The organism is Thioclava sp. F34-6 (assembly GCF_002213235.1).
GTDB lineage: Bacteria > Pseudomonadota > Alphaproteobacteria > Rhodobacterales > Rhodobacteraceae > Thioclava > Thioclava nitratireducens.
Genome location: NZ_NBOA01000003.1, coordinates 392627 through 507969, shown reverse-complemented (window position 1 = coordinate 507969; position 115343 = coordinate 392627). Strand labels below are relative to the sequence as shown.

The window sequence follows — 115343 nt, the reverse complement described above, 5'->3', positions numbered from 1 at the left end:
AAGCATCGGTGATCTTCAGGCCGACCGCATCGCCCTGATCGCCGAAGGCCTTGGTCAGGTCGTAGCCGGTGCCGACGAAAATGTTCACATGCTGTGCGCCGACCGTCACCGCCTTGAGATTGCGGCTCGTGCTCGTGCCTGCGACGAGGGCGGAATAAATCTCGCTCGACTGGGTGAAGGCGAACTCGCCCTGGATGAAGACATAGGAGTCGAAGCCGATGGTCAGGGAGCCCGACACTTCCAGCGTCGCCACGGTCAGTTCGTCGAAGGTGATCGTCTCGGCGCCGACCGTGATGTCCCAGGTGCCGCCCACCCCGCCATAGGTGAAGTCGAGCGTATTGTAGGGCGTCGTCTCGTTGCCGCCGCGGTTCATGATCAGCGTGAGCGAGCCATCGACCGTGACATTGTCGACGCCGATCAACGAGGCCCCGCCCGTCGCCTTCACGACCATCCAGCTCTTGAGCGGAGTGGCTGTCGGGTTCGCCGGATCGAGCGGCATTTCCTTGACGATATGCAGGCCCATGCGCTGCAGCGAGAGCGCGACGCCCGTCGCATCGGAGGTGGCATCGACTTCGCCATTGGTGATCGTCGGCGTGCCGACCCCGGCGAAGACCACGGCATCCGAGATACCGATCGACAGCACCGAAGCCTCGAAGGAGGTGGTCGAACCGACCATGCGGGCTGCGACCTTGTCGGTCTTGGTCAGCGTGATCTGGCCCTGGATGAAGACGAAGTCCTCGATCACGATCGTCGCACCCGCGAAGAGCGAGAAGCCCGACTGGCTCATATCGAGGACCGTGTCAGTGGTGGCCGGATCGACGTCATTGCCATTCGTCGCGGCGAGCAGGTCCTGACCGGTGATGCCGGTGTCGCCATCGGTCCATTCGGTCGAGTCGAGATTGATCGACTGGCCCCAGTCGAGCACGCCGATCACGCCGGTCGCATCATTCGCCTTGTTCATCTCGAGCGACAGCGTGTCGAGCGTGATGTCCACCAGATCGACCCCCGTCAGCGAGGCCGAGGCGATATCGGCCTTGAGCGCGGTGAAGGCGCGGGTGTCGGTAAGCGGATTGGCCGCTTTGATCGAAGCGAGCAGGATATCGGCGCTTTCGATGGTGATGCCGGGACCGTCCGGGATGCCGATGAAGAACTTGGCCTCGTAATCCGCCGGGGCGTCGCCGCCATTCGCGGCCTCGTCGTCGGGATCGATGCTCAGGCTGATCCGGGTCAGCACCGCATCGTTCATGTCGGTCGCGATATCGAAGGTGCCGTCGTGGTTCACGTCCACATCGACGATATCCTGCGACAGAGTGAACTTCGCGCCCACATCGACGAAACCGAAGGCGTTGAGCGTCAGGTAGCCCACGACCTGCGTGCGGTCTGCACTGGCGTCGAAAGTGGCCACCTCGTCGTTCGGGCCATAGGTGAACGTGACAGCGGCGGGCGGATCGTTCGCGGGATCCCCCTGCGCGGGCGTGCCGTCCAGATCGATCGAGTTCCAGTCGAAGAAGGTGGTGATACCGTTCCCGGCAGGCTTCGTTGCGTAATAGTCGAGCGAGAAGGCGTTGACCGTCAGTTCCATTCCCTCGGGCAGACCGGCGAGCGTGCCGCCCTGGATATTGCCCAGCACCGCGGTCGCCGAAGGCGTGACGGTCACGGGCAGCGTGCTGTTCGCAGGCGGGGTCGCTTTGATCAGCGCGAGCGCGATATCGGCGGAAGCCACCGACAGGCCCACACCGCCGGGCTGGCCGACGAAGAGGTCCTGCACATGCAGGCCGATCAGCATGAGGCTCGCGTTTTCGAGACCCGCATTGGTGCTATCCAGCTCTGCCTCGATCTGGTTGCGCATCACGATGTCGAAGGTGGCCGAGCCGGTGACGAAGCCGAAGATATCCAGATCCAGACCGCCCGAGATCACCAGATCCGTGCCGTCTTCGGGCGCAACCGCGTCGACGCCCAGATCCTGAATGATCGGCGCCCAGTCGAGTTGGTCGCTATTGGTGGCGTCGCGCCCGTTCACCGTGAAGTCGAGCGAGGTCACCGTCAGGTCCAGCCCCTGCGGCAGACCGCGCGGCGAGATCGTGTCGGCATGGGCGGACATCGCGGTCCAGCTGCGCGCGACGGCGCTCGGGTTTGCGACCAGATCGACCACCTCGGTCACCGAGATCAGGTCGAAGGCGAGCCCTTCGGCCGCGAAGCCCGTGCCCGCATTGGCGACCGCGTCGACCCGGTCGAATTCGTCATAGGTGAACTCGCCGCCCGCGCCCACGAAGACATAGGCGCCGTCGATCGAGAAGGAGAAGGCCTTGGCGCTGATCGTGCCGCCCTGCGGATCGTCGACGGTGAGATCGCGGATCACACCCGACAGACCGCCCGCCAGCAGGATCGCCCCTTCGATCTGCAATTCGACATAGGCGCCGAACTCGATCCCGAAGCCCGCGTCGAGATTGGTGATATCGGCCAGCGCGTTGATCTGATCGACGCCGGTCGCGCCCCAATCGAGCTTGTTTCCGTCCGCATCGGCGCCGTTCATCGCGAAGTAGAGATCCTTCACCGTCGCGGTCAGCGGCAGGCCCTGCAGACCCAGTTGATCGACGCGCAGCGACAGGGCCATCCAGCTGCGGGCCACGGCGGGCGAGGTCACGGTGGCCGGGTCTTCTGACACCATCACCAGCTCGATCGAGCCGCCCTGCGCCACGAAGCCCATGCCCTGATCGGGATCGATCGTGCCATCATTCTTGAGCGCACCGTCCACACCGGCGAAGAAGTTCAGATCGCTCAGGGTGAAGATCAGAACCTTCGCCCCGGTCAGCGTGCCATCCGCATCGATGCCGGTGGCGACCGCCACATCGGCCAGCAGGCTCTTGATCGAGAAGGTGCCCGTCGCGATCACGACGCCTGCCACGTTCAGCTCCGACACCGTGCCGGTCACCGACAGGATCGCGGTCGCGTCATAGCCATCCGTGCTGTCGGTGATTGTCAGGCCCAGATCGAGGCCCTTCCAGTTCATCACCGAGTTGTTGGCCGCGTTCAGCGGGTCGGTGTAGCCGAAGTTGGCTTCGACCGCGACATCCGAGATTTTCAGCGTGAAGCCTGCGAGGCCGGTCACGCCGACGCTTTGCGAGGTCACGAGGATCGCCGACCAACTCTTGACCGTGCGGGTCTCGACCACACCTGTCGTCAGCGGGTTGTCGGCGGTCTGGGTCACAGAGGCGAACTCGATGCCCACGTTATTCGCGTAAATCCCGGTGCCTTCGGTGGTGCTGACAGCCGTAATCTTGCCATCGGTGCGGGTGAAGACACCGCCTTGCCCCGCGAAGAAATAACCGCCGGCCAGCGAGAAGGTCATCACCGACGCGCCCTCGACGATCAGCCCGTTCTGGTCGTCGAGCGTCTCGGTCAGGATCTGGCCCGCCATCGTGCCCGCGATGGTCACGAAGCCATCGACGGTGAACTCGACATAGCCGCCGAAGGCGATGTTGAAGCTCGCGCGCATATCGGTGACGTCGAACAGATCGACCGAAGCGAGGTTGCCGATCTCGGTGACACCGGTCGCGGCCCAGTCGATCCGCTCGCCATTCACCGCATCAGGGCCGTTGAAGCCGAAATAGAGGTCGAGGCCCTGCACGGTGACCGTGTTCGGCAGCCCCTGCAGACGCACCGTGGCTACGTCGAGCGCAACGGCGGTCCAGCTGCGCGGCACGGCCGGGAGGGTCACGCCTGCCGGATCTTCCTTCACCAGCACCAGTTGCAGCGAGGCGTTCTCGGCCACGAAGCCGGTGCCCTGATCGGGATCGATCGTGCCGTCGGACAGAAGCGCCCCACCGACACCTGCGAAGAGATTCAGATCGGACAAGGTGAAGATCAGGATATTCGCGCCCAGCACGGTCTCGGTCGTCATGCCGGAAGGCACGATGATGTCGCTCGTGAAGCTCTTGATGCCGAAGGTACCCGAGGCCACGATCACGCCCGCCACGTTCAGCTCCGTCACGGTGCCGGAGACCGAGAAGCCATCATCGCGGGTTAGGCCGTCGGTGGCATCGGCGAGGCTCAGCATGTCGAGCCCGGTGACTGCACCCAGCGACGCCCAGTTCAGGAAGGTGCCGTCGATGGCCGCGAAATTCCCGTCTACCGCGAGATCGGCCAGCGCGATCTGGAAGGCGTCGATGCCGCGCAGGCCAAGGCTCGCGACGGTGACGCGCAGCGCGGTCCAGCCGATGGTGACGGTCTCGTTGTCCCATTGCGTGGACGCGTCGTTGTCGTTGGTCGCCGCATTATCGGTCAGCACGCCGAGGCGGGTCACCTGCGCGAATTCGAGCGCATCGCCCGCCACCATCGAAGCATGGATGCCGGTGCCCTGATCGAGCAGCCCGGTCACCTCGTTCGTGGTCGCATCACGATCGAACGCGCCGCCAGCACCGACGAATATCTGCGCCTCGGTGATCTTGAAGCTGGTGATATCTGCGGCGGTCAGGGTGATCTCGCCGTCGTTGATATCGGCGGTCGAGATCGAGCCTTCGACCGTGCCATAGACCAGCACGAAGCCGTCGACCGCCACATCGAGCGTGCCGCCGAAGGCGATCCCGGTATCGGCATTGATCTGAGCGATCCCGGGGTTCTCGGTTGCGTCGACAATGGCCGACCAATCCAGCTTGGTCGCGCTGACCGAGGCCGTGTTCATGCGGAAGTAGAGCCCGGTGACCCCGAGCGCGAATTCTTTGGGCAGTCCGCGCATCCCGACGTAATCGACCGAGAGCGACAGGGCGCTCCAGCTCTTGGGCGTGGCGGTGCCGACTTGCTCTTTCACGACGATAAGTTCGAGCGTGCCGCCCGAGGCAAGGAAGCCGGTGCCCTGATCGGCAATCGCGGTGGGCGCATTCGCGTCATCGAAGGCACCGCCGACACCGGCGAAGAAATTCACATTCGTCAGGGTCAGCCGCGTGACCTGCGCATCGGTGATCGCCGCCTGGATGGTGTCGTCGATCGTCTCGGTCGAGGCCGAGAAGTTGAAGGTGGCGAGCGCGAAGACCGTCTCGGAAATCTCGACGGACAGCGTGCCGGACACGGCCAGCTGATCACCCGGGCCCAGATCGCCAAGCGCCGTGGTCACGTCGGTATCGTTCACGGTCGACCAGTCGAGGCGCGGGCCGGTCAGCGCCGTCGTCGAGTTCGAGGCCAGTGCCATGCCCGACAGCTTGATCTGAACCGCGTCGATGCCCTTGGCCTCCAGCGCGCTCAACGAGCCGATCACCCCGGTGTATTTCACGCCGGTCGTCGTGTCGGTCAGCAGGCCAAGCGCAAGATCACCACCCGCCGCATAGAGACCCGCAGCATCGCTCGCGAGGGCGAGAGTGGTCGTGCCGGTCGCCTCATCCGTTGTGGTGGACGCGCCCGTGCCCGCGAAGAACTCGACATCGCTGAGCTTCACAAAGGTCAGCTTGCCGGCGGTGATATCGAGCAGATCGAGCGTCTCGGTGCTGCCCGCCTGCGCAGTCACGTCGATTGCCTTCAGCCCGAAACCCGCGCGCAAGTAGACGAAATCGGCCACCGCCAGCGTCAGCTTGCCCGAGACCGCGAGGCTTACCGTGTCGGTCACCTCTTCGAGGCCGGTCAGGCTCGACCAGTCGAGAGTGGAGAGGGTGTTATCGCTGACCGAGTTGTAGAGCACTTTCAGGCTCGCAAGGTCCAGCGTCACGCCTTCGACATTCACCAGACCGAGGCTCGCGAGGCTCGCCGACACGCCGGTATAGCTGACCGGGGTCGGGTCGGTGGTGGTCAGGATGCCGATGTAGAAATTGCCACCCATCGCCGAGAAGCCGATGGCATTCGTGGTGTCGAGCCCGCTTGCGCCGATGGTTACGCCCGAGCCCGCGAAGAGGTCCAGATCGGTAAGCGTGATGTAGAGCAGATCGCCGGTGACGCCGCCGACCGAGGTGCCCGCGGTCTTCTCGACCGAGAAGCCGCCGGTCAGCAGCACGGTATCCGAGATGTTCAGCTCGTCGATGGTCGCGCCGATGAAGAAGCGCTCGGTATTGTCGAAGCCGTCCGTGGCGTCGGTCAGCGCAAGCGTCGTGCCCAGATCGAGCCCCTTCCAGGTCATCACCGTCGGGTTCATCCCGCCCTTGGTATCGGGCGCATTCACTTCGACCACGAAATCGCTGACTGCAAGCGTGACGCCCGGAATGCCCGCGACTTCCACCGTGCCGACATGGAGCTTGATCGCGCTCCAGGCGTTCAGAACGGCGCCGGTCGTGCCATCGACATTCTTCACCGAGGCGAATTCGAACAGCACGCCTTCCGCGCCGAAGCCGGTGCCGACCAGCTTGCTGTCGCCATCGCGGGTCAGCCCGTTGACCTTGCCGTCGACATCGGTGGTGAAGCTGCCGCCGCTGCCCACGAAGATATAGCCGTTCGCCAGTGCGAAGGTCATCACCTGCGCATCGGTCAGATCGGTACCAAGCGGATTATCCGCCGCGGCGATGGTCTGCTTCGTCACCGTGATCGCGATATCGCCTGCGAGCAGGACGGTGCTCTTGATCGCGAAGACCGCGCGCACATCGATCGTGAAGCCCGAGAAGGTGCTGTCGAAGCTGAAGCTCGGCCCGCCGACCTGCGTCCAGTCGAACGCCATGCTGGCATAGGTCACGTCGAGCGCATCGACGGTCGCGGTCACGTTGCTGATCCCGTGCAGCGTCGCCGCGGTCGAGAGTTCCAGCGCGGTGACCTTCTGGCCTAGGTTCGCCCCAGCCGAGGTCACGGTGAACATGGCCAGGGTGAGATTGAGCGTCGGGATTTCGAAGCCGGTGGCATTGGTCAGGTCGTAGCTGCCGCCCGAGACTTCGGCGCCGACGCCCGCGAAGAGGCGCCCGCCGATGATCGAGAGGGTGAAGTAATCGCCATCCTCAGATGCACCGTTGAAGGTCACGCCGGTCTTGGCGGAGCTTTCCAGGGCGAAGGTGCCGCTGACATAGACCGCGTCCTTCACGATCAGCGTCGCGGTGGCTTCGACCTTGGTGAGCGCACCGTTCAATGTCAGCCCGGCATCGCTCAGCGCGCCTTGATCCCAATTCAGCGGGGTAGCGACGCCCGACGCGGTGTTCACTTGCACCGCGACATTGCTCACCTCGGCGGTCAGCCCGGTAATACCGACCGGGGTCGCGTTGGCGAAGGAGAAGTCGATGCCGGTATAGGTGGTGCCGCCCGCGCTCAGCACCGCGAACGTGCCGGTGAAGCCGGTGACCGAGAAACCGAAGGCGTTGGTGGTGTCGACGGTGACCGGGCCGCTCGTGTCGAAGACCGCACCGGTGCCCGCGAAGAATTTGACCGCGTCGAAGCCGAAGACCATCAGATCGCCGATCGTGTCGGTCGCGCCGGTCAGGCCGCTGACGATGGTCTTCGTAAAGCTGAACCCGCCCGCGATCAGAACCTCGCCGCCGATGGCCAGCGTCACGTTGCCCGACACTTTCGCGAGCGGCGCGGTCGCGCCCGTCGCTACGCTGTCGATCGCGGAGACGACGAGCTTGGCGCTCAGCGCATCGTTGGGGTCGGTCAGTTGCGAGGTCACCAGTTCCAGCGTGCCGTTCGAGAGCGTGGCGGTCACGCCGTCGACATTCACCAGACCCAGCGCATCGACCGCGCCATTGGCGATCACCCACTGGCGGCCCGTCGCGGTCTCGCGGATCATCTTGACCGAGAAGCTGAGGTTGTCGACCGCGAAGCCGACCGAGCTGTTGGGCTGGCCGAGGGTGAAGTAGCCGTTCGCACCGCTGCCCGCGAAGAACGAGCCGCTGGTGAGCGCGATGGTGGTGACCTCGAGACCGCCGGTGACGGCGGTCGTCGTGCCGGTGCCCACTTCGTAGAGCACACCGTCGAGTCCGGTATTGGTGGTATAGCCAATCGGCGCGCCGACGCCGTCACTGGTCGCGAGGCTCACGAAATCGCCGACCGAGATTTCCATCAGCCCGGCATTGCCCGCGAAGCCTGCAGTGACGAAGCCCGGCCCGTCGATCGCGAAGGCATCGGCATCGGTGCCCCCCTCGAGACGCTCGACCCCAGTGAAGGTGATTGTGAGGCCGTTCCAGCTCAGCGACCCTTCATTGATGCCGGTGATCGTCCAGACCGTCGCGGCATCCGGCCCCTCGATCGTGTCGCTGAGGCCGGCCCCTGCCGCGATCGAGGTGATCGGGGCGCCGGACGTGCCATAGGTCGTGCCGTTGACGGTGACGGTGCCGTCGAGGTTCACGGTGTAGGTCAGGTTGCTGTCGGCGGTGCCGTCGAGCGCGCCACCCGCTTCCGAGATCGCGCCGGCGACCGGAGCGCCGAGGCTCGGGGCCGCGTCGGGAAGACCGATGCGCTCGCCGGTGCCGAGCGTCGCGCTCATCACCGCAGTGTCCGCATCATGGTCTAGGCCGAGTGCGTGGCCGATCTCGTGAAGCAGAACCGTGTAGAGGTCGACGCCCTCGGAGGCCGCACCGTCCGTCGCCACCAGACGGTCGCCTGCGAGCAGATCGAATTCGGAGCTGTCGGCGGGCGTCGCGTCGATGAACCAACCGGCCCCGGCAGCGTCGGCGTCGATCTCGATCAGCGTGCCGGTGATACGGGCGAGTGCGCCGTCCTCGAGATCGGTGATGGTGAAGGTGAGTTGCGACAGGATCGCCGCGTCGGTGCGGCTGGCCCACTGAGCGAGGGCTTCCTGGAAGATCGGGGCGACCTGAGCCTCGGTGATATCCGCAGCGCCGGTATCGGTGCTGTCCGCGGTGGCGTCGAGAAGCAGATATTGCGGCTCTGCGCCCTCGTCAGCCGGGCTATCCCCTTGATTTTCGCTGGTATCGTCGGAGCCAGCAGTGACAGACCCGGCGTCCGGATTGTAAGTATTTTCGTTATATTCCAGTGTATTAGAGGTCGCAGCAGGGGGGCCGGTCGCCTCGTGACCCGTCAGGTCCGCCACGGAACTGCCAATCGGGTCCTGCCCTGCATGGGGCATATCTTCCAGCCACGACAGCGCCGATTCCAGCAGCTGCTGCACCTGAACGGCAGTCAGGAAACCGCCGGAATGAAGCTGGTCCGCTGCCGTTTCCAGCAGCGCTGCAGCCTGTTCGCGTGCCGGTTCGGCGACCGCTTCGAGCGGTGCCACTTCCGGCTCATGCGCCCAATCCTCGGGCCAGGCCACATCGCTTTGCGGGCCTTCCTCGGGATCGTGATCGGCTGCCAATTCGTCCTGCTGATGCAGGTCATCGACGGTCTGAACTAGGGCGGAAAGCCCTTCGATCGGGTCGATTTGATGTGCGGTCGCCGCAACGCGGGCCAATTCGCCGAACACCGGGTCCGCCGAGAGCAAAAGCCGCGGCTCGAGGGCCTCGATGCGGTAATTTTCTTCGCGGTGAAGGGTGTTATCGGCTTCGTGGAGCGCGCCTTCATTGGCCAGACCGACGTCATCCTGCACGTCGGAGCGGGTCCGACGCAGGAATTTGGTCACACTGGTCAAGCCGAACAAAGACAAGACGCGCCTGAAGCTCACCGGTTTCGGCAAGCTCCCTCCCAAAGTTGCGATATGAACGCGGTTCCGCCTTCTGACGAAATTTTGTTCTCTTTTAGGCTGAACCTACGCAGAAATATTGCAACGGAAATAGTATCCACAGGACGCGCAATTCGATCATTTTGAAATTATTTCAGATGCTTACGCGTATTACCCTGCGTCAACATTCAAACTTATCCACAAGTCTTTCCTGACGTAGCGGGAACAATTGCGTTCAAAGCGAGGCGAATCGCCGCAGCGGAAAATGTGTCGCGCGGCGGCCGATAGAGACCAGATTTCAGTGAAAATCCCGGCTCGGGAAAAGTCGTTTCGCCTGCTCTCGCGGATGACGTGCGGTGGTCTGCGGACGGGGTCTGGGGGCGTCATCCGCTTGGGGTGCGGTGAGGCCCAGAACGTCGTCGAGCGGGTGCCCCAGATCGGCCAGTCGCGGGGAGAGATCCTCGATCTTTTCGGCGATCAGATGGACCACGGCCCCCTCCCGTTCGAGCCGCCCCGAGACCCGCAGAAGACGCCCGCCCATCACCGTCCGGCGGAACCGTTCGTAGAGCTTCGGCCAGACCACGACATTGCTCACGCCAGTCTCGTCTTCCAGCGTGATGAAGATCACGCCGGAAGCCGTTCCGGGGCGCTGGCGGGTGATCACGAGGCCGCAAACCGTGACCCGCTTTTGCGGCGTGCCGATCAATTCGCAATGCGGCGTGAGGCCGGGAATGGCGGGGCGCAGCAGCTCCATCGGATGGGCGCGGAGGCTCAATCTGAGGGCCACGTAATCCTCCACGACCTCCTCTCCCAGATGCATCGCGGGCAGCTCCACGGCCGGTTCGCGCCCTCCTTCCCCGTCCATCGGATCTGCGAAAAGCGGCAGCGGCGCGGGGGCCCGGATCGCCTTCACGGCCCAAAGCGCATCGCGCCGCGTGAGGCCGATTCCCGCAAATCCATCGGCCTCGGCGAGCCGTTCGAGCACATGTGGAGGCGTGCCCGCGCGCAGCCACAGGCTCTCCGGATCGGGGTAGCCATTGCCCCTGGCTGCGACGATCCAGCCCGCATCCTCCTCGCGAAATCCCTTGATCTGACGAAAGCCCAGACGCAGCGCCAGGGCCCCGTCCGCGCGGCGTTCCAGCGAGCTGTCCCAGCCCGAATGGTTCACGCAAACGGGCCGTACCTCGATCCCATGTTCGCGCGCATCGCGCACGATCTGGGCAGGCGCATAAAAGCCCATCGGCTGCGAGTTCAGCAGCGCGCAGGCGAAGATTGCGGGGTGGTGGCACTTCAGCCAGGAGGAGACATAGGTGAGATGCGCGAAGGCCGCCGCGTGGCTCTCGGGGAAGCCGTATTCGCCGAACCCCTCGATCTGGGAAAAGCAGCGATCGGCAAAATCGGGCGTGTAGCCGCGCGCCAGCATCCCTTCGACAAACCGGTCGCGAAAGGTACCGATCGTGCCCATCTTGCGGAAGGTCGCGAGCGAGCGCCGCAGGCGGTCGGCCTCTTCGGGCGTGAAGCCCGCAGCGACCACCGCGATCTGCATCGCCTGTTCCTGAAACAGCGGCACGCCGAGGGTTTTGCCCAAGACGCCTTCCAGCTCCTTCGAGGGAAAATCGACCTTTTCGCGGCCCTGACGGCGGTTGATATAGGGGTGGACCATGCCGCCCTGAATGGGGCCGGGACGGACGATGGCGACCTCGATCACGAGGTCATAGAACGTCTGCGGGCGCATCCTCGGCAGGAAGTTCATCTGCGCCCGGCTCTCCACCTGAAACACCCCCACCGCATCTGCGCGGCACAGCATCTCATAGGTCGGCGCGTCCTCCTGCGGGACGGTGGCGAGCGACATATCGAGCTTCTCGTGCCCCGCCAGCAGCTCGAAGCTCTTGCGGATACAGGTGAGCATCCCGAGGCTGAGAATATCGACCTTCAGGATGCCCAGCGTGTCGATGTCATCCTTGTCCCATTCGATGCAGGTACGCCCCTCCATCGCGGCATTCTCGATCGGACAAAGCGCGTCGAGGCGGCCTTTCGTGATGACGAAGCCACCGACATGCTGGCTGAGATGGCGCGGAAACCCGATGATCTCGCCGATCAGTTTCAGCGTCTGTGACAGCCGCCGATCGGTGGGGTCGAGGCCCAGCTCACCCATCCGCGCGTGATCCGGCCCCTTACCGGAAATGCCCCAGATCTGGCCCGCGAGGCTTGCCGTGACATCGGCGCTCAGCCCCATCACCTTGCCCACTTCGCGGATCGCGGCGCGGGTGCGGAAATGGATCACGGTCGCGCAAAGCCCCGCGCGGTCGCGGCCGTAGCGTTGGTAGATCCACTGGATGACTTCCTCGCGGCGCTCATGCTCGAAATCGACGTCGATATCGGGCGGCTCACCGCGATATTTCGAGATGAACCGCTCGAAGACCATGCCGATCTGGTCGGGGCTGACATCGGTGATCCCGAGCGCCCAGCAGATGATCGAATTGGCCGCCGAGCCGCGCCCCTGACACAGGATGCCGCGGCTGCGGGCGAAGCTCACGATGTCATGGACGGTGAGGAAATAGGCGGCGAAGCCCAGTTCGGAGACGAGGCGGAGTTCCTTCTCCAGCAATCCCGCGTGACGTTCCGAGATGCCCCCCGGAGAGCGCCGCGCCAGCCCCTCGCGGGCGAGCCGGTCGAGCCGGTCCTGCGCGGGCTCGTTCTGAGCGACCTCGTCGGGATATTCGTAGCTGAGTTCGTCGAGATCGAAGCCGCAGCGCGCCGCGATCTCGCAGCTGCGACGCAGGGCTGCGGGGTGGCGGCGATAAAGCCGCGCCATGTCCTCGGCCCCCTTCAGACGCCGTTCGGCATTGGGCAGCGCGCGGGTACCAAGCGCGTCGATGGTGCAGCCCTCGCGCAGGCAGGTCAGCACATCGGCCAGCTGCCGGCGCGACCCGCGATGCATCAGCACGTCGCCGGTCGCCACCATCGGCGTCGAGGCCCTCAGCGCGAGCGCTGCGCAAGCGTCGAACCAGCGCTGATCCGAGCCGTCATAACGCGGCGGCGCGCCAAGGAAGACCTGCCCCGGATAGCGCCGCCGCATCTCTTGTAGCGGGCGGTAGGCACGGGCCAGATCGGCGGGCGGCAGGGCGATCAGGATCATCCCCGCGCAGCCCTCCAGCAGATCCGCGCGGGTCAGGTGACACTCCCCCTTCCCCGCCCGGCGCTTGCCGCGGGTAAGAAGCTGGCTCAACCGGTGATAGGCCGCGCGGTCGGTAGGCAGCGCCACCCATTCGACCGGGCAATCGCTCAGCACCAGCCGCGCGCCGACGATCAGCTTCGGCAGTTTTGCGGTTGTCGGCCGGGCCAGATCCTGTGGCGAGCCGATGGGCTGGCGAGAGCTTTCGTCGCGCTGCAGTTCCGAGCGGATACGCAGCGCCTCACCGATCTCGCGCTTGAGTTCCTTGAGCGCCGAAAACGCTCGAACCACGCCCGCGAGCGAGTTGCGGTCGGTGATCGCGATGGCCTCCAGCCCCAGTTCGGCGGCGCGCACCATCAGTTCCTCGGGATGCGAGGCCCCGGTGAGGAAGGTGAAGTTGGAGGTGGTGCAAAGCTCGGCATAGGCGAGCGGAATGGCGGGCGTGTTGGCGGTGGTCACGACCGCCGAGGGGGCGCTGCCCCCGCGCCCGTCGGGCGCCCCCCGGGATATTTCGACCAAGGCGAAGGGAGCGGTCATGCGAAGACCCCCTCGACATACCAGCCGGGATCCTGCGGCGTGTGGAACATCCAGAGCCGCAGCCCCTGCCCGGTCTCGACGCGCCAATAGTCGCGCATCCCGCGCCGCCAGTTCGGATCGTCGAACCACCATTCCGGGGTCAGCCGTTCCGGCCCCTCGATGCGTTCCGCGCTGAGCGACTGGCGGCGCCAGCGGAAGCGGCGCGGCGGATCGGGGGCGTCGGACATGAGCGGCTCCGGCGGGAACAGCCGCAGCGGACGAGGGTGCGGCTGGTGCCAGTTGCCCTCGGGGTCGGTGAAGGCGGCAGGCGCAATCAGGAAGCTGCGCTCGGGGATATGGCTGTCGGCGGGCAGGTAGCGCTGGACGTTCTCCAGCCCGATGCGCAGCCCGATCCGGGTGATCAGATCGCCCAGCCTGTCGCGCCGCTCGGTGGCGATGGTGTCAATCTGGCGGGCGGGGAGCGCCTCGACCTGCGTGGCCGCGAGGCGCATCTGGTCGATCCCGAAGCCCGCGTCGATATCCTCGATGCCGCGCGCGAAGAGGGCCGCGATCCGGCTGGGGTCGCTGAGCGGGGTGGCCAAGCGCAGCTCGACCTCCTGGCTGGCCTGATCGACGCGGCGCAGGGTAAGGCAGAGCACCCGTGCGCCAACTTCGTTTTCCTTGAGTTTGGCGCAGAGCCGATCGAGCAGCCGTTCGATCCCCGCCATCACATCGGCCTGCTGGCCGATCGGTTCGGGCAGGGTCAGGCGGGTCCCGTAATGGGGCGGATCGGCCACGGGCGAGACCTGTTCGGGCAGATCGCCCAAGGCCTGATCGAGCCGCGCCATCAGCCCCGCGCCGAAGCGGCGCACGAGCGGCGCGCGCGGTGTGCGGGTCAGATCGCCGATCTCGCGCAGTCCCAGCCGCTGCAACCCTGTCACCGTCTCATGCGGCAGGCGCAGCGCGGCCACCGGCAGCTTGCCCAGAGCCGAGAGCCGCGCGCCGGGTGCGGCCCGACCGGGCGCGAAATGCGCCAGCGCCCAAGCCGCGCCGCGGGTGTCGGCAAGGCCAAGCCGCGCGGTGATCCGGGCGCGCTCCAGCCGGGCGATCATCTCGGCCATCATCGGCTCTTCACCGCCCCAAAGGTGATCCGAGCCGGTGATGTCGAGCACCAGACCGTCCTCGCCGTCCAAGCCCACCCAAGGGCAATAGCGCGTGGCCCAGCGGCGCAGCGTCTCGAGGAATTGCGCCTCGCGGGCGGGATCGGCGGGCGCGGTCTGCAGCGTGGGGCAGAAGGCGCGGGCTTCGGACAGCGCCATGCCGCGCGCCAGCCCCTGCCCCTCGGCCGCGGCGTTCAGGCAGTGCAGCCGGTCGGTATTGCCCTCGCGCAGGACCAGCGCGAAAGGCCCCTCAACGGCTCGTGCCCGAAGAACCCGGTCGCTCGCCAGCCGGGGAAACCAGAGAGTGAGAATACGCCGTGTGCGCCCGTCGAGCATGTCGCTGAGCCTAGAGTTCGAGTCATTTGTTCGCGCTTTGTTCTTTTTAGGTCTCGCGGGATGCGGAGTCGAGTCCGTCTGGTGTCGGCATCGCGATCAGGCGGTCGCGATCGCGCCCTCGACGAAGGCGATCAGGCGCGGCAGGCAATGGGTGCGCAGATCGTAACGCTCGCACATATGGGCGCGGGCTGCCTCTCGCATCGGGGCGAATTTTTGCGCGGTAGCCAGCCCTTCGGCCAGCGCCTTCGACCAACCGGGAATATCGAAGAAATCCACCAGCCGCCCGGTCTGCCCGTCGGTGATCACCTCGCGCACCGGCGCGGTATCCGAGGCCACGATCGCACATCCGGCAGCCATCGATTCCATCAGCGACCAGCTGAGCACGAAGGGATAGGTCAGATAGGCATGGGTGCGACTGACATGGAGCATGTCGACGTAATCGCCGTAAGGGATGCGACCCAGAAAATGCACGCGGTTCATATCCAGCCGGTCGCGCACCTCGCCCAGGAATTTCTGTTTCCAGCTTCTGGCATCCTTCGGCGGGCCGCCATAGCTTTGCCCCTCCTCGCCCACGATCAGCACATGCGCCTCGGGCCGCGCCGTAAGCACATCGGGCAGCGCGCGCATGAAGGAGTGATAGCCGCGATAGGGCTCGAGCGAGCGGTTCACGAAGGTCAGAACCTCGTCGCCGGGGCGGAAGGTGAGCGTGGTTTCCGGCACGGTGAAACGCGCCTGCGGGTTCGGCGCGAGCCGCGCGCAGTCCACCCCGTCATGGCAGATGGTGAGCTTGGCGCGCAGCTCCGGCGGGAAGGTCTCGGCCTGAAACTCGGTCGGGGCAAGCCCCGCATCGGCCTGTACCATCGACTGGACCAGATGGGCCGAGCGCGCGGTGGTGGAGATCCGGGTCTCGAGGCCGGGCTTCTGGAATTCCGCGTCGAAATCGGTGTCCATCCCGGTCGTGCGATACATCAGCTCGGCATAGACCAGCAGTTTCGCCTCGGGCCAGACCTCGCGCAGGAACAGCGTCTCGCCCCAGCCGGAATGGCCGAAGATCACGTCCGGCACATAGCCGTGCCTGTCGCGCAGCTGCCGGGCGGCAAGCGCGACCTTTGCCCCGCGCGCGGCGCTTTCGGCGTAAAGGCGCGTGAGCCGCGAGGACATCTCGACCGGCTCGGGCTTGCGGTATTTCACCACCTTCACCGGCGAGGGGCGCTGGTTCGTCTCGACCGTCAGAGCCAGAACGTCATGCCCGCGCGCGGCCAGAGCCGGTGCCAGATGTACGAACTGGCCCGGGAAGTTCTGGTGAACGAAGAGGATCTTCATGCAATCTCGGGGGTCAGCGAACTCTCCCCCAAAGCGGCCACCATCAGCTGGCGCGTATAGGCGGTCTGCGGATTGGCGAAGACCTCCGCCGCGTTGCCCGCCTCGACGACGTCGCCGCGCTTCATCACCATGATCTTGTGGCTGAGCGCGCGCACCACCCGCAGGTCGTGACTGATGAACAGATAGGCAAGCCCGTGGCGCTTCTGCAGGTCGCGCAGCAAGTCCACGATCTGCACCTGCACCGTCATGTCGAGCGCGGAGGTCGGCTCGTCCAGCACCACCACCTTGGGGCGCAGGATCATCGCGCGGGCGATGGCGATCCGCTGGCGCTGCCCGCCCGAGAATTCATGCGGGTAGCGCTCCATCATCGATGGATCGAGCCCGGTTTCCTCCATGATCTCGGCCACCATCTCGCGGCGGTTGCGGCCCGGCTCGACGCCGTGGACGGTCAGACCTTCGCCGATGATCTGCTCTACCGTCATACGCGGCGAGAGCGAGCCGAAGGGATCCTGGAACACGATCTGCATGTCGCGGCGCAGCGCGCGCAGCTTGTTCGCCTGCCAGCTGGAGATGTCCTGGTTCTCGTAGATGATCGGCCCTTCGGAGGGAATGAGCCGCATGATCGCGAGCGCGAGCGTGGTCTTGCCCGAGCCGGATTCGCCCACGATGCCCAGCGTCTCCCCTGCCCTCACCGAAAGCGAGGCGTCGTTGACCGCCTTCACGTGACCGATGGTCTTGCGCAGCAAACCGCGCTGGATCGGGAACCAGATTTTCAGATGCTCGGTCCGCACCAGTTCGGGCGCGTTCTCGGGCACCGGTTCGGCGCGGCCGGTGGGTTCGGCCTCCAGCAACTTCTTCGTATAGGGGTGCTTGGGATTGGCGAAGATGTCTTCGGTCTTCCCCTGCTCCACGATCTCGCCATGCTGCATGACGCAGACCCGGTCCGCGATGCGGCGCACCACACCGAGGTCGTGGCTGATGAACAGAAGGCTCATCCCCATGTCGCGTTTCAGATCGGCCAGCAGTTCGAGGATCTGCGCCTGAATCGTCACGTCGAGCGCGGTCGTGGGTTCGTCCGCGATCAGCAGGTCCGGCCCATTGGCGAGCGCCATCGCGATCATCACGCGCTGGCGCTGCCCGCCCGAAAGCTGGTGCGGATAGTCCTGCAGCCGGTCCGCCGGGTTCTGGATGCCGACCTTATCGAGCAGATCGATGATGCGTTTCTTGGCCTGCTCGCCGGTCACGCCCTGGTGTAGCGCGAGGCTTTCGCCGATCTGCTTTTCCAGCGTGTGCAGCGGATTGAGCGAGGTCATCGGCTCCTGAAAGATGAAGCTGATATCGTTGCCGCGCACCCGCATCAGTTCACGTTCCGAGGCGCCGACCATCTCGCGACCCTCGTAGCGGATCGAGCCTTCGACCTTGGAATTGCCGCCGACCAGCGCCACGGTCGAGAGCGCGGTCACGGATTTGCCCGAACCGGACTCGCCCACCAGCGCGACGGTCTCGCCCGCGTTCACGGTGAAGCTCACGCCTTTCACGGCCGGGGTGAATTTGCCCTCGGAGCTGAAGGCGACCTTCAGGTTTTCGACCTCGAGAACCGGTTTCATCGGAACACCTTTCTGGGATCGAACGCGTCACGGATGCCCTCGAAGACGAAGACCAGAAGCGAGAGCATGATGGCGAAGGTGAAGAAGGCCGAGAAGGCCAGCCACGGCGCTTGCAGGTGCTGCTTGCCTTGCAGCGCAAGCTCCCCAAGCGACGGCGCGGAGGACGGCAGGCCGTAACCCAGATAGTCGAGCGAGGCGAGCGCACCGATCGCGCCGGTGATGACGAAGGGCAGCATGGTCAGCGTGGCCACCATCGCATTGGGCAGGATGTGGCGGAACATGATCACCCGGTCCGACACGCCGAGCGCCCGAGCAGCGCGGACATATTCGAAATTGCGCGCGCGCAGGAACTCGGCCCGGACGACGCCGACCAGCGCGGGCCAGCCGAAGAGGATCGAGACCATGACAAGCAGCCAGAAACTTCGGCCCAGGATCGCGAAGAGGATGATGATGACGTAGAGCGCGGGCGTGGAGGACCAGATCTCCAGAATACGCTGGAAGAACAGGTCCACCTTGCCACCGAAATAGCCCTGCACGGCGCCCGCCGCGATCCCGATGATCGAGCCGATCCCGGTCACGATCAGCGCGAACAGCACCGAGGTGCGGAAGCCGTAGATCACCCGCGCCAGCACGTCGCGCGCGGTGTCATCCGTGCCCAGCCAGTGATCGGCATCGGGGGCCGAGGGCGCGGTGCCCACATCGTTGATCGTGTTGTAGCTGTAGGGGATCGGCGGCCACAGGAGCCAGCCCTTCTCGATCTTCTCACCATCGACCTCACCCGTCTTCAGCGCCTCGTTGGCGAAAGCCTTCGGGTCGTCCGCGTCGAAGCAACCCTCGGTGCCGCCGGTCTCGATCAGGCATTGCACGGTCGGGTCGCGATAGATCGCCTCGGTGCGGAAATCGCCACCGAAGGCGGTCTCGGGGTAGAAGTTGTAGATCGGGAAATACAGCTCGCCGCGATAGCTGACGACAATGGGTTTGTCGTTCGCGATGAACTCCGCGAACATCGAGGCCACGAACAGGATCGCGAAGATGATCGCCGACCAGAAGGCGCGGCGATTGGCCTTGAAGTTGCGCCAGCGGCGTTGGTTGAGAGGAGACAATGCCATCAGCCGGACCTCTTCTCGAAATCGATCCGCGGGTCAACGAACACATACATCATGTCGGAGATGATGTTCACGACGAGCGAGATCAGCCCGAACATGTAGAGCGTGCCGAAGATTACCGGGTAGTCGCGCTCCACTGCCGCCTGGAAGCCCAGCAGCCCCAGACCGTCGAGCGAGAAGATCGTCTCCACGATGATCGAGGCACCGAAGAAGATGCCGAGGAACTGCGCCGGGAAGCCTGCGATCACGATCAGCATCGCGTTGCGGAAGACGTGCCCGTAGAGCACCTTCTTCTCGGCCAAGCCCTTGGCGCGGGCGGTCATCACGTATTGCTTGTTGATCTCGTCGAGGAAGGAGTTCTTCGTCAGCAGCGTCATGGTCGCGAAGCTCGCGATCGTCGTCGCCGTCACCGGCAGCGCGATGTGCCACAGGTAATCGAGCGCCTTGCCGATCATCGAGAGCTGGTCGAAATTGTCCGATGTCAGACCACGCAGCGGGAATATCTTGAAATAGCTGCCACCCGCGAACAGCACCATCAGCATCACCGCGAACAGGAACCCCGGGATCGCGTAGCCCACGATGATCGCACCGGAGGTCCAAGTATCGAACGGGGTGCCATCGCGCACCGCTTTGCGGATGCCCAGCGGGATCGAAATGATATAGGCGAGGATCGTCGACCACAGGCCCAGCGTGATCGAGACCGGCATCTTGTCGATCACGAGGTTCACGACGCTCTCGTTGCGGAAGAAACTGTTGCCGAAATCGAAGGTCAGGTAGCCCTTCATCATGATCGCGAAGCGCTGCCAGGCCGGGATCTTCTCCTTGTGGCAGGCCGGGTCCGCCAGATCGGGCGTGCCGGTGAACCCGTCATCGCAGACGATCCGCGCGAAGCCCATCTGCACTTCGAGCTGATTGAGCAGCTCCGGAGAGATGCCGCGCGCCCCCTGATAGCCGCTATCCTCGACGCCGCCCTGGTTCTGCGTGCCCGCATCCCCACCGCCCGAGATGTTGCGCATCGAATCCGCCTCGCCCTGAACGCGGGCAATGACCTGTTCGATCGGCCCGCCGGGGACGAATTGCGTCAGCGTGAAGTTGATGATCATGATTCCCAGCAAGGTGGGGATCACCATCAGCAATCGCCGCAGGATATAGGCGCCCATGTCCGGCCCTCTGCTCGTTTATCGGCGGTCGCTCAGAGTGCGCCGCTCGCTTTCAGTTTCTTGGCCTTGTCGGCGTCATACCACCAGAAATCCAGTTCTCCCAGAGCGTAGGGCGGCAGTTTTTCCGGGTGATCGTACATGTCGTAATAGGCGACCGTGTAGGTGGGCTTGAACCACTGCGGCACCCAGAAGCGCAGGGCGCGCAGGCTGCGGTCCAGCGCATGGACACGCGGCAACAGCTCTTCTTCTGTATTCGCCTCTTCGACCATGCGGATCATCTTGTCGATCGCCGGGTTCTTCAGCCCCATCGCGTTGAACACGTCATCGGTCGAGCCCGAGCCGAAATACTGCTGCAGGTTCGAGCCGGGGATTTCGTCCTGCCCCAGATGGGTGGTGATCATGTCGAAGTCGTGGCTGCGACGGCGGTTTTCATACTCGCTGTCGTCGACGCGGTCCATTCTGGCATCGATGCCGAGCGCGCGCAGGTTCTGCACATAAGGGTTGATGACGCGGTCGAAGGTCTGGCTGTCGTTGAGGATCGCGACGGTCAGCTTCTCGCCCTTGTCGTTGCGGCGCATCCCGTCGTCGCCGACGGTCCAGCCCGCCTCTTCGAGCAGCTTCGCCGCCTTGCGCATGTTCTTGCGGTCGAGTTGGCGCTTGCCCGAGACCGGCTGGATCACCGCGTCGTCGGTCAGGATGCCGTCAGGCAGATCCTTGGCGAGCGGTTCGAGGATTTTCTTCTCCTCCGCCGAGGGCTTGCCCTGCGCCTGCAGCTTGGAGTTTTCCCAGAAGCTCTCGACCCGATCATAGAGCCCGTAGAAAAGCGTGTCGTTCGACCACTCGAAGTTGAAGACGAGACCGAGCGCCTCGCGGACGCGGATATCCTCGAATTTCGGCTCGCGCAGATTGATCGCGAAACCCTGCCCAGAGGCGATGTTGCCGTTGGGCAGTTCCGCCTTCACGACCTCGCCCGACTGCATCGCCGGGAAGTCGTAGGCGGTGGCCCAGATGATCGAACTCGCTTCGTTGCGGAAGGTGTAGGTGCCCGATTTGAAGCCCTCGAAGGCCGACTGGTAATCGCCGAAATACTCGACGCGGATCTTGTCGAAGTTGGAGCGGCCCTTGTTGATCGGAAGGTCCTTGCCCCAATAGTCGGGATTCCGCTTCCAGGTGATCGCGCGATTGCTTTTGACGCTGTCGAACATGTAGGGGCCCGAGCCGATGAAGGGCACCGGCGAGGTCTGCGACAGGTCGATGTTCTCCTTTTCGAACTGCGCCTTGGAGAAGATCGGCAGCGACGCAACCGATTGGATGATATCGCGGCGCGGGTAATCGGGCTGGAAGTCGAAACGGATGTGCTTGTCGTCGATCGCCTTAGCGGATTTGACCTGCTGGGCGATCACCGCACGGAAAGAGCTCAGCCCCTTGTCGCGCAGCTGCTCGTAGGAGAAGACCACATCCTGCGCAGTCAGCGGCGTGCCGTCGGAGAACTTGATCCCGTCGCGCAGGGTGAAGGTGACCCAATCCTTGCTCGGCGGATATTCGAGGCTTTTACAGAGCAGGCAGTAAAGCTCGCCAACCGTGTCGGCGGTACCTTCCATCAACGACTCCAGCGGCACCGAGGACAGTGCGCCCGCTCGGCCCTGGATCGAATAGGGATTGTAGTTGTCGAAGCCGCCCGGCGCCCATTCCGAAATTTCCCCGCCCTTGGGCGCATCCGGATTGACGTAGTCGAGATGGGCGTAATCGGCGGGATACTTCAGATGCCCCAGCGTCGCGATCCCGTAGGAGGTGATCGTGTCGCTGCCCTGGGTGCTATCCTGTGCATGTGCGCCGAAGGCCAGCCCCGCCCAGATCAGACCCGCTGCCACCAGCCCGCTCAGCGCGCGCGGCGCCACCTGCGTCCAATCCAGATCGATCGCTTTACTCGCCACTCGCGCTTTTGCCATGCACTCCTGCTCCCTGCTCCAAAGCGTTTTCGCGTCTGCCTAGCTAAAAGCCTTAGCGCGCAGGGAGCAAGTTACGAATCTGTAAAGCACGGCGGGAAATGCAAAAGGCCGCCCAAAGAGGCGGCCTTGAGAGATTTCGAGAGGGCTTGCCTCAGTTCGAATGCTCTTGCAGGTAGGCAATCACGTCGTTGCGGTCTTCGGGCTTCTTGAGACCGGCGAAGGACATCTTGTTGCCCGGGATGAAGTCTTTCGGGTTGGTCAGCCACTCGTTGAGCGCTTCGAGCGTCCATTCGCCGCCATGGCTCTTGAGCGCGTCCGAATAGGAGTAATCCGCGACCGAAGCGATCGGGCGACCGACCACACCGTCGAGATGCGGGCCGACACCGTTCTTGCCTTCGAGCGAATGGCAGGCCTTGCACTTGCCAAAGATCTTCTCGCCCTTGGCGGCATCGCCGGTGCCCAGTTCGACCTGTGCGACTTGCTCTTCCTTCGCGGCGCCATCGCCTTCTTCCGGCGCGGCCAGTAGATCGCCGGGCGCTGCGGACATCATGTCCTTCATCGCGTGCTCGCTCCCGCCCGAAGCGTCGTGGCTTTCGCCGACGGTGTAGAGCGCGCTCGAGGCCCAGGCCGTAAGCAGGAAGAACAGCAACGCGCCCAAAAACGCGCCCGCCGCCTTGGTGAAGGTCATCGTGTTGAACATGTCTCGTCCCTGATATGCGTCGTCGTCCCGCGCATCTATCCGCACAGGGCCCTTTAGATCAAGCGAACTTTACCAGATGTGATCGGATTTCCGAAGAGTGACCGGAGGATGACGCGGCGTGAGCTCTCTGCGCCCCGGCTCTTCCCTTCCGCGCAGGCACGGGCTAGGCAGGGGCGCGAGACGAGATCAGTGCGGGGGGATTGCCCATGAGCAGCCAAGGACAAACGCCGAGAACCGGACGGATCGCTTTTCAGGGCGAGTTGGGCGCGTATTCGCATCAGGCTTGCCGCGACGCGCGTCCGGACCTCGAGCCGGTCCCTTGCCGCACCTTCGAGGACGTGATCGCCTCGGTGAAGAAAGGCGACGCCGATCTCGCGATGCTGCCGGTGGAGAACTCCACCTACGGGCGGGTGGCCGACATTCACCGCCTGCTGCCGGAATCGGGGCTGCATATCCTCGACGAGGCCTTCGTGCGCGTGCATATCAGCCTGATGGCCCTGCCCGGCGTGGAGATCGAGGAGCTGGAAAAGGTCCGCGCGCATCTGGTGCTTCTGCCGCAGGCGGCAAGCTTCCTCGCGCGCTACGGGATCCGGGGCGAGGCCGCCGCCGACAGTGCGGGCGCGGCCGCCGAACTCGTGCAGGCGCAGACCCGCAGCGTCGGCGTGCTGGCCTCCGACATGGCCGCCGAAACTTATGGCCTCAACATCCTCGCCCGGCATATCGAGGATCACGCGCATAACACCACGCGCTTCCTGATAATGGGCACCGAGCCCGACACCCGCCCGCGCGGCGAGAAGATGATGACCACTTTCGTCTTCCGGGTGCGCAACATCCCGGCAGCCCTCTACAAGGCAATGGGCGGGTTCGCGACCAATGGCGTGAACATGACCAAGCTCGAAAGCTACATGGTCGGCGGGCACTTCACCGCGACGCAGTTCTACGCCGATGTCGAAGGCCATCCCGACGATCCGGCGCTGGCGCGCGCGCTCGAGGAACTGGATTACTTCACCAGTTATCTGGAAATTCTGGGCGTCTACCCGGCCGCACCGGAACGCAAGAGCTGAGGGGGCCGGGCGTCAGGCGATCTTCTCGTGCTGACGCTCGATATCCTGCGCGAATTGCTCGATCCGTTCCTTGAAGCGGCGTTCGAGGTTGCCCTTGCCGAGCTTGGCCGACTGGATCATCAGCCGCGCGCCGAGACTGCGCGGCTTCAACTCCAGCCCCACCTGCAACCGCGTCCGGGTTCGCGACAGATCCGTGAGATCGAAATCCATCACCGCCTCGAAACTGTTCGAAACGCCCTCGTAGACGATCAGTTCCGGCACTTCGAAACGCTTCACATCGGTGATCATCTGGCGCTGCTTGCCACGAAAACGGAAACCGATATCCCAGGACATGCCTGCGCCCGGTTCGTTCAGCGTATCGAGCCGTTTCAGCGTGATCCCGCGGCGCATCGCCACCCGCTCGAAGCTCCCGAAATCCGCAAGCCGTCCGAAGACGAAACCGGCGGGCGCGGAAATATCGGTGCGGGTCGACAATTTCATGAGACGAATTCCTCGGATCAGCAGTCAGGGCACCGGGGAGCGGCGCGCCGTGCGCGGCAAACTGGCCTCATTCCAGCCGATCTGCAAGCCACTCGCGCATCAGCCAACCGGCGATCGCGCCCTGGCGTGGCGCGGAGATCTCAGGGTCGCGCCCAGCCACAACCTGCAGCAGACGCTCCCGGTTGATCCAGCGTGCATCGGCGATCTCAACCGGGTCGATGGTGATCTCGGTGGTCGTCGCCACGCCGCGACACCCCAGCATCAAAGAGGCCGGGAACGGCCACGGCTGCGAAGCGACGAGAGAGACCTCCCCCACCTCGACGCCGCTTTCCTCGAACACCTCGCGGCGCACGGCGGCCTCGACCGTCTCTCCCGGCTCCATGAAGCCCGCGAGGCAGGAATACATCGTCTCGGGCCAATGCGGGCCGCGCCCCAGCAGGAGCCGGTTGCCGTCCGTGATCAGCATGATCACGACCGGGTCGGTCCGCGGGAAATGGTGCCGCTCACAAACCGGGCAGCGCCGATGCCACCCCGCTTGCTCCGGCTCGCTTTCGGCGCCGCAGGTGGAGCAGAAACGATGCGTCCGGTGCCATTCCACGAGCCCGCGCGCGGTGGCGGCGATCTCCGCCTCGACCGGGCTCAGAAACCCCATCCGGCCACGCAGCTCGGCGAAGACGATATCGTCGGGCAGATCGGGATGGCGCTGCTCGGAGGCGTCGAAGAATGCCGCCCCGTCGGGTCGTTCACCCTCGGGCTCGAAAGCCGAGACATCGCGGGAAAACAGAGCACACCCGTCGTGGCACCCGAGGAAAATCTCCGGTCCCGGCATCGCCTCGAGCGCCGCCTCGCCCGCGCGCAGAAGGTGCAGCCCTTCGGGCCCGAACAGCGGACGCCCGCGCCAAAGCGCAACCACCCGCGCCGCTTCGCCTGCGCGCAGCTCCGCGAGCCGCTCTGCATCGCCCCGCAGATGGGCCGCCCGCTCGAGCGCACCCGGCGCTTCCGCAAAGGCCAGCCCCCGCGGATCGAGCACGCGTCCTTGAGACAACCGGGCGGGTTGAGAAATCGGCGGTAGCGCGTCGGCGAGGGAATCGGGCGGCATGAAAAACTCCTGCGGATCGCCCTACCCATGCCACGGGCCGCCAGCCGGAGACCAGTGCCGATCAGGTGACGCGCAAGCCAGAGCCGCCACGTGCCCGGACCTCGCAAACGCGTTACGTCAATTTAAAACTTGGCAAACGACCGACCTCTACTCTAGCTTGCGTGTGGGACACACGACCGCCAAGGGGCGGCATTTAAACGATAAAAGGTCAATTACGGGCCAAGGGGATCACATGGGGAAACTGTCTGACCGGGATTGGCCCGGCCAGTTTTCGGATCAGCGCGTCACACTCGCGCTGAGGGTTCTTGAGACGACTGATTTGCATGGTCAAGCGCGGGGCTACGATTACTTCAATGACCGCCCGGCCCCGCGCAGAGGCTTGGCAGCGCTGGCCTCGGAGATTGCGCAAGCGCGCAGCGAAGCCCCGAACTGCCTGCTGTTCGATTGCGGCGACTTCCTTCAAGGCACGCCCCTGACCCAGCTCTGGAGCGAGCCGGGAGAGACGGCGGACAGCCACGACGGCGAAAATCCGATGATCGCGGCAATGAACGCTTTGGGCTACGACGCGGCCGCGCTTGGAAATCACGAATTCGATTTCGGGCTGGCGTCGCTCGAGCGCGCTCTGGAAACCGCGGATTTTCCCACCGTCTGCGCCAATCTGCATGCCTCGTCGGATACGCCGATCCGGCCTTGGGCGATGATCGAACGCCGCTTTGCCGACAGTCACGGTACCGAGCGACATCTGCGGGTCGCGGTGATTGGCGTGCTGCCGCCGCCCAGCCTTGCGTGGCTCGAGACGCGACCCGAGGCCGAGCTTTCGACCTCCTCACTTCTGGAGGCGATGAAGGCGCAGCTGCGTCTGATCCGTGCAGCCGGGGCCGATCTGGTCGTCGCCCTCGCCCATACGGGGATTTCTCCGCTGCCGCTGGATCAGAACGCGCCGCAAGGCTCGGCCCCCGCCGCCGAGCGGGCGGCAGTCACGATCGCGCAGCTCGACGGGATCGACATCGTGCTGGCTGGGCATGAGCACCTGCGCTTTCCCGATCCTTCCCGTCCGAGTTTCGCGGGGATCGATCCGGTTCTGGGCACGCTTCACGGCAAGCCCGCGCTCAACGCCGGGGCCGGCGGGACGCATCTGGGAGTGCTCGATCTCGTTCTGGAAAAACGGAAGGAAGGCTGGGCACTCGCGGCGCACCGGGCGGAGTTGCGCCCAGCGCAGGGCGAGAGCGGGCCGGACAGCGCGGCCGTGCTTGCCTCCTCGGCCCGCGCCCATCGCCGCACGCTCGATCACATCCGCCGCCCCATCGGCACCACCGCGGAGCCGCTGCACAGCTATTTCACCCAGATCGCGCCGGACCGGACACTCGCCCTGACCATCGCGGCGAAACGGCGATATGCCCGCGAAAAGCTCGCTGGACGCCCCGAAGCGGACCTGCCCCTACTCGGCGCTGCGTCGAGCTTCAAATCGGGCGGTACGGCAGGCTCTGCGCATTTCATCGACATCCCTGCCGGCCCGCTGCGGATGAGCCATCTCGACGACATCTACCTGTTCAACAACATGGTCGCCGCGGTCGAACTCAGTGGCGCGGAGCTGCGCGACTGGCTCGAACAGGCGGTCTCGATCTACAAACAGCAGCGCGCCGACGGGCGGTTGCGGATGCTCTGCGATTTCGCCTTCGCGAGTTACCATTTCGACGTGATCGCGGGGATCACCTACGAGATCGACCTGTCGCAGCCACCGCGCTTCCGCCCGGATGGCAGGCTGAACACGGCCGCACGGGGACGCATCCGCGACCTGCGCCACGAGGGTGCCCGCGTCAGTGATACAGACCGGTTCATCGTCGTGAGCAACGATTTCCGCCTCTCCGGCGGCGGCGGGTTCAAGCAGCGGGGTCGCCCCGTCTCCCTCGCTCCCGAGCCGATGCGCGTGCGCGACCTGCTGCTGCAGGAAATCGATGCGCAGCAAGGACCGCTCCGCATCGACGCGCCGCCGATCTGGCGGTTCGCTCCCCTGCCCGGCGCGCGCGCCTTGTATCATACGGGCCCCGGCGCATCGGCCTACCTGTCGGAGCTCGCGCAAGTCGGATTGCAAGCCGAACCCGGACCGGTCGATGCGAACGGGTTCCTTCCACTCGAGATCGCCCTCTGAGGGCGCGCCGATGTAGCGCCCAATTTTCTTGCATTTGCGCAGCACCCCGCACAAAACTTAATCACGGAACCGTGAGCGCCTCGCCTGCTCGCATGGCGCGCGCGGTTTGAGTTTACCCCCGCTCACCGCCGGTCAGGATCGGGGCGAAAACGGATTAACGGAGTGAGGGATATCATGCTGCACATCAAACCGGGGCTTTTCGCGGCGCTCGCGCTCGGCCTCTCGGCCACGCTGGCACAGGCCGAAACCAAGATGCCTTTCGCGCTGGACTGGAAATTCGAAGGCCCCTCGGCGCCCTATTTCCTCGCTATCGACGAGGGGTTCTACGGCGAGGCCGGGCTGGAGGTCGAAATCTCCGAGGGCAAGGGCTCGCTCGACGCGATCCCGAAAGTGGCAACCGGCGCCTATCCGGTGGGCTTCGCCGATATCAACTCACTGATGAAATTCCTCGACCAGAACCCCGGCGCGCCCGTCACCGCCGTGATGATGGTTTATGACAAGCCGCCCTTCGCGGTGGTCGGCCGCAAGTCGCAGGGCGTGAACGAGCCCAAAGACCTCGAAGGCAAAGTGCTGGGCGCGCCGCCCCCGGATGGCGCCTGGGCACAGTTCCCGATCTTCGCCAAGGAAGCCAGCCTCGACATGGACAAGATCAAGGTCGAACCGGTCGGCTTCCCCACGCGCGAGCCGATGCTGGCCGAGGGCAAGGTCGATGCAGTCACCGGCTTCTCCTTCTCCTCGACGCTCAATCTCAAGCGTCTGGGCGTGGGCATGGAGGACCAGTCGGTGCTGCTGATGGCCGATTACGGCGTGGCGCTTTACGGCAACGCGATCATCGTGAACACGGATTACGCGAAGGCGCATCCCGAAGAGATTACCGGCTTCATCAAGGCGACCGCCGAGGGCTGGAAAGCCGCTATCTCTGATCCGGGCAAGGCGATCGACGCGCTTCTCAAGCGCAACCCAGCCGCCGACAAGGATCTGGAGACCGAGCGACTTCAAATGGCAATCGATGCCAATGTCCTGACCGATTACGTCAAGGAAAATGGCATGGGTGGGATCGACGCGGACCGGATGGCCACCGCGATCGAGCAGACGAAAACCGTCTACGAGTTCCAGAACGCGCCCGATGCGGCTCTCTATTTCGACAGCGCGTACCTGCCCGACGCGGCAGAGCGGAAGATCGACTGATCCGACATCCTTCAGGGGCGGGCGCCGCGGATGCACCTGCCCCTATTCTCTGCCTTCTCGCGCCGGACCCTCATGGAAAATCTCATCGACATTCGCGGCGTGACCCACGCCTATCAAACCAAGCATGGCCCCCTGCCCGTGCTCGACCAACTGGACATCCGCGTACCGCAGGGCGAGTTCTGCGCCGTGGTCGGCCCCTCAGGCTGCGGCAAATCCACCCTCACTCGTCTGGTGGCGGGGCTGATGAAACCCGACCGCGGCGAGGTCTGGCTTCATGGCGAGAAGGTCACCAGCCCGCGCAAGACCGTCGGCATGGCGTTCCAGAACCCGGTGATGCTGGAATGGCGCTCGATTATCGAGAACGTGATGCTGCCTCTGGAGATCGTGGCTCCGGGCATGGCGAAATCCGAGAAGGCCGCGCGCGCCGAGCACTTGCTGGAGATGGTGGGCCTGAAGGGGTTCGAGACCAAGCGCCCGTCGGAACTGTCCGGTGGGATGCGCCAGCGCGCCTCGCTCTGTCGCGCCATCGTGCACAAGCCGGATGTGCTGATCATGGACGAGCCCTTTGGCGCGCTCGACAATTTCACCCGCGAGGATCTGTGGCAGACGATGCGCGAACTGCGCGCCGCCGAGCCTTTCACCGCCGTTCTGATCACCCATGACCTGCGCGAGAGCGTGTTCCTCGGCGATCAGGCCATCGTCCTCTCGGGCCGCCCGGCGCATACGCAATATGTGCTGGATGTGGACCTGCCGAAGGATCGCACGATCGACGTTCTCTACGAGCCGAAAGCCGTCGAGATGCTGCATCTCCTGCGCGACCAAATCCGGATCGCGCAGGGCCGCGACGCGGGGGTACACTGATGGACGCCAAGAAAATCTTCACCCCGATCCTGTCGATCGTCGCTTTCCTCGCGATCTGGGAATTCATCGTCTGGGCGAATGGCTGGCCGAACTACGTCATGGCCTCGCCGTCGGACCTGCCCGCCGCCTATATGCGCTACTGGAGCCTGTTCCTGGTCGATAGCTGGCAGACGCTATGGCGGACGGTAGCAGGGCTTGCGATCTCGATCGTGTTTGGCACCTTCCTCGGCATGCTCATGGGCTTTTCGCGCACCGCGCGCGATGCACTTTATCCGCTTCTGGTGGGCTTCAACGCGGTGCCGAAGGCGACAGTCGTGCCGGTGCTGGCGCTGCTGTTCATCGGCGCGCATGACTTCAACACCGTGCTTATGGCCTTCATGATCTCCTTCTTCCCGATCGCCGTGTCAGTAGGGATCGGCCTGTCCACGCTGGAGCCCGAATATCGCGATATCCTCGGCGCGCTGGGGGCCTCGAAATTCACCATCTTCCGCAAGATCGCCCTGCCCAAAACCCTGCCCGAGTTCTTCGGCGCGTTGAAAGTCTCGGTGACGCTGGCCTTCATCGGCACCAACCTCGTCGAGATCATCTCGCCCCACGGCAAGGGCCTCGGCGCGCTGTTCCTGTCGGGCCAGACCAACGGGGATTACCCGCTGATGTTCGCAGTGCTGATCGCCTTGGCCTTCCTCGGGATCCTTCTCTACTACGCCGTCGTCGCGCTGGAGAAGATCTTCGCAGGCTGGGCTGAGCGGCAACCGGGTTAAGGGGCTCTGCCCCCTCGGGCTTCGCCCTCACCCCCGGGATATTTTCGCCAAGGCGAAGGAGGTGCCGCTCCGCCATCCGACAAAGAAAACCGCCCGCACGAGAGAAACGTGCGGGCGGTTTTGCGTTTCAGGTCAGTGACCGGATCAGGTCTTGAAGATCCGGTAGATCGCCGGGATCACGAGCACCGTCAGCAGGGTCGAGCTGAGCAGGCCGAACAAGAGCGAGATCGCGAGACCCTGGAAGATCGGGTCGGCCAAGATCACCACCGCACCGATCATCGCCGCGATCGCGGTCAGCAGGATCGGCTTGAAGCGGATGGCCCCCGCCTCGATCAGCACCTCGGTCGGCGATTTGCCCTCGTGGCTGCCGTGGCGGATGAAGTCCACCAGCAGGATCGAGTTGCGCACGATGATCCCCGCCAGCGCGATGAAACCGATCATCGACGTGGCCGAGAACGGCGCGTGGAAGATCCAGTGGCCGAGCATGATCCCGAGGAAGGTCAGCGGCACCGGGGTCAGGATCACCAGCGGCAGGCGGAACGAGCCGAACTGCGCGACGACAAGGATGTAGATCCCCAGAAGCGCCACGGCGAAGGCCGCGCCCATGTCGCGGAAGGTCACCCAGGTCACCTCCCATTCGCCGTCCCACAGGAGCGTCACATGGCTTTCGTCCTGCGGCTGGCCATGCAGCGATACGACAGGCTTCTCGCCTTTCGGCCAATCCATGTTGTTGATTGCGTCATCGACGGCAAGCATCCCGTAGAGCGGAGCCTCGAACTTGCCGGCGAGTTCCGCGGTGACCATCTCGGCCTCGCGCCCGTTATGGCGGAAGATCGGATAGGACGCCTTCTCCTTGTCCACGCTGACCACGTCGCCAAGCTCCACGACGCCGCGCGCGCCGGGCAGGACGTTGGCCGGGATCGGCGTCGAGAGCGTTTCCTCGTTCATCACCTTGTTCGATTTCGAACGCTCCATCACGATCGGGATCGGCTGGCGCTCCTGCCCGCGATGGGAATAGCCCACGGTGGTCGAACCGTTCAGCATCCCGAGCGTGTCCCAGACATCGCCTTCGGAGACCGAATAGAACTCCAGATCGTCGGAATTGACCGTGGCGCGCAGCTTGTCGGGCTGGATGCCGAAGCTGTTATCCACGTCGACGATATAGGGCACCTGCTTGAAGGCGTCCTCGATCCGGCGGGCCGCGTCACGGCGCGCCTCGGGCGTGGGGCCATAGACCTCGGCCAGAAGCGTCGCGATCACCGGCGGACCGGGCGGCGGTTCGACCGTCTTCAGGCTCGCGCCTTCGGGCAGCTTGATCGCCTTGATCTTGTCGCGGATCTCCAGAGCGATCTCGTGGCTGGTGCGATCGCGTTCCCCTTTCGGCGCGAGTTGAAGTTCGACATCGCCCTGATTGGGCTGCGCACGCAGGTAGTAGTGGCGCACGAGCCCGTTGAAGTTGAACGGCGCGGAGGTACCCGCATGGGTCTGCACCGAGAGCACCTCGGGCAGTTTGGTCACGATCTCGGCCACCTGCTGGGCGACCGCATCCGTACCCTCGACCGAGGTGCCCGCAGGCATATCGACCACGACCGAGAGTTCGGACTTGTTGTCGAAGGGCAGCAGCTTCACCGTGACATGCTTGGTGTAGAGAAGCCCCAGCGAGCCGAAGGACAGCACCGACACCACCAGCAGGAACAGCCCCGAGCGCGCTTTCGTTTTCAGGATCGGGCGCGCCACGGCGCTGTACATCCGGCCGAGCCTGCCGCCCGCATGTTCACCGCCATAGGTGTCGTCATCGCCGTGATGGCCATGCAGCTGCGCCTTGCCCGCGACCTTCACCATCAGCCACGGGGTGATGATCACCGCCACGAAGAACGAGAAGATCATCGCCGCCGAGGCCACCGCCGGGATGGGCGACATGTAAGGCCCCATCAGCCCCGACACGAACAGCATCGGCAGCAGCGCGGCCACAACGGTCAGGGTCGCGACAATGGTCGGGTTGCCTACTTCGGCCACGGCCTCGATCGCCTTGGTCACGCGCGAGCCCGGCGTCTTCATCGCCCAGTGTCGCGCGATATTCTCGATCACCACGATGGCGTCATCGACGAGGATACCGATCGCGAAGATGAGCGCGAAAAGCGACACGCGGTTGAGGGTGAAGCCCATGATATAGGCGGCAAACAGCGTCAGCAGGATCGTCACCGGGATGACCACCGCCACCACGATGGATTCGCGCCAGCCGATCGCCAGCAGCACGAGGCCCACGATCGAGATCGTCGCGAGGCCAAGGTGGAACAGCAGCTCGTTTGCCTTCTCGTTCGCTGTCTCGCCATAGTCGCGGGTGACCTTCACCTCGACATTGTCGGGGATCAGCTGGCCGTGCAGCTCGTGGATGCGGTCGAGGATATGCTCGGCCACGACCACGGCGTTGGATCCCGCCCGCTTGGCGATGGCGAGGGTGACGGCCGGCGTGCGCTCGATCTTGCCGTCCGCGTCGCGCTGGACGTTCGAGACGATATGATCCGAGGCATCGGGCACGTAGGAGACCTTCGCGACATCGGCGACATAGACGGGGCGATTGTCGCGGGTGGTCAGCAGGAGCCCCGCGATCTCGGAAGGCGCGGTCAGCGTCTCGCCAGCCGAGAGGCTGATCTGCTTGCCCTCATGGCGGATATTTCCGGTGTTGAAAGCGCGGTTCGCCTGCGTGACCTTGTTCGACAGCTGCTGCAGCGTGACCCCGTAGAGCGCGAGCTTGTCGGGCTCGGGCTCGATACGGATCTCGCTCGTTGCGTCGCCCACCAGATAGGTCAGGCCGACATTCTCGATTTTCGTGACCTCGGTCTGCAATTCGCGCGCGACGCGGGTGAGTTCATCGCTGTCGACCTGCGCGCCGTCCTTGCCGGTCAGCGTCAGCGAGACGATCGCCACATCGTCGATCCCGCGACCCACGATCACCGGATCGGGGATACCCTTTGGGATCCTGTCCATGTTGGCGCGGACTTTTTCATGCACGCGCAGGATGGCGGCATCCGAAGAGGTGCCGACCTTGAAGCGCGCCATCACCAGCGAATAGTCGTCCTGAGTGCGCGAATAGACGTGTTCGACCTCGTTGATTCCCTGCACGATGGTTTCCATCGGCTCGGTCACCAGCTTCATCGCGTCCTGCGCCTTCAGACCCGGGGCCTGCAGGTGGATATCCACCATCGGCACGGAGATCTGCGGCTCTTCCTCGCGCGGCAGAGAGATCAGCGCGACCAGACCGACCGCCACGGCGGCGAGGATCATCAGCGGCGTCAGCGCCGAGCGGATGAAGGATTTCGTCAGACCGCCCGCGATACCCAGCTTGCCGTGGATTTCGTCGTCCTCGGGCATCTCCGGCCCGGTGCCTTGGTTATTGCTCATCGTTCGGCACCACCGTGTCGCCGGCGTTCAGACCGGTAAGAACTTCGACCATGTCCTTGCCATCGCTCGTGACATGCACCCCCGGCACGACCGTACGCAGATAGGTGCCCCCCTCTTCCTTCACGCGGACAAAATCGAGCCCCGTGCGGTTGAAGACGTATCCCTGCGGCACGAGAAGCGCCTCTCGCTCGCCCATCGGCAGCTTCACCAGAAGCCGCGCGCCGACGAAGCGCGAATCCAGATCGGGTACTTCCACATCGGCCTGCACCCGGCCACCCTCGATCTCGGGGTAAATCTTGGCGAGCTTGCCCTCGATCTCCTTCCCGTCGGGATCGGTGATCAGGATCGTGTCGCCGGTGTGCAGCGTGTCGGCGTGGCGCTCGGGGATCGACAGACGCAGGAAAAACCCGCCGCCGCCGATCGTCGCGATCGTCTCGCCGCCCATGATGACGGCATCCTTGGTGACCGGAACGGTCACGACCTTGCCGTCGATCGGCGCCGTAACGGTGCCGAATTCCTGCTGCTGCTCATAGACCTTGCGCTGCGCTTTCTGCGCCGCGATCTGGCCCTCGTAGACATTCACCTGCGTCTGCAACTGATCGACATTCTGCGAAGTCGACACGCCGCGGGCCTGCAATTCCTGCCCGCGCTTGAGCTCGGTCTTGGCATTCTCCAGCTGCGCTTCGAGCGCATTGATCTGCGCATCGACCGCGCCGATCTGATAATCGAGCGTCTGGTCGGTGATCTTGCCGATCTCCTGACCGGCTTTCACCTCGTCGCCCTCGGTCACGTCCAGCGCGGTGATCGTGCCGGAAATCCGTGCACGGGCCGCGATCGTGTTCTTCGCCTCGACCTGCCCATAGACAGATTTCCAATCGGTCACGACCTGCGGTTCGACCGTGATCGCCCCGTCCTGCGCCAGCGCGATTCCCGGCAGGATCAACGCGGCGAATGCCAATGGCAGAAGCTTCAACGTCATCTCGGGTTCCCTTCCCTTACCGGCGCGCCCCTGCGCCTGCGGTTTTATATTCCGGTTATTGAATATGTATTCACCCGACAGAATACAAGCACCGCACAGTTTCTATTGCCTTGACCTGTGTCATGGCCGCATCGCCGGGGGTTTTCGCTTTCACTTTCATGCGCTAAAGCCGTTCCCGCAACAGTCTTGGAGATGGTGAGATGCACGATATCCGCGCAATCCGCGAAAACCCCGAAGAATTCGACGCGCAACTGGCGCGGCGCGGGCTCTCGCCGCTCTCGCGCGAGATTCTCGCAATGGACGAAGCACGCCGCACGGCGATCCACGCAGCCGAGACCGCGAAAGCCGATCAGAACGCCGCGTCGAAGCAGGTCGGCGCCGCGAAAGCGAAGGGCGACGAAGCCGAGTTCGAGCGCCTGCGCGCGCTGGTGGCCGAGAAGAAGGCCGAAGTGGCGCAGATGCAGACCGAGGCGGGCGAGCTTGACGCGAAGGTCCGCGATTTGCTGATGACGATCCCGAACCTGCCGCTGGCCGACGTGCCCACCGGCGCGGACGAGGACGAGAATGTCGAGGTCAGCCGCTGGGGCACGCCGCGCGCGTTCGCCTTCGACCCGAAGGAGCATTTCGAGCTGTCCGCCGTGGGTGGCGAGATGGATTTCGAGACGGCGGCGAAGCTGTCGGGCTCGCGCTTCGTTGTACTCAAGGGCGGAGTCGCCCGCGTCCACCGGGCGCTCGCGCAATTCATGCTCGACCTGCATGTCGACAAACACGGGCTGTCCGAGAACATCACCCCCGTGCTGGTGCGCGACGAGGCGATGATGGGCACCGGCCAACTCCCGAAATTCGCCGAGGACAGCTATCAGACCACCAACGGCTGGTGGCTGATCCCCACCGCCGAGGTCACTCTGACGAACTACGCCAATGGCGAGGTGATGGAGGCCTCCGCCCTGCCCCAGCGCATGTGCGCCCATACCAACTGCTTCCGTTCGGAGGCGGGCTCGGCGGGCAAGGATACTTCGGGCATGCTGCGTCAGCACCAGTTCGAGAAAGTCGAGATGGTCACGCTCTGCACCCCCGAGACCGCCATCGACGAGCACGAGCGCATGACCAAATGCGCCGAGGCAGTGCTGGAGGCGCTGGAACTGCCCTATCGCCGCATCGTGCTCTGCACCGGCGACATGGGGTTCGGCGCGCAGAAAACTTACGATCTCGAGGTCTGGCTTCCGGGGCAGAACACCTATCGCGAGATTTCCTCGGTTTCCACCTGCGGCACCTTCCAGGCGCGGCGGATGAACGGGCGCTACAAGCCCGAAGGCGGCGGCAAGCCCGAGTTCATCGCGACGCTCAACGGCTCGGGCCTCGCGGTCGGGCGCTGCCTGATCGCGGTGCTGGAGAACGGTCAGGAAGAGGACGGCTCGGTCACCCTGCCCGCCTGCCTGCACCCTTATCTGGGCGGCAAGACGCGGCTGGTGGACGGGAAACTGGTCTGACGCTGCGACGCGGCGACGCGAGACTCGGGGCGGGAACGTTGTTAACGTTTCCGTGTACGAAGTGAGTCGCAGGGGAAACTGCATATGTCGGTAACGATCACGCGTAAGCGGGACAGCGTCTTGATGACCCGCATCCTTGAGATCGGCGAGGACCAGATCCCCGAGCAGATCATTGCGATGCGTCGGGAAAAGACGCTCTCGAAACTGATGGCGGAGATCAATGCGGGTGCGCTCTCGGGCTCGACCGAAGAGCGCGCGCGGGCCCAAGCGGCACTCGATCGGCTGGGCTTTCTCTAAGCCGCGTCCACATCGCCCGAATTAGAAACGCCCGCCGGAGTCTCGATATCCTCCGGCGGGCGTTTTCATTCCAGCTCAGTCGCTTACTCGCCCTTCTTCGCCTCGCGCGCTTTACGCGCCGATTCTTTGTGAGCGGAGCGCTTCTTCGCATCGACGTGCTTTTTCAGACGCGACGGGATCGACTTCTTGCGATCCTTGTAAGGGTTCGTCTTGCCCTGATCGCGCATGTAGAGGCGGATCGGCGTGCCCGGCATGTCGAAGCTCTCGCGCAGGCCGTTGATCAGGTAACGCTCGTAGCTCTCCGGGATCTTGTCGGTATGGGTCGATTTCACCACGAAGCCCGGCGGACGGGTCTTCGCCTGGGTTATGTAGCGCAGCTTGATCCGGCGACCGCCGGGCGCGGGTGGCGGGTGCGCCTCGGTCATCGCGGTCAGCCAGTTGTTCAGCTTCGCGGTCGGCACGCGGCGGTTCCAGACCTCATGGGCCTTCAGGATCGCATTGTGCAGCCGGTCGAGCCCCTTGCCGGTCTTGGCCGAGACGGTCACCAGCGGCGCGCCCTTGAGCTGCGGCAGCAGGCGTTCGAACGCTTCGCGCAGTTCCTTCAGCTTCTCGGGCTTGTCTTCTTCGAGATCCCACTTGTTCGCGGCGACCACGACCGCACGGCCCTCGGTCTCGGCGAAATCGGCGATCCGGAGATCCTGCGTCTCGAACGGAATATTGACGTCGAGCAGCACCACGACCACCTCGGCGAAGCGCACGGCGCGCAACCCATCGGCCACGCTCAGCTTCTCGACCTTGTCGGTGACGCGCGCCTTCTTGCGCATCCCCGCCGTGTCCCAGATCCGCATCGGCGTGCCCATGAAATCGGCCGTGACCGAAATCGCATCGCGGGTGATGCCTGCCTCGGGGCCGGTCAGCAGGCGGTCTTCGTTCAGAATCTTATTGATCAGCGTAGACTTGCCCGCATTGGGGCGTCCGATCACGGCAAGCTGCAGCGGTTTCGTGGCGGAGGGCGGCTGGTAGGCGGGAATGTCGCCTTCCTCAAGCTCCTCGTCGATGACCACATCCGTGACCGGCGCGTTGGCGGCATTGCGCTCGGCGAATTCGTCCGCCAGCGGCACCAGCGCGGTGTAAAGATCGTCCAAACCTTCGCCGTGCTCGGCCGAGATCCGCAGCGGCTCGCCGAGACCAAGGCTCCATGCCTCCATCGCGCCGGCATCGCCTGCCGCCCCTTCGGCCTTGTTGGCCGCGAGGATCACATTGGCGTTCTTCTTGCGCAGGATATCGGCGAAAATCTCGTCGGCCGGCGTCACGCCCACGCGCGCGTCGACCATGAACAGGCAGATATCGGCCTCTTCGACGGCGCGTTCAGTCAGGCGCCGCATACGGCCCTGAAGGCTGTCGTCTTCGGCCAGTTCCAGACCGGCCGAGTCGATCACGATGAAACGCAGATCTCCCAGACGCGCATCGCCCTCGCGAAGGTCACGCGTGACGCCGGGCATGTTGTCGACAAGCGCGAGTCGCTTGCCGACAAGCCGGTTGAACAGCGTCGATTTTCCGACATTCGGGCGGCCCACGATGGCCAGGGTAAAGCTCATGATGCCCTCCTTGGGCGGTCGTAAGCGGCCCCCTTACACCCTAAAGGGCTCACTGAAAAGCGTGCAGTTTCCCATCGCCGCCGACGACGTAGAGGGTGCGCCCCGCCACGACCGGATCGGTCGCAGCCCCGCCCGGGATCTTCGCCTGGCCGATGAGGCTGCCGTCGATCGGGCTGAACACGCGCAGAACGCCGTCGGAAGACGCGACGAACAGCTTGTTGCCGGCAAGAACGGGCCCGTAGCTCGCGACGATGTCGCGCTGACGCTTCGGCTTGTCCTTGGTGTAGTACGGCAGATCCTTCGACCAGATCTGATCGCCGGTCTTGGCATCAAGCCGCACGATCTTGCCCTGATCCGAAACGAGGAAGATCGAGCCGCCCGCAACCTGCACGGGGCTGTTGGCCCCTTCGGTCGCGGTCCAGATACGATCGCCGGAATTCACGTCGAAGGCCGCCAGCTTGCCCGCCGAGGAGCCCGCGTAGACGGTATCGCCCACCACGACCGGATCGCCCGTCAGATCGACGATATTGGCATAGCCCACGCCCGGACGTGCGCCCGGCACTTTGGAGTTCCACATCTGCATCCCGCTTTGCGGCAGAACGCCGCTCAGGAAGCCCGAGGAGAACGGGAAGATCACCATGCGGTCGGTCACCGCGGGCGAGGAGACGCCGGTCATGCCCGAAGCGGACGGCGCACCCGGCACCTGCCAGATTTCCTTGCCGTCGCTGGCGCGGATCGCCCAGGCCGAGGAGTCGCGGGCGACCACGTAGACCACGCCATTCTTCACGGTCGGCGCACCGCCGATGCCTGCGTCGAAATATTGCCGCCACTTGATGCCGCCAGTGGCCGCGTCGATCGCGACGAGCTCGGCGAAATCGGACGTCACGTAGACCGTGCCGTTGGCATAGGCGATCCCGCCGCCCGAGGCGTCGCCCTCGCGGTCGCCGGGCGGCGTGATGTCGGCCTGCCAGACGCGCCCGCCATTCGTCGCGGTTGCGGTGACGCGGGCCTGGCTGTCTAGGGTGTAAATCTTGCCACCGCCCACGATCGGATCGGCGGTGATGCGGTAGCGGCGCGCATTGCCCGCACCAATATCGGCGGACCAGACCGGCGTCGTGCCGTTTCCGATCGCCGCGTTGAACAGGCTATGGGTCGCGGAACCCGCACGTTGCGGCCATTCTGCATTGCTCACCTGACGTGGAAGCGAGATCGGCAGCGACTGCTGGGCGGGCGCATCAGCCAGCGGCAGCCCTTCTTCGGCGCGCAGCGCGTCGCGGGGCGAGAGACGCTCGCCGGGGAGGATGGTTTCCTTGGTACAGCCTGCCACGAAAGCCGCCACACTCAGCACGCAGATCGTCTTGCTCAGCTTCACGCCTGTTCCCCCTGCCTGTCTCGGCTCTCTTGCAGCTCCTGCGCATCCGAAAGGCGCGCCGGTTCAACCCTTTACTCTTGCAGTGCCGGAGCGCCCTGCCCCGGCTGGGTCGGCACTTCGCCACCCAGCGCCACAATCAACTCTGTCGCGCGTTGTTGCAAGCCCGGCGTGAGGCCGGCGTCCTCAAGAATCTGCTGAGCGATCGAGATTGCGCCCTCCTTGTCGCCCGAGGACAGGGCCGCCGCCGCCTGCTGCTCCATTGCCAGAAGGCGGTAAGGCGCTCCGGGGGTGGCCAGTTCCTGCAGCGTCGCGTCGCGTTTGGCGGCGTCCATCTTGTCGCCCGCCGCGATCACCGCCTTGAGCTTGGCGAGATCGCTGATCGAAGCCGGCAGCCCCGGTTCGGCGCTGACCGCATCGAAGAACTTGATCGCCTCGTCGGGCTTGCCCGCCTCGATCGCGGCGTCGCCCTGCATGATCTTGAGAACTGCTGCGCGGCCCGGACCGTCGGGGGTGATCTTCGCGAGGTCCGCGCCCGTGGTGTCGCCGTTGACGGCAGCCATCACCTTATCGCCGAAGGCGCGCGCCTCGGCTTGCGTTTTTTCCTTCTGCCACGCGTTCCAGGCGGTGCCGCCGACGATCGCGATGATGATCACCGCGCCGATCCAGCCCCATTTCTTGAACGCCGCCCAGAGCTTGTCCTGACGCACCGCCTCGGTGACTTCGTCGATGAAACTGTCGGTATCACTCACGCGCGGGTCTCCTCGTAGCTTTGGCGCCCCTCTTACACGGCTCCCCGGGCGCTGCCAAGGGCCGCACGGACCGCTCCGGTCCGCGCATCGCTGAGGAATGCAAGCCTTGAGATCACGCCTCGCTCTCGGTAAGTTGAACTCTGCGGTTCAGTCCCCATTTAGGCGGAACGCCGCGCCCATTTACAGGAGCCCGCCGATGCGTCCGGTCCCGATCCTCAACGCGATCCTCGTTCTTGTCGCGCTCTACCTTCTGGTGTTCGAGCGCGACCGCCTGATGGGCTATCTCGGCGATGCCGCGACGCCTGCCGAGAAAGCGCAGCAGGTAGAGGAGACCGGCACCCCCGCCGTGCCGGTGCAGGCGATGGTCTCGACCGCGCAGCCGCTCGACCAAGGCGTTCTGACGCGCGGGCAGACCGAGGCTGCGCGCCGCGTCGAAGTGCGCGCCGAGACGACGGGCAAGGTGATTTCCGAACCGCTGGGCAAAGGCGCGCAGGTCGAAAAGGGACAACTGCTGTGCAAGCTCGACCCCGGCACGCGCCCGGCCGCACTGACCGAGGCGCAGGCACGGCTGACCGAGGCCCGGCTGAACGCCACCGCCGCCGAGAGGCTGAAGGAAGGCGGCTACCGCTCTGAAACCGCAACCGCTTCCGCGCAATCGGCGCTCGAAGCGGCTACCGCCGCCGTCGAGGCCGCGCAGACCGAATTGGCGCGGCTCGAAATCACGGCGCCCTTCGCCGGGCTGATCGAGGAAGATACCGCTGAACTCGGCTCGCTACTCTCGGCGGGCGGGCTTTGCGCCACCGTGATCCAGCTCGATCCGATCAAGCTGGTGGGCTACGTCCCTGAGACAGAGATCGACCGGGTCAAGGCCGGCGCGATGGTCGGCGCACGGCTCGCGACCGGGCGCGAGGTGATGGGCAAGGTCACCTTTGTCTCGCAATCGGCGGATGCCGCCACGCGCACCTTCCGGATCGAAGCCGAGGCGCCCAATGGCGACCATTCAATCCGCGAAGGGCAGACGGTCGAGATGATCGTCGCCGCCGACGGGACCAAGGCACATTTCCTGCCCGCCTCCGCGATGACACTGAACGATCAGGGCAAGCTGGGCGTGCGGCTGGCGGTGGACGGCGTGGCCCGTTTCGCCCCGGTCGACTTCCTGCGCGACACGCCCGAGGGCGTCTGGCTGGCGGGCCTGCCGGAAAGCGCCACGGTAATCGTGGTCGGGCAGGACTACGTCACCGAGGGCTCGCCCGTGGCCGTGACCCTCGTCGATCACGCGCCGGGCGATGCGGCCAAAGACACGCCCGACCCCATGACGCCCGCCCCGCAAACCGATGGCGGTGCCGCAGACGCCACCGACGGGGCCGCGCAATGACCGGCATCGTCGATTGGGCCGCAGCGCGCGCGCGTATGGTGATCGCCTTCGTGGCGATCTCGATCCTCGCGGGACTGACAGCCTATCTGAGCCTGCCCAAGGAGGGCGAGCCGGATATCGAGATTCCGATGCTGTTCATCTCGGTCCCCTTCCCCGGCATCTCGGCCACCGATTCCGAGAAGTTGCTGGTCAAGCCGATGGAGACCGAACTGGCCGGGCTCGACGGTCTGGACAAGATGACCGGCATCGCGAAGGAGAATTACGCGGGGCTCATGCTCGAATTCGACTTCGGCTGGGACAAGACCAAAATCCTCGCCGATGTCCGCGACGCGATGAACACCGCCGAAGCGAAATTCCCCGACGGCGCGGAGAAATATTCGATCAACGAGATCAACTTCTCGGAATTTCCGATCGTCGTGGTGACGCTGTCGGGCAATGCGCCCGAGCGCACCCTGCAAAAGCTCGCCCGCGAGTTGCAGGACGAGGTCGAGGGGCTGGAGCCAGTGCTGGAAGCCCAAATCGCAGGCCAGCGCGACGAGATGCTGGAAGTGGTGATCGATCCGCTGAAGCTAGAGGCCTATAACGTCACTGCGCCCGAGTTGATCAATGTCGTCCAGGCCAACAACCAGCTGATCGCGGCGGGCGAGGTCGAGACCGATGGCGGCGCGTTTTCGGTGAAGATCCCTGCGACCTTCGAGACCGCGCAGGATGTCTACGCCCTGCCGGTGAAGAAGAACGGCGAAAGCGTCGTGACGCTCGGCGATCTGGCCGATATCCGCCTGACATTCGAGGATCGCACCGGCACCGCGCGCTTCAACGGCGAGCCGACGGTGGCGCTGCAGATCGTCAAGCGCAAGGGCTACAACGTCATCGACACGGTGGACCTGCTGCGAAAGACCGTGGCCGAGGCGGAGAGCCAGTGGCCCGAGCCACTGCAACGCGCGGTCGATGTCGGCATCTCGCTTGATCAGTCGAAAACCGTGGGCGCAATGGTCAGCCAGCTCGAAGGCTCCGTGCTGACCGCGATCGCGCTGGTGATGATCGTGGTGCTTGCAACGCTGGGCACGCGCTCTGCGCTCTTGGTGGGCTTCGCGATCCCGACGTCGTTTTTGCTGACTTTCCTGCTGCTGGGCGCGATGGGCGTGCCGATCTCGAATATCGTGATGTTCGGCCTGATCCTCGCCGTGGGAATGCTGGTCGATGGTGCGATCGTGGTGGTGGAATATGCCGACAAGCGTATTTCCGAGGGCTCCGGCCCGATGGCCGCCTATACGGAAGCCGCGAAACGCATGTTCTGGCCGGTCGTTTCCTCCACCGCGACGACGCTCTGCGCCTTCCTGCCAATGCTGTTCTGGCCGGGCGTGCCAGGCGAGTTCATGGGCATGCTGCCGGTCACGATCATCTTCGTGCTCTCGGCGTCGCTGGTCGTGGCGCTGATCTATCTTCCTGTCGTGGGCGGCGTCGCGGGCCGCGTGAGCCGACGACTGGATAACGGGGCCGCGCACCTCAAAGGGCGCCCCTATTGGCTGCGCCTGCTTCTGGCCGTGGTCTCCGCCGCACTCGTGTTCCTCGGCGCGCTGCTGACGCTCAACCCGGCCTTCTTCACGGGCACGCATACCGCCTCGGGCGATCTGCTGGCTTCGCTGCCCGGCGTGATCCTCTTCGTGCTCGCTGCGATGCTCAGCTCGATCACCTTCACGGCGGCCAAGCCCCAAGGCAAACCGAAGCCCATCGATGCGGGGTATCGCCGCCGCCCCTTCGGGCATTTCACCGCCGCCATCGCAGGAAATCCGGTGATGCCGCTGATCGTGGTCGCGGTGATCGTGGCGGGCGTATTCATGACCTTCGGCTATTACGGCAAGAACAATAACGGCACCCAATTCTTCACCGATAGCGAGGTGGAACAGGCGATCGTCTATATCCGCGGTCGCGGCAACCTCTCGCTGACAGAGAAGGACGCGCTCCTTCAGCAAGCCGAGAACATGGTGATCGGCACGCCCGGCGTCGGCGCGGTCTTCTCCTTCGCGGGCGAAGGCGGGCTGAACCAGAACACCGGCGGCGCGCAGACCCCGCGCGATACGATCGGCCAGATACAGATCGAGATGATCCCCTGGGAAGAGCGCAAGAACGATCCTTCGCTCGATGGCGATGTGGTGATGGAGAAGATCATGGCAAAGATCGCCACCATCCCGGGGATCCAGTCCGAATATCTCGCGCAGGATCGCGGGCCGTCCTCGGGCAAGCCGATCCAGCTGCGGCTAGAGGGCGATGATTTCGCCGCGCTCGATCAAGCGGTGCGGAAGGTCGAGGCGCATATGGCGCAGATGAAAGGCGTGACCGACATCGAAGACACGCGCCCCCTGCCCGGTATCGACTGGGTGATCGACGTGGACGTCACTCGCGCGGGCCGCTTCGGCGCGGATGTGGCGACCGTCGGCGGCATGGTGCAGCTGGTCACGCGCGGCATCCTGCTCGACACGATGCGCGTACCATCGTCGGACGAAGAGATCGAGATTCGCGTGCGCCTGCCCGAGGAAGACCGGGTGCTGTCGACACTTGATACGCTGAAGCTGCGCACCTCCGAGGGGCTGGTACCGCTTGCGAATTTCATCACTCGCACGCCGCAGCCGAAGATCGGGCAGATCGATCGGATCGACCAGACCCGCTTCTACGACATCAAGGCCGGCGTTCGGGAAGGGCTCACCAACGAAGACGGGCAGCCGATCACAAGCAACGAGCGGATCGCGGCGCTTGGGAAGTGGCTCGAGACGGAGGCCGCGCTGCCGCCGGGCGTCAGCTACGAATGGTCAGGCGATCTGGTCGAGCAAAACGAGAGTCAGGACTTCCTGATGACCGCCTTCGGGGGTGCGCTGGCGCTGATGTTCGTGATCCTGCTCGCGCAGTTCAACAGCTTCTACAATTCGGTACTGGTGCTGCTCGCGGTGGTGCTGTCCACGGCAGGCGTGCTGATCGGGATGCTTGTGATGGGCCAGCAATTCTCGATCATCATGACCGGCGTGGGCATCGTCGCGCTGGCCGGGATCGTGGTGAACAACAACATCATCCTGATCGACACCTATCAGGAATTCTCGCGCTACATGCCCGAGATCGAGGCAATCATCCGCACCGCTGAGGCGCGTCTTCGGCCCGTGCTGCTGACCACGATCACCACGATGGCGGGGCTCGCGCCGATGATGTTCGGCCTGTCGCTCGACTTCTTCAATGGCGGCTATTCGATCGACAGCCCGACGGCGCTCTGGTGGAAGCAACTGGCGACGGCGGTGGTGTTTGGGCTCGGCACCGCGACTGTCCTGACGCTGGTTCTGACGCCCGCGCTGCTTGCGCTTCGCGTCTGGTTCAAGACCGGCGCCTACCGCTCGACGCGCGCGCTTTCGGCGCTGATGCAAGGGGCTGACAGCCGGGCTGCACGCGATCTGGCGCTGGAACGCGCGATGCGCAAGATGCGTGGCCGCGAGATCATCTGGGATGACGATGCGCCCGAAGGCGGCGTGAAGCCGCATCTCGTGACACGGCCCGACGCGGCGGAGTGAACCCGCGAAAACGCCCGGGCCGCGCCCGACCCTCCTCCGGGAGGGCGCATTGGCAATGTCATCGCAGGCACGACCGACCTACGGACTTTCGCGATAAAGCGCCAAGCCTCGTCGGGATGGTCGCGCCTACCCAAGGGTAAGGCGCCGCCCTTCACGCGTTACGCCGCCCCCTGCTCCGCCTCGTCTTCCTCTTCCGCCGATTGCCGCGCCCACATCGAGGCATACCGCCCGCGCTGCGCCAGAAGCTCCTCGTGGCGCCCGCGTTCGACGATTTCGCCCTTGTCGAGCACGAGGATCTGATCGGCATCCGCCACCGTCGACAAACGGTGCGCAATGGTGATCACCGAGCGCCCCTCGCCCATCGCCTTCAGGCTCATCTGGATGTCGCGCTCGGTCTGGGTATCGAGCGCCGAGGTCGCCTCATCGAGCAACAAGATCGGCGGGTTCTTCAGAATCGTGCGCGCGATGCCAACCCGTTGTTTCTCGCCGCCCGAAAGCTTAAGACCGCGCTCGCCCACCGCCGTGTCATAGCCTTCCGGCAGGCTGGTCACGAAGTCATGGATCCGCGCCGCTTTCGCAGCCGCGACGATCTCCTCGTCCGTTGCATCGGCGCGGCCGTAAGCGATGTTGTAGCGGATCGTGTCATTGAACAGCACGGTATCCTGCGGCACCACGCCGATCGATTGCTGCAGGCTTTCCTGCGTCACGTCGCGCAGGTCCTGACCGTCAATGCGGATCGCACCGCCAGTCACCTCGTAGAAGCGGAACAGCAAACGCCCGATCGTCGATTTGCCCGAGCCCGAGGGCCCGACCAGCGCCACGGTCTGCCCAGCAGGCACGTCGAAGGAAATCCCCTTCAGGATCGGCCGCGTCGGGTCATAGGCGAATTCGACCCGGTCGAAACTGATATGCCCGCCTTTCACTTTCAGAACATCCGCGCCCTCTTTGTCCTGAATTTCGGCCGGTTGCTGCAACAAATCGAACATTTCGCCCATATCGACGAGCGCCTGCCGGATCTCGCGATAGACCGTGCCGAGAAAGCCCAGCGGCATGGTGATCTGGATCATGTAGGCCTGCACCATGACGAAATCGCCGACCGTCAGCGTACCCGCCTGCACCTGCATCGCGGCCATGACCATCACCGTAACCAGCCCGATCGTAATGATCAGCGTCTGGCCGGCATTGAGCGCCGCGAGCGACTGGCCGGTCTTCACCGCCATCGTCTCGTAGCCCTTCATCGACTCGTCGTAGCGGTCCGCCTCGCGCTTGGCCGCGCCGAAATACTTGACCGTCTCGAAGTTCAACAGGCTGTCGATCGCCTTATGGTTCGCCGCCGTGTCGGCCTTGTTCATCTCGCGCCGGATGTTCACGCGCCACTCGGTGACCTTGAAGGTGAACTTGATATAGGCCGCGATGGTGACCAGCACGACCGCCGCGTAGCGCCAGTCGAACACGACCGCGAAGATGATCGCCACCAGCGTCAGTTCGACGATCAGCGGGCCGACCGAGAACAGCATGAAGCGCAGCAGGAACTCGACGCCTTTCACCCCGCGCTCGATGATCCGGCTGAGGCCGCCGGTCTTGCGGGTGATGTGATAGCGTAAGGAGAGCTGATGCATATGGGTGAAGGTCTGCAGCGCCAGATGGCGCAGCGCGCGTTGCGCCACCTTCACGAAGATCGCATCGCGCAGCTCGCCGAAGGCCACCGTCATCAGCCGTGCGACGCCATAGGCCACGGTGATCGCCACCGCCCCCATGCCCAGTGCCCAGGCCGCCGAGGTTCCCTCGCCCGAGAGCGCGTTGACCGCCTCGCGATAGACGAAGGGCGTTGCGACCGAGATGATCTTGGCGAAGACCAGCATCACCATTGCGAAGACGACACGCCGCTTCACCCACGGGGCTTCATGCGCCCAGAGATAGGGCAGCACCGCGCGGATCGTGCGCCAACCGCGGGCGCGCTCCTCGGCATTCATCTTGCCCTTGGTCGTGATCTGTGCCGGAGGCATCGCGCCCTCCTCTTCCTCTTGACGAAAATATCCCGGGGGCTCCCGTCAGGGAGCGGGCAGCGCCCCTCCACGGGTCAAACCTGCGCGCAACCTACTCGGCGGCGCGCAGGAGTCCAGCCATGCAAGCGGTGTGTGCGCTACTGCGCAGCCCCCGAGACGTCCGTCTCGGGCGACGGGATATTGAAGACCTGCCCCGGATAGATCAGGTCGGGGTCGCGGATCTGGTCGCGATTGGCGTCGAAGACCCGGACATAGAGGAACCCGTCGCCATAGACCTCGCGCGCGATCGCCCAAAGCGTATTGCCCTTCACGATCTGCACGACCTTCACCGCGTCGCCGACCTCGCCGGTCGCGCGCACGGAGGCTGCCTGCGCACCGGTCGGGTCGGCGGCATTCGCCACGAGGATTTCGTCGGGCTGGTCGAAGCCGGTCTCGGCCCGCGCGACGACCTTGCCCGTGGCGTCCTGCGCATCGATCCGCAATTTATGCTCGCCCGTGCCCAAGCCCGGCAGGTCGAGCGACCAGCGCCCATCCGCGCCCGGCTGCGCCTCGGCGACGAGCGTGTCGTCGAGATAGGCGCTGAGCGTCGTGCCCTCGGGTGCGCCACGGCCTTCGCTGCGTGCGACCTCGCCCGAGCCGAAGGAGATCGTGTCGATCACCAGGTCATCGCTTTTCGGGGCGAGCAGCCGCGCACCGTCTGCATCGGCGATGAGCGGCGCTGCGGGCGGCGTGGGCGTCGATTGTGTCGCCTCGGTCGCCGTAGCGGGCGTCGTGGTCGCAGTTCCGGCGGACGTGCCAACATCGGTCCCGGTCGCGGCGCTTCCGCTCATCGCCGTACCATCTGCTGCCGAGGCCGTCGCATCGGCGCTACTATCTGTCGCACCGTCCGCAGCCGGCCCAACGGGCGTCTGGGAGGGTACGCTCTGCTCTGCAGAGGCAATCCTCTCGGTTTTCGGCTGTCCGCGCAGCACGAGGGTCTCGGCGCTGTCGCGCGCGGAGCCATCCGCGCCGGTGACCCGCAGCGAGAGCGCGCGCGGGCCGTCGGCGGGCGGCAGATCGAAGAGCGAGGCGAAGCTGCCGCCGCCATCGGCCTGCGTGCTCGCCACGACCTTGCCGTCGACGAGAATATCGAGCTTCGCGCCCGGCTCCGCCCGCCCGGCGAGCGTCACCGAGCCGTCGGGTGCGGCCCGCAGCGCGTCGAATTGCACCTGGGCGAGCGGCTTACCGTCACGTGCCGCCTTCGCGGTGGTGCCGTCAGTCGCCATATCCGCGCCCGTGGCAGAGCTTCCCGACGCGGCCTCCGCACCCGGATCCTTGACCGTTTCAACCAGCTTGTCGGTGGGTTCTTGGGCCAGCGGCGCCGCGGCGCTCGCCGCTTCTTCAGCCTCCTGCGCCACCGTCTCCGCGCTTTGCGTCTGCGGCGCAGCGGTCCCGGAGGTCGCATCGGCGCTCCCCGTTTGCGCGGTTTGCGCTGCGTTGTTCGCCGCCGCATTCACACCGCCGGCCTCCTTATCAGCCTCGGCCGAACCGGTCGCGGCAGTCGTCTCCGTGCCCGACGGTTGCGCCCCTTCGCGCTCCACCGGGCGCAGGACGCCCCAAAGCACCAGCCCCAAGATCACGAGGAGCAGCGCCGCCGCCCCCCCTTTCACCACACCGAGCCCGGTGCCCCCGGCCGGTTGATCCGTTACGTTTTCATTCATCTAAGTCCCGCCTTAACGTCATCCCCAGGGCCCTGCCGCCTGTTGTTATCTGCGGCTAGGTGACCCGATCCCTTGAGGGAACTTAGCAACCCCGGTATCACCGCTCAATAACAATGCATTTCCGGAGACACCGTCATGACCATTCCCCGTTCCGTCTGTGTCTATTGCGGCTCGCGTGCGGGCGCGAAGCCTGCTTATGCGGCAGCGGCGCGAGACACCGGCGAGATGCTGGCCACGCGCGACTGGCAGCTGGTCTATGGCGCGGGCGATGTCGGGCTGATGGGAGAGGTCGCCCGCGCGGCGCAAACCGCGGGCGGGCGCACCTTCGGCGTGATCCCCGAGCATCTCTTCCCCCGCGAGGTCGGCAAGCGCGACCTGACCACATTCGTGGTCACCGAGACGATGCACGAGCGCAAGAAGGTAATGTTCATGAATGCCGATGCGGTGGTGGTACTGCCGGGCGGAGCGGGCTCGCTCGACGAGCTGTTCGAGGTGCTGACATGGCGTCAGATTGGCCTGCACGAGAAGCCGATCTTCCTGCTCAACACCGAGGGCTACTGGGCGCCGCTCGGGTCCCTGATCGACCATATCATCGAGCAGGGCTTCGCGGATCCGTCGCTGCGCGAGCTGGTGGTGACGGTCGATAGCGTGGCGGAGCTGGAAACCGCGCTCGTCTCAGCTTTCGCCTAAACCGCGCTGCGTCGCGGGCTGTGCCGCCGGCTGCGGTCGGCGCATCTTCAGATTGGCGCTCGAATAGAGCGCGAGCGCCGTCCAGATCAGCGCCAGCGCGATCGCGTGCCAGATGGTGACCGTCTCGCCGAAGGCCAGCGTCGCCACCGCGAATTGCAGCGTCGGGTTGAGATATTGCACCAGACCCACGGTTGCCATCCGCACCCGCTGCGCCGCATAGGCGAACAGCAGCAAGGGCGTGCCGGTGAGCGGGCCGGAGAAGATCAAAAGAACCGTGGTCTTCCAATCGCCGCCGAAATGGCCCGCGCCGGGCGCGCTGCCCCACCATCCCGCGTGATAGCCCCAGAGCACGATCAGCGCGACTGGCGAGAGCAGCAGCACCTCGGCGCAGACCGAGACCATCGCGCCCGCGCGCAACCCCTTCTTGATCAGCCCATAGGTGCCGAAGGTCGCGGCAAGGATCAGCGAAACCCATGGCGCGACACCCAGCCCGATCGTCAGGACGATGACCGCCGTGGCGGCCAGCGCGACCGCCATCCATTGCCGCGTGCTCAGCGCCTCGCGATAGACGATCAGCCCGAGAACGACGGCGACGAGCGGGAAGATGTAATAGCCGAGCGACGCCTGAACCGCGTGGCCGAAATGGACCGACCAGATGAAGGTGAACCAGTTGGCCGATATCATAAACGCCGCGGTCGCGATCACTAACGCCCCGCGCCCGCGACGTTCGGCCAGCGCGGCCCAAAGCTCGCCGAGGCGGCCTTTCAACCCGAGGATCACGGCGAAGAACAGGAAGGACCATAAGGTGCGATGGGCGAGCACTTCGATCGGCGGCATCCCGTCGAGCATCTTGTAATAGAGACCCGACAGCCCCCAGATGACGCAGGTCGTCACCATCGCCCAGAAGCCTTTGACCGCCTCGTTCATCGAAATTCCCTTCTCTCAACCGCGTGACCCTGACCGATCGGCGGGCGAAAGGAAAGACCACGGTGCGGCGGAACCTGTGCGCTTGTCCACGCATTGGGTCTGCGTCAATTCACAACGCCGAGAGAGACCGCCAATGTCCGCCACCAACAGCCACGATCCCGACGATTTCGCTTGGGCAGTGCCCGTAATGCGCACAGGCTACGGCGGGCGCGGTCTGGTCTATCTCGTCGTCGCGGGTGTCTCGCTCTGGTCGCTGTTTCATGGCGGCAGCGCCGAGGGCACCAAACAGGTGATGGAGAAGCTCTCAAGCGGCTGGGGCGCCGTGGTGCTCGTCGGCATTGCCCTTGGCATGGCGGCTTACGCAATCTGGCGCGTGGTGGACGCGGTCTGGGATCTTGAGGCCTATGGCTCCGAGATGAAGGGGTGGATCGCCCGTATCGGCCTCGTGGTCAGCGGTCTCGTCCATCTCGGCATCGGCGGCATTGCGGTCACGGCGCTCGTCGCGCGGGCGAGCAGCGATGGCGGGACGAACAAGCTGGTCTCGACGATCCTGAGCGCGCCGATGGGTCGTATCGCGCTCGGCGTGATCGGCCTGATCGTGATCGGGGCTGGCGGTTACTATCTCTACAAGGGGCTCACCAAGGCCTATCTGAAGCATCTGATGGCCAACGAAGTCACCCGCCGCGCCAATTTCGTCCTGCAGGCGGGGCTTGCGGCGCAGGGCGTAGTGGTCGCGATCATCGGCGCGCTTATCGTTTATGCCGCCTACCGCTACGATCCGTCGAGCGCGGGTGGTCTGGGCAAGGTCTTTGACTGGGTGCGGGGCCACCCGTTCGGGCAATTCCTGACCGGGGCGATCTGCGTCGGATTGCTGGGCTTCGCCGTATTCTGCTTCGTCAACGCGGTCTACCGGATCGTGCCGCGTGCCAGCGACCCGGACATCGAAACGCTCAAGCAGAGCCTCGAGAGCGACGACTGAGGCGCGCCCTGCCCCGTCGACGGAACGCCGCGCCCATCTCGCGCGGCGTTTTCTTGCGCTCTGCCGATGCGCGCGCGATGTGCCCGCATCACAGGCCCGGTCACTGACCTCCCGCGGGTCTCGCCGCTTCCCCGCAGCGCTCCTTAGGGAAAGCCCCATCAAAAAAAGCGCCGCGCGAACAACCGCGCGGCGCTTTGTCTGTCAATCGCAGCGAGGCGCGATCAGACGGTCGCAAGCTCTTCTTTCACCAGCTTCTCGATTTCGTCGCGGGGGTGATTGGTCAGCGTCTTGTCGATCTCGGCCACCACGACGTCGGCGACTTCCTTGTGCAGCGCGTGACGGATTCCCCCCAGAACACGGGGTGCCGCGACGATCACCAGCCGCTCGATCCGACCCTTGTGGACCATCTTGTAAAGATGTTCGGCCAGATCGTCAGCGAAGCGCATCTTCGCCAGTTCGTGCCAGTCCGTCTCCTGAAAAGCCGAGCGCTGGCCGGGGCCGTCATCAGCCATCCGACCCGGGCTGTCGGTGCCCTGCTCGTGATCGGGCGGGTTGTCCTGCTCGTCGACGCGCCGCACGACGAGGTTCGGATCCTCGTCATCCATCATGTTTTCCAGAAACAGCGCCTTCTCGCCATCCGCGATGACGACCCAAGTACCCTTGGAGAGTTTCTTCATCACATCTTCTCCTTTTCGCCGCTATCTCGCTCGTCGCCACCGAGCGGGCGCGTCGTGCCTGCGGAGGTTTCGTCGAGCTGCTTCTTCTCATCGCGGGTGCCGACCTTGCGGTTCAGGTTCCCGCCCGAGCTGCCTTGCCCTTCCGGCGTCTCGATATTCTCGGGCTTCTCGCCGAGGACCTCTTCGGTTTCGCGCTTGCCGTCATTGGAGCGAATGCGTTCAGCCATCGTATCCTCCTCTTGGTTACGGGTTTCTGTCAAGAAAACCGATCCGGCGGCGTCGCGGTTCCTGCTTAGCGGTCTTTCCGTCCCGGCAATCGCCCCGGCACACAAACGTGCTCACAAACGGGCGTCCTGAAGCGCGCAAAGAAAAAGGGCGCCCCACGGGACGCCCTTCCAATTCGCTCGTTTCGCGGAGATTACATGCGCGAAGCGACGTTTTCCCAGTTCACCAGCTTGTCGAGGAAGTTCGACAGATAGGCCGGGCGCTTGTTGCGGAAGTCGATGTAATAGGAGTGCTCCCACACGTCGCAGCCCAGAAGCGCGGTCTGGCCGAAGCACAGCGGGTTCACGCCGTTCTCGGTCTTGGTCACTTTCAGCGAACCGTCGCTGTCCTTCACGAGCCATGCCCAGCCCGAGCCGAACTGGCCAGCGCCCGCGGCAGCGAAGTCCTCCTTGAACTTGTCGACCGAGCCGAAGCTTTCGGTCAGCGCCTTTTCCAGCTCGCTCGGCATGGCCGAGTTGCCCGGACCCATCATTTCCCAGAACTGGGTGTGGTTCCAGTGCTGCGAGGCGTTGTTGAAGATGCCGTTCTGCGCGACGGCGTTCGGCTGATAGGTGCCTTTCACGATCTCTTCGACCGACTTGCCTTCCCATTCGGTACCGGCAATCGCCTTGTTGCCGTTATCGACATAGGCCTTGTGGTGAATGTCGTGGTGATATTCGAGGGTCTCCTTCGACATGCCGAGATCCGCGAGTGCGTCGTGGGCATAGGGAAGATCGGGAAGTTCAAAAGCCATGATGTCCTCTCTTGAGTTCGAAGGTTCGTACGTCAAACACTAAAGAAGCGCTGGAAGTTCCGAGGTCAAGACGTTTCCGCGGCGAACATCCGACGGTTGTGCTCAGGTTTTCCGCCGCAGCGAGAGCGCGATGCCGCCGATCACCAGCGCCGCGGCCAGCCAGAAGCGCGCCGACGGGATTTCGGCCAGAAGCACCGCCCCGCCCAGCGCCGCGATCAGAGGCACGGAAAGTTGTGCGATCGCGGCGAGGCTCGCAGGGATTTGCGGCAGCACGCGATACCACAGCGCATAGCCCAGCCCCGAGGTCACAGCACCCGAGAGGATCGCGGGCGCCCAGCCCCAGCTTGCGCCCTGCCCCCAGTCGCCCGCGCCGAGCATCCAGATCAGCGCCAGCGGTGTGGCCAGCGCGAAGTTAAGCGCGGTCGCGACCAGCGGATCGCGCGTGCGCCGCCCGTTGAGCGAATAGAGCCCCCATCCGATCCCGGCGAGCGCCATCATCGCGAAACCGCGCGGATCGATATGGGCGTCGCCCGAGGCGGGCAGGAGCAGGACCATAAGCCCTGCGAAGGCCAGCCCCGCCCCGATCCAGCGCCAGAGCGAGATCGCCTCGCGCAGCCACAGCGCCCCCGCGAACATGGTGATCTGCACCATCCCGAACAGCGTCAGCGCGCCGACGCCAGCGTCGATCAGCCCGCTCGCGATGGAAAACCCGAAGATATAGAGCGCGAGCGTCGCGACCCCGGCGCTCAGAACCGCCCTTGGCAGACGCAGGCCCCGCACTCCTTTCGCCCGCATCGCGAGAAGCAGCAGAACAAGCGCCCCCGAGGCGAGCCGCACGAAGCCCGTCGCAGCGGGCCCCCAGCCAGCATCATGCACCGCCATCCGGTTGAGCACCGAATTGGCCGCGAAAGCGATCATGACGAGAGCGGTGAGAGCGAAAAGGCGCATGCCGCCAGAATGGCGCGGAATGCGCCGATGTCCATCGGGCTTTCCGACGAAATGAAATGACCCGGAGCATGTACCCCGGGTCGATCCAAACAAGCGAGCGCGGCGCGTCCAGCGGCGCGACCGCTCAGTCGCGAGTGTACATGCCCTCGTAGATCGGGACGAGCGTGTCTGTCTCGAAGAGCGAGGACACCGAGGTGCCCGACCAGGTGTTCAGGATCGCTTGTGCGAACATCGGCGCGGTCGGCACGATGCGGATATTCGGGCAGGCTTTCACGGCCTCGGTCGGCTCGATCGAGTCGGTGATGACCAGCGTCTTCAGTGCCGAATTGGTCACCCGCTCGACCGCCGGGCCCGACAGCACGCCGTGCGAGATATAGGCGTGAACCTCGGTCGCGCCGTGCTCGATCAGCAGGTCGGCGGCCTTGCACAGCGTGCCTGCCGTGTCGACCATGTCGTCGACGATGATGCATTTCTGGCCCTTCACGTCGCCGATCACGGTCATTCCCGCGACCTCGCCCGCCTTTTCGCGGCGCTTGTCGACGATGGAGAGCGGCGCGTCGATCCGTTTGGCCAGCTCACGGGCGCGGGCCACGCCTCCCACGTCGGGCGAGACGACCATGATATCGTCGGTCTGGCCCTTGAAGTTGTGCAGGATATCGAGCGCGAAGACCGGCGAGGCGTAGAGGTTGTCCACCGGAATATCGAAGAAGCCCTGGATCTGGGCTGCGTGCAGGTCGAGCGTCAGGATGCGGTCAACGCCCGCTTCGGTCAGCAGGTTCGCGACCAACTTGGCCGAGATCGGCGTGCGGGCCTTGGTGCGGCGGTCCTGACGGGCATAGCCGAAATAGGGGATCACGGCGGTGATGCGATCTGCCGAGGAGCGTTTGAGCGCGTCGGTGATGATCAGCAGCTCCATCAGGTTGTCATTGGCCGGGTTCGAGGTCGGCTGAATGATGAACATATCCTCGCCGCGCACGTTCTCGAAAACCTCGACGAAAATCTCGCCGTCGTTGAAACGCTCGACCCGCGCATCCACCAAACCGACGGACATGCCGCGATGCATCGACATGCGGCGCGCGATCGATTGCGCGAGCGGTTTGTTGGAATTTCCGGAGATGAGCTTCGGTTCGGTGACGACGGACATGGGCCAGTTCCTTCGTGACGCCGGGCAGCCCCGGCGGGATTCGCTTGATTGCGCCTGCCTTAGCACCGGGGTAGCGTGGCGGCAATTTCGACTGTCAAGAAAGTGTTATGAATGGCACGGATCGACTACTATTTCGGCACGTTCAGCCCGTGGGCCTATCTCGGCGGCCCGCGATTCGAAGAGATCGCGGCGCGTCACGGCGCTGACGTGACTTACAAACCGCTCGACCTTCTGGGCCTGTTCGACCGCACCGGCGGCGTGCGCCCGGCGCAGCGTCACCAGAGCCGGATGGAATACCGGATGCAAGAGCTCAAGCGCTGGTCGAAGCGGCTCGGGATGGAGATGAACTACACGCCTCCCGGCTATCCGCCGAACCCCGCACCGTCGTCTTATGCGATCATCGCGGCGCAGAAAGCGGGCGGCGGCGATGTCGGCGGGCTGGTCAACGCGATCCTGCGCGCCTGCTGGGCGGAGGACAAGGACATCGCCTCGGACGAGGTGATCCGCGAGGCGCTGGAAGCCAACGGTTTCGACGGCAATCTGGCGACCGCCGGCCTCTTCGACGGCGCGGTCACCTACGAGAAGAACCTCGAGGACGCGGTCGAGGCCGGCGTGTTCGGCTCGCCCTTCTATATCGTCACCGACACCGATGAGCGGTTCTGGGGGCAGGATCACCTGGAGTTGCTCGACGACTACCTGGGGACGCTCTGAATGCCGCGCGACCAACGACAAGGGGCCGAAGTCTTCTGGCAGAGCTTCGGTCAGGGCGAACGTCCGGCTATCGCGATCCATTGCACGCTCGGCAGTTCGAACCTCTGGGCGAAGGCGCTGATGCCGTTGGGCCAGCAGATCACGGCGACCGCCTTCGATCAGCCGAGCCACGGGCAATCCGCACCCTGGCGCGGCGATGCGAGCGAGCCCGGGAGCTTCCAGACGCAGGTGACACGGATCGCTGCAAGCTTCATTGAGCGCCCTGTCGATCTGATCGGGCATAGTTTCGGCGCCTCGGTTGCGCTGCGCATCGCGGTCGGCGCGCCAGAGGCCGTCCGCTCGCTGACGCTGATCGAGCCGGTGCTGTTCGCGGCGCTGCCCGAGGACGACCCGGATTGGCAGGACCTGCGCGCCAAGCAGGATCACTTCGAGCAATTGATGGAAGCGGGCGATTACGAGCCGGCCGCACGCGGCTTCATGCGTGACTGGGGCACCGGCCAGCCGTGGGACAGCTATACCGAAACGCAGCGCGAACGTTTCACCGCGTGCATGCCGATGGTCGAGAATATCTCTCGCGCCAATTTCGCGGATCCGGCACAGATAGCACGGCCCGACGGGATCGAGCAGATCGACGCGCCCGCAATGATCATCCATGGCGACCGCTCGCCGCCGACGATGCCGAAAGTGGCCGAGGCGATTGCCGCGCGCCTGCCCGATGTGGGCGTCGCCTGCGTCGAGGGCGCGGGCCATATGCTGCCAGCCACTCATCCCGAACAATGCGCGAGCCTGATCGCCGCCAATCTGGAACGCAGCTGACCTCATGGCCAAGCAATCCGCGATCTTCCGCTGCGCCGAGTGCGGCGCGACGCATGCCAAATGGTCCGGGCGTTGCGACGCCTGTGGCGCATGGAACTCCATCCACGAGGAAGCCCCGATCTCGACCACGCCCGGCTCCGGGATGAAAGGCGCTAAGGGCAAGGTGATCCCGCTCACCGCGCTCGACACCAAGGAAACCCCGCCCGCCCGCGTGAAATCGGGCATGGAGGAGTTGGACAGGGTTCTGGGCGGCGGTCTCGTGGCGGCTTCGGCGGTGCTCGTGGGTGGCGATCCGGGCATCGGGAAATCGACGCTTCTGCTGCAGGCGACCGCCAGCTTCGCCCGCAAGGGCGTGAAGGCACTCTATATCTCGGGAGAGGAAGCGGCGAGCCAGGTGCGGATGCGCGCGCAACGGTTGGGCCTTGCGGACGCGCCGGTCGGGCTGGGCGCTGAAACCTCGCTTCGCGACATCCTGACGACGCTGGAAGTCGAGCGCCCCGACCTCGTCATCATCGATTCGATCCAGACCATGTGGTCGGACAATGTCGACAGTGCACCGGGTTCGGTAAGCCAGCTGCGCGCCGCCGCACACGAATTGGTGAGCTTCGCAAAAAAGCGCGGCACCGCCGTCATCCTCGTGGGTCACGTCACCAAGGAAGGCCAGATCGCGGGCCCGCGCGTGATCGAGCACATGGTCGACACGGTGCTCTATTTCGAGGGCGAGCGCGGCCACCAGTTCCGCATCCTGCGCGCGGTGAAGAACCGCTTCGGCCCGGCCTCCGAGATCGGTGTCTTCGAGATGACCGGGGCGGGTCTGGCCGAGGTCGCCAACCCCTCGGCGCTGTTCCTGTCGGAGCGCGGCCAACCCGCGCCGGGATCGGCGGTTTTCGCAGGAATAGAAGGCACGCGACCGGTGCTGACGGAGATTCAAGCGCTGGTTGCACCCTCCACGCTTGCTTCGCCCCGTCGTACCGTAGTCGGGCTCGACAGCGGGCGGATCTCGACCATTCTCGCGGTGCTGGAATCGCGATGCGGCATCCCCTTCGCGGGGCTCGACGTGTTCCTGAATGTCGCGGGCGGGATGAGGGTGGTTGAGCCCGCAGCCGACCTCGCCGCGGCCGCCGCGCTTCTCAGTGCGCGCGAAGATGTGGCGCTTCCAGCGGACATGGTGATTTTCGGGGAAATCAGCCTGTCGGGTGCGCTGCGTCCCGTGGGTCAAGCGGAAAACAGGTTGAAAGAAGCGGCGAAACTTGGTTTTTCACAATCGATCGCACCCTCGGGAACGAAAGCCGAAGGGTCGAGCGGGATGTCCCTGCGCAAGCTGGGCGATCTCGTGACTTTTACCGGGGAGATGTTCGGCGCCGGATAACGCCGAGAACACAGGAGCGAAAATGGACGGGTTCACCATTGTCGATGCCATCGTGGCGGTCGTCATCATTCTTTCGGCGATCCTCGCCTATTCGCGGGGCTTCGTGCGTGAGGCGCTGGCCATCGTCGGCTGGATCGCGGCGGCGATCGTCGCTTACATTTTCGCCAACGAGGCGCGCCCTCTGGTGCAGCAGATCCCCGGCCTCGACAAGTTCATCGGCCAAAGCTGCGAGCTGGGCATGATCGGCGGCTTCGCGGTGGTCTTCGCCGTGGCGCTCGTCGTGTTCTCGATCCTGACGCCCTTGTTCGCCTCCGCCGTGCAACGCTCGGCCCTTGGCGGGATCGACCAGGGGCTTGGCTTCCTGTTCGGCGTGGTGCGCGGCGTGATCCTCGTCGCGGTGGCCTTCGTGGTCTACGACCGCGTGATGAGCAACGACCCCGTGCCAGTGGTCGACGACTCGCGCTCGGCCAAGGTGTTCTCGCGCGCCTCCGGACAGCTCGACGAATCGATGCCCGCCGATGCGCCCGGCTGGATCGTGCAACGCTACGAGCAACTCGTAGCCGCCTGCCCCGCGCCTCCGGGTGCCGATGCCCCGGCCCGGACGGACGAATTGCCCCCGGCAACGGCGAATTGATGACAGCCACATGACGGTTTTTGCAGGCGCGAGGGGTTAACACCTCTCGCGTTTGCATATAAATGAGCGCAAGCGCCCTCCCCTTGCGTCATACGGAGCTGATGCCATGTCCTGCCCCGCCGCCCAGAAGACCCACTTCGCCCATCCTTTCGACGACGACAAGCTCAAGGAAGAATGCGGCGTCTTTGGTGTGGTCGGCATTTCCGACGCCGCGAATTTCGTGGCTCTTGGTCTGCACGCCCTGCAACACCGCGGTCAGGAAGCGGGCGGTATCGTCGCGCATGATGCCGCAACCGGCTTCAATTCCGCTCACCGCTTCGGCTACGTCCGGGACAATTTCACCAAGTCGAGCCTGATGGAAACGCTGCCGGGCGATATCGCCATCGGCCATGTGCGTTACTCCACCGCAGGCTCCAAGGGGGCGGTGATCCGCGACATTCAACCCTTCTTCGGCGAGTTCTCGATGGGTGGCTGCGCGGTCGCGCATAACGGCAACCTCACCAATGCCGACGCGCTGCGCCGCGAACTGATCGAGCGCGGCGCGATCTTCCAGTCGTCGTCCGACAGCGAATGCATCATCCACTTGATGGCGCGCTCGATCCAGCGCAAGCACGCCGACCGGATCGCCGACGCGCTGCGCCGCGTGGAAGGCGCGTTCTCCATCGTCGCGATGACGCGCACCAAGCTGATCGGTGTGCGCGACCCGCTGGGCGTGCGCCCGTTGGTGCTGGGGAAGCTCGGCGAACATGGCTATGTGCTCAGTTCCGAGACCTGTGCGCTCGACATCATCGGCGCGGAATTCGTCCGCGAGATCGATCCGGGCGAGATGGTGGTCATTCAGGACGGCCATATCGAAAGCTCGCGTCCCTTCGGCCCCTCGACCGGGCGCTTCTGCATCTTCGAGCATGTCTATTTCTCGCGCCCCGACAGCATGATCGGCGGGCGCTCGGTCTACGAGACCCGTCGCGCCATCGGCGTCGAGCTGGCCCGCGAAGCCCCGGTCGAGGCCGATCTGGTCTGCCCCGTGCCCGACAGCGGCACCCCCGCCGCGATCGGCTACAGTCAGGAAAGCGGCATCCCCTTCGCGCTCGGGATTACGCGCAACCAGTATATGGGCCGCACATTCATCGAACCGACCGAGCAGATCCGCAACATGGGTGTGCGCCTCAAGTTGAACGTCAACAAGTCGCTCATTCGCGGCAAGCGGGTGGTCCTTGTCGACGACTCGGTCGTGCGCGGCACCACCTCGCGCAAGATCAAGGACATGATCCTCGATGCGGGCGCGAAATCGGTGCATTTCCGGATCGCCTCGCCGCCGACCGCATGGCCGTGCTTCTACGGCGTCGACACGCCGAACCGCGACAAGCTGCTGGCGGCGCAGATGACCGAGGAAGAGATGCGCGAATGGGTCGGCGTGGACAGCCTCAAGTTCATCTCGCTCGACGGGCTGTATCGCGCGGTGGGCGAGGCCAAGGGCCGCGACAATTCCTGCCCGCAATATTGCGATGCCTGCTTCTCCGGCGAGTATCCGATCACGCCTTCGGATCAGCTGGAAAAGGGTTTCGAGATGAAGGCGGCCGAGTAAGCGCGCGGCGCTTTCCGTTCGTCTGATACGATTTCTTCAGGGCCGCCGCGCGTATCGCGTTGCGGCCCTCAGTCTTCCTGACAGGCGCGGAACAGCGGTTGCGCCTCGCCATCCTCGGCGATCCAGTCGAGCATCGCGCCGTGGCCCTTTGTCCACCACACATAACCCGCCTCGCCCTCGCCATCCTCGGCGTATCTAGCGCCGTCGGCAGAGCGGATATGGCTCATCACGACAAGCCGTCCCTGCAGGAACAGGGCGACGCGCTGGGGATCGGTGTCGTTGATGTAGGCCGCGTGCACTTCCGCGCCGCGCTCGCAATGATAGGTGACGGTCACCACCGGCTCTACCGTATCGCCGGTCGTCGGGTTGAGCGGCTCAAGCCGCTCGACGGGCGTGTCGTGTTGCCCCGATGGCGCCGCCGCATCCTGCGCCTCCACCGGCCCCGTCAGTGCGGCGCCCGCGAGCAGCGCGCCAAATAGAGTACGTCTCACGCGTCGTCCTCGACCCGGTCGGCGAGCGACTCCGCGCGTGCGGCGATCTCGGCCAGCGTCTCGGTCACTTCGGGCGGCAGGATCGGCACTTCGACATGGGCCGGGTTCGACTGCAATTCGTCGATCTTCGCCTGCAATTCGCCAAGACGGTTTATCGCGTCGCGCAGCTGATCCTCGATGCCCGCAGCCTTGTCGGCCAGCATCAGCCCCGACATCAAGAGCATCCGGTTCTCGGGCACGCGCCCGATCTGGCCCAGAAGCACCTGCGCCTCGCTGTCGAGCATCCCGGCGGCCGAGCGCAGGAAATGTTCTTCACCCTCTTGGCAGGCGACCTGAAAATCGCGGCCGCCGACGGAAATCGTCACCTCAGGCATCGGTCCCCTCCTCGCGGTTCGCCGCTTCGATGATCGGGTCGAGACCCGCGATGATCTGCTCAAGCTCGGCGCTTTCGCCGTCGCGCGCGGCGCGCAGGCTTTGCAACTCGGCCATCAGCGCCTCGTCGGAGAAGGCCACGCCCTCGTCCATCAGCTTGCGATTGGCGGCGACCAGCGCCGCGTTGGCTTGCTTGAGGGCAGCGACCTCCTTGAAGGCAGATTCCTGCGCCCGGACGGCGGCTCCGTATTTGCGCTCCATCGCGCCCAGCGTGGTGTCCTGTTTCTCGCGGATCGCGCGGACGCGTTCGGAGAGTTGTGCGTTCGCTTCCTGCTCCGCGGCGAGCGCGGCTTTCAGTTCGGCCACCTCCGCCGGATCTGCGACAACTTCGGGCGGCGGCTCCGGTACCGGGGGCAGTTCCGCCTCGGCGGCCTCCGGCTCGGTTTGCTGCGCTGCGGATTGCGCTGCCTTGGCCTGCATTGCCTCGCGCTGCTTGAGCGCTTCGACCCCGCGCCCGATCCGTTCGAGCGCGAAAGCGATGCGGCGTTCGTATTCGGCGATATCACTCATGCACGCCTCCTCGTCCTCATGTTTTTCGCTTGCCATGGCCGAATCGCGGCCCGGCTGCGGATTTCGATCAGTCTAACCCTTTGCGACAGGGCAAGCCCACCCTTTTGCCCCAAGCACTTGTGGGCCACGCTTGATCTTGGGCCGATCCCTGCTATCAGGGGCGCGGACCCATCCAACTGCTGCCCCGCGAAAGGACGTTTCATGGAAATCGAAGAGCTGCGCGCCGCCCATCCTGAGCATTGGAAACTTGCCTCCGCGATCCGCGCATTGGCGATGGATGCGGTGCAGGCCGCCAATTCCGGTCACCCCGGCATGCCGATGGGTATGGCCGACGTGGCGACCGTTCTGTTCCAGAACCACCTGAAATTCGACGTGAAGAACCCGAAATGGGCTGACCGCGACCGCTTCATCCTTTCGGCCGGCCACGGCTCGATGCTGATCTATTCGCTGCTCTATCTCTGCGGCGATGAGCAGGTCACGCTCGACCAGATCAAGAACTTCCGCCAGTCGGGCGCGCTGACCGCGGGCCACCCCGAGAATTTCCTGCTCGACGCGGTGGAAACCACCACCGGGCCGCTCGGCCAGGGCCTCGCGACCTCGGTCGGCATGGCCATCGCCGAAGAGGCGTTGCGCGCGCAATGGGGCAAGAAGCTCGTCGATCACCGGACCTGGGTCATCGCAGGCGACGGCTGCCTGATGGAAGGCATCAGCCAGGAGGCCATCGGCCTTGCCGGGATGCAGGAACTGTCGAACCTGATCGTGCTGTGGGACAACAACGACATCACCATCGACGGCCGCGTGTCGATGTCGGACAAGACCGACCAGCGCAAGCGCTTCGAGGCGTCGGGCTGGACTGTCTTCGCCTGTGACGGCCACGATCCGGTTGCCATCGATGAGGCGCTGACCAAGGCGAAGCAAGCCAAGGGTCCGGTTCTGGTCGACTGCAAGACCATCATCGGCTTCGGCGCCCCCACCAAGGCCGACAGCTACTCCGCCCACGGCTCGCCGCTGGGCGACGAGGAGATCGCGCGCACCAAGGCGATCTACGGTTGGGATCACGGTCCGTTCGAAATCCCCGCCGACGTGAAGTCGCAATGGGAAGCGATCGGCACCCGCGGCGCAGCAGAGCGCGCCGAATGGGAGGAGCGCTTCGGCAAGCTCTCGGCGGCCAAGCAGGCCGAGTTCACGCGCATCATGGAAGGCGGCGTCTCGAAGAAGCTGACCGGCGCGATCCGCAAGTTCAAGAAGGAACAGGCCGAGGCCAAACCGAAGGTCGCGACCCGCAAGGCGTCCGAAATGGTTCTGGGCGTGATCAACGCCGCCTGCCCCGAGACCATCGGCGGCTCGGCCGACCTCACCGGCTCGAACCTCACGAAGTCGAAGGACATGACGGTCTTCAACGCGGAGAACCGCAAGGGTCGCTACATCCACTACGGCATCCGCGAGCATGGCATGGCCGCCGCGATGAACGGTCAGTGGCTGCATGGCGGCGTGCGCCCTTATGGCGGCACGTTCTTCTGCTTCACCGACTACGCGCGCGGCGCGATGCGTCTCTCGGCTCTGATGAAAGTGCCGACCGTCTATGTCATGACCCATGACTCGATCGGTCTGGGCGAAGATGGCCCGACGCACCAGCCGGTCGAGCATCTCGCGATTTGCCGCGCGACGCCGAACACGCTGACCTTCCGCCCCGCCGATGTCATCGAGACCGCCGAGGCGTGGGAAATCGCGATGAACCAGGAGGGCACCCCCTCCGTTCTGGCGCTGTCGCGTCAGGGTCTGCCGACGCTGCGCACCGAGTACAAGCCGCAGAACCTCACCGCGCGCGGCGCCTATGTTCTGGCCGAAGCCGATGGCAAGCGTCAGGTGATCCTGATGGCGACCGGCTCGGAAGTGGAAATCGCGCTGAAAGCTCGCGAGATGCTGCAGAAGGAAGCAATCGGTACCCGTGTCGTCTCGATGCCCTGCATGGAGCTGTTCGCCGAGCAGGACGAGGCCTACCGCAAGCGCGTGCTGCCGCCGAACTCGGTCCGCGTGGCGGTCGAGGCCGCCGTGCGCCAGCCGTGGGACCGCTGGCTTCTGGGCGAGCGTGGCCGCGAGGCGAAAGCCGGTTTCGTGGGCATGGAGGGCTTCGGCGCCTCCGCCCCGGCAGGCGAGCTTTACGAGAAGTTCGGGATCACCCCCGAGGCCGTGGCCGAGAAGGTCAAGAGCCTCCTCTGATGGCTCTGCCCGGGTTGAAAGCGACAGCGAGGGGGCCCGGCGTGGCCCCCTCTTTACTTCCCGAGGGCGATCGCCCCGGGATGGGGATCGCGCTGATGCTCGGCGCGTTCTCGATGCTGACTCTGATGGACGCTTTCGCGAAACTTCTCGGGCAAGGTTACCACCCGCTTCTGATCGTCTGGGCGCGCTTCGCGGTGAATGCCGCCGTGCTGGCGGTCATCTATCGCGGCAGCCTGCCGCGCAGGCTCCGCAGCGCACAGCCGAAGTTCCAACTGGGCCGGGCCTTGTTCCAGATGGGTGCGATCGTTTCGTTCTTCTACGCGCTGAAACATGTCCCGCTGGCCACCGCGACCGCGCTTGGCGATCTGAACCCCGTGATCGTGACGCTCGGCGCCGCCCTGTTTCTGGGCGAGCGGCTGGGCCCACACCGCATCTTCGGCATCGCGGCCGCGTTCATCGGCGCGATGATCATCCTGCGCCCGGGTTTCGCGGGCTTTCATCCGGCAGCACTGTTGGCGCTACTCGCCGCCTTCAGCTTCGCGGGCGCGGTGCTGCTGACGCGCTACCTGCGCGGCGATAGCGCGGCCACCTCGCAGCTCTGGTCCGCCTATACCGGGCTTGCGCTTTCCTCGCTCGCCCTGCCCTTCATATGGCAGCCGATCGCGCTCTCCGATCTGTGGGTTTTCCTCGGCCTCGGGCTTGCGGGTAGCCTCTCGCAATTTCTGCTGATCCGCGCCTTCGCGCTGGCCGAGGCCTCGACGCTGGCACCGTTCGGCTATTCGGGTCTGCTGTTCGCGTCCTTCTGGGGCTGGTTGATGTTCGGACAGTTTCCCGACGGGTTCACGATCGCCGGGGCGCTTGTGATCGTGGGGGCTGGCCTCTATGTCTGGTCGCGTGAGCGCCGAGCTGCGCGCCAAGCCAGAGCCTGACACCCGACACGATGAAGTACCGCGAACCCACCTTGTCCGACCGCGTCTCGAATGCCCTTTTCGTGACGGTGATGCGGCTGGTCCAGCGGCTACCCTACGAGCGGCGCATCCCGGCGGCGGGGCGGATGGTGGCACGGCTCGCGCCGGTCCTTGGCTTCACCCGCAAAATCCGCGAGAATCTGGCGATCGCCTGTCCTGATCTGTCCGAGGACGAGATCAAGCGGCTGCAGCGCGAGATGCCCGACAATCTGGGCCGCATGTTGGCGGAGATCTATTCCGGCGAGGAATTCGTGTCCCGCGTGCGCGATCTGCCGATCGAAGGCCCCGGGGCCGAGACGCTGGAAGCCGCCCATCGCGAGGGGCGTCCGGTCGTTCTGGCTGCGGGCCATTTCGGCAATTACGACGCGTGGCGCGCGGCGCTTGCAGGGCGCGGCTACCGGGTCGGCGCGATCTACCGCCCGATGAACAACCCGCTCTTCAACGAACAATATGTCTCGACCATTTCCGCCATCGCCGAGCCGCTGTTCTCGCGCTCGCGCCGGGGTTTGGGCGACATGATAAAGTTCCTGCGCGATGGCGGGATGGTCGCCTTCGGCTTCGATCAGCATTTCAGCAAGGGCGCGGAATTGAGCTTCTTCGGCCTGCCCGCCTTCACACCTCTGTCTGCGGCGGAAATGGCGCTGAAGATGAAGGCCGATCTGGTGCCGATCTACGCGGTCCGCCAGCCCGACGGACTCAGCTTCAGGATCTATGCTGACAAGCCCGTGCCCCATACCGACCCCGAAACGATGACCCAGACCCTCAATGACGGGCTGGAGGAGATGATCCTCAAGCACATGGAGCAATGGCTCTGGATTCATCGCCGCTGGAAGGGGAAACGCAAATAAGAAAAGGCGCGCGAGATTTTCTCGCGCGCCTTTTTGGCCTCTCGGACCGGCTCAGTTGCCGCGCTGGATCCGCTCCATCAGCGCGCCGGTTTCTTCCGCCGGAAGTGCCGCGCGCAGCGCGAACCAGATCACGACCAGCGACCACACCGCGACGAGGGCCATCCCACCCCAGAAGTTCAGCACCCCCAGCGCGTGATCCGAAGTGCCGAGCGCGGTGATGATCCAGAGCCCGCCGAACCACAGCGCGAGCCAGCCGATATGGCGCCAGCCGAACTCGGAGGCGGATTTCTTCTGTACGGCGTGGAAGACGAGCGCGTAGACGGCGAAGCCCACGAGCAGCATCCCGAACAGGATCGAGTCGGTGTAGAACCCGGTCCAGTAGATCACGAGGTTCGAGGCAATGAAGGCCAGTGGTGCAAGGAACTCCGCCCCTTTCAGACGGAACGCACGCTCGGCATCGGGCTGCGAACGGCGCAGCACCATCAGCACGATCGGACCAAGGCCATAAGTCAGAACCGTGATCGAGCTGATATAGCCCACCAGCAATTGCCACGCCGGGAAGGGCAGCAGGAAGAAAACGCCCACGGCCCACATCACGGCAACCGCCAGCCACGGGACGCCGTGACGGGTGGTATGCGTCAGCGCACTCGGCCCGCTATCGGTATCGCCCACGGCATAGAGGATGCGCGAGCCGCCAGTGACGTAGATCAGCCCCGTCCCGCCGGGCGAGATATAGGCGTCCACGTAGAGGAGCAGCGCCAGCCAGCCCATGCCGAGCGTCGCGGCGAGACCGGCGAAGGGACCCGCGGAACCTTTGAAGCTCAGAGACGACCAGCCATTCGCCAGATCGCCCTTCGAGAGAGCCATGATGAAGGCCACTTGCAGCAGGATATAGACGATCGCGGCAAGAATGACCGAGCCGATCACCGCCATCGGGATATTGCGGCCGGGATTGGCGCTCTCGCCGCCCAAGTCGATCGCCGTGCGGAAGCCGAGGAACGAGAACACGATCCCTGCGGCCGGAATCGCGGTGAACATGCCTTGCGCCTTGTAGGTGCCCGGAGCCGCATGCCAGACACCCCAATGGGACGACGCCGCGATCAGGCCGACCACGGTGATCAGAGGCACCGCGATCTTCCACCACGTCACTGTATTGTTCACCTTCAGCAGCGCCTTGATCGCCAGCAAGTTCAGCAGCGCCAGAACGCTCAGGAGAAGCGCGGAGGTGATGAAGCCCACCAGCGTCAGCGTGCCAGTCCCGTCTCCGCGCAGAAAATAGGGCAGGTAATTGTTCGCATAGGTCACGATCCCCTCGGCCTCGACCGCAGGCACCGGCGCATAGCTGAGAAACAGCATCCAGCCCCAGAGCCTGCCCAAGGTCGCACCGTGGCTCGCGTGGCTCATATGGACCAGCGCGCCGGATTTGGAGAACATCGTGGAGAGTTCGGCGAAGCACAGCGCGATCAGCATGATGATCGCCGCCCCGACCACCCAGGACCAGACCGAGAGCGGCCCAGCGATTTTCGAGGCGTGATAGGCCCCGAAGAGCCAGCCAGAGCCGATCATCGACGTCGTGGAGGCGAAGAGCAGCCCGATGACCCCGGCGTCCCGCCGCAGCTTGCCTCCTCCCGCCATCGTTTCGGTTGATGCCATTGGTGAATCCCCTGTTTCTTATTGATCACAGGAGTTCAACTAGGGCGCGATCTCGCCAACCGGAGCGATTACACGGGCTTGTGGCGGAACGCGATCACGCGTGAAATCCGCAGTCAGCCTTAGCGCAGAAATTTCTGGGCGAGCTTCGCCATGCGTCCGCTGCGATAGGGCGGCATCAGCATCGCAAGCGGCGCGAAACGGTTCTCGAGCACGGGTTTGAGATGAGTGAATGCCTCGAAGCCCCAATGGCCATGCGCCGCACCCACGCCCGAATTGCCGATCCCGCCGAAGGGCAGGTTCTGGTGCAGGTAATGAACCAGCGCGACATTGATGCCCACCGCGCCGGAACTGGTTGCGCGGCGCAATCGGTCGATCAAGCCGCGGTCGCGCTCGAAGATGTAAAGGGCGAGCGGCTTCGGCCCGGCCTCGATCCGCGTCACCACATCCACCGCATCGTCGAAGGGAATGACCGGCAGGACGGGACCGAAAATCTCCTCCTGCTCGACCGTCATCGACGGATCGGTGCCCATCAGGACGGTCGGCGCGATATAGCGGCTCTGCGCCTCACCGGTTGCGCCGGTCAGCGCCTTTGCGCCCGCTGACTGCGCGCTCTCGATCATGCCCATGAGCCGGGCGAAATGATCCGGGTTGATGATCCGCGCGAGATCGCGCGTGGCCGCCTGCGCCTCTTCCGTCTTGCCATACATCCGCGCAATCGCGGCTTTCAGCTCGGCCAGGAACGGGGCTTCGATCTGCTTGGCGACATAGACGTGATCGGGGGCGATGCAGGTCTGACCGGCATTCGCGAACTTGCCCCAGGCGATCATCCGCGCGGCCTTTTTCAGGTCGGCGCCGGGGCCGACGATGACCGGGGATTTGCCGCCCAGCTCCAGCGTCACGGAGGTGAGATGCTTCGCCGCCGCCGCCATCACGATCTTGCCCACCCGCGGCGAGCCGGTGAAGAAAATATGATCGAAAGGTTGCTCTAGCAGTTCCTGACTGACCTCGACCCCGCCCTGCACCACACGCACGAGATCGGCAGGTAGCGCCTCGTCGACGATCTGCGCGATCACGGCGGCGCTGGCCGGGGCCAGCTCTGAGGGTTTGACGATCGCGGCACAGCCCGCCGCGATGGCCGAAACCAGCGGCCCGAGCGACAGCGCCAGCGGGTAGTTCCACGGCGCGATGATCAGCGCGGTGCCCTTCGGCTCCGGCACGATCCGCGCGCGGGTGCCCAACATCGCACGGGTCGGGCGCACCCGACGCACTTTCGTCCACGTTTTCAGATTGCGCAACGCGTGCGAAATCTCCGCCTGAACGGGCAGGATCTCGGTCAGGCGAATTTCGGCCTCGGGCTTGGCGAAATCCTCCGCCAGCGCTGCGAGGATCTCCGCCTCGCAATCATGGATCGCGCGCGAGAGCGCCTGCAGCGCCGCGCGCCGTTGCGCCGGATCGAAAGCCATGCGGCGCTGCGGGTTGCCCGCCGCTAGGTCGACGAAAATCTGCGACGGGGTCTTGAAACTGCGATGATCCATCGAGGCTCCTTTGTCGCGCATCTCACCGCGCGGGACGGGAATTGGCAAGCGGCAGCGCGGCTTAGCGCGCGCGACGCAGCGGCAGGGACAGCACGAAGAGCACAGCGGAGGCCGCCACGATCGTCGGACCCGCAGGCGTGTCGAACTGCAACGAGCCCCATAGCCCGAGCAGCACCGAGGCGATCCCCACCCCGGTCGCGCCCGCCGCCATCGCCTCCGGCCCGCGCGCAAATTGCCGCGCCGTAGCCGCCGGGACGATCAGCAACGCCGCGATCAGAAGCGCACCGACGATCTTGATCGCCACCGCCACGGTCAGCGCCAGCGCGATCGTCAGCGCCATCTGCTCGCGTCGCGGGTCGAGCCCCGAAGACATCGCCAGCTCGTCATTGATCGTCGCGGTCAGCAGCCCCTGCCAGCGCCATGCCAGCAGCGCTGCGACCACTGCGGCCCCGCCCCAGACTACGGCCAGATCGCTGCGCGACACGGCGAGGATATCACCGAACAGCCAAGCCGACAGATCGACCCGCAGCCCCGATTGCAGCGACGCCGCGACGAGGCCGAAGGCGAGCGCGGAATGGGCGAGCACCCCCAAGAGCGTGTCCATCGCATGGCCGCGCCCCGAGAGCCGCGCGACGGTGAGCGCCATCGCCAGCGCCACGCCAAGCGTGCCGAGATAGACCGAGATGCCGAAGGCGAAGCTAAGTGCCACGCCGAGGATCGCCGCATGGGCGGTCGCATCGCCGAAATAGGCCATGCGCCGCCACACAACGAAAGAGCCCAGAGGCCCGGTCGCGAAGGTCAGGCCGATCCCGGCCAACGCCGCGCGGAAAAGAAAATCGTCAAACATGCGCCTGCCCGTGCGTTTGAGTGCCGTCCTTCGCCGCGTCGTCGGCGTGATCGTGATCGTGGCTGTGCTGATAGAGCGCGAAGGCCCCTTGCGTGCCCATCCCGAATAGCGCGCGATATTCCGGCGCCTCGGCCACCACCTTCGGCGTCCCTTGACAGCAGACATGGCCGTTGAGGCAGATCACCCTGTCCGAGGCCGACATCACCACATGCAGATCGTGACTGACCATCAAAACCGCGCAGCCGGTTTCCTGACGGACCTCCTCGATCAGCTTGTAGAACCCCGCCGTGCCGGGCTGGTCGAGCCCCTGCGTCGGCTCGTCGAGGATCAGGATCTGCGGCTCGGACAGCAGGGCGCGCGCCAGAAGCACACGTTGAAACTGCCCGCCCGAGAGCCGCGAAATCTGCCGCCCGCCCAAATGCGGAACGCCGGTGCGCTCCAAAGCGGCCTCGGCGCGGGCGTTCGAGACGCGCTTGGGTAGCGACAGGAACCGGCGCACGGTCAGCGGCAGGCTCGCATCGACATGCAGCTTTTGCGGGACGTAACCGATCCGCAGCCCGGCCTGACGGTTCACCTTGCCCCGCGCGGCACGCTCCAACCCAATCAGGGCGCGGATCAGCGTCGATTTCCCCGACCCGTTGGGCCCGACGACGGTAACGATCTCGCCGGAGGAAATCGTGAAGTCGACGCCGTGAAGCACCTCGACCTCGCCATGGCGCACGCTCAGACCCTGCGCCGTGATCAACTCGCTCATTGCGCCTCCTCGGCGGCGCAGTTGGGGCAGAGCCCCAGCGCCTCTACGGTGGCCCGCTCGACATGGAAATTCAACCGCTCGGCCGCGCCCTGCAACGCGTGACGGACCTCGTCGGCCCCTTCTTCGGGGCCGGCCTCGGCGACTTCGCCACAGTTGCGGCAGATCAGGAAAACCGGCGCATGTTCTTCGCCCGGGCTCATGCAGGCGGCGAAGGCGTTGAGGCGACGCACGCGATGCGCGAGACCGTGCTCGACAAGGAATTCCAGCGCGCGATAGGCGACGGGCGGCTGCTTGCCGTACCCATCCGCCGCGAGCCGGTCGAGCACTTCGTAGGCCCCCATAGCCCGATGTTCTTCCAGCAGTATTTCCAGTGCACGCTTACGCACAGGAGTCAGCCGCGCGCCCTTTTCGGCGGCGACAGCCTCGGCGCGCGCCAGCGTGGCGCCGGCGCATCGGCTGTGGTCATGCGGCGTGAAAGCCTTTGCGGAAGAGGTCGAAGAACCCACGAGCATGTTACCTTATCACATTTCTTCTTGACGAGTGATTTTATAACATACATTTTCCGCTCCTCAGATCAAGCTGGACAGGAGACATCAGATGCGCCCCACCCTTCCCGTTCTCGTGAGCGCCCTTGCCGCACTGCCCGCCCTCGCCCAAGCCGAGGTGCCCAGTGTCGTGACCGATGTTCCGCCGGTGCAGTCACTCGTCGCGCAGGTGATGGGCGATCTGGGGCAGCCGGAGGTTCTGCTCGGCCAGAATTCCGACGCGCATCACTATCAACTGAAGCCCAGCCAGGCGCGCGATCTGCAAGACGCGGACCTCGTCTTCTGGGTCGGCCCGCGGCTGACGCCGTGGCTCGAACGCGCGATCGACGGCGTGGGAGTGAAGGGCCAGTCGGTCGAATTGCTTCACGCGCCCGGCACGACCCTGCGCAGCTTCTCGGTGCCGGACCCGCATGATCACAGCGTCGACGCCGACGCGGATCACGCCGAGGCCGGGAATGGGGACCACGCCGAAGTCGACCAGATGACCGATCCGCATGCGTGGCTCGACCCCGACAATGCGAAGCTCTGGCTCGGTCTGATCGCCGAAGACCTCTCCAAGGCCGATCCCGAACATGCCGAGACCTACGCGGCCAACGCCGAAGCCGCGCAAGCGCGGATCGAGACGCTCGACGCCAAGCTCAAGGCCGAGTTCGCGCCGGTCGCGGACAAGCCTTTCCTCGTCTATCACGCGGCGTACGGCTATCTCGCCGATCATTACGGGCTGACCATCATGGGCGCGCTTTCCCCAAGCGATGCATCGACCCCCGGCGCGGCCCATCTGGTGAGCCTGCGCGAAGAGGCGTCGGCCAAGGAAGCCGTCTGCGCCTTCCCGGAAGCGAACCACGACCCGAAAATGGTCGAAATCCTCGTCGATGGGACGCCGGTGAGGCTCGGCAAGTCGCTCGATCCTTCCGGCACCGCGCTGACCTATGGCCCCGGTCTCTATGAGGACCTGATGCAAGGAATGGCGGACACGATCACCGCCTGCCTGTCGCAGGCTTGATCCCGCACCACCTCCATGCGATCTGATGCGCCATGGCTGATTGGATCGCACTCACGGAAGAATTCGGGCGCTGGCGCGCCGCACATGTGTCGGACGGGGCGGTGACCGACCGCAAAACCGGGCCCGCCGCGCGCCCGCTCTTGCCTGAAGGGGCTGCTGCCATGGTGGCGGCCTCCACTGCAGGCCCTGACCTTCGCGCGCTTCCCTGCACGCCTCGCCCCGACGGAGCGCTGCCGCTAACCGAGATCGGCGGGCAAAGCTACCCCGCCCTGCCCGGCCTCATCCAAGACAGCGACGGCACCGAGATCACGGCCCCCGAGGCCGCCCGAATCGCCGGGATCCTCGCAGGCATCCCGCAATTCGATGGCGTGATCTGGATTTGCGGCGCAAGCGCGATCTGGGCGCATATCTCGGCGGGCGAAGTCGTCAGCGCGATGCGCGCAGGCTCCGCCGCGATGCTGGCCGCGCTCGGCGCACCGCTCGAAGCCGGCGACGGGTTCGACGCAGCTCTTGCCGATACGCTTTCGCGCCCCGAACGCCTCGCCCGCGAATTGGCCCCGCTCAGCCTTGGACGCCCCACCCCGCGCGCCGCCGGCGCCGTGCTGGGCGCGGAACTCGCCGCGGCGAAACCGTGGTGGCTGGGCCAGACCGTGCTGGCGCTGTCCTCCGCCTCCGCCCCCGGCTGGTCGGAAATTTGCGCCCGTGGCTTGCAAGCGCAGGGCGCGCAGGTCACTTTGGGCGACGGAGAGGCCGCGCTGATCGCGGGACTGTCCGCGGCGCGCCGGCCCGGCGCGTAACCCGGCGGCAGAGACAGGCGGCAGAGGATGAATGCATGAGTGATACCGAACTGCCCGAAGCCTTCGCCGAACTCGCCCCCCGTTTCGGATTTTCCCGCCCCGCCGGCCGCTGCCTCGGCGCGATCTGGCGCGCGGCTCAAGCGCCCTCGGCCGACGATTTGGTCGCGCAGCTTGGGTTGTCGCGCTCCAACGTCTCGACCGCGTTGAAGGAATTGCGCGATGCGGGCCTCGTGCAGGCGGCCCGGTCCCCCGGCTCGCGCAAGGATTACTTCGTCGCCCCGACCGAGCCGTGGGAACTGGCGCGGCTGATGCTGGCCGAGCGCGAACGTCGCGTGATCGGCCCCGCACGTGATCACCTATCCGCCCTGGAGGCCCGCAGCGCCGATCCGCGGGCGGCGGCCTTGTGTGAACTCCTCGACGCGGCCTCGGGCTATATACAGGCGCTGATCCGCCTCGATCCGACCGAACTGGCCCGGCATATCGACCCCGCACGCGGCGGCGGTCAGACCGGGAAACCCGCACCGAAAACCTCCAAGAAGAAAAAGAAAAAAGCCGCGCAGGGATAGGCGCGGCTTTCTCGATTTCAGGGGGAAGCCGGGATCACACCAACCGGCTCTGATCCAACGCGGCCTTGATGAAGCCCGCGAACAGCGGATGCGGAGCGAAGGGCTTCGACTTCAGCTCGGGATGGAACTGCACGCCGATGAACCACGGGTGATCCTTGTGCTCGACGATCTCGGGCAGGCGGCCATCGGGCGACATGCCGGAGAAGGTCATCCCGCATTTCTCCAACGGCTCGCGATACTTGATGTCGACCTCATAGCGGTGGCGGTGACGCTCCTCGATATCGGTCGCGCCATAGACCTCGGCGACCTTCGAGCCCTCCTTCAGCGCCGCCGTGTAGGCGCCCAGGCGCATGGTGCCGCCCTTGTCGTCGGTGACCTTGCGCTCGACCCTGTGGTTGCCCTGCACCCATTCCTTGAGGTGATAGACGACCGGGGTGAAGCGCTTCTTGCCCGCCTCGTGATCGAACTCTTCCGAGCCCGCATCATTGACGCCCGCGAGGTTCCGCGCGGCCTCGATGACGGCCATCTGCATACCCAGACAGATGCCCAGGTAAGGAACGCCCTTTTCGCGCGCGAATTGGGCGGCGCGGATCTTGCCCTCGGTGCCGCGCTCACCGAAGCCACCGGGCACAAGGATCGCGTGGTAGTTTTCCAGATAAGGTGCCGGATCTTCGTTCTCGAAAATCTCGGCGTCGATCCATTCGGCCTTCACGCGCACCCGGTTCGCCATCCCGCCATGGGTCAGCGCCTCGGCGATCGACTTATAGGCGTCTTCGAGCTGAACGTATTTGCCCACGATCGCGACGCGCACCTCGCCCTCGGCATGATCGAGACGGTCCATCACGTCTTCCCAGCGGCTCAGCTCCGGCTTCGGCGCGGGAGAGATGCCGAACGCGTCAAGAACCGCCTGATCGAGACCGACGCGGTGATAGGCCAGCGGCGCCTCGTAGATCGACTTGAGATCGTAGGCGGGGATCACCGCCTCGGGGCGCACGTTACAGAACAGCGCGATCTTGCCGCGCTCCTTGTCGGGGATCGGCTGCTCCGAGCGGCAGACCAGCACGTCGGGCTGGAGGCCGATAGAGCGCAGTTCCTTGACCGAGTGCTGCGTCGGCTTGGTCTTCAGCTCGCCGGACGCCGCCAGATAGGGCAGCAGCGTGAGATGCATGAAGATCACCTGACCGCGCGGGCGGTCCTGGCTGAACTGACGGATCGCTTCGAAGAAGGGTAGACCTTCGATATCGCCCACCGTGCCGCCGATCTCGCACAGCATGAAATCGACCTCGTCATCGCCGACATCGAGGAAATCCTTGATCTCGTTGGTCACGTGCGGGATCACTTGGATCGTCTTGCCCAGATACTCCCCGCGGCGCTCCTTCTCGAGCACGTTGGTGTAGATCCGCCCCGAGGAGATCGAGTCGGTCTTGCGGGCCGACACCCCAGTGAATCGTTCGTAGTGACCAAGGTCGAGATCGGTCTCCGCCCCGTCATCGGTGACGAAAACCTCGCCATGCTCGAACGGGCTCATCGTGCCCGGATCAACGTTCAGATAGGGATCGAGCTTGCGCAGCCGAACCGAAAAGCCGCGTGCTTGCAGCAATGCCCCCAGGGCGGCGGATGCCAAACCCTTTCCGAGCGACGAGACGACGCCGCCGGTAATGAAGACATAACGTGCCATGAAGACCCCCGTGATCTGCGAAATTCGAATGGTTTCCCTGCCCCAAGAGGGTCAGGATCACGGGATTTAATGTTTACACGATTCGCGGCCTGCCCGCAACCAGACCGCAAGCTATTGAGTTTGGTTAGGACGCACCCGCAAGTTTTTGTGGGTGCGAACCGATGGTTGACTGAAGTGACGGCTTAGTTGGCGGCGGGCGGCGTGACCGGACCGCTTTGCGTATCCGTCGTGGTCTCGCCCGCGTTTCCGCCGCTCGAGGCGTCCGAACCGCTGGCAGGCGGCGGCATCACCACGTCGAGCGAGGGCGTCGAACCGGTCGTGTCATTGGCCGGCGCGGTATCCGCCGGCGCGCTTTGCTGGGGCGCAGCGGTGTCGACCACCGAGCCGGTGCCCGCTTTCTGCGCGGCCAGAACCGTCAGCGTCACCGAGGTCGCGAAGAAGCCGGCGGCCAGAACCCAGGTCACGCGGGTCAGCGCATTGGCGGCCTGCCGACCGGTCATCAACCCGCCTACGCCACCGCCGGAGCTGTTGGACGACCCCATGCCGAGACCACCCCCTTCGGAGCGTTGCAGGAGCACCACGCCAATCAGCAGCAGCGCGAGGATCAGGTGGATCGAGAGAACGACGTTTTCCATGAACGGGTCCGGGCCTTCTTTCTTGCGACGCGCCTATCTAGGCGGATGAGGCTGAGGGCGCAAGGCCGCATAGGCGGATTTTCGGCTTTCGCGGGGTCAAATCGGCCCACGCCCGGCCTACACGCGCGCTTTGACTTTCGTATTGGCCCAAATATCCCCGCCGGAGGCTCCTGCGCCGCCCGCCTGCGCGAGGCGTATGGATAGAGTGATCGCCTCTCGCAAATGCGGTCTTTCGCCCCGCGCGCTCAGCCGCTATACCTCGCGCGGTTTTACACCTGCCAAGGAGAGAGCAATGGCCAATGTCGTCGTCGTCGGCGCCCAATGGGGTGACGAGGGGAAAGGCAAGATCGTGGACTGGCTCAGCGAGCGCGCGGACGTGATCGCGCGGTTTCAGGGCGGTCATAACGCGGGCCATACGCTCGTGATCGACGGCAAGGTATACAAGCTCAACGCACTGCCTTCGGGCGTGGTGCGGGGCGGCAAACTCTCGGTGATCGGCAACGGCGTCGTGCTCGACCCGTTCCACCTGCTCGCCGAGATCGAGAAGATCCGCGACCAGGGGGTGGAGATCGCCCCCGAGACGCTGATGATCGCGGAGAACACCCCGCTGATCCTGCCGATTCACGGCGAACTCGACCGCGCCCGCGAGGAAGCGGCCTCGAAAGGCACCAAAATCGGCACCACCGGCCGCGGTATCGGCCCGGCCTACGAAGACAAGGTGGGTCGCCGTTCGGTCCGCGTGGCCGATCTCGCCGATGACGCGACGCTGGAGGCCCGCGTCGACCGCGCGCTGCAGCACCACGATCCGTTGCGCAAGGGGCTCGGTATCGAAGCGATCGACCGCGACGCGCTGATTGCCAAGCTCAAGGAAGTCGCCCCCGAGATCCTTAAATACGCGGCCCCCGTCTGGAAAGTGCTCAACGAGCAGCGCAAGCAGGGCAAGCGTATCCTCTTCGAAGGCGCCCAGGGCTCGCTGCTGGATATCGACTTCGGCACTTACCCCTTCGTGACTTCGTCGAACGTGGTCGCAGGTCAGGCTGCGGCCGGCACCGGCATGGGCCCGGGCGCGATCGATTTCGTGCTCGGGATCGTCAAGGCCTACACCACCCGTGTAGGCGAAGGCCCCTTCCCGACCGAGCTGGACGACGAGGACGGCAACCGCCTCGGCACGCGCGGCCATGAATTCGGCACCGTCACGGGCCGTAAGCGTCGCTGCGGCTGGTTCGACGCGGCCCTGGTGCGTCAGACCTGCGCGATCTCGGGCGTGAACGGCATCGCGCTGACCAAGCTCGACGTGCTCGACGGGTTCGAAACGATCAAAATCTGCACCGGCTACGAACTCGATGGCGAGAAGCTCGACTATCTGCCAACCGCCGCGGAAGAGCAAAAGCGCTGCATCCCCGTCTATGAAGAGATCGAAGGCTGGGCCGAATCGACCGAAGGCGCGCGCAGCTGGGCCGATCTTCCGGCCGCCGCGATCAAATATGTTCGCCGGATCGAGGAACTGATCGACTGCCCGGTCGCGATGCTTTCGACCTCGCCCGAGCGCGACGACACGATCCTCGTGACCGACCCCTTCGCGGATTGATCCGATGGCGCTGAGCTACAAGGCCCGTCGCCGCCTCTCGCTTCTGGCCCTCGTCGTGGGGTTGCCCGCCTATGTCGTCGTCGCCATCACGGTGGTGAACTGGGCGGGCGCGCGCTGGGGGCGGCTACCGATCTGGGCGGAGTTCTGCGTCTATGTCGTGCTCGGCCTGCTTTGGATCGCGCCGCTCAAGCCGATTTTCAAAGGTGTCGGCAAGGACGATCCGGATGATCCACCGCGCGAGTGACGCCCTCTGGCGGGCGCGCCGGAAAACGGGCAGGTTAGCCTCATGACCAGCGCGCCTTCCCCCCTCCCGCCCGATAGCCTAACCAATTCCGACATCACGGAATTGACCGCGTGGCGGCATCGTCTGCATCAGGATCCCGAGCTTTCGGGCGAGGAACGCGACACCGCCGCGCGGGTCGTCGCGATGCTGCTGCCAACCGCACCCGACCGGACGCTGACCGAGCTTGGCGGGCACGGGGTCGCCGCAATCTACGACGGCGCGGAGCCCGGACCCACAATCCTCTTGCGCTGCGAATTGGACGCGCTGCCGATCCATGAGACCGGCGCCCCGCCCTACCGCTCCAACTTTCCCGGCAAAGGGCATCTGTGCGGCCATGACGGGCATATGGCGATTCTCGCGGGAGTCGCACGCTGGCTGTCGCGCAACCGTCCCGCCCGTGGCCGCGCGGTCTTGCTGTTCCAACCGGCCGAAGAGACCGGCGCAGGGGCTGCAGCCGTGATTGCCGATCCGCGCTTTGTCGAGATCGCGCCCGACCTGTCCTTCGCCTTGCACAACATGCCGGGTGTCCCTCTCGGAACGGCGGCGCTGCAGGACGGGGTAATGAACTGCGCCTCGCGCGGCATGAAGATCACGCTCACCGGCTGGACCGCTCATGCTTCGTTACCAGAAAGCGGTCGCTCCCCTGCCCCGGCACTGGCCCGGCTGCTGACCGATCTAACGGCGCTCGGCAACGCGTTGCACCAAAGCGATCCCGATTTCGCGCGCGTCACCGTCACCCATGCGCGGCTCGGTGAGCCTGCCTTCGGCGTCGCCCCCGGCGCAGCAGAGCTTTGGGCGACCCTGCGCACCCAGCGCGATGCGGGGATGGCGGGGCTCGTCGACAAGGCCGAGGCGATGGTGCGTGACGCCGCCGATGCGCTCGGGCTGGAGCGCGAGATCACCTATCATGATATCTTTCGCCATTGCGAAAACGCCCCCGAAGCGAATGGCATCCTGCGGGCGGCGCTTCAGGCCGAGGGGATCGAGACCACCGAGACCGATCTACCGATGCGCGCCTCCGAGGATTTCGGTCGTTTTGCCGATCACGGCCCCGCGGCGATGGCGCTTCTGGGCGCAGGCGACCGCCCGGCCCTGCACAATCCCGATTACGACTTTCCCGACGAGCTGATCGCCCCCGGCGCGCGCGTGCTGATCCAATGCCTGCGCGAACGGCTCTATTGATCCAATAAGAAAGGGCGGCCCCGAAGGACCGCCCTTTTCTGATCTTTCGCCGGGGTTACTGCCCCGAGGCCATCTTCGCCTCGTCCCAGTAGCGCGAGGCTTCGGTAATCGCGTATTGGCCGCGCTTCACCTTGGTGATCTTGCCCTGACGCAGCAGACGCCCGAAGACACGCATCCGCTCCTCGCGCGGCACATCAACCGCATCGTCCATGAAGGACAGCTTGCGCATGATCTGCGGCGGCGAGAAATGCGGACGCCCTTCGACGGCCGAGGTATAGGCCGCAGCGGCTTCCAGCAGGTCGGAGAGACCCTGCGTACCAAGGCTTTCGGCGAATTCGGCGAAGCTCGTCGCCTGCTCGGGGTTCATCGGCATGGCTTCGGCCTCGTCCGCTCCGCCAGCGGCGAACTGACTTGCCGAGACACGGCGCGGGCGGATCGCGGCGGCGGGCTGAGGCGCTGGCTGCTCATCGGCGGCTTCTTCTTCCGCATCGACGCGCTGTTCCGAGACCAGTACCAGCGGCGCCGGTCGCATCGGTTCGGGGCGACGCGAACCCGTCTCGCCCGAGCTGACCGGGCGACGCGGGCGCACGGCTTGGGTCAGGTCGGCACGATATGGCTCGGACCCGTCCTCGTCCTCGACGCCGCCTTTCGCGGTGTCCTGCCCCTTGGCCAGACGATCCGCGACGGTCGCAGCCACGGCGGCCTTGAGATGCGCGATCGCGGAGAAGCGGCGGCGCGTCTCGACACCTTCGGCCTGCTTGTCGGCCTCGGCGAGGAGACGATCCATCTCCGCCTCGCGGTCGGTCTCTCTTTCGGAAAGCGACGCGACCTCGCGCGCGGCGAGCTCGGTCGGGGCCTGCGCCTCTTCCGTGTCTTCCGCGTCTGCGGCCCCGGTGGCTTCGGTTTCTTCCGATGCCTCGGCAGCGAACGTGTCGGCGCGGGTATCTTCCTCCGCTTCCGCCATGGCGTCATCTTCCGACATCGCCTCGACCTCGGCTTCCTCGGCCTCGATGATCGTGTTGCCCAGAACCAGCACGTCCTGCGCGTCGAGCGACGCGGTCTCCATGTGTGCCTCAGGCGTTTCCGCCTCGGGCGCCTCGGCCTCGTCCTGCGTCAGAACCAGCGGGGCGTCGACCGACTCGTCTTCCAGATCGGACAGGTCGATTTCCGGCATCGCCCCGTCTTCGGTCACTTCGCCCTGCGCGACGGCCTCTTGCGGAGCCTCGTCGTCGGTCTCGATCTCGGACCCGGTGAAGAGATTCTCCATCTGCAGTGCCGCGAGCTCGCGCATGAGATCGGCTTCGGCTTCCGGCGACAGGCCGCCAGGCACACGGCTGCCGTGATCGGCATCGTCCCGGGCGCGTGGCCGCTCTGCCTTCGGCGCCGGGCCTGCCTCCGACGAGGCGTCGCCCAGTTCCGCAGCCAGTCGCGCGGCGAGGTCGTCATCCTCGGCTTCTGCTTCCAGCTCTGCCTCGGTTTCCACCTCCTGCTCGGCCTCTGCGGCGACTTCAGGCTGTTCTTGCGCCGCATCGGCCTCGGCTTCGACCTGCGCCTCGGCCGGGGTCGCCTGATCTTCCTGGACTTCGGTGGTGGCAACTTCGGCGGTGGCACCGTCTTCGGTCTGCTCCGAACCCTCGTCAGTAGCGGCCGATGCTGCTTCCCCAGACTCGATGGTTTCGCGGCGGCGCACCTTGATCACGCGGGCACGCAAGCGCGGCGTGGCGGGTGCGTCGACCGGCGTTTCGGTGTCGAGGGTGACATCTGCCGAGGCCGCCTCGGCGCTGTCCTCGGATTGATCGGCGTCGGTCTCTTCGGTCGCGCCGAGTTCGTCCGCAGCGGCCTTGAGCGCCGCGATGCGTTTGGCACGCTTGGCCGAACGGCGCGCGCGGCGGGTCGCCTGACGGCGCTGCATCTGATCGTCGCTCGTGTTGAAGTCCGTGTCGGCTTCCTCGTCCGCGTCAGCCTCATCCTGCTCGGCGACGGGCTCTTCGGCTTCAGCCGCTTCGATGTCTTCCGCGGCCTGTTCGAGCGCGACCTCTGCCGCTTCTTCTGCCACGTCTTCTTCGGGCATCTCGGCGTCGGGCTGCGAAGGCTCTGAGGCTTCGGGTTCGATTTCCTCGGCGCTCAGCGGGCCGGAGATGTCAAGGTCGTAGCCGAAATCCTCGGCTTCGCTCGACGGTTCAGCCTCGAAGCGGCCCAGAAGCGCCTCGGGGGCGGAAACGGGTTCGTCTTCCTCGGAGAAGCTGTCGGCCTGAACCTCGCGAGCACGGGCGACGGCTTCGCGGATACGCTGCAGCTTGGCGGCAACGGTTTCCGGCTGCGCGAAGCCTGCTTCGGGCTCGGCGTCCTGCGCCGCAACCTCGGCTTCGGGCTGCTCTGCGACCGGTTCGGGCGCTGCCACCGGCTCGGGCGTCTCGGCGACCTCCGGCTGCGCGGGCGTTTCGGCGGCAGGCGCGGCTTCTTGCGGCGCTTCCGACGTCACAAGCGGCTCTTCCTGAGCGGGAGCGGGCGCCTCGTCGGCTGCAGCCTCGCCACCCAGGAGCGTGTCTTGCTGGCGCAGCACGACGCCGTTTTCCTGAATTTTTGCCTCGACCCGGCGCTGAATCTCCCGCTCCGCGATACGGTGAAGCATCTCCGCATCGGGTTGGGGCGGCTCTGCGCCGAAATACCGGTCGTCGGCGGCCAGATCGCGGAAATACTCCGCAATCGCCTTCATCGTGTTGAAAGGCTCGTCAAATCCTTCCAAGGTGCACGAAAAGGTGCCGTAGGATACGGTCAGGATCTTGCTCGCACCAACCATGGACCACTCGCTTTCTATTGGACCTCAATGCGTCGACATTCCTGTCCAACTGGTTCTTTCGCGTGGACGAAAGAAGGCATTTGAAAGGTTTTTTACCGGTCTCGATTGTCTTTCTTTGCCACAATCGTCATCAATCAATCCATGATTAGCAGTATTGTCCATTCGTCAACCGGGGTTTCGCTTCTCGGCGCCGGCGCGATCAAACAGGCGGATGTTGACGAAGCGTTGACAATCGCCCCCTGCCTCGTGGCCGCCGATGGTGGCGGAGATCGCGCGCTGGCGATGGGCCTGACCCCGAAAGCGGTGATCGGCGATCTGGATTCTCTGTCGGATGCGGCACGGGCATCGCTGGGCCCACGCGTCCATCAGGTGGCCGAGCAGGACAGCACCGATTTCGCGAAATCCCTGCAACGGATCGAGGCACCGTTCATCCTCGCGCTCGGTTTCACGGGGATGCGGCTGGATCACACGCTGGCCGCGATGACCGACCTGATCCGCACGCCGCATCGGGTGGTGATGCTTGCTGAGGAGGAGGTGATCTTCCGCTGCCCTCCGTCGCTCTCGCTCGATCTGGCGGAAGGCACGCGCGTATCACTGTTTCCTTTCGGCGAGGTAAAGGCGCGCTCGGAAGGGCTCCATTGGCCGCTCGACGGGATCGGCTTTACCCCCGCCGAGCGGGTCGGCACCTCGAACCGCGCGACGGGCTCCGTGAGGATCGTGATGGACGGCCCGGCACTGATGATGCTGCCGCGCGAGGAATTCGCTGCCGCGCTGGCCGGTTTGGGGATCGGCTGAGCCGCCCTAGCCCGCCTCGACCCGCAACGTCTCCTCCAGCCACGGCGCTTCCGCCAGAGCCGGTTCGACCACGCGTTCTTGCAGCAGCGTCCGCAGTCGGCCCGCCACTTTCGCAGGCCAATCCGCCATCATCCCGTCGCGCGCCGCCAGCACGATCCGCCGGGTCAAAGGCGGCCCGTCGAGCGGCGAGAGCGCCAGCCCCGCGCGCGGCGCATGGCGCACCGCCGAGGGCGTGAGGATCGTCCAACCCCGCCCCGCCGCGACCAGCGCAAGGATCGCTGGGTAGCTGTCGAGTTCCAGTTGATGCGGCGGCGCCTTGCCCGTTTGCGCGAGATGCGCGGCGATCTGTCGGCCCATCAGCGTGCGCTGGGAATAGTGGATCAGCGGCAGCGGCGGATCGCGCTGCGCAGGCGCATCGGCGGGATGGATGGCGAGGAACGGTTCCGTCAGAAGCGGATGCAGCTCGATCCCGTCGAGCGCGGCGCCCTGCGGCTCGGCGGCGACGGCTACATCCAGACCGCGCGCTTCGAGCTTCGACAGCAGGCGGTGGCTCGGCCCGGTTTCCAGCTCGAACCGGCAGGTGCTGAGCTCATCCGCCATGCCCGCCAGCAGGAGCGGCGTCACCTCGGCCTCGAAATCCTCGATCATGCCCAGCCGGAAACTCGTGAGCCCCGCCGGATCGGCTTGGCCCACCCCGGCGCGGCCCCGCGCCAATTCGTCCAACATCGCCTCGGCATGCGGCAGGAAGGCCCGCCCGGCAGCCGTCAGCGCGAACGGCCGGGCCGAACGGTCCACAAGCTCCGCGCCCAAAGCGCTTTCCAGACCTGCGAGTTGCTGGCTGACCGCCGAGGCCGAAACGCCGAGGCGGCGCGCGGCGGCGGTAGTCGCGCCTTCCTCTGCCGTGGCCACGAAGACCTCGACCGCCCAGAGGCTGATGCGGGGATGGGCGGCGGGCATGGGAGGCTCCGTAGTCGGGGAGGCGATAAGTCTTGCCGCGCAGACTGCCCTGCCCCGCCCCGGTGCGCAAGCCGCGCGCAACCATGGGACATCGTAGAGCATTGACGCCGGCCGCGCCGCGGATAGCCTCGCTTCCATCCATCGCCCATCCCGGAGGAGTCGCGAGATGAAAGACCAAAGCTGGCAGGCCCGCGCCGATGCGCATAGCTTCTACGGTTTCACCGATCTGCCCACGATCCACGATCGCGGCGCGGTCGTCGTGACCCATGGCGAGGGGCCGTACATCTTCGACACCGAGGGGCGGAAATATCTCGATGCGAATTCGGGGCTCTGGAACATGGTCGCCGGGTTCGACCATCCCGGCCTGATCGCGGCGGCGCAGGCGCAATATGCGCGCTTCCCGGGCTATCACGCTTTCTTCGGGCGGATGTCGGACCAGACGGTGATGCTGTCCGAGAAGCTGATCGAGGTCTCGCCTTTCGGCGACGGCAAGGTGTTCTACACAAATTCCGGCTCCGAGGCGAATGACACGATGGTCAAGATGCTGTGGTTCCTGCACGCCGCCGAGGGCAAGCCGCAGAAGCGCAAGATCCTGACCCGCAAGAACGCCTATCACGGGGTCACGGCGGTCTCGGCCTCGATGACGGGCAAGCCCTATAATTCGGTCTTCGGCCTGCCGCTGCCGGGGTTTCTGCATCTCACCTGCCCGCATTACTGGCGCGAAGGGCAACCCGGCGAGACGGAGGAGCAATTCACCCAGCGCCTCGCGAACGAGCTGGAAGCGACGATCATCAAGGAAGGCGCGGACACGATCGCGGGCTTCTTCGCGGAGCCGGTGATGGGCGCGGGCGGGGTGATCACGCCGCCGAAGGGCTATTTCCAGGCGGTCGCGAAGATTCTCAAGAAATACGACATCCCGCTGATCTCGGACGAGGTGATCTGCGGCTTCGGGCGCACCGGCAACACATGGGGCTGCGAAACCTATGACTTCCAGCCCGACGCGATAATCTCGTCGAAAAACCTCACCGCCGGGTTCTTCCCGATGGGTGCGGTGATCCTCGGCCCGGAACTGTCAGCCCGCCTGCAAGCCGCCTCCGAGGCGATCGAGGAATTCCCCCACGGATTCACCGCCTCGGGCCACCCGGTCGGTTGCGCGATCGCATTGAAAGCGATCGACGTGGTGATGAACGAGGGGCTGGCCGAGAATGTCCGCCGCCTGAGCCCGCGACTGGAGGCGGGCCTCGCCCAGATCGCGCAAACCCCCAATATCGGAGAACTGCGCGGCGTGGGCTACATGTGGGCGCTGGAGGCGGTGAAGGACCGCGAGAGCAAGACGCCTTTCGACGGGTCGCTCTCGGTCTCGGAACGCATCGCCAATGCCTGCACCGATCAGGGGCTGATCTGCCGGCCGCTCGGGCAATCGGTGGTGCTGTGTCCGCCTTTCATCCTGACCGAGCCGCAGATGGACGAGATGTTCGAGAAGCTGGAGACGGCGCTGAAGAAGGTGTTCGCCGAGGTGGGGTGAGGGCTACCTAAAGAGAGCGAGTTGCATGACAATTTCCAGCGGCCTCAACTGGAATGACACGCGCTGCATCGTTTGCATGCAAGAAGCGGATCTCTCCATCGAACATATTATTCCTCGAAGTTTTGGCGGGATACTGACGTGTCGTTTTCTGTGCAAAAGCTGCAACGAGCGGTTCGGCGCCGGGTTCGAAGCCGACGCTCGGATTGCCCCCGAGATACGCAAAGCTGCGGGTCAGCATGGCGAAAGCATCAGCGATTTGCGCGACCGCCTCGAAGTTGGAGCGAGATATAAGCAAAGTTTCGGTGATAACGATAGAACGGCAGAGCTGCGAAAAGATCGAGTGCTTGGAGCAGCGAAATTAAATGACAGCTCTCTCATTGTCCCCGAGATGGAAGCCGCACAAAAAATCCGGTCCATCCTGGGGAAAAGTGGCGCCTCAGATCGCGAGATAAATAGTGCTGTAAAAACCTGGGAAGCAGCTCCGCCGAATACGGAGGTGGACCTCGGACACGGAGTCTTCATCAAAAGGTGGCAAAATCACCCGGCTCGTCCAACATACGATGAGCCTGCGCTAAGTCCACTTGTGCCTTTGAAGATTGCGTTTGAATTCGTCTCCCTCATTCTTGGCGGAGCCGTTTATCTGCGCAACCACACACTTCAAGAAGTCAGACGTATCCTGACCGATCAAGATGAAGCCAGCGCAGATGCCCTGATTGAGGTGGGATTGGCTACCGCAAGCGCCCCATTTCACGGAATTGCGTTTCAAGGAAACCGACCAAATGCTCAGGTCCAAGTCCGTTTGTTTGGGACTCTCAGCTTCACTGTGGAGTTTCCGGATTCAGGCATCAAGACGGCTCCGATAACTTACACCCATGACCTTCGCACCGGGGTTGACGAAATACGCAGCAAAGCCCGCGACCGCTGACAACGTCTTATTAGCAAAAGGCCGCGTCCCTTGACGCGGCCTTTCCAATTCTTACGCGCTCGCGGCTCCTGCGTTGCGCCGACGCGGGCGACGCCGCTTCGGCGTAGCGTTGCCGCCGGCGTCGACCTTGGGCTTGGCTTCCGCGCGCGGTTTCGAGCGCGCTTGGGCCTGAGCTTGACCCTGGCCTTGCCCCTGCGGTTTGCCCTGGGGCTTGCCGCCGCGACCCTTGTTGCCGCCGGAGCGCGGACCGCCGCGACCGCGGCCACGACCTGCGCGCGCGGAGGGGCGCACGGCCTCGGACGGGCGTTCGCCGCTCGCGGTCGGGATCTCGATCTTCATCAGCTTTTCGATCTGCAGGAAGTTATCCGCCTCGTCCGGCGAGCAGAAGGCAATCGCCTCGCCCTCGCGACCGGCGCGCGCGGTGCGCCCGATACGGTGGACATAGGCATCCGGCACGTCCGGCAGGTCGAAGTTCACGACATAGGATACGCCCGGAATGTCGATCCCGCGCGCAGCCACATCGGTCGCGACCAGCACGTTGACCTTGCCATCGCGGAAGCCCTTGATCGCGCGGTCACGCTGGCCTTGCGATTTGTTGCCGTGGATCGATTCCGCGTTGTAGCCATCTGCGCGGAGGCTCTTCATCAGCTTTTCCGCGCCATGCTTGGTGCGGGCGAAGACGAGCGTCAGCGCGCCCATGTCGGCCGAGAGAATATCGCGCAGCTTGCGGGCCTTCTCGGCCTTGCTGTCGAGGAAGTGCACCGATTGGGTGATCTTGTCGGCGGCCTTGCCGGGGGGCGAGACCTGCACACGCTTCGGATCGGTGAGGTAGGCCTGCGAGATCTCCTCCATCTGCTTCGGCATCGTGGCCGAGAACAGCAGCGTCTGGCGCGGGGTGCCAAGGCGCGATGCGATCTTGCGAAGCGCGTGGATGAAACCGAGGTCGAGCATCTGGTCGGCCTCGTCGAGCACCAGATGGCGGGTGTAGCGCAGGTCGACCGCGCCGCGATCCATAAGGTCGATCAGACGGCCCGGGGTCGCGACGAGAATGTCGTTGCCGCGATGCATCATGGTGATCTGACGGTTGATCGACTGGCCGCCGACGACGGTGGCGACATTCATCTTGGTACCCTGAACGAGCCCCGAGAGGTTGTCGGCGATCTGGTTCACCAGTTCGCGGGTCGGCGCGAGGATCAGCGCCTTGCAGGTCTTGGGCGAAGGTTTGCCCGGCTGCGCCATCAGTTTGTCGATGAGCGGCAGGCCGAATGCCAGCGTCTTGCCGGTGCCGGTCTGGGCGAGGCCCAGCACGTCATGGCCCGCAAGAACCAGCGGAATCGCCTTTTCCTGAATCGGGGTCGGCTGGGTGAATTTTGCGCGTGCGAGCGACTTGAGAATGGCCGGGGAGAGCCCCAGCGAAGAGAAATCGGACAATGCCTATCCTTTATGGCCGAGGCTCCCACGCGGGGATGCGCACGGCGATCAGCCCGGACGGGAGTGTCCGGAGCGCAGGTTGACGCAGACCTCGGGACAGGCGGGCTAGTCCCGCGTGGTCCGGTCTCGCGTGTCAGAACCCTGCGTGAATGGGAACTCGGGAGGTATCGCCGGTGCGCCTCTCTCGGGCGCGGCTTGCTCACGCGGCAGCGCGGCGATGTGGGCTAAATGCGCGTGATGGCGCTAAAAGTCAAGGGGGAGCGTGTTTTGGTGGCTTCCCTCGAAGTGATGGCCCGCCCGGGCGACCACCCCGGGCCGCGCCCGACCGCCCCCCAGGGCGCTTTCGCGCAACCTGCGCGCGCTCGGTCTTGGGGAGAAATGGCACGATTAAGTACCCGCCACCTATCGCGTGAGCGCCCACCCGCGATCGGGCGAGGCCCTCAGCACGGATAATGCATCCTCAGCAGTTCGGCACGTTCACCGCTAGCCCACCCAGGCTCGTTTCCTTGTAATGCTCGTGCATGTCGCGGCCCGTCTGGCGCATCGTTTCGATCGCCGCGTCCAGCGGCACGAAATGCGTGCCGTCCCCGCGCAGCGCCAGCGAAGCCGCCGACACCGCTTTGATCGCGCCCAGACCGTTGCGCTCGATACAGGGCACCTGCACCAGCCCCTTTACCGGATCGCAGGTCATCCCGAGGTGATGCTCCAGCGCGATTTCGGCCGCGTTCTCGATCTGCTCAGGCGTGCCTCCCAGCACGGCGGCCAGTCCCGCCGCCGCCATCGCCGCCGCCGATCCGACTTCGGCCTGACAGCCGCATTCGGCGCCCGAGATCGACGCGTTGGTCTTGATCAGCCCGCCGACCGCCGCCGCGGTCAGCAGGAAATCGGGGATTTTCGCGGAGGATGCGGAAGGCACATGATCGAGCCAGTAGCGGATCACCGAAGGCAGCACACCCGCCGCTCCGTTCGTAGGTGCAGTGACGACCTGCCCGCCGGCGGCATTTTCCTCGTTCACCGCCATCGCATAGGCCGAGATCCAGTCGTTGATCTGATGCGGCGGAGCGAGGTTCTGGCCCCAATCCGCCTTCAGGCTCTCATGGATCGCCTTGGCACGGCGCTTGACCCGCAACCCGCCTGGCAATTCGCCATCGCTCGTCAATCCGCGCTCCATGCAATCGCGCATCGTGACCCAGATTTTCGAGAGACCCTCGTCGATCTCCTTAGGACCACGGAAGCGCGCCTCGTTGCGCCGCTTCATCTGCGCGATGCTCAGCCCGGAGGCATGGGCCATCGCCAGCATTTCCTCGGCGGTCTTGAAGGGAAACGGCACCGGGCTCGGCGCGTCGCGGGCCGCATCGTCGACCGCGGCCAGTTCGGCTTCTGTGCGCACGAAGCCACCGCCGATCGAGTAATAGACCTCGTGCATCAACACGTCGCCCTGCGCGTCGCGCGCCTCGATCACCATGCCGTTGGCGTGGCCGGGCAGCGACGTGTCGTAGTCGAAGATCAGATCGGCCTCGGGGTCGAAGGCCAGCGGCGGCAATCCGTCAGGCTTCAACAGGTGATCGCGCGCATTCGCGGCCAGCAATTTCTCGGCCAGATCGTTATCGTAGCTCTCGGGCACAACGCCCGCGAGCCCGAGGATCGCCGCGCGGTCCGTCGCATGGCCCTTGCCGGTAAAGGCGAGCGAGCCGTGCAGCCGTACCCGCACCCCATGCGCGGTGAAGGGCGAGGCCCGGAGCGCGTCGAGAAACCGCGCGCCCGCCACCATCGGCCCCATCGTATGCGACGAGGACGGCCCGACGCCGATCTTGAAGATGTCGAATACGCTCAGAAACATGCGACCTCCCTGCCCTGATTTGGGCCCAGACTGCCGGTTTCGCCCGCCGACCAACAGCCCCAAAACGACCCCATCACGCGCAAAAGCAACATCGTTGACGCGACATGGAGGAGTTTCGCGCAACCTGACGGGCGAAAGGACGCTCGGCAATGACCACGCCTTCGCGGTTCAGGCACGGCACCGACTCCCGATCCGATGCCGCGCGGCTGATGGCGGGCGGGATGCGACAATTCCTCCTGCGCTTAGCACGGATCGACAAAGCCCTCGCCTGAACGCCCCGGATTGCCTATAAGCGTCGGCAACTCAGACTGCCCACGAATGGAGTGCCAAATGGCTGCCGACCTCTCCCCGATCGACAAGGCGAAATTCGCCGCCGCCCGCCGTGCCGTTGACTTCGTCGAAGACGGGATGCGCGTGGGCCTCGGCACCGGCTCGACCGCCGCTTGGATGGTGCGCTGCCTTGGCGAGCGTATTCGCGATGAAGGCCTGCAACTGATCGGGGTTCCGACCTCGACCCGCACCGCCGATCTCGCGCGTCAGGTGGGCATCAAGGTCGTGGCCCTCGACGAGGCGAAATGGCTTGATATCACGATCGACGGGGCGGACGAATTCGACCCCGACCTGAACCTGGTGAAGGGTGGCGGCGGCGCGCTGCTGCAGGAAAAGATCGTGGCCACCGCGTCGGACCAGATGATCGTCATCACCGACGCCTCCAAGGAAGTGAACCATCTGGGCGCCTTCCCCCTGCCCGTCGAGGTCGTCCCCTTCGGCTGGCAGGTCACCCGCGCGCTGATCGAGGAACTGCTGGACTCGATGGATGTAATGGGCCGCCAGACTTCACTGCGCCTGAACGGTCAGCAGCCCTTCGTGACCGACGAGGGCAATTATATCGTCGATCTGCATCTCAACCGCATCGGCAACCCGCGTCAGCTGGCGCTGGTGCTGAACCAGATTCCCGGCGTCGTCGAGAACGGCCTCTTCATCGACATCTGCGACAAGGTCATCATCGGCGGCACCGACGGCAAGGTCGAGATCCGCGACATCAATGAGGGCACGGTCGCCAACGAGACCATCGAGTTCGCCGAGGACGAGAATATCTTCCGCGACATGGATTGATCCGCGCGGCGCGCGCCCGGGGATGCAAAGCTGCGCCGCATCCCCGTTCCGCGCGCCTCACCCTCCCTCCCCCGCCTTGCTCCTGAGCGCATGGACCGCTAAGCCAATGCGCAAGGACCACAAGGAAGGAAGGCCTCCCATGAGCTTCGACTATGATCTCTTCGTCATCGGCGGCGGCTCGGGCGGGGTGCGAGCGGCCCGGATTTCCGCCGGTCACGGTGCGCGCGTCGCGCTGGCCGAGGAATACCGGATGGGCGGCACCTGCGTCATTCGCGGCTGCGTCCCGAAGAAACTGATGGTCTTCGCCTCCACCGCGCCGGCGGCCATCGAGGAGGCGCGCGCCTATGGCTGGAGCGCCGATGCAGGTCAATTCGACTGGCCCGGATTCCGCGGCAAGCTGGATGCGGAGCTCGACCGGCTCGAAGCGATCTACCGCCGGGGACAGGAAAACGCGGGCGTGAAGGTCTTTGACCAGCGCGCGACGGTTTCGGGCCCGCATGAGGTCACGCTGGCCGATGGCACGAAGATCACCACCAAGCACATTCTCGTCGCGGTCGGCGGACGGCCCTTCGTACCCGAGTTCCCGGGCTGCGACCTGGTGATGACTTCGAACGACATCTTCAAGCTCGACACCTTGCCTGAGCGCATCCTGATCGTCGGCGGCGGTTATATCGCCTGTGAATTCGCCTGCATCCTCAACGGATTGGGCGTGCAGGTCACGCAATACAACCGCTCGCCGCTGCTGCGCGGCTTCGACGGCGAGGCACGCGACCTGATCGTCGACCAGATGCAGGCGAGCGGCATCGAAATTCACACCCATGTCGTCATAACCGAGATCGAGAAGACCGAGAACTGCCTGAAAGTGACCTGCGGCGACGGGCGCGAGGACGAGTTCGACGCGGTGCTCTACGCGACGGGTCGCACGCCGAACACCGAGGGGCTCGGCCTCGAAGCAGCAGGCGTGGAACTGGGCGAGCGCGGCGAGGTCATGGTCGACCAATGGTCGCAGACCAACGTGCCCTCGATCTTCGCCGTGGGCGATGTGACCGACCGCATCAACCTGACCCCGGTCGCGATCCGCGAGGGCCACACTTTCGCCGATACCGTCTTCGGCGCGAACGCCCGGCCCTCGGACCACGAACTGGTCGCCTCCGCCGTCTTCACCCAGCCCGAATTCGGCACCGTCGGCATCACCGAGGAAGAGGCCGAGGAGCGCGGCAATGCCGAGGTCTACGTCTCCAGCTTCCGGCCGATGCGCTCGAGCTTTGCGGGCTCCGACGCGCGTGTGTTGATGAAACTGATCGTGTGTCGCGAAACGCGCCGCGTGCTGGGTTGCCATATCGTCGCGCCCGAAGCGGGCGAATTGATCCAGATGGTCGGCATCGCCGTCAAGATGGGGGCGACCAAGGAACAGTTCGACGCGACCTGCGCGGTCCACCCGACGATGGGCGAAGAGCTCGTGACCATGCGGAACCCGGTAAGACATTATTGAAATCACGGAAAAGATACCCAACTGTCCGAGAAGATAACGGAAAGGTGAGGAGCATATGAGCAACGGAGGCCCCTGGGGCGGCGGAGGCGGTGGCGGCGACGACCGCGATGACGACCGCGAAGACAAACGCCCCGGTCAGCGACGTCCCGGTGAGGGCGGCCAGATCCCCGAAATCGAGGAATTCATGCGCAAGGGCTCGGAGCAGCTCCGCGTGCTGATGGGCGGCAAGGGCGGCGGCAATCGCCCCAACCGTCCCAATGGCGGCGGAGGCGGCAAGCCCCCCTTCCCGACCAAGATCGCCGTGATCATAGGCCTCGTGGCCGTGGTGGCGATCTGGCTCGGCTCCTCGCTCTACAAGGTAAACCCTGAAGAACGCTCGGTGGAGCTCATGTTCGGGCGCTACCACGCGACCAAGGGCCCCGGCCTGAATCTCGCGCCGTGGCCCTTCCTCACCTACACCAAGGTTCCGGTGACCCGCGAACAGACCGTTGATATCGGCTCGGGCCGCGCTGGCACGAACGATACCGGCCTCATGCTGACCGGCGACCAGAACATCGTCGATCTGGAGTTCCAGGTGGTCTGGAACATCAGCGATCCGGCGAAATACCTGTTCAACCTCGGCGATCCGCAGGACACGATCCGCGCGGTCTCCGAATCCGCGATGCGCGACATCATCGCGCGCTCGAACCTCGCGCCGATCCTGTCGACCGCGCGTGGCGAGATCGCGGCCGATCTGCGCACGGCGGTGCAAAAGACGCTCGACAGCTACGATGCGGGCATCAACATCGTCCGCGTGAACTTCAACCGCGCCGATCCGCCGCGCGAGGTGATCGACAGCTTCCGCGAAGTGCAGGCCGCGCAGCAGGAGCGGGACCGTCTCGAGAAAGAGGCCGACGCCTATGCCAACAAGGTGACGGCAGGTGCTCGTGGTGAGGCCGCTCAAGTCAAGGAAGAGGCCGAAGGCTACCGCGCGCAGATCGTGAACGCAGCCGAAGGTGACGCCGCGCGCTTCAATTCGATCCTGACGGAATACGAGAAAGCGCCCGAAGTTACCAAGCGCCGGATGTTCTACGAGACCATGGGCAAGCTGTTGCAAAATGTGGACAAGGTTGTCGTGGACACCAAGGACGGCGCCGGTGGGGTCGTGCCCTACCTGCCGCTCGACCAGTTGCGCAAGAACTCCAGCTCGACGTCGAACAGCTCGGCGCCCAGCACCACCAAATCGACCGCCAACAATGGAGGAAGCAACTGATGCGCGGACCTATCGCAATTGCCGTTCTCGTTGTTCTGATCTTCCTCGGGCTGAACTCGGTCTTCGTGGTGGACGAGCGTGAAAAAGCCCTCGTGCTGCGCTTCGGTGAGGTGCAGCAGGTGAAGACGGAGCCGGGTCTCGGTTACAAGATCCCGATCGTGGATACGATCGTCAAATATGACGACCGCATCCTGAGCCTCACCACGCAGCCGCTCGAAGTCACACCCGAGGACGACCGCCGTCTCGTGGTCGACGCCTTCGCGCGCTGGCGCATTGTCGATGCGGTAAAATTCCGCGAAGCCGTGGGCGGGGGCGGCGAGCAGATCGCCAAGAGCCGCATCGATGGCATCCTGAACAACGCGATCCGCGAAGTTCTGGGCTCGGTCCCCTCGACGGCGGTGCTGTCGGACGACCGGACGCCGCTGATGAACCGGATCCGCGATCTGGCACGGCGCGAGGCGCTCTCGCTGGGCGTCGACGTGATCGACGTGCGTCTGACCCGCACCGACCTGCCCGAGCAGAACCTGGCCTCCACCTATGGCCGGATGCGGGCAGAGCGTGAGCGCGAGGCCGCAGACGAGCGCGCCCGCGGCGCCGAGGCCGCACAGCGCATCCGCGCAACCGCCGACCGTACTGCGGTCGAGGTCACGTCCGAGGCCAAGAAGCAGGCCGAGATCGTGCGCGGCGAAGCCGATGCGCAGGCCAACAAGGTCTATGCGGATGCGTATGGCAAGGATCGCCAGTTCTTCGCATTCGTCCGCGCGCTGCAATTCTACGCGCAGTCGATGAAGACGCAGACTTCGTCGCTGGTGACGCAGCCCGACAGCCTCTACTTCGATTACGGGCGCTTCCTGCGCTCGATCGGGGAGAACCCGGGGCCCGAAACCGGTGCAAGCCGGGGCAACGGATCTGCGAGCCAGGTCGGCCAGTGATGGCGATGCTTTTGACCGGTCTGGGACTGGTCCTTGTGATCGAGGGGCTGGCGCTTGCGCTGGCCCCTTCACGTATCGAGCAGGCGCTGGACGCGCTGCGCGCCATGTCGGCGGGGCAGCGGCGCACGCTTGGCCTTGCGACTCTGGCAGCGGGCGTGGCGATCCTCTGGGCGCTGCGCGTCTTCGGATAACCGCTCAGTTCCCCGCATCTTAGGCGCAAGAGAGCGCCCGCTTCGCCCCCCTGCGACGCAATTTCCTGTCGTGAATTTTGGCGAATAACTTCCCTTCGTCCCTCGCTGCTCCTACATTTCAACTCAAAGAGAGCATCGCGCCGGCCTCCGGACCGGCGAAGCAAGGGAGAGCTACATGAATTTCCTCACCGGACCCGGATCGACTCTGCGCGCCGGATTCAGCGCCGCGACGCTTGCCGTCGCGCTCGCCTTCGCACCGCTGGCCGCGCCGGCCTATGCCCGCGCCGCCCCCGAAAGCTTTGCAGAACTTGTCGATCAGGTGTCCAATTCGGTGGTAAACATCACCACCTCGACCACGGTGGCCGCACCGACCGGCAACATGCCGAATTTTCCGCCCGGCTCGCCCTTCGAGGATCTGTTCCGCGATTTCGGCCTGCCGAACCCGAACGGGCCAAATGGCCCGAACGGGCGGGGCGCACCGCGCCGCTCGAACGCGCTCGGCTCGGGCTTCGTGATCTCGGAAGACGGCTACATCGTCACCAACAACCACGTCATCGAAGATGCAGACGAGATCGAGATCGAGTTCTTTTCGGGCAAGCGGCTCGATGCGAAACTCGTAGGCACCGACCCGAAAACCGACATCGCTCTGCTGAAGGTCGAGAGCGACTCCCCCCTGCCCTTCGTGGCCTTCGGCGACAGCGACGCCGTGCGGGTGGGCGACTGGGTGATGGCGATGGGCAACCCGCTGGGCCAGGGCTTCTCCGCTTCGGCCGGGATCATCTCCGCGCGCAACCGCGAGCTCTCGGGCAGCTATGACGACTACCTGCAGACCGATGCGGCGATCAACCGCGGCAACTCGGGCGGCCCGCTCTTCGACATTGAAGGTGAGGTCGTCGGCGTGAACACCGCGATCCTGTCGCCCAATGGCGGCTCGATCGGGATCGGCTTTTCGATGGCGTCGAACGTGGTCCAGAAGGTTGTTGAACAGCTCAAGGAATACGGCGAGACTCGGCGCGGCTGGCTAGGCGTGAAGATCCAGGACGTCACCGCCGACATGGCCGAGGCGATGGGCCTGCCCAAGCCGGAAGGCGCGATGGTCTCGGAAGTGCCGGACGGCCCCGCCAAGGAAGCCGGTATCCAGTCGGGCGACGTGATTACCTCGTTTGATGGCGGCGAGGTCAAGAACACCCGCGATCTGGTGCGCCGGGTGGCCGATGCTCCGGTGGGCGAGAAAGTCCGCGTGACCGTGCTGCGCGATGGAGAGACCAAGACGCTTCTGGTGACGCTGGGCCGCCGTGAGGCCGCCGAGGGCGAGCAGCCCCCGAAAGCCGTTCAGGCCCCGCAGGAGGTCGAGAAGGACATGCTCGGCCTGACCGTGACGCCGCTCACCGATGACCTGCGCACCGAGATGGGCCTGACCAAAGAAGCGAACGGCCTCGTCATCAAGCAGATCGACGAGACTTCCTCGGCCTTCGAGAAGGGCCTGCGTGTCGGTGACCTGATCACCGAGGTCGGACAGAAACCTGTCTCCGCGGTCGGCGATTTCGAAGAGCGCGTGCAGGCGGCGAAAGAGGCCGGGCGCAAGTCGATCCTGCTCTTGATCCGCCGCGCCGGCGAGCCGCGTTTCGTGGCACTCCCCGTGGAGTGATCCGCACCGTTCAAGACGAATGAGAAGGCGCCCCGCAGGGCGCCTTTTTCATTGCGCTTCGCGCGCCTGCACCCGGCGGGCGGCAATGGTCAGGCTTCCGGCGGCGATCACGCACCACAGCGCCATGCCCAGCATCTGGGTCGGAAGCTCCACCCCCATATCGATCAGCACGCCGGTGATCCCGGGCCCCACTGCGGTCGAGAGCACCATCGAGGCCACGATGATCGCGCGGATGCCGCCCAGGTTTTTCACGCCGTAGACCTCGGGCCAGAGCGCGCCCATCAGCGTCCCTGTGAACCCGTTCGACATGCCCAGAAGGCCCATGAATACATAGACGCCCCAGACCGGCGTCACGAGCGCGACCGTCAGCGAGGCCAGCGTCAGCGGCGCCAGTACAAATGGAAGCAGGCGCAGCGCGCCGAACCGGTCAATCAGCCCGCCGCAGACAAAGCCGAAGCCCACAGTGGCCGCCGACATCACCGGAAAGGCCGCGGCGAAGGCGAGCGGGGAGTAGCCGCGCAACTCCGTCAGGTAGCCCTGATGGAAGAAAATCACCGTACCGATGAAGGGCGGTGCGAGCAGCCCTGCCAGCAGCATGTAGAGGACCGGATCGCGGATCACCTCCGCGCGGGTCCAGTCGCGCGCTGTGCCCGATGCGCTCGATTGCACCTCGGTGGCGTTGGGCACCCGCTCGACCTGCATCAGGCGCATCAGGAGCGGCCATGCGATCATCACCAGCAACGCCGCCGAGAGCCACCATGCGAGGTGCCAGTTGCCGCTCGCCTGCGCGACCAACACCACGAGAACCGGCAGCACCGCGGAGCCGAAGGGTTGGCCCGGAACGACCAGCGACATCGCCTTGCCGCGGCTCGCGACGAACCAGCGACCGATCTCGGTGAAAGCGATCTCGGTCATCATGCCCTGCCCGAAGAGCCGCAGCATGTAGATCGCGAGAGTCAGGAAGATCAGGTTCGGCGCGAGCGTGATCCCGACACAGGCCAGCGCCAGCAGCGGGATGGTGAAGCGCACCACCTTCCAGCCGGGCATCAGATCGAGCGTGCGCCCGAGGAAGGGCAACGTCGAGGCCGAGGCCAGCGTCGCCACCATGTAGAGCGCGCCGAAGGTGCCGCCCGACAGGCCGAATGTCGCCCGGATGTCATTGCCCGACAGGCCGATGAAGAAAGTCTGCCCGAAGGACGAGAACAGCGTCAGCAGGAAACCCGCGCCGAGCCAGCGGGCGTTGTCGCGCATGAAGCGCAGGTTACTGCCGAATAACTTTCGCATGGTGCCCCCTGATCCCTTGATCCCCGGTTAGAGACGGTTCCGCCGACCGGCACAACCCCGCCGCCTGCGCAGAGGGGTGTGCGGCGCCGCGATGGCGGCGTGAGAGGGCTCAGTCCGACCAGATATAGAGGCCGAGTTCCTGTGCTGCGCGCACCGAGAGCGTCGGGCTGTCGAGGCCGCGCGGCGCCTGATAGGCCGCGATCGCGCGGCCCGTCGCCGGGTCCAGCTTTCCGTCAGCAGGGCCGGAATAGAGCCCGCGCAGCGCCAACGCACGCTGGGTCATCGCAACGAAAGCGGGCGTCAGATCCTCCGAGCAAACGGATTCGAAATAGCGCGGCTTGCCGCTATCGACGAGCTTCTGGCCGCTCAATTCGCGGTAAATCGCGGGCTGCGTGACCTTGCCGGTCTTCGGATCGCGCTGTTCGGGGATCACCTCTACCTGTCCAGTCACCGTCTCGACCTTGGCAGGGCCTTTGAGTTCGGTGAAGCAGCCCCGCGCATCATCAGCGGACGGACGGCTTTGCAGCACATGGGCGAGCGTCTTGGCGGGCGGGTCCTTCGGAGTAGCGTACGCCCCCTGCGTGCCGGGCTGACAGCCCGCCAGCCCCATCGCAACACCCAGCGCGACCAGCATCGCACGCGCCGTGCCGAAGTTTTCAGCGATCTGCCGCATTCTCGTCTCCGCCTGCCTCGGCGCGCAGAGTAGCCAATATCCACGCCGCGGCAATCCCTTGCCCGTGACCGCCCACCTCTGGCCAAATCGCCGAAAGCAGCTTAGATCACTTGCGACCGGCCCCGCCGGCATTCGCGTTTTGATCACGAACAAGAGGCCCCGAGCTATGGCGAAAATCACCTATGTCGAATTCAACGGCACCCGTCACGAGATCGACGTGAAGCCCGGCATGACCGTGATGGAAGGCGCGCGCGACAATGGCGTGCCCGGCATCGACGCCGATTGCGGTGGCGCCTGCGCCTGTTCCACCTGCCACGTCTATGTCGACAAGGACTGGATCGAGAAGCTGCCTCCGCGCGATCCGATGGAAGAAGACATGCTTGATTTCGCGTACGAACCCGATCCCGTCACCTCGCGCCTGACCTGCCAGATCAAGGTCACCGACGAACTCGACGGCTTGATCGTCAACCTTCCCGAAAAGCAGATCTGATGCGCCGCGCGGTGACCCTCGCCTTTGCGCTGGTCACCGCTGCCGCCCTGCCCGCGCGGGCCGAAATGTCGGTCGCCGCGCGGTTCACCGAGCCCACGGATCGCTACGGTCACCGCGCACTCGGCCCCGAGCATGAATTCGCGAATCTCCAGATCGACGTGACCCGCAAGGCAGGCGACGCCAAGGGGCTGTTCTCAGGCCACAGCACGCTGACCTACGACCTGCGCCTCGATCCCGATCTCGTCTATGAGGACACGGCACCACGCCTGAGCGATCTCGACGGCGACGGGATCGACGAGGTGATCGTGGTGCAATCGCATCTCCGGCTGGGTTCGCGGCTCCTCGTGCTCACGGTAAAATCCGGCAAACCGAAGTTCCTCGCCGCGACCGATTTCGTGGGAGAGCCGAACCATTGGCTCGCGCCCATCGGCGTCGCGGATTTCGATGGCAACGGACATCGCGACATCGCGCTGATCGACGCGCCGCATCGGCTGGGCGTCTTGCGGATTTTCGAATATCGCGACGGCGCGCTGCACCCGAGCTTCGCGGGCGGGAGATTCACCAATCACCACTTCGGCTCGGACACGATCATGGGCGGCCTGCGCGATTGCGGCGCCGGGCCGGAGATCATCGTCGCCAGTTTCGATTGGTCGGGTCTGCTGTCTCTCTCGGTCACGCCCAAGCAAACCGTGGCATGGAGACGCATCGCTGACGACACCTCGCCCGCGAGTTTCGCGAAGGCGATCGGCTGCGGCATCTGACCTCGCACGCGGGCGGTTCGGGAACCGGCCTGCCCGCACCGTGTTGATCCAGCACGACGACACCGGCGCGAGGTCGTTCCTCCCCGTCTCGCGCCCCGATCCAGGATTCCGTTCATGGCCGAAGCCCAAGCCTCCGAAGAAAAGCCGATTGCCGTCTATGGCGCGCTCGCAGCGAACCTTCTGATCGCCATCGCGAAATTCGTGGCCGCGGCGTTCACGGGCAGTTCGTCGATGCTGGCGGAGGCGTTCCACTCGGTGGTCGATACCGGCAATGAGGGGTTGCTGCTTCTGGGCCACAAGCGCAGCCGCAAGGAGCCGGACGAGAAACATCCGTTCGGCTATGGCAAAGAGTTGTATTTCTGGTCGCTCGTTGTCGCGATGCTGCTCTTCGCGATCGGCGGCGGGCTGTCTGTCTACGAGGGCATGGTCCATATCCAGCATCCAGAGCCGATCGAGAAGCCGATCTGGAACTACGGCGTCCTGCTCGTGGCGTTCTTTGCCGAGGGCACCTCCTGGGTGATCGCGATCCGCCAGCTCCTGAAGCAACGCAAACCGGGGGAAGGCTATTTCAAGGCGTTCCGCCGCTCCAAGGATCCGTCGATCTTCGTCGTCGTCGCCGAAGACAGTGCGGCGCTTCTGGGTATCCTCGCTGCAGCGCTTGGCGTCTATCTCTCGGTGACCTTCGAGAACCCGTTCTTCGACGGCGCAGCCTCGATCGTGATCGGGCTCATCCTAATCGTGGTCGCAATCATTCTGGTTTACGAGACTCGCGCGCTGATCATGGGCGAAGCCGCCGACCGAGACGTGCGCAAATCGATCCGGGAGATCGCGACCGGTTTCGACGAAGTCGCGGAGGTCAAACGGCTTCTGACAATGCATTTCGCCCCCGAGCAGGTGTTGGTGAATATCGAACTGAAAATGCAAAAAGGCCTGTCGCCCGAGGCGATCTTCCACGCGGTCGAGGAGGTTCAGAAGAAAATCCACGAGGCCCATCCCGAGGTCTCCAGCGTTTTCCTTGAGATCGAATCCCTGCGCGGCACACAGCGCGAAAACGCTGCAGCCTGACTCCGCGCGCCTCGCCCCCGACGCGATGCCGCTTTTCACCGCAACGCCGTCGCTTTCTCCCGCGCTCCTCCCCTGACACGGGGTGATTGTGTCCCCACCCCCGGCACGCTAGGAAACCGGGCGAAAGATCAAAAGGGATGCGACATGACCCAGACTGCCGACGCCTACGTTCTCACCGTTGCCTGCCCCTCCACGCGGGGGATCGTCGCGGGGATCGCGAATGTGTTGGCCGATCAGGGCTGCAACATCACCGACTCGCATCAATATGACGACCAGAAGACCGGTCAGTTCTTCATGCGCGTGAGCTTCGTCTCGGAGCAAGGCAAGGATGCGGACGCGATCCGCGCTGCATTCGAGCCGGTCGCCAAGGAGTTCGAGATGGACTGGGCCGTGCGCGACTCGCGCGAGAAGATGAAGGTTCTGGTGATGGTGTCGAATTTCGGCCATTGCCTGAACGATCTTCTCTATCGCTGGCGCATCGGCGCGCTGCCGATCGAGATCGTGGGCGTGGTGTCCAACCACATGACCTACCAGAAGGTCGTCGTGAACCATGACCTGCCTTTCCACCACATCAAGGTGACGAAGGAGAACAAGCCCGAGGCAGAGAAGCGCCTGCTCGACGTGGTCGATGAGTCGGGTGCGGAACTTATCGTTCTGGCGCGCTACATGCAGATTCTGTCGGATGCGCTGTGCCAGAAAATGTCCGGCCGGATCATCAACATCCACCACTCCTTCCTGCCGAGCTTCAAGGGCGCGAACCCCTACAAGCAGGCCTATGAGCGTGGCGTGAAGCTGATCGGTGCGACGTCGCATTACGTGACCGCCGATCTCGACGAAGGCCCGATCATCGAGCAGGACACCGTGCGCATTACCCATGCGCAGAGCCCGTCGGATTACGTCTCGCTGGGCCGCGACGTCGAGGCGCAGGTGCTGTCGCGTGCGATCCACGCCCATGTGCAGCACCGGGTGTTCCTGAACGACAACAAGACGGTCGTCTTCCCCGCCTCGCCCGGCGCCTACGCCTCCGAGCGGATGGGCTAATCAGAAATGTAGGACGCCTGCCTCGGTCACGATCATGTCGAGAGGCTGATCCGTCGGCTCGGTGGGCACCTGCGGAACTTCCTGCGCCGCAAAAGCAAAGCCGATCGCTGTGACGGGGCCGCGTGCGCGCAGCCCCTCCAGCGTGCGGTCGTAAAAGCCGCCACCATAGCCCAGCCGAAAGCCCTGCGCGTCGAAAGCCAGCAGCGGGACGATCAGCACCTCGGGTGTGATCTCCTCGCCCTCCGCCGGAACATGCGCCCCGAAAGCGCCCGCGATCATCTCGGTCTCGGGTGTCCAGCGGTGAAAGACCAGGGGCTGCGCCTGCTCCACCACAACCGGCAGACAGAGCGGCCCGCCATGGGCGATCATCGCAGGGCGCGGATCGGGCTCGGTCCGGATCGGCCAATAGCCCGCCAGCACCTTGCCCGCGAAGGGCTCCAGCGCCGCCGTCAGCGCTCGCGTCGCAGCCCCTTCATCGGCGGCATGGGCGGCTTTGCGCGCCGCGAAAGCGTCCTTGCGCGCGAGATCCTTGCTCAAAGCAACACGACGGAGGCGAGGCCGAGGAAGGCGAAGAAGCCCACCACATCGGTCATTGTCGTGACGAACGTGCCCGAGGCCAGCGCCGGGTCTGCGCCAAGCTTCTCCAGCGCCAGCGGGATCAGGATGCCCGACAGCGCGGCGACAACGAGATTGATGACCATCGCCAAGCCGATCACAATGCCAAGCTGCGCGCCCGAGAACCAGAAGGCGGCAACTGCTCCCATCACCACCGCGAAGGCGAGACCGTTCAGCAGCCCCACGATGGTTTCGCGTCGCACGACGCGCCAGACGTTACTGTCGGTCAGGTCGCGGGTCGCCAGCGCGCGCACCGCGACCGTCAGGGTCTGCGTGCCCGCATTGCCACCCATCGAAGCCACGATCGGCATCAAGACGGCCAGCGCCACAAGTTGCTGGATCGTGCCCTCGAAGATCGAGATCACCGCCGAGGCGAGGATCGCCGTCAGCAGGTTTACGAAAAGCCACGGCAGGCGCTGACGTACGGTTTCCAGAACGGTATCCGAGATCGCGGATTCGTCGCCCACACCGGCGAGGCGGAGGATGTCTTCCTCGTGTTCCTCGTCGAGAACGGACATCGCGTCGTCGATGGTAATCACGCCGACCAGCCTGTCATCCTCGTCCACGACCGGGGCCGAGATCAGGTGATACTGGTTGAACGCGTAGGCCACGTCGCCCTCGTCCTGATAGGCCGAGATCTTGCGGAATTCCTCCTCGCAGATATCGGTCAGCTTCGAGGCACGCGGGGCCGACAGGATTCGTCCCAAGGTGACATTTCCGATCGGGTGGTGCCCCGGATCGACAAGGGTCACGTGATAGAACTGGTCGGGCAGCCATTTCGCTTTCCGCAGGAAGTCGATCGTCTCGCCCACTGTCCAATGCTCGGGCGCGGTCACGACCTCGCGCTGCATCAAACGACCGGCGGAATATTCGGGATAGCCCAGCGATTTCTCGACCGCGGCCCGGTCGGTCTCGTCGAGAGCGCCGAGGATCGCTTCCTGCTGCGGCTCTTCAAGGTCCTCGATCAGGTCGACGACGTCATCGGAGTCGAGCTCGCGCACCGCGTCGGCCAGGACTTCCGGCGGCAGGCTTGCGAGAACTTCCTCGCGAATGCCTTCGTCGATCTCGGTCAGGATCTCGCCGTCGATCTGGCGGCCCCAGAGCCGCAGGATTTCGCGCCGCTCGTGGCCGGAGACCTGTTCGATAAGGTCGGCGATGTCGGCGGCGTGCAGCGGCTCGAGAAGCTCGCTCAACCGCTCCGCATCTTCCTGCTCGACGGCATCGAGAATTTCCTCGACCAGCTCCCCGCTCAGCCGATAATCCTCTTCCTCGCGCTCTGTCTCTTCGGCAAGTGCTTCGGCCATATCGCCCCCGTTCGGATCGCGCGTGAAACATAGCTGTTTTCTCGCAGATGGACAGGGGGCGGAGCCGAAAAAGAAGCGCCGCCACGGCAGAGATTTACCTTCGCCCCGCCCCGCCCTAGCATGACGCGTCGGACAGGAGAGAATGATGGCTGAACTGCATCTTGGGCAGGTTCTGGAATATCGCGGCGACGCGCTCGTCGAAGGGCCCGAAGTGGTTGCACATCGCCGGCGCGGTGGCGTGCTGGTCGAGGGCGGCCTCATCGCCGCCGTAGGCGAGGCGGACGACCTGCGCGAGGATCATCCGCAGGCCGAGATCACCGATCACGGCGATCATCTGCTGTCGCCCGGCTTCGTCGACGCCCATGTGCATTATCCGCAGACCGCGATCGTCGCGAGCTGGGGCAAGCGCCTGATCGACTGGCTCAACACCTACACTTTCCCCGAGGAGATTTCCTTCGCCGATCCCGCCCATGCCGAAGAGATCGCGACACGCTATCTCGATCTGGCGCTGATGAACGGCACCACCTCGATGTGCAGCTATTGCACAATCCATCCCGTCAGCGTCGAAGCCTTCTTCGCAGCCGCGAAGGCGCGCGGGATGCGGGCGGCGGCGGGCAAGACCTGCATGGACCGCAACGCGCCGGAGGCTTTGCGCGACACGCCGCAATCGGCCTATGACGACAGCCGAGTCCTCTTGCAGAAATGGCATGGCGTGGACCGGCTGAGCTATGTCATCACGCCACGCTTCTCGCCCACCTCGTCGGCCGATCAGCTGGCCGCGCTGGGGGCGCTCTGGGCGGAACATCCCGATTGCCTGATGCAAACCCATCTGAGCGAGCAGGTGGACGAGATCGCATGGGTCCGCGAGCTATATCCCACCGCGCGCGATTACCTCGACACCTACGAGACCTATGATCTACTGGGCGAGAACGCGCTTTATGGCCACGCGATCCATCTGGAGCCGCGCGAAGCCGACCGGATCAAGGAGGTCGGCGCGGCGCTGATCCATTGCCCGACCTCTAACACCTTCATCGGCTCGGGGCTGTTCGACTGGCCGACACGTCTTGCCGAGGGGCAGCGGATCGGGCTGGCCACCGATACCGGCGGCGGGTCGAGCTTCTCGATGCTGCGCACCATGGCCGCAGCTTACGAGATCGGCCAGCTGACGCATAAGCCGCTGCACCCCGCGCAGCTTTGGTGGCTGGCGACGCAAGGCTCGGCCAAGTCGATGCGGATGGGTGACAAGATCGGCGCGCTGGCGCCTGGAATGGAGGCGGATTTCATCGCGGTCGACCTCGCCTCGACGCCTGCCATCTCGCAGCGTGCCGACCGTGCGAATGACATCTGGGAGGCGATCTTCCCGACGATCATGATGGGCGACGACCGCGCCATCGCGGGAACTTGGGTCGCAGGCAAGCGGCTGCATTGACCGATCCTGCCTTCGAGAGGATCTACGCCCGCGCGCCTTTCACGGTCGATTTTCTTGACGGTGGCGGCGACGATCTGGTCATCTCTTTCGCCTCGATCGGACACGATCCCAGCCGCCCGCCCGCACCGGAATTCGCCGCCACCGCCACGGGGCGCGGCACGCCGGGCTTCCCACGCCGGGCGCTGTTCATCAGCGACGACAGCCGAAGCTGGACGAACGATCCTGGCTTCGCCCCTGCCCTGCGTGCAGCCTTGGCAGAGGTGCGGCGCCGCCGCCCCGTCACCCGGATCGCTGCCATTGGGCTGTCGATGGGCGCGGTCTCGGCGCTGGTCGCAGCGGAGGTGCTCCCGGTTGACGTGGTGCTGGCCTTGTCTCCGCAATTCTCGGTAAAACCGGGCGTCGTGCCGGGGGAGGCTCGATGGAGCGAGTGGACCTCTCAGATTGAACATTTCGCCCGCGAGATCACGCCGCTTCCGCCCGCGACCTGCTGGGCGATCCTGTGTCACGGCGCGCAGGACGATCTGGCGCAGGCGATGCCCTTCCCGCACCCATCAAATGTCGATCACCTGGTCTTCCCCGATCTCGGCCATTCCGACCTCGCACCGCATCTGAAGGCGCGCGGAGGCCTCTCGGGGTTGATGGAGTCTGCCCTTGCAGGCGACCGTCGCCGCCTGCTGCGGATCGCCAGCGCCGCCGGGGCCGTGCGGCGCGAGAAATTCAGCCCATAAGTGCTGATGCGAGGCGGTTCTGCGTCTCGATCACGCGCGGCAGGTCGATCGTCACAACCTGCCCGTCGCGCACCACCTGACGGCCCTCGACGAAGAGGTGTTTCACCTTGGGCGGCCCGCAGAGTACCAGTGCCGCGACCGGATCCCACGCGCCTGCCGCCTCCAGCCCCGAGACATCCCAGATTGCCACATCTGCCCGCTTGCCCGGCGCGAGTACCCCGCAATCGGGACGGCCCAGAACCTGCGCGCCACCTAGAGTCGCGATCTCCAGCGCCTCGCGCGCGGCCATCGCGTCGGCGCCGTTTTGCACCCGCTGCAGCAGCATCGCCATGCGCGCCTCGCCGATGAGGCTCCCTGCATCGTTCGAGGCCGAGCCATCGACGCCAAGCGCCACCTTAACCCCCGCGTCGCGCATCTGGCGCACCGGCGCGATGCCCGAGCCCAGACGACAATTCGAGCACGGACAATGCGCAACCCCAGTCTGCGTGCGCGCGAACAGGTCGATCTCGCCCGCATCCAGCTTCACGCAATGCGCGTGCCAGACATCCTCGCCGGTCCAACCGAGATCTTCGGCATATTGCCCCGGCCGGCAGCCAAACTGCTCCAAGCTGTAGGAAATATCCTCATCATTCTCGGCAAGATGGGTGTGCAGCATAACGCCCTTGTCGCGCGCGAGCAGCGCCGCGTCGCGCATCAGCTCGCGCGAGACGGAAAACGGCGAACAGGGCGCGATCCCCACCCGGCACATCGAACCTTCGTTGGGATCGTGGAACGCGTCGACTATCCGGATGCAGTCGTTCAGGATCGCTTCTTCGCGCTCGACCAGGCTATCGGGTGGCAGGCCGCCGTCGCTCTCGCCGATGCTCATCGCGCCGCGCGTGGGATGGAAGCGCAGGCCCAGTTCGGCGGCGGCGTGGATCGTATCCTCCAGCCGCGCGCCATTCGGATACATGTAGAGGTGATCGGAACTGGTGGTGCAGCCGGTCAGCGCCAGTTCCGCCAGTCCGACCTGCGCCGAGACGCGGAGCTCCTCGGGACCCATCTTCGCCCAGATCGGGTAGAGCGTCTGCAGCCAGCCAAAGAGCAGCGCACCCTGCCCGCCCGGCACCGCACGGGTCAGCGTCTGATAGAGGTGATGATGGGTGTTCACGAGCCCCGGCGTGACGACGCAGCCCTTGGCCTCGACCACCTCGCCCATGCTTTCCAGCCCCGGCCCGACAGCTGCAATCTGGCCGTCGCGCAGCAGCAGATCCGAGCCCTTCAACTCGCGCCGGGCGCCGTCCATCGTGACGACCACCTCGGCGCTCCGGATCAAGATCTCGCCCATCGCGCGTTCCTCCTAGCTGGCCCTCTGTCTGATCTTGCCAGACCCTAGACCGCGCGGACGGGCGAAGACCAGAGGCGCTCAGCGCCCCATCGCATAGAACTCGGGGTTCGGCGGGATCGAAGCCATGTTCACCAGCCGGTTCGACAGGCCGAAGAACGCCGTTATCCCGCCGATATCCCAGATATCGTCATCGGTGAAACCATGGGCGCGCAGCGCTTCGTAGTCAGCCTCCTCGACCTCCTGCGCCCGCAGGCTAACCTTCATCGCGAAATCGAGCATCGCCCGCTGGCGCGGCGTGATGTCGGACTTGCGGTAATTCACCGCGACCTGATCGGCGATCAGCGGGTTCTTGGCGCGGATGCGCAGGATCGCCCCATGTGCAATCACGCAATACTGGCACTCGTTTGCCGCCGAAGTCGCCACGACGATCATCTCGCGCTCGGCGATCGTCAGGTTGCCAGGCCGCTCCATCAGCGCGTCGTGATAGGCGAAGAAGGCGCGGAACTCGTCGGGGCGATGCGCCAGGGCGAGGAAGATGTTCGGGATGAACCCGGCCTTCTCGTGAACCGCCTCGATCCGCGTGCGGATATCCTCTGGCATGTCGGCGAGTTGCGGCACCGGGTGCCGGCTGATCTGGTCTTGCATCTGGGGTCTCCTCTCTTTCGCCGCCACTATGCACAGTCGCGGCGAGGCCGAGGAAATGACGTTGCGGCAATCGCGATCAGACGTCGAGCGTGATCCAGACCGGAACGTGATCAGAGGGCTTGTCGCGGCCGCGGATTTCCTTGTCGATGCCGACATCGCGCAACAGGTCGGCCGCCTGCGGGGACAGCAGCAGATGGTCGATCCGGATGCCATTGTTCTTCTGCCAGGCGCCCGCCTGATAGTCCCAGAACGAGTAGTGCCCCGGCCCCTGCACCCGGGCACGGAAGGCCTCGGTGAAGCCAAGATTGAGGATACGGCGGAACGCCTCGCGGCTTTGCGGAAGCGCCAGCGCGTCGCCGCGCCACGCTTCGGGCTTCGCGGCATCCTCGTCCTGCGGGATGATGTTGTAATCGCCCGCCATCACGAAGGGCTCCTCCAGTTCGAGCAGCGCCTCGGCCCGCGCCTGCATCCGCTCCATCCACGCGAGCTTGTAGGCGTATTTGCCGCCCGCGACAGGTCGCCCCGCATCGTCGAGTTCCACCGGGTTGCCGTTGGGCAGATAGAGGCCACAGAGCCGCACCGCGCCCTTCTCGCCGACGACGGTCGCCTCGATCCAGCGCGCCTGCTCGTCACCCTCATCGCCGGGCAGCCCCCGCGTCACATCCTCCAGCGGCAGTTTCGACAGGATCGCAACGCCGTTGAAACCTTTCTGCCCATGTGTCTCGACCGCGTAGCCGAGGTCCTCGAACAGCTCGCAGGGGAAGCCCTCGTCGACCGACTTGATCTCCTGCAGCAGGACCACGTCCGGCTCGGCCTCCTTCAGCCAATCGACCAGCGCCTGATGGCGCGCCTTGATGCCGTTGATGTTGAAGGTGGCGATTTTCATGAGAGGCTCCGGCTTTGACAGTCGCGACAGGTGTAACGGATCGCGGCGGGCGCGGACAGGTCGGAGTTACTTCTCCGCCTCGTCCCCCTCTTCCTTTTCGATGCCGTGGCGCTCGAAAAGCTTGGTCTGCGACATGATGAAGACGATCAGGATGATCGGCAGGCCGAAAGTCTTGAAATCGACCCAGATCTCGTCCGACATCGTGCGCCAGACGATCTCGTTGGCCACCGCGAGCGCGAGGAACAGCCCCACGAAGCGCTTGGTCAGGATCATCCAGCCCTCATGCGCCATCGGGATCGCCTCGTTCATCACCAGCTGCAACCACGCCTTGCCGCGGATCAGCCCCGCCCCGAGAATACCCGCGAAGAGCAGGTAGATGATGGTCGGCTTCATCTTGAAGAAGGTCGGATCGTTCAGCCAGACCGATAGCCCGCCGAAAATCAGCACCAGAACCAGCGTCGCGATCTGCATCGCCGAGATCTTGCGCGTCAAGGCCCACAGGATCAGCGTCGAGGCGGCGATCAACGGGATGAACAGCGCGGTGGCCACGACGAAGCCCGAATAGTCGGTGCCGAGGATCGCGTAGGTGCCGTCCTTGAGCCGGTTGAAGGCGACGAAGAAGACGATGAGCGGCCCCCAGTCGAGCGCCGCTTTCACCCACGGGGAAATCTTTTTCTCTGCCATCTGCCTTTACCTGCCTGCTATCTCAACGATCACGGCCCCCGCCGCGATCAGCGCCATCAGGGCCGTACGCCGCGGCCCAACTTTCTCGCCCAGCACGAGCCAGCCGATGAGGGCTGCGAAGACCGTCGAGGTCTCGCGCAGCACCGCCGCCTCGCCCACCTTGTCGAGCCGTGTCGCCAACATGATCGAGCCAAAGGAGAAATAAGCAACAATCGCGCCGATAACACCCCTCTTGATGAGCGGCACCATTTCCGAACTCGGCAGCTTCGTCCAGCGCCGCGCGGTGAAGATCGGCATGAACCAGCCGTCGATGAAGAAGAACCACGCCAGGAAGGTGAAGGGATCGGCGGTCGCGCGGATGCCATAGGCGTCATAGGTGGTGTAGAGCGCGACGAAGGCACCGGTCGCCACGGCGAGCATCAGCGCCGGCACCATCGTCTCTCGATCGACCGTCACATTGCGCAGGTTGTAGATCGCAAGACCGTAGATCCCGGCAAGAAGCGTGGCCACCCCGGCCCATTGGCCGATCGTGAAATGCTCTCCGAAGATAATCCCCGCCCCGATCACCGCGAAAAGCGGCCCGGTACCACGCACGACCGGGTAGACCACCGTATAGGCCCCACGCTGGTAGCAGGCCGCCTGCAGCAGCTTGTAGCCGACATGGATGAAGAACACGCCCACGAAGATCGGCCACATGTAGGGCTCGGGCCACGGCACCACGAAGAGCGCGAAAGGGGCCGCGATGATCCCGTAGCTCGCATCGATCGCGGCGCGGCTGAGCCACGGGTCGTGCCGCCCCTTCTGCAACGCCCCGAACAGCGCGTGCAGAAAGGCCGCGAGCAGCGCGAGGCCCAGCGCGAGGTGCTTGCCGGTCTCGGTGCCCGAGACAGAGATGATCCAGTCGCTCAAGGGGAAGTCCTTCGTGATCTCGGGCGCTAGGGGGCGCTGCCCCCTCTGGCCTCAGGGCCATTCACCCCCGGGATATTTCGACCAAGGGGAAGAGGAAAGGCGCAGGGCTCTCTTCGGGCTTGCACAAATATCCCGGGGGGCGCGCGCAAGCGCGGGGGGCGGCGCCCCCAATCGCGGGTTCAGTCTTCGAGGCCCACGAGGGCCTGCGCGAACTCTTCCGGATCGAAGGGCGCCAGATCGTCGAGCTGCTCTCCCACCCCGATCGCGTGGATCGGCAGGCCGAACTTGTCGGCCAGCGCGACCAGCACGCCGCCTTTCGCAGTGCCGTCGAGCTTGGTCATCACCAGCCCCGACACTTTCGAGATCTTGCGGAAGACATCGACCTGCTGCAGCGCGTTCTGCCCTGTCGTCGCATCGAGCACGAGAAGCGTGTTATGCGGAGCGGTCTCGTCGACCTTGCGGATCACGCGGACGATTTTCGCCAGCTCCTCCATAAGATCGGCGCGGTTCTGCAACCGGCCAGCCGTGTCGATCATCAGAAGGTCCGCCCCCTCGGCCTCGGCCTTCTTCATCGCGTCATAGGCAAGCGAAGCCGGGTCGGAACCTTCGGGCGCGGTCAGGACCGGCACGCCGGCGCGATCGCCCCAGACCTGAAGCTGTTCGACGGCGGCTGCGCGGAACGTGTCGCCCGCCGCGATAACGACCTGCTTGCCGGCTGCGCGGAATTGCGAGGCGAGCTTGCCGATCGTCGTGGTCTTGCCCGACCCGTTGACGCCCACCACCAGCACGACCTGCGGCTTCTTGGGGTAAAGCGGCAGAGGTTTCGCGACCGGCTCCATGATCCGGGCGACCTCTTGGGCCAGAAGCCCCTTGATCTCGGAAACCGAGAGCTTGCGACCCATCCGCCCCTCGGCAAGGTTTGCCGAGACGCGCAGCGCGGTGTCGACGCCCATGTCTGAGGCGATGAGCAGCTCTTCGAGGCTTTCCAGCATCTCGTCATCGAGGACACGGCGCGGCTCGGCGGGTTTCGCCTCTCCGCCGCCGAAGATGCGGCCCAGAAGGCTCGGCTTCTTCGGCTCGGGGTTTGGACGCTCGGGCGCGGGCTCGACGTCGAGCGGGGCCTTTGCGATCTGCGCGTGTTCCTCTTCGACCGGTTCGGTCACAGGCGCGGGCACGTAGCCGGGTGCGGGCGGCGTGGGATCGGGGAGGTTGATCGTCTCATCATGCCGGGGCTCGGATTCGGGCTCCGGCCCCGGTTCGGCACGGCTCCGCGGCGCGGCCTCGGGGGAGGTCTCTGCGGGCGTCGCGGGCGCCGAAGGTTCCGGCGTCTCGGCGACCTCGTCTTCACTGGAGGCATTCTCGGCGACGATATCCTCGAGCCCCTGCTCGAGCTTTGAGGAAGAACGCGTCAGACGCGATTTGAGCTTTTTGAAAAACGACATGGATCAGGCCTTTCCTTACGCTCCACCTAGTTCATCGCAGTCCCGGATGGAAGGCTTATCCCCCGGCAAAACCCGATCCCGCGCCCCAGCCGATCAGCGCCTGACCGCCCCAGTAGAACACCCAGAGCGCGCGCGCCGCGATCCGCTTACGTTCGGCGTCGTGCAGCACGAACATCTCCAGCGCGAGGATCAGGTCGGAAAGCACGAAGGCGAGGCTACCCAGGATCACCAGCAGATAGCCCGCGGGCAGGCCCATCGCCACCGCCGCCATCGCGACGATGATCCAGATGTAGGCCCGCACCGGCCAGCACAGCCCGCCCGTCCGCGGCAGCAGCCAGAACTCCGCCGAGAGCCCCAGGGCGATGAGAGGGATGGTCCATGCCGAGGGCTGCGCGCCCATCTCGAGAAAGCCGATCAGATAGGCCAGATGCCCCGCCGCAAAGGCTGCCATGCCGATCAGGAAGGCGCGCTGGCCAGAGCGCGACAGGGCGAAGTCGCCCGCTGCACCAAGGGCGAGCCCCGCGAGGATCGCAAGCGGCGCGCCCAGGGCGGCCGCCATCGGGATCAGCGCTACGACGGAGGCGGTCTTCACGAGGGTTTTCGCGCTGCTTTCCCCCGCCCCCGCATGGCGTACGAGGTAGATCGCCGCGAAGACGGCGGCGATAACGAGGCTGATCGGAGCTGCGGACATCATCGCCACATCTGGCGCAGAAAAGCCCCGCCCCCGCAAGCTGAGTCACAAAATGGTCGAAATCGCCGAAAGAATGGCGCAAAACGATGGAACTTCCCATGTCGAGCGAACCGGACCCGCAGCACGTGACCCAAGGCAATGACCCGACGCGCAAGCGCCGCCTTCGCGGTGCGTTTGCAAATCTGCTGCGGCTCTCGCGCGAGATCCCGGGCGTCGACAGCTTCGCGGTCGTGACGCTTCTGCCAGTGCCGCTTTTGCTGGTGGCGGGCGTCTTCGGCGGGCTCGCGGCCTGGGCGGCGCTGGTCTGGATCGCGCTGTGCATGTTCCTCCTCGACGAGGCACTGAAGCATCCCTCTCCAGATGCGCCGGAAGGCTCGGAATTCCCGGCGGCCGATGCGCTGTCGACGACGCTGGCGGTGGTGCATTTCGTGCTGCTCGTGCTCGGCGTGGCGGCGATGTCAGGGCATACGATGCTGGAGGGCCCGAACTGGATCGCGGTCTGGCTGGCCTTCGGGCTGTTCTTCGGACAGGTGTCGAATTCCAACGCGCACGAGCTGATCCACCGGCCGGACAAACGGCTGTTTCTGCTGGGCAAATGGGTCTATATCTCGTTGCTCTTCGGCCATCACACTTCGGCGCATCGGCTGGTCCATCACCGTTTCGTCGCGACGCCGGACGATCCGAACTCGGCACAGCTTGGCGAGGGCTTCTGGTCCTTTGCGCCCCGCGCCTGGATCGGCAGCTTCGTCGGCGGCTACGAGATGGAGCGCAACCGCTTCGCCCGCCTGCCCGCGATCGATCCGAAAGCACCGCTGAGCGCGCAGATCAAGGCGAGGATCGCGCGGCTCGGCCCCTACCCGTCCTATCTGCTGGGCGGGCTGTGGTTCGCGGTGCTGTTCGGACTGCTCTTCGGGGCCGAGGGCGTGGTGGCCTATATCCTGCTCTGCGCCTATGCGCAGCTGCAGATCCTGCTCGCCGATTACGTCCAGCATTACGGGTTGTCGCGGCGGCGGCGGGGCGATGGCAGCTTCGATCCGGTCGATGCGCATCACAGCTGGGACGCGCCCGCGCCGATCACCTCGCTGTGGATGCTCAACGCGCCGCGCCATTCGGATCACCATGCGCATCCGGCGCGGGAATATCCCGCCCTTCGGCTTGGCGATCTGACCGAGCCGCAACGGCCCGTCCTGCCGCGCAGCCTACCCGCGATGGCGGCGCTGGCGCTGTTCCCGCCGCTCTGGCGCCGCGTCATGGACAAGCGCGTGAAGGCGCTGCAGCAGGACAAGCCACGCGGCGCCGAAGGGGCGAGCGCGCGCTAGGCAAGCGGGCCGCGATCTGGCAGGTTGGGTCAATGCAACAGCCGGAGCCTCCCTCGATGCGGCCGATACTGATCCTGATGCTGGCCCTCGCGCCGAACCTGTCAGCTGCGGCCGACCCGCTCGGTCCGCCTCTCAATGCAGAGCAGTTCGATCAGCGCACCGTCGGGCGCACCATCACCTATTCGGTCTTCGGGCAGCCCTACGGGTCCGAGCAATACAAGCCCGGCCACAAGGTGATCTGGGCCTTCACCGAAAGCGAATGCAAGGAAGGTGACTGGTATCAGGACGGGCAGTATATCTGCTTCGATTACGGCGAATACGCGCCGCTGCAATGCTGGACCTTCTATGACACGGCGAAAGGGCTGGTCGCGCAGTTCAAGGGCGATCCCTCGCAGGAACCACTGGTGAGCCTGTCGGAAAGCCACGACCCGCTGATCTGTCAGGGGCCGGACGTCGGCGTATAGGTTTCAGAACAGGCTACCCTGAGACGGTCCCGGATCGGGCTTTTTCTTCTTCGGCTTCGGCGGCGTCGCACTGCCGCCACCGCCCGGAATGACCGCGAGCTTGCCATCGGCGAACTCGATCTCGAGACCGGACTGTTTCTCCGCCACCACCTGAGACGTCACCACGCCGTCGGGCCCACGCACCACCGCATAACCACGCTTGAGCGTCTCTCGATAGCCCAGCGTCTGGCGCATCCGGTCGAGCCGCTCGAGCCGTTCGCGCTGCGCTTCGATCCGTGCGGGCAGGCAGCGCTCCAGCCGGGTTTCCAGTCCCGTCAGCCGCTCCGCTCCTTCGCGGTTGCGCCGTTGCGCATCGCCGATCATCCGCACCCGCGCCGCATCCAACCGCCGCGCAAGCTGCGTGTGATCTTGCTTGGCGCGCCGCATCCGCGCCGCAGGTGCCGGAGTGAGCCGCGCCGACAGTCCGTCGATCTCCCGCGACCGATCCCGGATGAAGCGCCGAAGCAGGTTCGGCGAGATTTGCGCAGCCAGCGGCGCGAAACGGGTATTCTTGCGTAGAACCAGCGTGCGCAGCGCAGGCCCCAGCCGCTCGGCCCAGAGATCGAAGCTTTGCCTCGCCGGTTGCGTCAGCGCCTCGGGACGGCCCAGACCACGGGCCAGATCGCGCAGTCGCTGGCCCCGCTGATCGAGCCGCCCGCGCGCCGCCCGCATCATCCGCGTCTGCGCCTCCGACAGCCACGCGGCCAGTTCGGCGCGCACCGGCACCGCCATCTCAGCTGCGGCGGTGGGCGTGGGCGCGCGCCGGTCGGCGGCGTGATCCACAAGCGTCGTATCGGTCTCGTGGCCCACCGCCGAAATCACCGGGATGTCGCTTTCGGCCACGGCGCGGACCACGGCCTCTTCGTTGAAGCCCCAGAGGTCTTCGATCGAGCCGCCGCCGCGCGCGACGATGATCAGATCGGGGCGCGGGATTTTCCCGCCCGGCGCCAGCGCGTTGAAGCCCCGCACCGCGCGTGCCACTTCCGGAGCGCAAGCCTGCCCCTGAACCGCCACCGGCCAGATCAGCACATGGCGCGGGAAGCGATCGGCGAGCCTGTGCAGGATGTCGCGGATCACGGCGCCCGAGGGCGAAGTCACCACGCCGATCACCTGCGGCAACCACGGAATGGGCTTCTTGCGGCCCGCATCGAACAGCCCCTCGGCGGCCAGCGCCTTGCGCCGCGCCTCCAGCATCGCCATCAGCGCGCCTGCGCCCGCCGGCTCGACATTGTCGACGATCAGCTGGTATTTGGATTGGCCCGCGAAGGTCGTCATCCGGCCCGTGGCGATGACCTCCATCCCCTCCTCTGGGCGGACCTGCATTTTCGCCACCTGCCCCTTCCAACTGACGGCAGCGATCACCGAGCGGTCGTCCTTTAGGTCGAAATACATATGGCCCGAGCGCGGCGTCGAGACACGGCCTACTTCGCCGCGCACCCGGACGCGGCCGAATTCCCCCTCGATCACCCGCTTCACCGCCCCCGAGATCTCGGAGACCGTGTAGTCATGCGCGTTCGAGCCGTTTTCGTCGTCGAGAAGGTCCATCTGCCCGCCTTGTTTCGCGTTGGTCCGGGGCGCCTTGCCTCGGGGTTTCGCGCAGCTTAGAAGGCAGCAAAGCGAAGGCCAAGGGGGCGAGCGATGAACATTCTGGTTCTGGGCGGCGGCGGGCGCGAACATGCACTTGCTTGGGCGATCAAGCAAAATCCGAAATGCGACCGGCTGATCGTGGCCCCGGGCAATGCCGGGATCGCGCAGATCGCCGATTGCGCGGCGATCGACCCGAGCGATGCGGCGGCGGTGCTCGAACTTTGCGAAGCGAATGCGATCGATTTCGTGGTGATCGGGCCGGAAGCGCCGCTCGCCGCGGGTGTGGCCGATGCGCTGCGCGATCAGGGCATCCTTACCTTCGGCCCCTCGGCGGAGGCCGCGAAGCTGGAAGCCTC

The 115343-nt window shown here is 65.1% G+C and carries 94 protein-coding genes (2 of these 94 running past the window's edge); 44 read left to right on the top strand and 50 right to left on the bottom strand.

Annotated features, from left to right (window positions below; translation table 11 throughout):
- The 9 genes from B6V72_RS08535 to B6V72_RS08495 form a co-directional block, all read right to left on the bottom strand.
- Nucleotides 1-9475: the start of a matrixin family metalloprotease gene (locus tag B6V72_RS08535; RefSeq protein ID WP_146696184.1), read on the bottom strand. Its footprint begins 28781 nt before the window's first position; only the first 9475 of its 38256 coding nucleotides appear in the window; the start codon lies at nucleotides 9473-9475; its stop codon lies off the left edge, out of view.
- Between the two features lie 337 nt (nucleotides 9476-9812).
- A complete protein-coding gene (locus B6V72_RS08530) occupies nucleotides 9813-13226 on the bottom strand; it encodes an error-prone DNA polymerase (protein WP_088735327.1) in 3414 nt (1137 codons plus the stop codon).
- On the bottom strand, nucleotides 13223-14701 hold the full coding sequence (locus B6V72_RS08525) for a DNA polymerase Y family protein (protein ID WP_088735326.1): 1479 nt from the start codon (nucleotides 14699-14701) through the stop codon (nucleotides 13223-13225). The genes B6V72_RS08530 and B6V72_RS08525 overlap by 4 nt, the downstream gene beginning before the upstream one ends.
- Before the next feature lie 96 nt (nucleotides 14702-14797).
- Nucleotides 14798-16024, bottom strand: a complete 1227-nt coding sequence (locus B6V72_RS08520; RefSeq protein WP_088735325.1) for a glycosyltransferase — start codon at nucleotides 16022-16024, stop codon at nucleotides 14798-14800.
- Complete coding sequence (locus B6V72_RS08515; protein ID WP_088724744.1) at nucleotides 16021-17631, bottom strand: ABC transporter ATP-binding protein; 1611 nt, start codon at nucleotides 17629-17631, stop codon at nucleotides 16021-16023. Before B6V72_RS08515 ends, B6V72_RS08520 begins: the two co-directional genes overlap by 4 nt.
- Complete coding sequence (locus B6V72_RS08510) at nucleotides 17628-18740, bottom strand: ABC transporter permease (protein ID WP_075776049.1); 1113 nt, start codon at nucleotides 18738-18740, stop codon at nucleotides 17628-17630. The genes B6V72_RS08515 and B6V72_RS08510 overlap by 4 nt, the downstream gene beginning before the upstream one ends.
- Nucleotides 18740-19897 (bottom strand): ABC transporter permease subunit, encoded by a 1158-nt coding sequence (locus B6V72_RS08505; RefSeq protein WP_075776050.1) that lies wholly within the window; start codon nucleotides 19895-19897, stop codon nucleotides 18740-18742. Before B6V72_RS08505 ends, B6V72_RS08510 begins: the two co-directional genes overlap by 1 nt.
- A gap of 32 nt (nucleotides 19898-19929) precedes the next feature.
- Nucleotides 19930-21846, bottom strand: a complete 1917-nt coding sequence (locus B6V72_RS08500; RefSeq protein WP_088735324.1) for an extracellular solute-binding protein — start codon at nucleotides 21844-21846, stop codon at nucleotides 19930-19932.
- A gap of 151 nt (nucleotides 21847-21997) precedes the next feature.
- Nucleotides 21998-22546 carry a cytochrome c family protein gene (locus B6V72_RS08495; protein ID WP_075776052.1) on the bottom strand — a complete coding sequence of 183 codons (549 nt, stop codon included), beginning with the start codon at nucleotides 22544-22546 and terminating at the stop codon, nucleotides 21998-22000.
- Between the two features lie 206 nt (nucleotides 22547-22752).
- Between B6V72_RS08495 and B6V72_RS08490 the strand changes: the two genes are divergently transcribed.
- Nucleotides 22753-23610, top strand: a complete 858-nt coding sequence (locus B6V72_RS08490; protein ID WP_088718994.1) for a prephenate dehydratase — start codon at nucleotides 22753-22755, stop codon at nucleotides 23608-23610.
- 12 nt (nucleotides 23611-23622) lie between these two features.
- Here the strand turns inward: B6V72_RS08490 and B6V72_RS08485 are convergent, their stop codons facing one another.
- Nucleotides 23623-24090 carry an SRPBCC family protein gene (locus tag B6V72_RS08485; RefSeq protein ID WP_075776054.1) on the bottom strand — a complete coding sequence of 156 codons (468 nt, stop codon included), beginning with the start codon at nucleotides 24088-24090 and terminating at the stop codon, nucleotides 23623-23625.
- A gap of 67 nt (nucleotides 24091-24157) precedes the next feature.
- On the bottom strand, nucleotides 24158-25189 hold the full coding sequence (gene nudC / locus B6V72_RS08480) for an NAD(+) diphosphatase (RefSeq protein WP_088735323.1): 1032 nt from the start codon (nucleotides 25187-25189) through the stop codon (nucleotides 24158-24160).
- Between the two features lie 232 nt (nucleotides 25190-25421).
- On the opposite strand from nudC, the gene B6V72_RS08475 reads away from it, so the two are divergent.
- The 4 genes from B6V72_RS08475 (at nucleotide 25422) to B6V72_RS08460 (ending at nucleotide 30148) form a co-directional block, all read left to right on the top strand.
- Nucleotides 25422-27338, top strand: a complete 1917-nt coding sequence (locus B6V72_RS08475; RefSeq protein WP_168173026.1) for a 5'-nucleotidase C-terminal domain-containing protein — start codon at nucleotides 25422-25424, stop codon at nucleotides 27336-27338.
- 174 nt (nucleotides 27339-27512) lie between these two features.
- Nucleotides 27513-28526 carry an ABC transporter substrate-binding protein gene (locus tag B6V72_RS08470; protein ID WP_075776055.1) on the top strand — a complete coding sequence of 338 codons (1014 nt, stop codon included), beginning with the start codon at nucleotides 27513-27515 and terminating at the stop codon, nucleotides 28524-28526.
- 72 nt (nucleotides 28527-28598) lie between these two features.
- The gene (locus B6V72_RS08465; RefSeq protein ID WP_088735369.1) at nucleotides 28599-29387 is read left to right on the top strand and encodes an ABC transporter ATP-binding protein; all 789 of its coding nucleotides are present in this window, start codon (nucleotides 28599-28601) and stop codon (nucleotides 29385-29387) included.
- A complete protein-coding gene (locus B6V72_RS08460) occupies nucleotides 29387-30148 on the top strand; it encodes an ABC transporter permease (RefSeq protein ID WP_088735321.1) in 762 nt (253 codons plus the stop codon). The genes B6V72_RS08465 and B6V72_RS08460 overlap by 1 nt, the downstream gene beginning before the upstream one ends.
- A 144-nt stretch (nucleotides 30149-30292) precedes the next feature.
- Here the strand turns inward: B6V72_RS08460 and B6V72_RS08455 are convergent, their stop codons facing one another.
- Together B6V72_RS08455 and B6V72_RS08450 are read right to left on the bottom strand one after the other, a co-directional pair.
- Nucleotides 30293-33550, bottom strand: coding sequence for an efflux RND transporter permease subunit (locus B6V72_RS08455; protein WP_240497705.1), 3258 nt, complete (start codon nucleotides 33548-33550; stop codon nucleotides 30293-30295).
- A complete protein-coding gene (locus B6V72_RS08450; protein WP_088719001.1) occupies nucleotides 33540-34529 on the bottom strand; it encodes an efflux RND transporter periplasmic adaptor subunit in 990 nt (329 codons plus the stop codon). The genes B6V72_RS08455 and B6V72_RS08450 overlap by 11 nt, the downstream gene beginning before the upstream one ends.
- Before the next feature lie 200 nt (nucleotides 34530-34729).
- On the opposite strand from B6V72_RS08450, the gene serS reads away from it, so the two are divergent.
- Complete coding sequence (serS, locus tag B6V72_RS08445; RefSeq protein WP_075776060.1) at nucleotides 34730-36019, top strand: serine--tRNA ligase; 1290 nt, start codon at nucleotides 34730-34732, stop codon at nucleotides 36017-36019.
- Between the two features lie 123 nt (nucleotides 36020-36142).
- Complete coding sequence (locus tag B6V72_RS19165; protein WP_158275081.1) at nucleotides 36143-36316, top strand: hypothetical protein; 174 nt, start codon at nucleotides 36143-36145, stop codon at nucleotides 36314-36316.
- Nucleotides 36317-36399: 83 nt separating this feature from the next.
- Here the strand turns inward: B6V72_RS19165 and der are convergent, their stop codons facing one another.
- From der to B6V72_RS08425, 3 genes are all read right to left on the bottom strand, one after another.
- Nucleotides 36400-37914: a ribosome biogenesis GTPase Der gene (gene der / locus B6V72_RS08435; RefSeq protein ID WP_075776062.1), complete on the bottom strand. Its 1515-nt coding sequence runs from the start codon at nucleotides 37912-37914 to the stop codon at nucleotides 36400-36402.
- Between the two features lie 49 nt (nucleotides 37915-37963).
- A complete protein-coding gene (locus B6V72_RS08430; RefSeq protein ID WP_075776063.1) occupies nucleotides 37964-39286 on the bottom strand; it encodes a PQQ-binding-like beta-propeller repeat protein in 1323 nt (440 codons plus the stop codon).
- A 71-nt stretch (nucleotides 39287-39357) separates the two neighbouring features.
- Entirely contained in the window at nucleotides 39358-40035 is a 678-nt protein-coding gene (locus tag B6V72_RS08425; RefSeq protein WP_088735319.1) for a hypothetical protein, read from the bottom strand.
- Between the two features lie 196 nt (nucleotides 40036-40231).
- Here B6V72_RS08425 and B6V72_RS08420 point away from each other — a divergent pair, with 196 nt between their 5' ends.
- The gene (locus tag B6V72_RS08420; RefSeq protein ID WP_088735318.1) at nucleotides 40232-41410 is read left to right on the top strand and encodes an efflux RND transporter periplasmic adaptor subunit; all 1179 of its coding nucleotides are present in this window, start codon (nucleotides 40232-40234) and stop codon (nucleotides 41408-41410) included.
- Nucleotides 41407-44961, top strand: a complete 3555-nt coding sequence (locus B6V72_RS08415) for an efflux RND transporter permease subunit (protein ID WP_088735317.1) — start codon at nucleotides 41407-41409, stop codon at nucleotides 44959-44961. Before B6V72_RS08420 ends, B6V72_RS08415 begins: the two co-directional genes overlap by 4 nt.
- Before the next feature lie 158 nt (nucleotides 44962-45119).
- Here B6V72_RS08415 and B6V72_RS08410 read toward each other — a convergent pair whose 3' ends face one another.
- Together B6V72_RS08410 and B6V72_RS18975 are read right to left on the bottom strand one after the other, a co-directional pair.
- Nucleotides 45120-46967 carry an ABC transporter ATP-binding protein/permease gene (locus tag B6V72_RS08410; protein WP_088735316.1) on the bottom strand — a complete coding sequence of 616 codons (1848 nt, stop codon included), beginning with the start codon at nucleotides 46965-46967 and terminating at the stop codon, nucleotides 45120-45122.
- 137 nt (nucleotides 46968-47104) lie between these two features.
- Nucleotides 47105-48667, bottom strand: a complete 1563-nt coding sequence (locus tag B6V72_RS18975) for a LysM peptidoglycan-binding domain-containing protein (RefSeq protein WP_146696183.1) — start codon at nucleotides 48665-48667, stop codon at nucleotides 47105-47107.
- Between the two features lie 135 nt (nucleotides 48668-48802).
- On the opposite strand from B6V72_RS18975, the gene B6V72_RS08400 reads away from it, so the two are divergent.
- Nucleotides 48803-49357: a TIGR00730 family Rossman fold protein gene (locus B6V72_RS08400; RefSeq protein WP_088721883.1), complete on the top strand. Its 555-nt coding sequence runs from the start codon at nucleotides 48803-48805 to the stop codon at nucleotides 49355-49357.
- On the opposite strand, the gene rarD is transcribed toward B6V72_RS08400, so the two are convergent.
- Nucleotides 49343-50284 carry an EamA family transporter RarD gene (rarD, locus tag B6V72_RS08395; protein WP_088719009.1) on the bottom strand — a complete coding sequence of 314 codons (942 nt, stop codon included), beginning with the start codon at nucleotides 50282-50284 and terminating at the stop codon, nucleotides 49343-49345. The two genes, B6V72_RS08400 and rarD, sit on opposite strands and share 15 nt — an antisense overlap.
- A 133-nt stretch (nucleotides 50285-50417) precedes the next feature.
- Between rarD and B6V72_RS08390 the strand changes: the two genes are divergently transcribed.
- Complete coding sequence (locus B6V72_RS08390) at nucleotides 50418-51263, top strand: DUF1206 domain-containing protein (RefSeq protein ID WP_075776071.1); 846 nt, start codon at nucleotides 50418-50420, stop codon at nucleotides 51261-51263.
- Between the two features lie 221 nt (nucleotides 51264-51484).
- Here B6V72_RS08390 and B6V72_RS08385 read toward each other — a convergent pair whose 3' ends face one another.
- From B6V72_RS08385 to B6V72_RS08365, 5 genes are all read right to left on the bottom strand, one after another.
- Nucleotides 51485-51940 (bottom strand): host attachment family protein, encoded by a 456-nt coding sequence (locus B6V72_RS08385; RefSeq protein WP_088735315.1) that lies wholly within the window; start codon nucleotides 51938-51940, stop codon nucleotides 51485-51487.
- Nucleotides 51940-52167, bottom strand: a complete 228-nt coding sequence (locus tag B6V72_RS08380) for a hypothetical protein (protein ID WP_088719011.1) — start codon at nucleotides 52165-52167, stop codon at nucleotides 51940-51942. The genes B6V72_RS08385 and B6V72_RS08380 overlap by 1 nt, the downstream gene beginning before the upstream one ends.
- Before the next feature lie 191 nt (nucleotides 52168-52358).
- Nucleotides 52359-52958, bottom strand: coding sequence for a superoxide dismutase (locus B6V72_RS08375; protein WP_075776074.1), 600 nt, complete (start codon nucleotides 52956-52958; stop codon nucleotides 52359-52361).
- Between the two features lie 102 nt (nucleotides 52959-53060).
- A complete protein-coding gene (locus tag B6V72_RS08370; RefSeq protein WP_088735314.1) occupies nucleotides 53061-53906 on the bottom strand; it encodes a DMT family transporter in 846 nt (281 codons plus the stop codon).
- A 124-nt stretch (nucleotides 53907-54030) separates the two neighbouring features.
- The gene (locus B6V72_RS08365; RefSeq protein ID WP_075776076.1) at nucleotides 54031-55050 is read right to left on the bottom strand and encodes a ribose-phosphate pyrophosphokinase; all 1020 of its coding nucleotides are present in this window, start codon (nucleotides 55048-55050) and stop codon (nucleotides 54031-54033) included.
- 111 nt (nucleotides 55051-55161) lie between these two features.
- Between B6V72_RS08365 and B6V72_RS08360 the strand changes: the two genes are divergently transcribed.
- From B6V72_RS08360 to purF, 5 genes are all read left to right on the top strand, one after another.
- Nucleotides 55162-55761: a 2-hydroxychromene-2-carboxylate isomerase gene (locus B6V72_RS08360; RefSeq protein WP_088735313.1), complete on the top strand. Its 600-nt coding sequence runs from the start codon at nucleotides 55162-55164 to the stop codon at nucleotides 55759-55761.
- A complete protein-coding gene (locus B6V72_RS08355) occupies nucleotides 55762-56577 on the top strand; it encodes an alpha/beta hydrolase (RefSeq protein WP_075776078.1) in 816 nt (271 codons plus the stop codon). It begins immediately after the preceding gene.
- Between the two features lie 4 nt (nucleotides 56578-56581).
- Nucleotides 56582-57946, top strand: coding sequence for a DNA repair protein RadA (radA, locus tag B6V72_RS08350; RefSeq protein WP_088735312.1), 1365 nt, complete (start codon nucleotides 56582-56584; stop codon nucleotides 57944-57946).
- Nucleotides 57947-57968: 22 nt separating this feature from the next.
- Nucleotides 57969-58580: a CvpA family protein gene (locus tag B6V72_RS08345; RefSeq protein WP_075776080.1), complete on the top strand. Its 612-nt coding sequence runs from the start codon at nucleotides 57969-57971 to the stop codon at nucleotides 58578-58580.
- 106 nt (nucleotides 58581-58686) lie between these two features.
- Nucleotides 58687-60165 (top strand): amidophosphoribosyltransferase, encoded by a 1479-nt coding sequence (gene purF / locus B6V72_RS08340; RefSeq protein WP_075776081.1) that lies wholly within the window; start codon nucleotides 58687-58689, stop codon nucleotides 60163-60165.
- Between the two features lie 68 nt (nucleotides 60166-60233).
- Here the strand turns inward: purF and B6V72_RS08335 are convergent, their stop codons facing one another.
- The 3 genes from B6V72_RS08335 to B6V72_RS08325 are packed head-to-tail and all read right to left on the bottom strand — an operon-like array spanning nucleotide 60234 to nucleotide 61598.
- A complete protein-coding gene (locus B6V72_RS08335) occupies nucleotides 60234-60656 on the bottom strand; it encodes an MliC family protein (RefSeq protein ID WP_088721887.1) in 423 nt (140 codons plus the stop codon).
- Entirely contained in the window at nucleotides 60653-61030 is a 378-nt protein-coding gene (locus B6V72_RS08330; RefSeq protein WP_088735311.1) for a cell division protein ZapA, read from the bottom strand. Before B6V72_RS08330 ends, B6V72_RS08335 begins: the two co-directional genes overlap by 4 nt.
- Nucleotides 61023-61598, bottom strand: coding sequence for a hypothetical protein (locus tag B6V72_RS08325; RefSeq protein ID WP_088719018.1), 576 nt, complete (start codon nucleotides 61596-61598; stop codon nucleotides 61023-61025). The genes B6V72_RS08330 and B6V72_RS08325 overlap by 8 nt, the downstream gene beginning before the upstream one ends.
- Nucleotides 61599-61799: 201 nt before the next feature.
- Between B6V72_RS08325 and tkt the strand changes: the two genes are divergently transcribed.
- Genes tkt through B6V72_RS08310 form a run of 3 tightly spaced genes read left to right on the top strand, consistent with a single transcriptional unit; the run spans nucleotide 61800 to nucleotide 65634 of the window.
- Nucleotides 61800-63818, top strand: coding sequence for a transketolase (tkt, locus tag B6V72_RS08320; RefSeq protein WP_088726976.1), 2019 nt, complete (start codon nucleotides 61800-61802; stop codon nucleotides 63816-63818).
- Nucleotides 63819-63859: 41 nt separating this feature from the next.
- The gene (locus tag B6V72_RS08315) at nucleotides 63860-64747 is read left to right on the top strand and encodes a DMT family transporter (protein ID WP_158275080.1); all 888 of its coding nucleotides are present in this window, start codon (nucleotides 63860-63862) and stop codon (nucleotides 64745-64747) included.
- Between the two features lie 11 nt (nucleotides 64748-64758).
- Nucleotides 64759-65634, top strand: coding sequence for a lysophospholipid acyltransferase family protein (locus B6V72_RS08310; protein ID WP_088735310.1), 876 nt, complete (start codon nucleotides 64759-64761; stop codon nucleotides 65632-65634).
- Between the two features lie 51 nt (nucleotides 65635-65685).
- Here B6V72_RS08310 and B6V72_RS08305 read toward each other — a convergent pair whose 3' ends face one another.
- The 5 genes from B6V72_RS08305 to B6V72_RS08285 all read right to left on the bottom strand — a co-directional run bounded on the left by B6V72_RS08305 (nucleotide 65686) and on the right by B6V72_RS08285 (nucleotide 70935).
- Nucleotides 65686-67287 (bottom strand): APC family permease, encoded by a 1602-nt coding sequence (locus tag B6V72_RS08305; protein ID WP_088735309.1) that lies wholly within the window; start codon nucleotides 67285-67287, stop codon nucleotides 65686-65688.
- Nucleotides 67288-67406: 119 nt separating this feature from the next.
- Complete coding sequence (locus B6V72_RS08300) at nucleotides 67407-68822, bottom strand: aldehyde dehydrogenase family protein (protein WP_088735308.1); 1416 nt, start codon at nucleotides 68820-68822, stop codon at nucleotides 67407-67409.
- Nucleotides 68823-68883: 61 nt separating this feature from the next.
- The gene (locus B6V72_RS08295) at nucleotides 68884-69669 is read right to left on the bottom strand and encodes a metal ABC transporter permease (protein ID WP_088719021.1); all 786 of its coding nucleotides are present in this window, start codon (nucleotides 69667-69669) and stop codon (nucleotides 68884-68886) included.
- Nucleotides 69662-70423: a metal ABC transporter ATP-binding protein gene (locus B6V72_RS08290; RefSeq protein WP_088735307.1), complete on the bottom strand. Its 762-nt coding sequence runs from the start codon at nucleotides 70421-70423 to the stop codon at nucleotides 69662-69664. The genes B6V72_RS08295 and B6V72_RS08290 overlap by 8 nt, the downstream gene beginning before the upstream one ends.
- Nucleotides 70420-70935 (bottom strand): Fur family transcriptional regulator, encoded by a 516-nt coding sequence (locus B6V72_RS08285; protein WP_088735306.1) that lies wholly within the window; start codon nucleotides 70933-70935, stop codon nucleotides 70420-70422. The genes B6V72_RS08290 and B6V72_RS08285 overlap by 4 nt, the downstream gene beginning before the upstream one ends.
- 85 nt (nucleotides 70936-71020) lie before the next feature.
- Here B6V72_RS08285 and B6V72_RS08280 point away from each other — a divergent pair, with 85 nt between their 5' ends.
- Genes B6V72_RS08280 through B6V72_RS08270 form a run of 3 tightly spaced genes read left to right on the top strand, consistent with a single transcriptional unit; the run spans nucleotide 71021 to nucleotide 73334 of the window.
- Nucleotides 71021-71971 carry a zinc ABC transporter substrate-binding protein gene (locus B6V72_RS08280; RefSeq protein ID WP_088735305.1) on the top strand — a complete coding sequence of 317 codons (951 nt, stop codon included), beginning with the start codon at nucleotides 71021-71023 and terminating at the stop codon, nucleotides 71969-71971.
- Nucleotides 71972-72003: 32 nt separating this feature from the next.
- Nucleotides 72004-72768, top strand: a complete 765-nt coding sequence (locus tag B6V72_RS08275; RefSeq protein WP_088735304.1) for a 2-dehydro-3-deoxygalactonokinase — start codon at nucleotides 72004-72006, stop codon at nucleotides 72766-72768.
- A gap of 35 nt (nucleotides 72769-72803) precedes the next feature.
- Nucleotides 72804-73334 (top strand): MarR family transcriptional regulator, encoded by a 531-nt coding sequence (locus B6V72_RS08270; protein ID WP_075776093.1) that lies wholly within the window; start codon nucleotides 72804-72806, stop codon nucleotides 73332-73334.
- 34 nt (nucleotides 73335-73368) lie between these two features.
- Here the strand turns inward: B6V72_RS08270 and B6V72_RS08265 are convergent, their stop codons facing one another.
- Both B6V72_RS08265 and secG read right to left on the bottom strand, forming a co-directional pair.
- Nucleotides 73369-75012, bottom strand: a complete 1644-nt coding sequence (locus tag B6V72_RS08265; RefSeq protein WP_075776094.1) for a CTP synthase — start codon at nucleotides 75010-75012, stop codon at nucleotides 73369-73371.
- Nucleotides 75013-75194: 182 nt separating this feature from the next.
- Nucleotides 75195-75647, bottom strand: coding sequence for a preprotein translocase subunit SecG (gene secG, locus B6V72_RS08260; protein ID WP_088721892.1), 453 nt, complete (start codon nucleotides 75645-75647; stop codon nucleotides 75195-75197).
- Nucleotides 75648-75939: 292 nt separating this feature from the next.
- Between secG and B6V72_RS08255 the strand changes: the two genes are divergently transcribed.
- Genes B6V72_RS08255 through B6V72_RS08245 form a run of 3 tightly spaced genes read left to right on the top strand, consistent with a single transcriptional unit; the run spans nucleotide 75940 to nucleotide 78700 of the window.
- Nucleotides 75940-77235 (top strand): adenylosuccinate synthase, encoded by a 1296-nt coding sequence (locus B6V72_RS08255; RefSeq protein WP_088735303.1) that lies wholly within the window; start codon nucleotides 75940-75942, stop codon nucleotides 77233-77235.
- Nucleotides 77236-77239: 4 nt separating this feature from the next.
- Nucleotides 77240-77479 carry a DUF2842 domain-containing protein gene (locus tag B6V72_RS08250; protein WP_088735302.1) on the top strand — a complete coding sequence of 80 codons (240 nt, stop codon included), beginning with the start codon at nucleotides 77240-77242 and terminating at the stop codon, nucleotides 77477-77479.
- A 42-nt stretch (nucleotides 77480-77521) separates the two neighbouring features.
- Nucleotides 77522-78700, top strand: coding sequence for an amidohydrolase (locus B6V72_RS08245; protein ID WP_088735301.1), 1179 nt, complete (start codon nucleotides 77522-77524; stop codon nucleotides 78698-78700).
- A gap of 55 nt (nucleotides 78701-78755) precedes the next feature.
- On the opposite strand, the gene B6V72_RS08240 is transcribed toward B6V72_RS08245, so the two are convergent.
- A complete protein-coding gene (locus B6V72_RS08240; protein WP_088735300.1) occupies nucleotides 78756-81500 on the bottom strand; it encodes a hypothetical protein in 2745 nt (914 codons plus the stop codon).
- A gap of 141 nt (nucleotides 81501-81641) precedes the next feature.
- Between B6V72_RS08240 and B6V72_RS08235 the strand changes: the two genes are divergently transcribed.
- Nucleotides 81642-82295 carry a thiamine diphosphokinase gene (locus B6V72_RS08235; RefSeq protein ID WP_088722176.1) on the top strand — a complete coding sequence of 218 codons (654 nt, stop codon included), beginning with the start codon at nucleotides 81642-81644 and terminating at the stop codon, nucleotides 82293-82295.
- 6 nt (nucleotides 82296-82301) lie between these two features.
- Here the strand turns inward: B6V72_RS08235 and B6V72_RS08230 are convergent, their stop codons facing one another.
- Nucleotides 82302-83252 (bottom strand): LysR family transcriptional regulator, encoded by a 951-nt coding sequence (locus tag B6V72_RS08230; RefSeq protein ID WP_088735299.1) that lies wholly within the window; start codon nucleotides 83250-83252, stop codon nucleotides 82302-82304.
- Between the two features lie 166 nt (nucleotides 83253-83418).
- Between B6V72_RS08230 and B6V72_RS08225 the strand changes: the two genes are divergently transcribed.
- Both B6V72_RS08225 and B6V72_RS08220 read left to right on the top strand, forming a co-directional pair.
- Nucleotides 83419-84777: an aminotransferase gene (locus tag B6V72_RS08225; RefSeq protein WP_088735298.1), complete on the top strand. Its 1359-nt coding sequence runs from the start codon at nucleotides 83419-83421 to the stop codon at nucleotides 84775-84777.
- A gap of 25 nt (nucleotides 84778-84802) precedes the next feature.
- Nucleotides 84803-85702 (top strand): HNH endonuclease, encoded by a 900-nt coding sequence (locus B6V72_RS08220; protein WP_088735297.1) that lies wholly within the window; start codon nucleotides 84803-84805, stop codon nucleotides 85700-85702.
- A 51-nt stretch (nucleotides 85703-85753) separates the two neighbouring features.
- Here B6V72_RS08220 and B6V72_RS08215 read toward each other — a convergent pair whose 3' ends face one another.
- Entirely contained in the window at nucleotides 85754-87133 is a 1380-nt protein-coding gene (locus B6V72_RS08215; RefSeq protein ID WP_088735296.1) for a DEAD/DEAH box helicase, read from the bottom strand.
- A 460-nt stretch (nucleotides 87134-87593) separates the two neighbouring features.
- Nucleotides 87594-88973 (bottom strand): L-serine ammonia-lyase, encoded by a 1380-nt coding sequence (locus B6V72_RS08210; RefSeq protein ID WP_088735295.1) that lies wholly within the window; start codon nucleotides 88971-88973, stop codon nucleotides 87594-87596.
- A gap of 149 nt (nucleotides 88974-89122) precedes the next feature.
- On the opposite strand from B6V72_RS08210, the gene B6V72_RS19495 reads away from it, so the two are divergent.
- The 7 genes from B6V72_RS19495 (at nucleotide 89123) to B6V72_RS08180 (ending at nucleotide 95604) form a co-directional block, all read left to right on the top strand.
- Nucleotides 89123-89245 carry a hypothetical protein gene (locus B6V72_RS19495; RefSeq protein ID WP_255415015.1) on the top strand — a complete coding sequence of 41 codons (123 nt, stop codon included), beginning with the start codon at nucleotides 89123-89125 and terminating at the stop codon, nucleotides 89243-89245.
- Nucleotides 89246-89303: 58 nt separating this feature from the next.
- Nucleotides 89304-90089: a ribose-5-phosphate isomerase RpiA gene (gene rpiA / locus B6V72_RS08205; RefSeq protein WP_075776105.1), complete on the top strand. Its 786-nt coding sequence runs from the start codon at nucleotides 89304-89306 to the stop codon at nucleotides 90087-90089.
- A gap of 139 nt (nucleotides 90090-90228) precedes the next feature.
- Nucleotides 90229-91581, top strand: coding sequence for a glutathione-disulfide reductase (gene gor / locus B6V72_RS08200; protein WP_088735294.1), 1353 nt, complete (start codon nucleotides 90229-90231; stop codon nucleotides 91579-91581).
- 55 nt (nucleotides 91582-91636) lie between these two features.
- Nucleotides 91637-92833, top strand: a complete 1197-nt coding sequence (gene hflK, locus B6V72_RS08195) for an FtsH protease activity modulator HflK (protein ID WP_075776107.1) — start codon at nucleotides 91637-91639, stop codon at nucleotides 92831-92833.
- Nucleotides 92830-93765: a protease modulator HflC gene (locus tag B6V72_RS08190; protein WP_077701158.1), complete on the top strand. Its 936-nt coding sequence runs from the start codon at nucleotides 92830-92832 to the stop codon at nucleotides 93763-93765. Before hflK ends, B6V72_RS08190 begins: the two co-directional genes overlap by 4 nt.
- Nucleotides 93765-93956 carry a DUF2065 family protein gene (locus tag B6V72_RS08185; RefSeq protein ID WP_075776108.1) on the top strand — a complete coding sequence of 64 codons (192 nt, stop codon included), beginning with the start codon at nucleotides 93765-93767 and terminating at the stop codon, nucleotides 93954-93956. Before B6V72_RS08190 ends, B6V72_RS08185 begins: the two co-directional genes overlap by 1 nt.
- A 175-nt stretch (nucleotides 93957-94131) precedes the next feature.
- Nucleotides 94132-95604: a DegQ family serine endoprotease gene (locus B6V72_RS08180; RefSeq protein ID WP_088735293.1), complete on the top strand. Its 1473-nt coding sequence runs from the start codon at nucleotides 94132-94134 to the stop codon at nucleotides 95602-95604.
- Nucleotides 95605-95652: 48 nt separating this feature from the next.
- On the opposite strand, the gene B6V72_RS08175 is transcribed toward B6V72_RS08180, so the two are convergent.
- Entirely contained in the window at nucleotides 95653-96888 is a 1236-nt protein-coding gene (locus B6V72_RS08175) for an MFS transporter (protein WP_088735292.1), read from the bottom strand.
- A 109-nt stretch (nucleotides 96889-96997) separates the two neighbouring features.
- On the bottom strand, nucleotides 96998-97561 hold the full coding sequence (locus tag B6V72_RS08170) for a peptidoglycan-binding domain-containing protein (RefSeq protein ID WP_077701156.1): 564 nt from the start codon (nucleotides 97559-97561) through the stop codon (nucleotides 96998-97000).
- 166 nt (nucleotides 97562-97727) lie between these two features.
- On the opposite strand from B6V72_RS08170, the gene B6V72_RS08165 reads away from it, so the two are divergent.
- The 4 genes from B6V72_RS08165 (at nucleotide 97728) to purU (ending at nucleotide 100918) form a co-directional block, all read left to right on the top strand.
- Nucleotides 97728-98051, top strand: coding sequence for a 2Fe-2S iron-sulfur cluster-binding protein (locus B6V72_RS08165; protein ID WP_075776110.1), 324 nt, complete (start codon nucleotides 97728-97730; stop codon nucleotides 98049-98051).
- Nucleotides 98051-98812: a VCBS repeat-containing protein gene (locus tag B6V72_RS08160; RefSeq protein WP_088735291.1), complete on the top strand. Its 762-nt coding sequence runs from the start codon at nucleotides 98051-98053 to the stop codon at nucleotides 98810-98812. Before B6V72_RS08165 ends, B6V72_RS08160 begins: the two co-directional genes overlap by 1 nt.
- Nucleotides 98813-98926: 114 nt before the next feature.
- Nucleotides 98927-99877: a cation diffusion facilitator family transporter gene (locus tag B6V72_RS08155; RefSeq protein ID WP_075776112.1), complete on the top strand. Its 951-nt coding sequence runs from the start codon at nucleotides 98927-98929 to the stop codon at nucleotides 99875-99877.
- Between the two features lie 144 nt (nucleotides 99878-100021).
- Nucleotides 100022-100918: a formyltetrahydrofolate deformylase gene (gene purU / locus B6V72_RS08150; RefSeq protein ID WP_075776113.1), complete on the top strand. Its 897-nt coding sequence runs from the start codon at nucleotides 100022-100024 to the stop codon at nucleotides 100916-100918.
- Here the strand turns inward: purU and B6V72_RS08145 are convergent, their stop codons facing one another.
- Together B6V72_RS08145 and mgtE are read right to left on the bottom strand one after the other, a co-directional pair.
- Nucleotides 100919-101455, bottom strand: a complete 537-nt coding sequence (locus B6V72_RS08145; protein WP_088719038.1) for a 5-formyltetrahydrofolate cyclo-ligase — start codon at nucleotides 101453-101455, stop codon at nucleotides 100919-100921.
- Nucleotides 101452-102837, bottom strand: a complete 1386-nt coding sequence (gene mgtE / locus B6V72_RS08140; RefSeq protein WP_075776115.1) for a magnesium transporter — start codon at nucleotides 102835-102837, stop codon at nucleotides 101452-101454. Before mgtE ends, B6V72_RS08145 begins: the two co-directional genes overlap by 4 nt.
- Nucleotides 102838-102982: 145 nt before the next feature.
- Here mgtE and guaD point away from each other — a divergent pair, with 145 nt between their 5' ends.
- Together guaD and B6V72_RS08130 are read left to right on the top strand one after the other, a co-directional pair.
- Nucleotides 102983-104266 (top strand): guanine deaminase, encoded by a 1284-nt coding sequence (guaD, locus tag B6V72_RS08135; protein WP_088735290.1) that lies wholly within the window; start codon nucleotides 102983-102985, stop codon nucleotides 104264-104266.
- Nucleotides 104263-104994 carry a hypothetical protein gene (locus B6V72_RS08130; RefSeq protein WP_088735289.1) on the top strand — a complete coding sequence of 244 codons (732 nt, stop codon included), beginning with the start codon at nucleotides 104263-104265 and terminating at the stop codon, nucleotides 104992-104994. Before guaD ends, B6V72_RS08130 begins: the two co-directional genes overlap by 4 nt.
- Here the strand turns inward: B6V72_RS08130 and B6V72_RS08125 are convergent.
- The 7 genes from B6V72_RS08125 to B6V72_RS08095 all read right to left on the bottom strand — a co-directional run bounded on the left by B6V72_RS08125 (nucleotide 104984) and on the right by B6V72_RS08095 (nucleotide 111581).
- A complete protein-coding gene (locus B6V72_RS08125) occupies nucleotides 104984-106321 on the bottom strand; it encodes an 8-oxoguanine deaminase (protein ID WP_088735288.1) in 1338 nt (445 codons plus the stop codon). The two genes, B6V72_RS08130 and B6V72_RS08125, sit on opposite strands and share 11 nt — an antisense overlap.
- A 78-nt stretch (nucleotides 106322-106399) precedes the next feature.
- The gene (locus B6V72_RS08120) at nucleotides 106400-106966 is read right to left on the bottom strand and encodes a peroxidase-related enzyme (protein ID WP_075776119.1); all 567 of its coding nucleotides are present in this window, start codon (nucleotides 106964-106966) and stop codon (nucleotides 106400-106402) included.
- A gap of 76 nt (nucleotides 106967-107042) precedes the next feature.
- The gene (xth, locus tag B6V72_RS08115) at nucleotides 107043-107852 is read right to left on the bottom strand and encodes an exodeoxyribonuclease III (protein ID WP_075776120.1); all 810 of its coding nucleotides are present in this window, start codon (nucleotides 107850-107852) and stop codon (nucleotides 107043-107045) included.
- A gap of 66 nt (nucleotides 107853-107918) precedes the next feature.
- The gene (locus B6V72_RS08110) at nucleotides 107919-108536 is read right to left on the bottom strand and encodes an inner membrane-spanning protein YciB (RefSeq protein WP_075776121.1); all 618 of its coding nucleotides are present in this window, start codon (nucleotides 108534-108536) and stop codon (nucleotides 107919-107921) included.
- A 6-nt stretch (nucleotides 108537-108542) separates the two neighbouring features.
- Nucleotides 108543-109445: an EamA family transporter gene (locus B6V72_RS08105; protein ID WP_075776122.1), complete on the bottom strand. Its 903-nt coding sequence runs from the start codon at nucleotides 109443-109445 to the stop codon at nucleotides 108543-108545.
- Nucleotides 109446-109624: 179 nt separating this feature from the next.
- Nucleotides 109625-110887, bottom strand: a complete 1263-nt coding sequence (gene ftsY, locus B6V72_RS08100; RefSeq protein ID WP_088735287.1) for a signal recognition particle-docking protein FtsY — start codon at nucleotides 110885-110887, stop codon at nucleotides 109625-109627.
- A 55-nt stretch (nucleotides 110888-110942) separates the two neighbouring features.
- Nucleotides 110943-111581 carry a lysoplasmalogenase family protein gene (locus B6V72_RS08095; RefSeq protein ID WP_088726999.1) on the bottom strand — a complete coding sequence of 213 codons (639 nt, stop codon included), beginning with the start codon at nucleotides 111579-111581 and terminating at the stop codon, nucleotides 110943-110945.
- Between the two features lie 95 nt (nucleotides 111582-111676).
- Between B6V72_RS08095 and B6V72_RS08090 the strand changes: the two genes are divergently transcribed.
- On the top strand, nucleotides 111677-112897 hold the full coding sequence (locus B6V72_RS08090; protein ID WP_088735286.1) for an alkane 1-monooxygenase: 1221 nt from the start codon (nucleotides 111677-111679) through the stop codon (nucleotides 112895-112897).
- Nucleotides 112898-112953: 56 nt separating this feature from the next.
- The gene (locus tag B6V72_RS08085; protein ID WP_075776124.1) at nucleotides 112954-113361 is read left to right on the top strand and encodes a hypothetical protein; all 408 of its coding nucleotides are present in this window, start codon (nucleotides 112954-112956) and stop codon (nucleotides 113359-113361) included.
- A 3-nt stretch (nucleotides 113362-113364) separates the two neighbouring features.
- Here the strand turns inward: B6V72_RS08085 and xseA are convergent, their stop codons facing one another.
- Nucleotides 113365-114945, bottom strand: a complete 1581-nt coding sequence (xseA, locus tag B6V72_RS08080; RefSeq protein WP_088735285.1) for an exodeoxyribonuclease VII large subunit — start codon at nucleotides 114943-114945, stop codon at nucleotides 113365-113367.
- Between the two features lie 93 nt (nucleotides 114946-115038).
- Here xseA and purD point away from each other — a divergent pair, with 93 nt between their 5' ends.
- On the top strand, nucleotides 115039-115343 hold the start of the coding sequence (purD, locus tag B6V72_RS08075) for a phosphoribosylamine--glycine ligase (RefSeq protein ID WP_088735284.1). 961 nt of this gene lie beyond the right edge of the window; 305 of the gene's 1266 nt are visible here — the first part of the coding sequence; it begins with the start codon at nucleotides 115039-115041; its stop codon lies beyond the right edge, outside the window.

Excerpts from the sequence above, each read along its gene's own strand:
- B6V72_RS08530 (WP_088735327.1), bottom strand. The coding sequence starts at position 13,226 with ATGACCGCTCCCTTCGCCTTGGTCGAAATATCCCGGGGGGCGCCCGAC.
- B6V72_RS08525 (WP_088735326.1), bottom strand. The coding sequence starts at position 14,701 with ATGCTCGACGGGCGCACACGGCGTATTCTCACTCTCTGGTTTCCCCGG.
- B6V72_RS08520 (WP_088735325.1), bottom strand. The coding sequence starts at position 16,024 with ATGAAGATCCTCTTCGTTCACCAGAACTTCCCGGGCCAGTTCGTACAT.
- B6V72_RS08515 (WP_088724744.1), bottom strand. The coding sequence starts at position 17,631 with ATGAAACCGGTTCTCGAGGTCGAAAACCTGAAGGTCGCCTTCAGCTCC.
- B6V72_RS08510 (WP_075776049.1), bottom strand. The coding sequence starts at position 18,740 with ATGGCATTGTCTCCTCTCAACCAACGCCGCTGGCGCAACTTCAAGGCC.
- B6V72_RS08505 (WP_075776050.1), bottom strand. The coding sequence starts at position 19,897 with ATGGGCGCCTATATCCTGCGGCGATTGCTGATGGTGATCCCCACCTTG.
- B6V72_RS08500 (WP_088735324.1), bottom strand. The coding sequence starts at position 21,846 with ATGGCAAAAGCGCGAGTGGCGAGTAAAGCGATCGATCTGGATTGGACG.
- B6V72_RS08495 (WP_075776052.1), bottom strand. The coding sequence starts at position 22,546 with ATGTTCAACACGATGACCTTCACCAAGGCGGCGGGCGCGTTTTTGGGC.
- B6V72_RS08490 (WP_088718994.1), top strand. The coding sequence starts at position 22,753 with ATGAGCAGCCAAGGACAAACGCCGAGAACCGGACGGATCGCTTTTCAG.
- B6V72_RS08485 (WP_075776054.1), bottom strand. The coding sequence starts at position 24,090 with ATGAAATTGTCGACCCGCACCGATATTTCCGCGCCCGCCGGTTTCGTC.
- nudC (WP_088735323.1), bottom strand. The coding sequence starts at position 25,189 with ATGCCGCCCGATTCCCTCGCCGACGCGCTACCGCCGATTTCTCAACCC.
- B6V72_RS08475 (WP_168173026.1), top strand. The coding sequence starts at position 25,422 with ATGGGGAAACTGTCTGACCGGGATTGGCCCGGCCAGTTTTCGGATCAG.
- B6V72_RS08470 (WP_075776055.1), top strand. The coding sequence starts at position 27,513 with ATGCTGCACATCAAACCGGGGCTTTTCGCGGCGCTCGCGCTCGGCCTC.
- B6V72_RS08465 (WP_088735369.1), top strand. The coding sequence starts at position 28,599 with ATGGAAAATCTCATCGACATTCGCGGCGTGACCCACGCCTATCAAACC.
- B6V72_RS08460 (WP_088735321.1), top strand. The coding sequence starts at position 29,387 with ATGGACGCCAAGAAAATCTTCACCCCGATCCTGTCGATCGTCGCTTTC.
- B6V72_RS08455 (WP_240497705.1), bottom strand. The coding sequence starts at position 33,550 with ATGAGCAATAACCAAGGCACCGGGCCGGAGATGCCCGAGGACGACGAA.
- B6V72_RS08450 (WP_088719001.1), bottom strand. The coding sequence starts at position 34,529 with ATGACGTTGAAGCTTCTGCCATTGGCATTCGCCGCGTTGATCCTGCCG.
- serS (WP_075776060.1), top strand. The coding sequence starts at position 34,730 with ATGCACGATATCCGCGCAATCCGCGAAAACCCCGAAGAATTCGACGCG.
- B6V72_RS19165 (WP_158275081.1), top strand. The coding sequence starts at position 36,143 with ATGACCCGCATCCTTGAGATCGGCGAGGACCAGATCCCCGAGCAGATC.
- der (WP_075776062.1), bottom strand. The coding sequence starts at position 37,914 with ATGAGCTTTACCCTGGCCATCGTGGGCCGCCCGAATGTCGGAAAATCG.
- B6V72_RS08420 (WP_088735318.1), top strand. The coding sequence starts at position 40,232 with ATGCGTCCGGTCCCGATCCTCAACGCGATCCTCGTTCTTGTCGCGCTC.
- B6V72_RS08415 (WP_088735317.1), top strand. The coding sequence starts at position 41,407 with ATGACCGGCATCGTCGATTGGGCCGCAGCGCGCGCGCGTATGGTGATC.
- B6V72_RS08410 (WP_088735316.1), bottom strand. The coding sequence starts at position 46,967 with ATGCCTCCGGCACAGATCACGACCAAGGGCAAGATGAATGCCGAGGAG.
- B6V72_RS18975 (WP_146696183.1), bottom strand. The coding sequence starts at position 48,667 with ATGAATGAAAACGTAACGGATCAACCGGCCGGGGGCACCGGGCTCGGT.
- B6V72_RS08400 (WP_088721883.1), top strand. The coding sequence starts at position 48,803 with ATGACCATTCCCCGTTCCGTCTGTGTCTATTGCGGCTCGCGTGCGGGC.
- rarD (WP_088719009.1), bottom strand. The coding sequence starts at position 50,284 with ATGAACGAGGCGGTCAAAGGCTTCTGGGCGATGGTGACGACCTGCGTC.
- B6V72_RS08390 (WP_075776071.1), top strand. The coding sequence starts at position 50,418 with ATGTCCGCCACCAACAGCCACGATCCCGACGATTTCGCTTGGGCAGTG.
- B6V72_RS08385 (WP_088735315.1), bottom strand. The coding sequence starts at position 51,940 with ATGAAGAAACTCTCCAAGGGTACTTGGGTCGTCATCGCGGATGGCGAG.
- B6V72_RS08380 (WP_088719011.1), bottom strand. The coding sequence starts at position 52,167 with ATGGCTGAACGCATTCGCTCCAATGACGGCAAGCGCGAAACCGAAGAG.
- B6V72_RS08375 (WP_075776074.1), bottom strand. The coding sequence starts at position 52,958 with ATGGCTTTTGAACTTCCCGATCTTCCCTATGCCCACGACGCACTCGCG.
- B6V72_RS08370 (WP_088735314.1), bottom strand. The coding sequence starts at position 53,906 with ATGCGCCTTTTCGCTCTCACCGCTCTCGTCATGATCGCTTTCGCGGCC.
- B6V72_RS08365 (WP_075776076.1), bottom strand. The coding sequence starts at position 55,050 with ATGTCCGTCGTCACCGAACCGAAGCTCATCTCCGGAAATTCCAACAAA.
- B6V72_RS08360 (WP_088735313.1), top strand. The coding sequence starts at position 55,162 with ATGGCACGGATCGACTACTATTTCGGCACGTTCAGCCCGTGGGCCTAT.
- B6V72_RS08355 (WP_075776078.1), top strand. The coding sequence starts at position 55,762 with ATGCCGCGCGACCAACGACAAGGGGCCGAAGTCTTCTGGCAGAGCTTC.
- radA (WP_088735312.1), top strand. The coding sequence starts at position 56,582 with ATGGCCAAGCAATCCGCGATCTTCCGCTGCGCCGAGTGCGGCGCGACG.
- B6V72_RS08345 (WP_075776080.1), top strand. The coding sequence starts at position 57,969 with ATGGACGGGTTCACCATTGTCGATGCCATCGTGGCGGTCGTCATCATT.
- purF (WP_075776081.1), top strand. The coding sequence starts at position 58,687 with ATGTCCTGCCCCGCCGCCCAGAAGACCCACTTCGCCCATCCTTTCGAC.
- B6V72_RS08330 (WP_088735311.1), bottom strand. The coding sequence starts at position 61,030 with ATGCCTGAGGTGACGATTTCCGTCGGCGGCCGCGATTTTCAGGTCGCC.
- B6V72_RS08325 (WP_088719018.1), bottom strand. The coding sequence starts at position 61,598 with ATGAGTGATATCGCCGAATACGAACGCCGCATCGCTTTCGCGCTCGAA.
- tkt (WP_088726976.1), top strand. The coding sequence starts at position 61,800 with ATGGAAATCGAAGAGCTGCGCGCCGCCCATCCTGAGCATTGGAAACTT.
- B6V72_RS08310 (WP_088735310.1), top strand. The coding sequence starts at position 64,759 with ATGAAGTACCGCGAACCCACCTTGTCCGACCGCGTCTCGAATGCCCTT.
- B6V72_RS08305 (WP_088735309.1), bottom strand. The coding sequence starts at position 67,287 with ATGGCATCAACCGAAACGATGGCGGGAGGAGGCAAGCTGCGGCGGGAC.
- B6V72_RS08300 (WP_088735308.1), bottom strand. The coding sequence starts at position 68,822 with ATGGATCATCGCAGTTTCAAGACCCCGTCGCAGATTTTCGTCGACCTA.
- B6V72_RS08295 (WP_088719021.1), bottom strand. The coding sequence starts at position 69,669 with ATGTTTGACGATTTTCTTTTCCGCGCGGCGTTGGCCGGGATCGGCCTG.
- B6V72_RS08290 (WP_088735307.1), bottom strand. The coding sequence starts at position 70,423 with ATGAGCGAGTTGATCACGGCGCAGGGTCTGAGCGTGCGCCATGGCGAG.
- B6V72_RS08285 (WP_088735306.1), bottom strand. The coding sequence starts at position 70,935 with ATGCTCGTGGGTTCTTCGACCTCTTCCGCAAAGGCTTTCACGCCGCAT.
- B6V72_RS08280 (WP_088735305.1), top strand. The coding sequence starts at position 71,021 with ATGCGCCCCACCCTTCCCGTTCTCGTGAGCGCCCTTGCCGCACTGCCC.
- B6V72_RS08275 (WP_088735304.1), top strand. The coding sequence starts at position 72,004 with ATGGCTGATTGGATCGCACTCACGGAAGAATTCGGGCGCTGGCGCGCC.
- B6V72_RS08270 (WP_075776093.1), top strand. The coding sequence starts at position 72,804 with ATGAGTGATACCGAACTGCCCGAAGCCTTCGCCGAACTCGCCCCCCGT.
- B6V72_RS08265 (WP_075776094.1), bottom strand. The coding sequence starts at position 75,012 with ATGGCACGTTATGTCTTCATTACCGGCGGCGTCGTCTCGTCGCTCGGA.
- secG (WP_088721892.1), bottom strand. The coding sequence starts at position 75,647 with ATGGAAAACGTCGTTCTCTCGATCCACCTGATCCTCGCGCTGCTGCTG.
- B6V72_RS08255 (WP_088735303.1), top strand. The coding sequence starts at position 75,940 with ATGGCCAATGTCGTCGTCGTCGGCGCCCAATGGGGTGACGAGGGGAAA.
- B6V72_RS08250 (WP_088735302.1), top strand. The coding sequence starts at position 77,240 with ATGGCGCTGAGCTACAAGGCCCGTCGCCGCCTCTCGCTTCTGGCCCTC.
- B6V72_RS08245 (WP_088735301.1), top strand. The coding sequence starts at position 77,522 with ATGACCAGCGCGCCTTCCCCCCTCCCGCCCGATAGCCTAACCAATTCC.
- B6V72_RS08240 (WP_088735300.1), bottom strand. The coding sequence starts at position 81,500 with ATGGTTGGTGCGAGCAAGATCCTGACCGTATCCTACGGCACCTTTTCG.
- B6V72_RS08235 (WP_088722176.1), top strand. The coding sequence starts at position 81,642 with ATGATTAGCAGTATTGTCCATTCGTCAACCGGGGTTTCGCTTCTCGGC.
- B6V72_RS08230 (WP_088735299.1), bottom strand. The coding sequence starts at position 83,252 with ATGCCCGCCGCCCATCCCCGCATCAGCCTCTGGGCGGTCGAGGTCTTC.
- B6V72_RS08225 (WP_088735298.1), top strand. The coding sequence starts at position 83,419 with ATGAAAGACCAAAGCTGGCAGGCCCGCGCCGATGCGCATAGCTTCTAC.
- B6V72_RS08220 (WP_088735297.1), top strand. The coding sequence starts at position 84,803 with ATGACAATTTCCAGCGGCCTCAACTGGAATGACACGCGCTGCATCGTT.
- B6V72_RS08210 (WP_088735295.1), bottom strand. The coding sequence starts at position 88,973 with ATGTTTCTGAGCGTATTCGACATCTTCAAGATCGGCGTCGGGCCGTCC.
- B6V72_RS19495 (WP_255415015.1), top strand. The coding sequence starts at position 89,123 with ATGACCACGCCTTCGCGGTTCAGGCACGGCACCGACTCCCGATCCGAT.
- rpiA (WP_075776105.1), top strand. The coding sequence starts at position 89,304 with ATGGCTGCCGACCTCTCCCCGATCGACAAGGCGAAATTCGCCGCCGCC.
- gor (WP_088735294.1), top strand. The coding sequence starts at position 90,229 with ATGAGCTTCGACTATGATCTCTTCGTCATCGGCGGCGGCTCGGGCGGG.
- hflK (WP_075776107.1), top strand. The coding sequence starts at position 91,637 with ATGAGCAACGGAGGCCCCTGGGGCGGCGGAGGCGGTGGCGGCGACGAC.
- B6V72_RS08185 (WP_075776108.1), top strand. The coding sequence starts at position 93,765 with ATGGCGATGCTTTTGACCGGTCTGGGACTGGTCCTTGTGATCGAGGGG.
- B6V72_RS08180 (WP_088735293.1), top strand. The coding sequence starts at position 94,132 with ATGAATTTCCTCACCGGACCCGGATCGACTCTGCGCGCCGGATTCAGC.
- B6V72_RS08175 (WP_088735292.1), bottom strand. The coding sequence starts at position 96,888 with ATGCGAAAGTTATTCGGCAGTAACCTGCGCTTCATGCGCGACAACGCC.
- B6V72_RS08170 (WP_077701156.1), bottom strand. The coding sequence starts at position 97,561 with ATGCGGCAGATCGCTGAAAACTTCGGCACGGCGCGTGCGATGCTGGTC.
- B6V72_RS08165 (WP_075776110.1), top strand. The coding sequence starts at position 97,728 with ATGGCGAAAATCACCTATGTCGAATTCAACGGCACCCGTCACGAGATC.
- B6V72_RS08160 (WP_088735291.1), top strand. The coding sequence starts at position 98,051 with ATGCGCCGCGCGGTGACCCTCGCCTTTGCGCTGGTCACCGCTGCCGCC.
- B6V72_RS08155 (WP_075776112.1), top strand. The coding sequence starts at position 98,927 with ATGGCCGAAGCCCAAGCCTCCGAAGAAAAGCCGATTGCCGTCTATGGC.
- purU (WP_075776113.1), top strand. The coding sequence starts at position 100,022 with ATGACCCAGACTGCCGACGCCTACGTTCTCACCGTTGCCTGCCCCTCC.
- mgtE (WP_075776115.1), bottom strand. The coding sequence starts at position 102,837 with ATGGCCGAAGCACTTGCCGAAGAGACAGAGCGCGAGGAAGAGGATTAT.
- guaD (WP_088735290.1), top strand. The coding sequence starts at position 102,983 with ATGGCTGAACTGCATCTTGGGCAGGTTCTGGAATATCGCGGCGACGCG.
- B6V72_RS08125 (WP_088735288.1), bottom strand. The coding sequence starts at position 106,321 with ATGGGCGAGATCTTGATCCGGAGCGCCGAGGTGGTCGTCACGATGGAC.
- B6V72_RS08120 (WP_075776119.1), bottom strand. The coding sequence starts at position 106,966 with ATGCAAGACCAGATCAGCCGGCACCCGGTGCCGCAACTCGCCGACATG.
- xth (WP_075776120.1), bottom strand. The coding sequence starts at position 107,852 with ATGAAAATCGCCACCTTCAACATCAACGGCATCAAGGCGCGCCATCAG.
- B6V72_RS08110 (WP_075776121.1), bottom strand. The coding sequence starts at position 108,536 with ATGGCAGAGAAAAAGATTTCCCCGTGGGTGAAAGCGGCGCTCGACTGG.
- ftsY (WP_088735287.1), bottom strand. The coding sequence starts at position 110,887 with ATGTCGTTTTTCAAAAAGCTCAAATCGCGTCTGACGCGTTCTTCCTCA.
- B6V72_RS08095 (WP_088726999.1), bottom strand. The coding sequence starts at position 111,581 with ATGATGTCCGCAGCTCCGATCAGCCTCGTTATCGCCGCCGTCTTCGCG.
- B6V72_RS08090 (WP_088735286.1), top strand. The coding sequence starts at position 111,677 with ATGTCGAGCGAACCGGACCCGCAGCACGTGACCCAAGGCAATGACCCG.
- B6V72_RS08085 (WP_075776124.1), top strand. The coding sequence starts at position 112,954 with ATGCGGCCGATACTGATCCTGATGCTGGCCCTCGCGCCGAACCTGTCA.
- xseA (WP_088735285.1), bottom strand. The coding sequence starts at position 114,945 with ATGGACCTTCTCGACGACGAAAACGGCTCGAACGCGCATGACTACACG.